Below are 111,542 nucleotides of genomic sequence, written 5' to 3' on the forward strand. Positions count from 1 at the left end.
CAGTTCGAACTGTCCAAGCTGCAGACGCCCGCGATCCGGCAACGCATGGTGGACACGCTGGCGCACGTGGACGCCGATCTGGCGCAACGCGTCGCCGCTTCGCTGGGCACGAAACCGCCCGACAAGGCCGCGGCCACCGCCTGGGCGGGTTTCCGCGAAGGCCCGGTCACCGCCGACCTGGCGCCATCTGCGGCGCTCAGCATGGTCGTGGAAAAGAGCGCGGGCATCGCCACGCGCAAGGTGGCGATCCTGGTGGCCGACGGCGTATACGGTCTGGCGGTGCAGGCCATGCAGAAGGCGCTGGCGGCCGCGGGTGCGCGCTCGACCCTGGTGGGGCCGACGCTGTGCCGCGTGCTGTGTGCCGAAGGCGGTCACATGGCCGTGGATGCCACGCAGGACAACGCGCCCTCGGTGCTGTTCGACGCGCTCTACCTGCCGCCGATGGCGGTGGGTGCCGATGGGCTGGCCGGCGACCCGCGGGCTTTGCGCAACGTGGAGCAAGCATGCCGACACGGCAAGACCGTGGCGGCGTCGGGCGACAGCGTGCGGCTGATCGCCGCGGCCGGGGTCGACCCGAAGCGCGCGGGGGTGCTGGTGGACGCTGCGGACGCGGTGAGTGACGCGTTCCTGGCGGCCTTTGTCATGGCCATGGGGCAACACCGCCATTGGGGCGCCTGAAACGATGCGCCCGGGACACCACACCGTGATCGCTGTGACCTCTTCCATTCACACCGTGCGGGCCATGGCGGCTGCCGCCGTGCTGGTGGCACTGGGTGCCTGCGCCGAGCCAGCCCGCTATTCGATCGCCGAGGGCTCGGGCACCAACCCGGCGTTGCCCACGCCGGACCGCGCGCTGTTCCCGGTCGTGAACATCGCGCCTGCGGTGGGATGGCAGGCCGACACCATGCCAGTGCCCGCGCCGGGCCTGCAGGTGCAGGCGTTCGCCCGCGACCTCGACCACCCGCGCTGGTTGCTGGTGCTGCCCAATGGCGATGTGCTGGTCGCAGAAACCAATGCGCCACCCAAGGCGGACGCGCCCACGGGCATCAAGGCCTGGGTGAAGGGGCTGGTGATGGGCCTGGTAATGCGGCGCGCCGGCGCGGCCGTGCCCAGCGCCAACCGCATCACCCTGCTGCGCGACACCGATGGCGATGGCGTGGCCGATCTGCGCTCGCTGCTGCTGGGTGATCTGAATTCGCCGTTCGGCATGGTGCTGGTGGGTGAGCGGCTGTTTGTGGCCAATGCCGACGCGGTGCTGTCCTTCCCCTACCGCCAGGGTGACACCACCATCAACGCGCCCGGCACGAAGCTGCTGGACCTGCCCGGCGGACCCATCAACCACCACTGGACCAAGAGCCTGCTGGCCAGCCCGGATGGCCGGCGGCTGTACGTCGGCGTCGGGTCGAACAGCAATGTCGGCGAGAACGGCATGGCAGTCGAAGCGGAGCGGGCGGCGGTCTGGGAGGTGGACGTTGCGACGGGCGCCCACCGCGTCTTCGCTTCGGGCTTGCGCAACCCCGTCGGCCTGGCCTGGGACGCCCGCGGTCGCGCGCTGTGGGCCGTGGTCAACGAGCGCGACGAGCTGGGCAGCGACCTGGTGCCCGACTACCTGACCTCGGTGCGCGACGGAGGCTTCTATGGCTGGCCGTTCAGCTACTACGGCCAACATGTCGACCCGCGCGTGAGTCCACCCGACCCGGAGCAGGTTGCAAAGGCCATCGTGCCCGACCACGCGCTGGGGGCGCACGTCGCGCCGCTGGGCCTCGCTTCCGCCGTCGGCAGCCGCCTGCCCGCGCCGTTCAAGAACGGCATGTTCATCGGTCAGCATGGCTCGTGGAACCGCCGTCCGCACAGTGGCTACCAGGTGGTGTTCGTGCCGTTCGAGGGCGGTCAGCCTTCGGGAACGGCCCGCACCGTGCTGGGCGGATTCCTCAGTCCCGACGGTGAAGCCCGTGGCCGGCCGGTGGGTGTGGCGGTGGACGCACGGGGCGGATTGCTGGTGGCCGACGATGTGGGCAACACGGTCTGGCGGGTGAGCACGAAGCAGTGACCGTTGGCAGGCGCGGCGTCCGGCGGGTGACAGCAGGCAGTATTTTTACAAAGCAAACGCTTGCTAAAAATAAATGGGGCTGCTATGGTGCCGCCCATGAACGCTGCCTTGCCCGTCTCCCCATTGTCCGAAGAACCGCGCCGAGCCCGTGGGCGCCCCCGCAAGACCGCCGACGAACGTGACGACGGCAACCGCCGACAGGAGTTGCTGCGTGCCGCCGCCCGGCTGTTCCGCCAGCAGGGCTTTGCCGCGACCAGCACGCGCGACATCGCCGCCGCCGCTGGCATGCGCTCGGGCTCACCGTTCTACCACTTCGAAAACAAGGAAGCGCTGCTGGCGGCCGTGATGCTCGAAGGCATGCAGCGGGCGACCGGCCGGCAGGCCGGCGCCATGCACGCCGCCGCCAGCCACGGCCACCCGCTGAGCGCGCGCGACTGTCTGCGGGTGCTGGTGCGCAACCACCTGGAGGTCTTGCTGGGCGACGAAAGCGATTTCATCCCGGTGATGCTCTACGAATGGCGCTCGCTCTCGGAAGTGCAGCGTCAGGCGGTCAACGAACTGCGGCGCGAATACGAGGCGGTCTGGGTGCCGGTGCTGCAGGCCTTGCACGACCGGGGCGAACTCAGCGGTGACACCAGCCTGGCGCGGCTGATGCTGTTCGGCGCGCTGAACTGGGCCGTGCAGTGGTTCGAGCCGGGCCGCAAGAAGTCGCTCGACGACCTGACCGAAGCGGCGTTGCAACTCTTTCTGAAGGATTCAACATGACCCCCACGTTCGCTGCGCTCTCTGCCCCCCGAGGGGGCTCGACCTCCTTGGGGCGGCCCGGCGGAGGTCGGTCATGAACGACTCGTATCGATCGGCGTTCCGCGAGGGCCTGTTCGCCGGCCGCGTGGTGATGGTCACCGGCGGCGGATCGGGTATCGGCCGCTGCACAGCACACGAGCTGGCGCGGCTGGGGGCGCTGGTGGTGCTGGTGGGGCGCAACCCCGAGAAGTTGCAGGCCACGGCGGTCGAGATCGCCGAAGACGGTGGCCGCGCAAGCTTCCACGTCTGCGACATCCGCAACGAAGAGGGTGTGAAGGCCATGGTGGGCGATGCGGTGCGCGCGCACGGCCGCATCGACGCGCTGGTCAACAACGCCGGCGGCCAGTACATCACGCCGCTGGAAAAGATCAGCGCCAAGGGCTGGCAGGCGGTGATCGACACCAACCTCACCGGCGGCTTCCTGGTCGCGCGCGAGTGCTACCTGCAGAGCATGGCGGAGCACGGGGGGTCGATAGTCAACATCGTGGCCGACATCTGGGGTTCCATGCCCGGCATGGGTCACAGCGGTGCGGCGCGCGCGGGCATGGTGAGCTTCACCGAAACCGCGGCGATGGAGTGGGCGCGCAGCGGCGTGCGCGTGAACGCCGTGGCGCCGGGCTACATCGCTTCCAGTGGCATGGACCATTACCCGCCCGAGGCCGCGCCGATGCTGCGCGAGATGCGCCAGACCGTGCCGCTGGGCCGCTTCGGCAACGAAGCCGAAACCTCGGCCGCCATCGTGTTCCTGCTTTCCCCCGCCGCCAGCTTTGTCAGCGGCACGGTGCTGCGCGTCGATGGCGCACGGCCGCAGGTGCGCCAGGGCTGGGGCCAGGTCGCTGCGCCCGAAGAAGCGCAGCAACGCGACGCCGTCAAGCCGTTCGACGGGTTCCACCGCTACGTGACGCCGAAGGTGTTTCAGTCATGAGCTTCACTTCCAGCTTCAACCCGCATGGAGAGCAGGCAACGCAACGCCGCGCCGCGATGCTGGAGCGCATCGCCTTGTTGCGTGCGCTCGAAGAACGCGCGGCCCAGGCCTCGGCCCAGTCGGCGCCGGTGTTCCACAGGCGCGGGCAGTTGCTGCCGCGCGAGCGCGTCGGTCTGCTGCTGGACCCGGGCGCGCCGTATCTGCCCTTGTGTTCGCTGGCCGGATTCCTGCACGACACCAAGGACCCGGAGAAGTCGGTGCCCGGTGGGGGCATGCTGGCCGGCATCGGCTTCATTGCTGGCGTGCGCTGCATGGTGGTGGCGAGCGACTCGGGCATCGAAGCGGGCGCGATCCAGCCGCGTGGCCTCGAGAAGATCCTGCGGGTGCAGGAGATTGCATTGGAGAACCGGCTGCCGTTCGTGCATCTGGTGGAGAGCGCGGGCGCGAACCTGATGAAGTACCAGGTCGAGGGCTTCGTGCTCGGTGGTGGCCTGTTCCGCAACCTGGCGCGGCTCTCGGCCGCGGGCCTGCCGGTCATCACCGTGCAGCACGGCTCGGGCACGGCGGGCGGTGCCTACATGCCGGGTCTCTCCGATGTGGTGATCATGGTGCGCGGCCGCTCGCGAGCCTTCCTTGCCGGTCCGCCACTGCTCAAGGCCGCCACCGGCGAGATCGCGACCGAAGAAGAACTGGGCGGCGCCGAGATGCACACGGCGGTGTCAGGGCTGGGCGAGTACCTGGCCGAAGACGACCGCGAGGCGCTGGGCATCGCGCGGAAAGTGGTCTCCCAGACAGGTTGGCAGACCACCGCGTCTGCCGATGCCAGCCCGCCGCGCTTCGACGCCGACGACCTGCTGTCGCTGATGCCGCCGCACCACCGCGAGCCGGTCGACATGCGCGAGGTCATGCTGCGCATCGCGGACGGTTCCGACCTGCTTGAATTCAAGCCGCTTTATGGCGCCGCCACAGTCTGCGTGCAGGCTCACATCGGTGGCCATCCGGTCGGCTTGATCAGCAACAACGGCCCGATCGACGTGGCCGGCGCCAACAAGGCCACCCACTTCATCCAGTGGATGTGCCAGCTCGGCCATCCGATCATCTACCTGCAGAACACCACCGGCTACATGGTCGGCAAGGACAGCGAGCAGGCCGGCATGATCAAGCACGGCAGCAAGATGATCCAGGCCGTGACCAACGCCACCGTGCCGCAGATCACCATCCAGTGCGGCGCCAGCTTCGGTGCCGGCAACTACGGCATGTGCGGCCGCGGCTACGCGCCGCGCTTCCTGTTCAGCTGGCCCAATGCGCGGACCGCGGTCATGGGCGGCGAGCAGGCCGCCAAGACAATGCAGATCGTGGCCGAAGCCGGCATGGCGCGCAAAGGCATCGCTACCGACACGCCCGAGGTGCAGGCCCAGATGAAGGCGCAGTTCGACGCCATCGTGCAGAAGTTCGAGTCGCAGGCCGACGCCTTCCACACCAGCGGCCTGGTGCTGGACGACGGCGTGATCGACCCGCGCGACACCCGCGCGGTGCTCACGTTCTGTCTCGACACCGTGACCGAAGCCGCGTTGCACCAGCCGCGTCGCATGCAATTCGGCGTCGCGCGCATGTGACCCACACCAGACCCCCATACAGACCGCCAAAACAACGGAGACAAGCCATGCAGTTCACCCACGAACACCGCGAGATCCAGAAGACCCTCAAGCGCTTCATCGACGAACAGATCAATCCGCATGTCGACGAATGGGAGGCGGCCGAGATATTCCCCGCGCACGAGGTCTTCAAGCAGATGGGGCAGCTGGGCCTGCTGGGCCTGACCAAGCCCGAGGCCTACGGCGGCATGGGGCTGGACTATTCGTACAGCGTGGCGATGGCCGAAGCGCTGGGCCACATCCACTGCGGCGGCGTCCCGATGGCCATCGGCGTGCAGACCGACATGTGCACACCGGCCCTGGCGCGCTTCGGCAGCGACGAGCTGCGGGCGCAGTTCCTGGCGCCGGCCATTGCGGGAGATGCGGTGGGCTGCATCGGCGTGAGCGAGCCTGGCGCGGGCAGCGACGTGGCGGCGATCAAGACCGTGGCGCGCAAGGACGGCGACGACTATGTCATCAGCGGCCAGAAGATGTGGATCACCAACAGCCTGCAGGCCGACTGGATGTGCATGCTGGTCAACACCAGCGACGGCCCGGCGCACAAGAACAAGAGCCTGGTGATGGTGCCGCTGCGCGAGAACGGCAAGACCATCAAGGGCTTCGAGGTCGGCCAGAAGATCAGGAAGATCGGCATGAACAGCAGCGACACCGGCCTGCTGTTCTTCGACGAGGTGCGCGTGCCGCAGCGCTACCGCATCGGTGCCGAAGGCGCTGGCTTCATCTACCAGATGCAGCAGTTCCAGGAAGAGCGCCTGTGGGCCGCCGCCAGCTGCCTGCAGAGCCTGACCAACTGCATCCAGTGGACGGTGGAGTACGCGCAGGAGCGCAAGCTGTTCGGCAGCACGCTGGCCGACCAGCAGTGGGTGCAGTTCAAGCTGGCCGAGCTCAAGACCGAGGTGGAAAGCCTGCGCGCGCTGACCTACCAGGCTTGCGAACACTACGTGGCCGGTGAAGACGTGACCGAGTGGGCCACCATGGCCAAGCTCAAGGCCGGTCGCCTGAACCGCACCGTGCCCGACACCTGCCTGCAGTTCTGGGGCGGCATGGGCTTCACCTGGGACAACAAGGTCTCGCGCATGTACCGCGACGGGCGCCTGGCCTCCATCGGCGGCGGTGCCGACGAGGTGATGCTGGGCATCCTCACCAAGATGATGGGCATCGCCAAGAAGCCGGTGCACTGAACGACGACGGAGGAACCGACGATGAGCAACTTTCTGGTGGTGCGGCAGGGCGATGTGGAGCGCTGGACGCTGAACGACCCGGCCTCGCGCAATGCGCTGAACGACGCGATGGTGGTGGCGCTGTACGAGGCCTGTCTGCGCGCACAGGCCGACGCGGGCCTCCGTGCTGTGGTGCTGACGGGGGCGGCAGGTGCCTTCTGCGCCGGTGGCAGCCTCGGCGGCTTCGCCAGCGCCATCGGCCAGCCGCTGCCGCCGGGCGAGCGCGATCCGCTGATCGATGCCAACCGCGGCTTTGGCGATGTGCTGCACGCGCTGACCTCGCTCCCGCAGCTGCTGATCGTGGCGGTCGATGGTCCGGCGATGGGCGGCGGCTTCGGCCTGGCCTGCTGCGCCGATGTGGTGCTGGCCACGCAGCGCTCGGTGTTCGCGACGCCCGAGGTCACGCTGGGACTGCCGCCGGCCCAGATCGCGCCCTTCGTCTGGCAGCGGCTGGGCGACCGGGCCGCGCGCCAGTGCCTGCTTTCCGGGCAGCACTACAGCGCGTCCGAAGCGCACGCGTTCGGTCTCGTCAACGATGTGGTCGCCGACGGCGAACTCGAAGACGCCCTGCTCGACACGCTGGTGCACTTCCGCCGCGCCGCACCGGGCGCCACCGCTGCGACCAAACAACTGTTGCGCCGCATGCACGCGCCGCTGCCCGATCTGCGGGACGAAGCGGCGCTGGCCTTTGCCACGGCCTTGCGCGGCAGCGAAGCCGCCGGCGGCCTGCACGCCTTCATGCACAAGCAGCCGGCACCCTGGGTGCAGTCGGGTCCCCGATGAAGCGCCTGCTGATCGCCAACCGCGGCGAGATCGCGCGCCGCATCCTCCGCACCGCGCGCCGCATGGGCGTCGCGACGGTCGCCGTCTATTCCGGCGCCGACCGCGGCGCCTTGCACGTGCGCGAGGCCGATGCGGCGGTGTCGCTGGGTGGCACGGCTTCGGCCGACAGCTACCTGCGCATCGACAAGCTGATCGAGGCAGCGCGCCGCAGTGGCGCCGATGCGGTACATCCGGGCTACGGCTTTCTCAGCGAAAACGCCGACTTCGCGCAGGCGGTGTTCGACGCCGGCCTGATCTGGGTCGGCCCGCCGCCCGCGGCGATCCGTGCGCTGGGCAGCAAGTCGGCCGCGAAGGCCGTGGCGCTGCAGCAGGGTGTGCCCGTGCTGCCAGGCTATTTCGGTGACGACCAGCGCGACGAGACCTTCGTCGCCGAGGCGCAGCGCATCGGCTTTCCGCTCATGGTCAAGGCCGTGGCCGGTGGCGGCGGGCGCGGCATGCGGCTGGTCCACAGCGCCGACCTGTTGCCGCCGGCCTTGCAGAGCGCGCGCTCGGAGGCGCTCGCGGGTTTCGGCAACGGCGACCTGCTGATCGAGCGTGCGCTGCTGGCGCCGCGCCATGTGGAGGTGCAGGTCTTTGCCGACGCGCACGGCCACGCGGTGCACCTGGGCGAGCGCGACTGTTCGGTGCAACGGCGCCACCAGAAGATCATCGAAGAGTCGCCCAGCCCGGCGGTGTCGCCTGAGCTGCGCGCCGAACTCGGCCGCTGTGCCGTCGCGCTCGCGCAGGGCGTGGGCTATGTGGGCGCTGGCACGGTGGAGTTTCTGCTGGAGGGCAATGCGTTCTTCCTCATGGAGATGAACACGCGCCTGCAGGTCGAGCACCCGGTGACGGAAATGTTGACCGGCCTCGACCTCGTTGAATGGCAGTTGCGCGTCGCGCGCGGCGAAGCGTTGCCGCTGAAGCAGGACAAGGTGCGCCTGGACGGCCACGCCATCGAAGTCCGCCTCTGCGCCGAAGACGACCACTTCACGCCGCACGCCGGCACCGTGCAGCGCTTCACCGAGCCACCGCTGCACGAAGGTCTGCGCTTCGATCACGCGCTGGAGAACGGTGCGGTGGTCACGCCGCACTACGACGCCATGCTCGGCAAGCTGATCGCCCATGCGCCCACCCGTGCCGAAGCCATCGACCTCCTGGCGCAGGCGCTGGACGACACGGTGCTGCTCGGCCTGCCCAACAACCGCGCCTTCCTGGCCGCCTGCCTGCGGCACCCGACGTTTCGGGCGGGGGAGGCTGGCATCCCGTTTCTTGCGCAACACGCTGACGAGGTGCGCGCCGCGTTGGCGCCATCCCGCGAGTCGCTGGTGGCGGCTGCGCTGGCGGCCAGCTACCTCGGCCACGGATCGGGCGCCTTGCCGTCGCCGTTTCCCCGACCGCTGCGCTGGCTACACGGTGAACAGACGTTCGACTTGGTCGTGCGCGAAAAGGGCCACGGCGCCTTGCAGGTCACGGTGGGCTCGGATACATGCGACGCCGTGGTCGGTGACGGTGTGGTCACACTTGACGGCATCACCCGCTGCGCCACCGTGTCGCGCCTGCCCGATGGGCGCAGCGAGGTGCGCTGGGGTGCGGACCAGGTGACGCTGGACGACCTGAGTCACACCGCTCCCGCCAGCGCGGGCGGCGGTGTCGCTGCGCGCGAGCTGCGCGCGATGTTCAACGGCAAGCTGGTGGCCCTGTCGGTGCAGCCCGGTCAGCGCGTCACGCGCGGCCAGGTGTTGCTGACCATCGAGAGCATGAAGATCGAACACCAGATCAGCGCGCCGCGCGACGCGACTGTGTCTGGCGTGACCGTGGTCGCGGGTCAGCAGCTGATGCCGGGGCAGGTGCTTCTGGTGTTTGCCGAGGAGGGTGCATGAACACGTCTGCCACCGATTTCGATGCGTCCTTTGATGCGGCGGACCTGCAATCCCTGGTCGACACGGTGCGGCGCTTCGCGACGGATCGTGTGCGCCCCAACCTCGACGCCTGGGAGGCTGCGGGCGAGATCCCGCGCGACCTCTACCGCGAAGCCGCCGACCTCGGCCTGCTCGGGCTGGGCTATCCCGAACACCTGGGCGGAACCCCTGCGCCCTGGCGCGCGCGCAATGCGCTGTCGCAGACGCTGGCGCGCCATGGGACCAGCGGCGGGCTGATGGCCAGCCTGTTTTCGCACAACATCGGCCTGCCGCCCGTGCTTGCGCACGGCACGCCCGAGTTGCAGTCCGAGGTCGTGCTGCCCGTGCTGTGCGGCGACCAGATCGCGGCGCTGGGCATCACCGAGCCCGGCGGTGGCTCCGACGTCGCCAACCTGCGCACCACCGCGCGCCGCGACGGCAACGACTACGTGATCGACGGCGAGAAGGTGTTCATCACCTCTGGCGTGCGCGCCGACTGGGTCACGCTCGCTGTCCGCACCGATGCCAACAACAAGGGCGCTGGTGGCATTAGCATGATCGTGGTGCCGATGAACCGGCCCGGCGTCTCTCGCACCGCGCTGCAGAAGATGGGCTGGCACTGCTCCGACACCGCGCACCTGCGCTTCGACGGCGTGCGCGTGCCTGCGCGCTACCGGCTGGGCGAGGAGGGCGCGGGCTTTCGCATGGTCATGGGCAACTTCAACGGCGAGCGCCTCGCGCTCTCGGCGATGGCGCTGGGTTTTGCGCAAGCCTGTCACGACGAAGCGCTCGACTGGGCGCGCCAGCGCCAGACCTTCGGCGCACCGCTGATCGAGCGCCAGGTGATCCGCCACAAGCTGATAGACATGCGCATGCGCATCGAGTCCACGCAGGCCTGGACCGACGCGCTGGCCGCCCGCGCCGACGCGGGCGACACCGGCGCGGACTGGGTGGCGCAGATCTGCCTGCTCAAGAACCACGCCACGCAGGCGATGCAGTTCTGCGCCGATCAGGCGGTGCAGATCCTTGGCGGCATGGGCTACATGCGCGGCACCGCCAGCGAACGCATCTACCGTGAGGTGAAGGTCATGATGATCGGCGGCGGCGCCGAAGAAATCATGAAGGAGCTCGCCGCGCGACAATGGGGCCTATGAGCAAGTCCAACACGCCGCCCGCCGAGTTCGAACCCGAGTTCATCGCGGGGCTCAAGAGCATCTTCGAAGAAAAGATCGTCTTCAACCAGGTGCTGGGCCTGAAGATCACCAGCCTGCTGCCCGAGCGCGTGGTCGCGCGCATCGACATGAAGCACGAACTGATCGGCCACTACAGCTACAACCGCGTGCACGGCGGCGTCATCAGCGCCGGGCTCGACGCCATGGGCGGCCTGGCCTGCATGGCCGCCATCGGCGCGCGCCACATGGACGAAACGCCCGAGCAGCGCCTGCACCGCTTCGGCAAGCTCGGCACCATCGACCTGCGCATCGACTACCTGCGCCCCAGCATCGGCGAACACTTCGAACTCAGCGCCGAAGTGCTGCGCCTGGGCTCGCGCGTCGCGTCCACGCGCATGGAGTTCCGCGGCCCGGACGGCAAGCTGCTGTCCTGCGGCTCTGGCGCTTACATCGTCTCCTGACGCGATGACACGAAGGGGCCGCCGCCCAGGCCGCCCACCCGGCCTGCTCCATCGCTGGGCGCTGCGGCTCTGGGCCTCGCCCAACACCCTGATCGGGCTGGCGTTCGGCCTGCTGCTGGTGCCGTTTGGCGCGCGCCTGCAGATCGTGGACGGCGTGATCGAAATCGCCGCCCGGCGCAACGCACCGCGGCGCCGCTGGCCTTTTGCAGCCATCACCTTCGGCCACGTCATCCTGGGCACGCACGCGCAGGAACTGCAACGCCTGCGCGCGCACGAGCGGGTGCATGTGCGGCAGTGCGAACGCTGGGGGCCGCTGTTCCTGCCGGCGTATGCGCTGGCCGGGGTGTGGCAGTGGGTGCGCGGGAGAAGGGCTTACTGGGACAACCCGTTTGAGGTGGAGGCTCGGCGGGAGGGGGGAGAATGAGGGGCAGAAATCGACACGAAGCGGACAACCTGACCAAGACCCCCTACAAACTCGCCCAGGGCATTGTCGATTTCCGATTGCCAGCTTCGTCGTCTGCATATTCCCATTCAAAGGATCTCCCATGCAATACCTCGGCCTGGCCTACTACACACCCGAAAGGTTCGCTGCGCTGGCACCGGACGATGTCAAGGAATTGGTCAAACAATGCCCGGCGTTGGACGAAAAGATGCGCGCCACCGGCAAAGTTCTTGTCTCTGCTTCGCTTGGCGATCTGGACAGATGGCGAACGCTGCGCCCGCGCAGCGGCAAGACGCTGGTCAGCGACGGGCCTTACGCCGAAACCAAAGAGGTGGTAGGTGGCCTGTTCATCATTGAAGCAGACAACCCCGAGGAGGCATTGGGCATTGCATCCATGCACCCCGCGGCCACCCTGGGAGAAGAGGGTGGATGGGCCGTCGAGCTGATCCCTCTTGGTTTCTACCTGAGCACCCAATGAGGGCTTGAAGGCCTGGCTCTAGAGACTTTTGTCCCCTTTTCTCCCTAGGCCGTCAGCGCTCGTTGGCTCCCTTGCCCGCCAGGATGTTCGACCGTGCCCTCTCGATCCGCGACACACGCGTCGCCGCAGTCTTGGCCGAGGAGAGGTGGATCACATAGCTGCGCTGGCGGCCCGGGGTGAGCGCGTGAAAGGCTTCGGCCAGCTCGGGGTCCGCGTCCATCGCATCGACCAGTTCGTCGGGCAGCTCCAGTGTTTGTGGCACTTTCGCCGGCAGGATGCCGGCCTCGGCATAGGCCATCGCTTCCAGCAGATAGGCGCGAATCGATGTCGCCCGTTCTTCGACCTGCCCGCTTGACGTGAATCGGATCGAGTCCGGGTTCTGCGTGTTTGGACCTTGCCGCTCCAGCAACCCGTCCGGGTCCTTCATCAGCGCGGCGTGGAAGAAGTTGAGCCGGAAGTCGCCCTGCAGCGCACCGATGAGCACGATGTTGCGGCCAGCGTGCATGTAGCAGGGGTGGCCCCATTTCACGGTTTCGACAAGGCCGGCTGATCGGCAGATCTCGCGCAGGCGCTCCAGGCCGGGCAACCATTTCCGGGCTGAGCAAGCCTCGGTGGCAAAGCGGTTGCAACGGCCGCATCCCTTGGCGAAGAAGTCTTCGATGTCGGTGATCATGGCCGCGATTGTGAACAAAAAAAGCCGCTAGCACCCGAGGGCGCCGGCGGCTTTTGCGCGTAGCCCGTGGACCCGGTGTCAAGCGCCCGACGGTGGTGGCTTTCCGCCAGGTCCGGGGACCATTTGGGCGCGGCGCTTCGCGTCCAGGCCAGGGGTCGCGTGCATGTCGGTGTCGACCTGGCCGGCCTCGATGTCGCGCTGGGCCTGGACCATTTTCGGATCGGGCGCCGGGGCGGTGGCGTCGATGGATTGGTCGCGTTCGTGGGGCAGCGGCAGAGCGGGGTTCAACCGTGGCGCCTTGGCGCCCAGCGGCGGGGTGGCTACCTGGCGTCCGACGGGCCGCCGGGAACTGGGGTATGGGGACATGGTTCTTTCGGGAAGAAAGGTGTGTGGTTCACCGCGGCGCGGTGAGCGGCGCCGAGTGATCGTTGTTCTGCCCGGGCAGGAGCTTGGTGTCGGACTCCTGCGCAGGCTTTCGGGTGCCGTCCGTTTTGCCCAGCGACGGGTCCGCCTTGGTGTCATTCCCGGGGGCGAACACCGATTCGGCGGAAGGCACCGACGGGGCGGAAGCCGATGGGGTGCCGGCGGGTTGGCTCATGGTCGGGGTCGGGGGCTGTTTCGGCAGCTTGTCGCAGGCGCTCAGAAAGACCCCGCACACGAAGAGCACGATCAAGGTCCATGGCGTATTCATGAGGTTTCTCCAGACATCTTTATTGCGCGCTCACATACCGACGCCATGGCCCCGGAGGCTGGTCGAGCCGGTCTGCGACGGCCGCCAGCACATCGCGGTTCCAACCCATGCCGAGGTGGCTGCCGTCGACTTCGATTTCCTGCACCAGGCGTGACGGCAGGCGGTGACGGCAGGTCTGCCACGCCACCACGCCGTCCGACCGGCTGTAGATGGAAGTGGTGCGCAGAGGGGGCGGCGTCCTCAGGCGCTCACTCAGCACTGGGTCGATCGCCGACGACGTGCCGCTCAGCAGGCGGAACAGCCAGCCAGCATTCGTGTGGTCGACGTCCGCGTTGAAGGGCGTCGCGATCGTGATCACCTGCCGGATGCGCGGGGCCATCAGCTTGCCGACTTCGCGGGCGTAGAGGCCGCCCAGGCTCCAGCCAATCAGTGTGGCTGGCTGGGTGTGGCCGGCGAGCAGATCAACGACTTTCGCCTTCAGGTCGAGCAACCAGGCGTCAAGGTCTCCGTGCGGGCCGGTATTGAAGCCCTGCCCCCAGTCGAACGCGTCGTAGCCGAGCGAGCGGCAATGCTCGCGCAGCGTGGCGACCGAGTGCCCGTCCGCACCGAGACCCGGAAAGATCACCACCGGGTGGCCGTCCCCGGGCTTGGCGCTGGCCGACGTGCCGAGCCTGTTGCAGACGAACTCCATCGCGGCACGAAATGGCTCCGCGCCCAGCATGACCAGCGAAGGGCGTTGGATGACATCGGTGGCTGGGTGTTTCATGCGGGCATTCGGCTTCGTGGTGTGCGGTCGTGGACGGTGGAGCCCATGATCACGTGCGATCGCGGCTGTGTCTGTGCGGTGTCGAACGTGCGGGGCATGTCGTCCATGTGGATGACCCTACGCGCCCGCCTTGGCCCAGCGACAGGCCACTGCTGATGTGCAGCGAGAGCGCAGAATGAACCGGATGAAAAAACGATTGCGCCCTTCCGCCTGGGCCAAGAGCTTCGAGCGCAGTTTCGTCGCGATGACCCGCCTGGCCACCGCTTCCGGGACCCGGGCACTCAAAAAGACCCTCAAGCCCACCGTGACCAGGCGCAGGTCGCCGCCCGGGGCTGGGGCGTGGATTCCCGGCGTCGTGATGGGCGCACAGGGCGCGAGGCGCTTCCGGCTCTACCGTCCGACGGGGATCGCGTTTGGCGAGCGGCTGCCGCTGATGGTGATGCTGCACGGCTGCGGTCAGGACGCCAGCAGCTTCGCGGCCAGCACGCGCATGAACCGCATCGCGATGCGGGAGCGCTTTCTGGTGCTCTACCCCGAGCAGGACCGCCTCGCCAATGCACAGGGTTGCTGGAACTGGTTCGACACGAACACCGGTCGTGCCTTTGGCGAAGCCGCCCTGATCCTGCAGGCGGTCGACCAGGTCTGTCTGCTGCATCCGGTGGACAAGGCGCGTGTGGCAGTGGCCGGACTCTCGGCCGGTGCGAGCATGGCGGCTTTGCTGGTCACCCGGTACCCGGACCGGTTCCAGGCGGTGGTGATGCATTCTGGAATTCCGCCTGGCACCGCGCATTCCACCCTGTCGGCGCTGGGCGCCATGCACGGTCACCGGGCCACGAAGCCGCTGGCGGCCAGCCCGGACACCATGGAGGCGCACTGGCCGCCGCTGCTGGTGATTCACGGCGACGCAGACCCGGTGGTCTCGATCAGAAACGGGGAGGCCGCTGCGCAGGTCTGGGCCGAAGCGGCAGGGGCGAAGGCAGGACCGACGCGCGGTGTCCGCAGAGGCCTGCGCTACCCGATGTCGGTCACCGATTTCAAACGAAAGGGCAGCGTGGTGGCCACGCTGACCACGGTGCATGGCCTGGCCCATGCGTGGAGCGGTGGCGCGGCGGGCCAGGCGTACAGTGACGGCCACGGACCGGACGCCTCGCGCATGGCGTGGGCCTTTGCCGCCAGGCAGTTCCGGTCACAGGTGCAGGCCTGATCCTGCGCCGCGCTCGGGGCGACCAAAAACCGCCATCGCACCAGGCGTGGCCGCTGTCGCTCAGGGCCTGTCAGCGCTGACCGTCGTGTACCGAGATCTGGTCCACCGTCAGGCCTCCCAGCCGCGAGTGGATGCGCCCGCCGTCGGCCATCACCAGGCCAAACACGATTTCGTCAGGTCGCGGACTGTCCTGAATGCCCACTTCCATCGCATTGAAATGGCTGCGCACATAGGCGGCCTGAATGTGGTGCAGCGGCACCATCAGCCGGTAGCCGGCGCTGGCCACGGCCTTGGCAGCGGGCACGATGGCCTTGGGTTCGCCCAGCACCGCGCGCATGGCCCAGCCGCCGGCCTCGTGCCACACGGCGCCGTGCTCCAGTTCGCCGTTCACGCCCACGATCGCCGCCTTGCCGTAGGCCTGTACATGCTCGCGCCCGAGCGCCTGCACCAGCTCTTCGGCCAGCTCGCGGCCGAGCGTGCGCAGCTCGGCCATGAATGGCAGCAGGTCCGGCTCGTAGCGCCCGGCGTACGGATTGCGCACCACAGCCAGCGCGGCGGCCATGCGCAGCGGCACCTGGGCTGGCGGACCTCCCTCGTGGAAAACGGTTTCGACCAGCAGCTGGCGTTTGCGAACGTGGATCAGTGACATAGCGGGATGACCTTGTGTGTGGGTTGACTGGAAACAGAGGCGGGATCAGTCCGCGCGGGTGCGGGGCCGCGGCTTGGCGCGCAGCAGTCGCGCCTGTTCGGCCGTGGCGTTGTAGGTGGCCATCTCTTCGATGAGCCAGGCCTTGAATACTTCCAGCACCGGGTTGTCGGCTTTGCGCTCGGGGATTGACAGGTAGTAGGCGCGGTCGCTGGGGCAGAAGTGCTGCACCGGAATCACCAGGCGGCCAGAGGTCAGGTCGTCGCCGATGTCGTACTCGGGCACCAGCGCCACGCCCAGCCCCACCGCGGCAGCCTGCAGTGACATGAAGAACAGCTCGTAGCGCGGACCGGCGAGCTCGTTGCCCGGCACATAGCCAATGGATTCGAACCACTGGCGCCACGCGTAGGGTCGCGTGCTCTGCTGGAGCAGAGGCAGTTCGGCCAGTTGCTGTGGCGTGAGCTTCTTTCGCGGAGCGATCAAGGCCGGACTGCACACCGGTACCAGGGTTTCGGGCATCAGGTGGGTGGTCACCGCGCCGGGCCAGTGGCCGTCGCCGGCGTAGATCGCGGCGTCCATCGTGGTGTCGTCGAACAGGAAGGGCCGCGTGCGGCTGGAGAGGTTGAGCGTGATGTCGGGGTGCAGCTGGGCGAAGCCGGCCAGCCGGGGCAGCAGCCAGCGCGTGCCGAAGGTGGGAACCACCGCGAGTTCCAGCCGGCCGCCACGCCCGCCGCGGGTCATGAGGTTCAGCGTGTCGAGCTCGATCTGTTCCAGGTGCCGCGAGACCTGTCGGTGGTAGGTCACACCGGCCTCCGTCAGCAGCACGCCGCGGCGCGAGCGCCGGAACAGGCTCACATCCAGAAACTGTTCCAGCCCCGCGATCTGGCGGCAGATCGCGCTCTGGGTCAGGGAAAGCTCTTCGGCGGCTTCGGTGAAGCTCGAATGCCGCGCCGCGGCTTCGAAGGCGCTCAGCGCAGCGGTGCTTGGAATCTTGCGTCGCGAGGTCATTGGACTTTACGAAGTGCGTTTTATGCACTGCTGGTTGCAAACAAATCGTTTGATTCGACCAATTCTGGCCCGTACAGTTCGTAAAAGTCAATTACGAAGTTCGGTTATCGCACTTCAAAAAAGGTGCCAGTGCAGACGAGGCACTCGACGGAGACAACACCCATGCGCACACCCCATGCCTTGCCGAGCGCCGCTTGCGCAGTCCTGATCGTGATGTCGGGCTGTGCGACAAAAGAGCATTCCTCCCGCCCCGGTGCTGCCACGCCGGCGCCGCTGCAGAAGTGCACCGAACTGGCCACGGCGTTCGGCTTCGCCAATGCGCGCATCACTGGCGCCACGCTGGAGCCGGCAGGCCGACTGGTGAACGCTGGTCAGCCGGTGGGTGAGCACTGCCGAGTGACCGGTCGGATGAACGAACGCACGAGTCCGGTCGACGGCCAGGCCTATGCCATCGGTTTCGAGATGCGCCTGCCCACGAACTGGAGTGGGCGCTTTCTCTACCAGGGCAACGGAGGCACCGACGGCGTGGTCGTTGCCGCCGATGGTGGCAACTCGCTGGGCAGCGGTGGCCTGCTGCGCAACGCCCTGCAAATGGGCTTCGCCGTGATCAGTTCCGACGCCGGCCACAGCAGCGCCCAGAACCCGCTGTTCGGACTGGACCCGCAGGCGCGCCGCGACTACGGCCACAACGCCATCGGCACGCTCACTCCCATGGCCAAGGCACTGATCCGGTCGGCCTACGGCAAGGGACCCGACCGCTCTTACATCGGCGGCACCTCCAACGGTGGTCGCCAGGCGCTGGTGGCGGCCACGCTCTACCCGGACGCCTTCGACGGTGTGCTGGCCCAGTCGCCCGGCATCCACCTGCCGCGCGCCTCGGTGGCCAACCTCTCCAACGTGAAGCGCTGGGACACCGTGGTCACGACCCGCGAGGTCAATGGCCAGCCCGACTACGAATCGGCTCTTCCCCCGGCGGAACGCGAGCTCGTGGCGCGGGCCGTGCTGGCGCGCTGCGACGCGCTCGACGGCTTGAGCGACGGGCTTGTGAACGATGTGGAGGCCTGTCGCACGGCCTTCGACCCGGCGCGTGACCTGCCGACCTGCACGGGCGAGCGCGACGGCCGCTGCCTGAGCGCGGCGCAGAAGATCGTGCTCGCGGCGGTGCACGGGCCGGCGCGCAACGGTGCGGGCGAGATCATTTACAGCGGCTTCCCGTTTGACCCGGGCATCCGGCATCCCGGCTGGGCCGAGTGGAAGTTCCGCAGCTCGCTGCGCACCGCCCGCAACCCGGTGTCGGTGGGGTTCATCTTCTCCTCGCCTCCGGTGGCCGACCTGGCCATGGCCACCGACACCCGCAAGAGCGCCGCCTTTGCGCTGGCCTTCGACATCGACCGCGACGGCAGCAAGATCTTCACCACCAGCGGCGTCTACACCGACAAGGCTCTCGACTTCATGGGCACGCTGGAGGCCCCCGAGTTCGACCGGCTGCGCGGGCGCGGCGGCAAGGTGCTGGTGTTCCATGGCACGGCCGACCCGATCTTCTCCAGCGACCACACCCAGGCCTGGTACCGCGCGCTCGACGCCCACCAGCAGGGTCGCGCCGCTGAATTTGCCCGCCTGTTCCTGGTGCCGGGCCAGGGCCATTCCCGCGGCGGTCCCGCCACCGAACAGTACGACGGCCTGGCCGCGCTGGTGGACTGGGTGGAAAACGGGCGAGCGCCCGAGCGCATCGTGGCCAGCGCACGCGGAGCGGGCAACCCGGGCGGCGCCAATACAGATGTGCCGGCCGACTGGTCGCCCACCCGCACCCGCCCGCTCTGCCCCTACCCGCAGCTGGCGCGCTACACCGCCGGCGACACCGAATCCGCCGCCAGCTTCGCCTGCCGGCGCTGACCCTTCCTTCCCACCTGCATCCATGACCACCAACGCCTTCCTCTGGGACGACCCGTTCCTGCTCGAACAGCAACTCGACGCCGACGAGCGCGCCGTCCGTGACGCCGCCGCGGCGTACGCGCAGTCCGAGCTGGCGCCGCGCGTGCTGACGGCCTTTCGCGAAGGCCGCACCGATCCCGCACTGTTCCGCGAGATGGGCGCCCTTGGTCTGCTTGGTTCGACCCTGCCGACCATCCACGGTGGTGCCGGCATGAACTACGTCTGTTATGGCCTGATCGCCCGCGAGATCGAGCGCGTCGACTCGGGCTACCGCACCATGCTCAGCGTGCAGTCCAGCCTGGTGATGCTGCCCATCCACGCCTTCGGCAGTGAAGAGCAGCGCCAGCGCTACCTGCCGAGGCTGGCCTCGGGCGAGCTGGTCGGCTGCTTCGGCCTCACCGAGCCGGACAGCGGCTCCGACCCGGCCAGCCTGTCCACCCGCGCCACCCGCGTGCCCGGCGGCTTCAGCCTGAGTGGCGCCAAGATGTGGATCACCAACAGCCCGATCGCCGATGTGTTCGTGGTCTGGGCCCAGCTGGCCGATGAGGACAACGGGCGCGACCAGATCCGCGGTTTCATCCTGGAGAAGGGCTGGAAGGGCCTGAGCGCGCCCGAGATTCAGGGCAAGGTCGGCATGCGCGCCTCGGTCACGGGCCAGATCGTGATGGACGCGGTGTTCGTGCCGGACGAGAACCTGCTGCCCGGCGTGCGCGGCTTGAAGGGCCCGTTCACCTGCCTGGACAGCGCGCGCTACGGCATCGCCTGGGGCGCGTTCGGCGCTGCCGAAGACTGCTGGCACCGGGCGCGCCGTTACGTGCTGGACCGAAAGCAGTTCGGTCGCCCGCTGGCGGCCAACCAGCTGGTGCAGAAGAAGCTGGCCGACATGCAGACCGAGATCGCGCTCGGGCTGCAGGGTTGCCTGCGCTTCGGCCGCATGAAGGACGCGGGCTCTGCCTCGGTGGAACTCACGAGCATGCTCAAGCGCAACAGCTGCGGCAAGGCGCTGGACATCGCCCGGGTCGCGCGCGACATGCTGGGCGGCAACGGCATCAGCGACGAATACGGCGTGGCTCGCCACCTGGTGAACCTGGAGGTGGTCAACACCTACGAGGGCACGCACGACATCCACGCGCTGATCCTCGGTCGCGCACAAACCGGCCTGCAGGCGTTTGCATCATGAACCACGAATCCAACCCCTCCGGCGGCGCGCTGTCGCACCTCAAGGTGCTCGACCTCTCGCGCGTGCTCGCCGGCCCCTGGGCCAGCCAGATGCTGGCCGACATGGGCGCGGAGGTGATCAAGATCGAACACCCGGACCGCGGCGACGACACGCGAGGCTGGGGCCCGCCGTACCTGAAGGACCCGCAGGGCAACGACCTCGAATCGGCCTACTTCCTGTGCACCAACCGCAACAAGCAGTCGGTCGCGCTCGACATGGCCACGCCCGAGGGCCAGCGACAGATCCGCGAGCTGGCGCTGAACTCCGACGTGCTGGTCGAGAACTTCAAGGTCGGCGGCCTGGCGCGCTACGGGCTGGACTACGCCACCCTGAGCGCGCTCAACCCGCGCCTGATCTACTGCTCGATCACCGGCTTCGGCCAGACCGGCCCCTACGCCCAGCGCCCTGGCTACGACTTCATGGTGCAGGGCATGGGCGGGTTGATGAGCCTGACCGGCGTGCCCGACGGGGAGGACGGCGCCGGCCCGATGAAGGTGGGCGTGGCGCTGACCGACGTGCTCACCGGCCTGCACGCGGTGGCCGGGATCCTGGCCGCGGTGGCCTGGCGCGAGCGCTCGGGCCTGGGCCAGCACATCGACCTGGCCCTGCTGGACGTGCAGGTCTCGTGCCTGGCCAACCAGGCACTCAGCCATCTGGTCACCGGCCAGTCGCCGCGCCGCCTGGGCAACGCCCACCCGAGCATCGTGCCCTACCAGTCCTTTCCCACCGCCGACGGCGAGATGATCCTGGCGGTGGGCAATGACAGCCAGTTCGCTTCGTTGTGCCGGGAGGCGGAGCGCGCCGAATGGGCGACCGATCCCCGGTTCGCCACCAACGCCGCGCGCGTGGCGCACCGCGGCGAGCTGGTGCCGCTGTTGCGCCAGGTGACGGTGCAACGGACCACGGCGCAGTGGATCACCGCGCTGGAAGCCGCCAACGTGCCTTGCGGGCCGATCAACACGCTGGAGCAGGTGTTCGCCGACCCGCACGTGCAGGCGCGCGGCCTGCGCGTGGACCTGCCGCACCCGATCGCCGGCACGGCCCCGGCGGTGGCCAGCCCGCTGCGTTTTTCGCGCACGCCGGTGCAGTACCGCTGGGCCGCGCCCGCGCTGGGCGCGCACACCGAACCGATACTGGCCCGCTTGCGGGGAACCCCGGTGCCGGACACCTGATCTTTTTCCCATGGGCGGCAGGCCCTGCCATCCCTCCTTTTTCTCTCTTTTGAAAGCACCACATGAAACTGCTGTCGTTTGAACACCAAGGCAAGGCCTCCTGGGGCGCTGTCGTCGGCGAACACATCGCCGACCTCGGCCGCGCCTACCCGCAGTACCCCACGCTGCAGGCCTACATCGCGGCCGGCCGCACGCCGCACGCGGCCGCCGACGCCGCGAGCGTGCCGGCCGATCTGCCGCTGGCCAGCATCCGCTTCCTGCCGGTGATTCCGCAACCGGAAAAGATCGTCTGCGCAATCCGCAACTACCACGACCACCACCGCGAGGTCGTGGCCGCCGGTCTGGACCGCGAGCTGTCCGCCTTCCCGCCGATCTTCCTGCGCGTCTGGCGCTCGCAAGTCGCGCACGATCAGCCCATCCTGCGCCCGCACTGCTCGGACTCGCTGGACTGGGAGGGCGAGCTGGCCGTGGTGATCGGCAAGCCGGGCCGCAACATCCCCGAAGCCAGTGCCCACGAGCACATCGCCGGCTACTCGATCTACAACGACGCCAGCATCCGCGAGTGGCAGTTCCATGCCAAGTCGATCTGCGCGGGCAAGAACTTCGAGTCCACCGGTGCTTTCGGCCCCTGGATGGTCACGGCCGACGAGATCGCGCCCGACCGCCCGCTCAAGCTGGTCACCCGCCTGAGTGGCGAACAGATGCAGGCCACCACCACCGACGACATGATCTTCTCGGTGGCACAACAGATCGCCTACGCCTCGACCATCTTCACGCTGGTGCCGGGCGACGTGATCGTCACCGGCACGCCCGGTGGCGTGGGCTGGAGCAAGAAGCCGCCGCGTTTCATGGTGCCTGGCGACGTGGTGGAGGTGGAGATCGAAGGCATCGGCATCCTGCGCAACACCATTGAGCAGGCGCCCCAGTAACCCCAGGCAATGACCCCCGAAAAGAACCAGGAGACAAGACCATGACCAAGAACCCCTTCACCCTGTTCGGCGCCGCCCTGGCGCTGACCCTGCCGCTGGCCTGGCCCACCGTCGCCGGTGCACAGACCTATCCCGAGCGCCCGGTGCGCGTGCTGCACGGTTTTGCCGCGGGCGGCAACGCCGATGTCGTGGCGCGGCTGGTGGCCACCGAACTGGCCAAGGGCCTCGGTCAGCCGCTGGTGGTCGAACCCAAGGCCGGTGCTGGCGGCACCATCGCGGCCGCCTCGGTAGCCTCGGCCAAGCCCGACGGCTACAACCTGCTGCTGGCCACTGGCGGCCACGCCATCTCGGGCGTGCTCTACGACAAGCTGCCCTACGACACCGCCAAGTCGTTCCAGCCGATCTCGGCGCTCACCTCGTTCCCGTTCCTGGTGGTGGTCAACGCTGCCAGCCCATACAACAACCTGGGCGACCTGCTCAAGGCGGCCAAGGCAAAGCCCAACCCCATGACCTTCGGCTCGGCCGGTGTCGGCACCGGCCAGCACATGACCGGCGAGCTGCTGGCCAACCGCGCGGGCGCTGCCTTTACCCACGTGCCCTACCGCGGCGAGAGCGCGTCGGTGACCGCTTTGCTGGGCAACGAGGTCGACTTCGTGGTGATCGCGCCGACCACGGCCCTGCCGCAGGTGAAGGCGGGCAAGCTGCGCGCCGTGGCGACCTCGGGCAGTGCCCGCTGGAGCGGCCTGCCCGAGGTACGGACCGTGGCCGAACAGGGTCTGCCGAATTTTGAGGTGCACTCCTGGACCGCCTTGCTCGCGCCGTCCGGCACCCCGCAGCCGGTGATCGATCGCCTGAATGCGCAGGTGGTCACCGTGTTGCAGGACGCTGCGCTGCGCAGCAAGCTGGCCGAGGCCACCGGTGGCGACGTGCGCGCCAGCACGCCCAAGGAACTGCAGGCCACCATCGAAGCCGACCTCAAGCGCTGGGCGCAACTGGTCAAGGACGCCAAGATCCAGAAGGACTGAAAAGGACCACACGCCATGAACGTCACGCGACCCACACCCGCCCACTTCGGCTTCTTTGTCTACGACCTCGACAAGATGGTCGACTTCTACACCCAGGTGTTCAAGCTCACCATCACAGACGAAGGCCTGGGCAAGAACTTCGGCAACCGCCTGGTCTTCATGAGTGCCTCCGAAGACCAGCACCACCAGATCGTGCTGTCCGAAGGGCGCTCGGCCGAGTCCAGGGTCAGCACCATCATGCAGGTGTCCTTCCTGGTGCCCGACCTGGCCGAACTGCGCTGGAACCGCGACAAGGCCGAGGCCCTGGGCGCCACCGAGCTCAGGCCCATGAACCACGGCAATGCCTGGTCGCTGTACTACTTCGATCCCGAGGGCAACCGGGTCGAGGTCTATCTGGACACGCCTTACTACGTCAACCAGCCCTATGGCACACCGCTGGACCTGAGCAAGAGCGAAGACGAGCTGTTGGCCGAGACCTTTGCGATGGTTCGCGACGACCCCAGCTACATGCCGCTGGCCGATTGGCAAGCCCGGTTCCGCCAGCGCGGTGCGGGGCGCGCGTGATGGCGTTGGGTCACAACTTCATCGGTGGCGAGTGGGTGGCGGGCGCGCGCAGTGTGTGCAACATCAATCCCTCGGACACGCGCGACGTGGTCGGCGAGTACGCGCAGGCCGATGCGGCGCAGGCCAGGGCGGCGGTAGACGCGGCGTCGGCGGCGTTCCCAGCGTGGTCGCTTTCCGGGCCACAGCAGCGCTTTGACGTGCTGGACAAGGCGGGCAGCGAAATCCTGGCGCGCAGCGCCGAACTGGGTGACCTGCTGGCGCGCGAAGAAGGAAAGACCTTGCCCGAAGCGGTGGGCGAGGTCGTGCGCGCCGGGCAGATTTTCAAGTTTTTTGCGGGCGAAGCCCTGCGCCAGCGCGGCGACTTGCTGGCCTCTGTGCGACCCGGCATCTCGGTGGAAGTGACCCGCGAGCCGCTGGGCGTGGTGAGCCTGATCACGCCCTGGAACTTTCCGATCGCGATTCCGGCGTGGAAGATTGCCCCGGCGCTGGCCTTCGGCAACTGCGTGGTGTTCAAACCCGCCGAGCTGGTGCCCGGTTCGGCATGGGCGCTGGCCGACATCCTTTCGCGCAGCGGTCTGCCGGCGGGCGTGTTCAACCTGGTGATGGGTTCGGGTGCCGAGATCGGCTCCGCCCTGGTGGACGACCCGCGGGTGGCCGGGCTGAGCTTCACCGGTTCGGTGGCCACCGGCCGTCGACTCGCCGCTGCTTGCGCCGCGCGCGGCGCGAAGTTCCAGCTGGAGATGGGAGGGAAGAACCCGATGGTCGTGCTGGACGATGCCGATCTCGCGGTGGCCGTGCAATGCGCGGTGCTTGGGTCCTTCTACTCCACCGGTCAGCGCTGCACGGCGTCGAGTCGACTGATCGTGACGGCGGGCATCCACGACCGTTTTGTCCATGCGGTGGTCGAGCGACTGAAGCAGCTGCGGGTGGACGACGCGCGCCACCCAGGTACCGACATTGGTCCGGTGGTGGACGAGCGCCAGTTGGCCATCGACCTGGACTACATCCGCGTGGCCAAAGGCGAGGGCGCCAGACTGGCGTTTGGTGGCGAGCACCGTGCCACCAACGAACGCGGTCAGCCAGGGCACTACCTCACGCCAGCGCTGTTCACCGAGACCGACAACGCCATGCGCATCAGCCGCGAGGAAGTGTTCGGGCCGGTGGCCAACGTGATCCGTGCGAGTGATTTCGAAGAAGCCCTCACGCTGGCCAACGACACGCCGTTCGGCCTGTCCAGCGGCCTCTGCACCACCAGCCTCAAGCACGCGAGCCACTTCAAACGCCATGCGCAGGCCGGCATGGTGATGGTCAATGCGCCCACCGCTGGTGTCGACTATCACGTGCCTTTCGGTGGGCGCAAGGGCTCCAGCGTGGGGTCACGGGAACAGGGCGCATACGCCGCCGAGTTCTACACCACGGTCAAGACGGCCTACACCGCTGCCTGACCGATTCCAACCCATTCAAAGACCCATGACCAGCCAAACGATGTCCCCTGCCGAACAAGCATTTTCAGCCGCCAGAACCTTCGCCAAGTTTCGCGACGAACCGGTGTCCGATGAAACCCTGAAGGCGCTGCACGAGCTCGCCAAATGGGGCCCCACGGCCTCCAACTGCCAGCCCGCGCGCTACGTATTCGTGCGCAGTGCCGAGGCCAAGGCCCGTCTGCGCGCCTGCCTGGCGCCGGGCAACGTGGACAAGGTCATGGGCGCACCCGTGACCGTGATCGTGGCGCATGACACACGCTTCTACGAGCACCTGTCCACCCAGTTCCCGCACATGCCCACGGCGGCGTTGCCGTTTGAGGGCAACCCCGCGCTGGCCCAGACGGTTGCACTGCGCAACAGCAGCCTGCAAGGGGCCTACCTGATCGTGGCGGCACGCCTGCTGGGGCTGGACTGCGGCCCCATGAGCGGATTTGACGCGGACGCACTGGATCGCAGCTTCTTTCCGGATGGTCGATACCGTTCGAACTTCCTGGTCAATCTGGGCCATGGAGATGTCACTGCCCTGCGCCCGCGCGGACCGCGCCTGCCCTTCGACGCTGTCGCCACCATCGAATAGGAGTCCAGACGATGCCATTCATCGACGTCAAGATCATCGAGGGCGTTTTGCCCGACGACAAGAAGCACGCCTTGATCGCCGCCATCACGGAGGCCGTGGTCCAGGTGGGCGGTGAGGGCTTTCGGCCCATGACCCGCTGCGTGATCCAGGAGATCCGAAGCGGATGGTGGGGGGCGGGCGGCAAGCCGCTGACCACCGAAGACGCGCGCCCCAGGTAGATCGCCTCAGACCCAGGCAGCGTGCGTGGTTCAGTTGACCGATAAAAAAACCGCCAGCACCCGAGGGCACTGGCGGCGGTAGCGCATGGCCTGTTGTCCAGGCGTCGCTGATGCCCTGAACGGAATCAGTTCTTCGGGTAGTCGGAGATCACCTTCCACTTGCCGTCGGTGATCTGCGACAGGCGCGAGACGTTGCTGCCCAGGCGCTTTTGCGGGCCGAAGCTGGCCGGGGCACTGCCGAAGATGTCGGACGGAATCGTCAGCGTGTCCATCACCTTGATGTAGCTGTCGGTGGTCAGGTTCGGCCCGGCCTTGCCGGCGGCCTTGGCGAAGGTGTCGATGATGTTGTAGCCATAGACCGAGAACACGGTCGGGTCTTCGTTGAACTTGGTCTTGTACTTGTTGGCCCAGAAACGCACCGGTTGCGAGGCGTCGTCGGTGTAGGGGTTCTGCACCGTCATGGTGGCGTACAGCCCGTTCATGGCCGGGCCGCCGAGCTTGTGGATCAGGTCGGTGTAGAGCGCGCTGCTGCCCATGAAGGTCGGGTTGAAGCCGAGCTTGCGGGCGGTGGCGATGGTGCCGACGGTCTCGCGAATGATGGTGCCGAGCACGACGAAGTCGCACTGCGCGGCGGCGAGCTTCTGCATCTGCGAGCCGAAGTCGGTGGCGCCGCGCTTGAAGCTGGCTTCTTCAGCCATTTCCATGCCGATGGATTTGAGGCCTTCCTTGGCGCCGCGCACGACCTCCAGACCGAATTCGTCGTCCTGGTAGACGGTGCAGACCTTCTTGGCGCCCTTTTCCTTCACCACCATCGGCAGCGAGTTCTTCATCTGGTCGAAGTAGGTGGCGGCGAAGGAGTACTTGAGCTTGTGGAAGGGCTCGTACATTTCGCGCGCGGCGGTGACCGGGAAGAAGTTGATCACGTTCTTCTGGAACTGCACCGGCATCGCGGCCATGTTCTGTGCGGTGCCGAGGTGGCCGACCATCATGAAGATCTTGTCCTGGTTGACCAGCTTCTGGGCGGCCAGCACGGCGTTCTTCGGGTCGTACTTGCTGTCTTCGACCAGCAGCTTGAGTTTGCGGCCGTTGACGCCGCCCTGTTCGTTGATCTCGTCCACGCGCAGTGTCATGCCCAGGCGGATCTGCTTGCCGAAGCCCGCCAGCGGGCCGGACAGATCCTGGATCGAGCCGAGCAGGATTTCGTCCTTGCTCACGCCTTGCGACTGGGCCAGCGCGGCGCCGGTCGTCAGGACTAGCGCGGCGGCGATCATTGAGAGTCGGGCTTTCATCGGTCTTGTCTCCTTGTTGGATGGAATGGGCGGGAAACCGTTGTCGTTCTTGGAGTCGGGGCTCAGCGGTACATCGCTTCGATCGGCTCGGCGTATTTCTGCTGCACCAGCTTGCGCTTGAGCTTCATGGTCGGGGTCAGTTCTTCGTCTTCGGCGGTCAGTTGCGTTTCCAGCAGCCAGAACTTCTTGATCTGCTCGACGCGGGCGAACTTCTTGTTGACCGCGTCGATCACGTCCTGGATCAGCTGCTGCACCTCAGGCGCGCGGGTGAGGCTGGCGTAGTTGGAGAAGGGCACGTCGTTGTCCTGCGCAAACTTCTCCACGTTCTCCTGGTCGATCATGATGATCACGGTGAGGTAGGCCCGCTTGTCGCCGATGACCACGGCGTCGGTGATGTAGGGCGAGAACTTGAGCTCGTTCTCCAGCTCGCTGGGGGTGATGTTCTTGCCGCCTGCGGTGATGATGATGTCCTTCATGCGGTCGGTGATGCGGAAAAACCCTTCCTCATCGACCACACCCACGTCGCCGGTGTGCAGCCAGCCGTCTTTGTCGATCGTCTCGGCCGTCTTCTCGGGCAGGTTCAGGTAGCCCATGAACACGTTGGGGCCGCGCACCAGGATCTCGCTGGTCTGCGGGTCCAGCCGCACTTCGTTGTACTGCGTGGCCGGGCCGATGCTGCCGGGCTTGATGCGGTCGGCCGGGATGCCGGTCGAGGCGCCGCAGGTCTCGGTCATGCCCCAGACTTCCAGCATCGGCACGCCCAGCGCGAGGTACCAGCGCACCAGTTCGGGCGAGATCGGCGCCGCGCCGGTGACGAGGAAGCGCGCGCGGTGGATGCCGATCAGCTTGCGCACGTTGTCGAGCACCAGCACCCGCGCCAGCCGGAACTGCAGCTTCAGGCCGCCAGGCACCTCTTCTCGCTTGAGCACATGGTCGGCCACGCGCTGGCCGACGCCGATGGCCCAGGCGTAAGCGGCCTGCTGCAGCTTGCTGGCTTCCTTGAGCGTGATCATCACGCCCGAATAGAACTTCTCCCACACGCGAGGTACCGCGGTGAACACAGTGGGCGCGATCTCGCGCACGTTCTCGGGCACGGTCTCGGGGTTCTCGACGAAGTTGAGCCTGGCGCCCGTGTAGAGCGAGAAGTACTCGCCGCCCATGCGCTCGGCGATGTGGCACAGCGGCAGGAAACACATGCACTCGTCGGTCTCGTCGCGCGAGATCAGCGTGTTGTAGCCGCGTGCGGCATAGACCAGGCCCTGGTGCGAATGCATCGCGCCCTTGGGCTTGCCGGTGGTGCCCGAGGTGTAGACCAGGATCGCGAGGTCTTCGCGACGCACCGCAGCGACGCGCTCGTCCAGCGCCTTCGGGTGCGCGCGCAGGTGGTCGCGGCCCTTCGCGCGCAGCGCGTCCAGGCTGATCACCATCGGGTCGTCGAAGTCGCGCAGCCCGTCCATGTCGAACACCACGATCTTGCGCAGCTGCGGCAGGCGGCCGCGCACTTCGAGTGCCTTGTCCAGCTGCTCGTCGTCCTCCACGAACAGCACGGTGGTGCGCGAGTCCTCGCAGAGGAACTGCACCTGATCGGCGGCGTCGGTCGGGTAGATGCCGTTGGAGACGCCGTTGGCACTCAGCACCGCGAGGTCGCACAGCACCCACTCGACGTTGGTGTTGGAGAGGATGGACGCCGTCTCGCGGCCGTCGAAGCCGATGGAGAGCAGGCCATGCCCGATCTCGCGCACCGCCTCGCCGACCTGCGACCAGGTCCAGCGGCGCCAGATGCCGAATTCCTTTTGCCGCAGCCAGATGTTCGGGCCACGTTTCTCGACCGCGTTCCAGAAGATGGCAGGAATCGTTTCACCCGGCATGACGATGCCGGTCTGCGGACGGATGCTGGAGAGATCCCAAAGCGTGGTCATCGTGTCATCTCCAGTTCTTCTTCTTTTTCCAGCGGCGGTCGGCGCGCACGCCGGCTTCCTTCATGCCGAGGTAGAACTCCTTGATGTCCTCCTTCTCGCGCAGCCGGGCACAGGTGTCTTCCATCACGATGCGGCCGTTCTCCAGCACATAGCCGTAGTCAGAGGCGTTGAGCGCCATGTTGGCGTTCTGCTCGACCAGCAGGATGGTGGTGCCGCGCTCGCGGTTGATGCGCACCACGATCTCGAAGATCTCCTTGGTCAGCCTTGGCGAGAGGCCCAGACTGGGTTCGTCGAGCAGGATCAGGTCGGGGTTGGCCATCAGCGCGCGGCTGATGGCGAGCATCTGCTGCTGGCCGCCCGAGAGCAGGCCGGCGTCCTGCACGGCGCGTTCGCGCAGGATCGGGAAGTAGTTGAAGACCACTTCCATGTCGCGCGCCACGCCGTCGCGGTCCTTGCGGGTGTAGGCGCCCATGAGCAGGTTGTCGCGCACCGACAGCAGCGGGAACACCTCGCGCCCTTCGGGCACGTGCATCAGGCCCTGCTGCACGATGTGCGCCGGGTCCTGTGCGGTGATGTCGCTGCCCTTGAACTCGATGCTGCCTTTGCGCGGGTCGATGATGCCGCTGATGGTCTTGAGGATGGTGGTCTTGCCGGCGCCGTTGCTGCCCAGCACGGTTGCGATCTCGCCGCGCCGCACCTGCAGGCTGACGCCGCGGATCGCCTTGATCGGGCCGTAGGCGCTCTCGACGTTGAGCAGCTTGAGCACGGCGCTGTCGGTGACGGGGGCGGTCATGGCTGAGCTCCCACATGGTTCTCTCGGCGCAGGCTGGAGACATCGTCCACCGTGCCGAGGTAGGCCTCGATCACGCCGGGGTGGCTTTGCACCTCTGCCGGTGTGCCTGTTGCGAGTTCGGCGCCCATGCTCATGGCCAGCACGCGGTCGGAGACCTTGGAGACCAGGGTCATGTCGTGTTCGACCATCAGCACCGTGATGCCCAGTTCGTTCTTGATGTCGGCGATCCAGAACGCCATGTCTTCGGTTTCCTCCACGTTCAGTCCCGACGACGGTTCGTCCAGCAGCAGCAGGCGCGGCTCGGTGCACAGCGCACGTGCCAGCTCCACCACCTTGCGCACGCCATACGGCAGGCCGGCGACCAGCGACTCGCGGTGGTGCTGCAGGTCCAGGAAGTCGATCACCTGTTCGACCTTTTCGCGCGCGGCGATCTCGGCGGCGCGGGTCCTGCCGGTGAACAGCAGCTCGCTCCAGAGCCCGGTCTGCCGGTGCGTGTGGCGGCCGATCAGCAGGTTCTGCAGCACGGTCGCGTGCTCGAACAGCTCGATGTTCTGGAAGGTGCGCGCGATGCCCAGGCCGGCGATGCGGTGCGGCGGCTGCTCGGTCAGCTTGAGCGGGCCGCGAGGTCCATAGAAATCGATCTCGCCGCTGGTGGGCGTGTAGATCCGGCTGATCAGGTTGAAGACCGTGGTCTTGCCGGCGCCGTTGGGTCCGATGAGGGTGAACACCTCGCCCTTGCGGACGTCGAAGCTCACCTTGTTGACCGCCAGCACGCCGCCAAAGCGCACGCTGAGGTCGCGGGCCGAGAGAAGGATGTCGTCGTTCATGGTGATCACTTCAGGCGGTCGGACTTCTGGAACGACTTCTGCCGCTTGAACATGCCCTTGCGGTAGAACGGGAACAGCTGGAACCAGGTGCGCACCTTCAGCCAGCGGCCGTACAGCCCCATGGGCTCGAACAGCACGAAGGCGATCAGCATCAGGCCGTAGACCGTGCCCTGCAGGCCGGTGGACTGGCCGATGGCTTCGGGCAGCACGTCCTTGGCCAGCGCGATCAGCTGCGGCATCACGATCAGGAAGATCGCGCCGAGAAAGGCGCCGTGCACCGAGCCCAGGCCGCCGATCACCACCATCAGCAGCAGGTCGATCGACTGCACGATGGAGAACTGGTCGGGCGAGAGGAACTGGATCTTGTGGGCATACAGCGCGCCGCCGATGCCGGCCAGCGCCGCCGACAGCGCAAACGACAGGGTCTTGTAGCGCGCCAAGTGGATGCCCATGCTCTGCGCCGAGATCTCCGAATCGCGGATCGCCACGAAGGCCCGGCCGGTCGGCGCACGCAGCAGGTTGACGATCGCCAGCGTCGCGCCGACGCAGAGCGCCAGACACAGGAAATAGAACGCGTTGGTCGAGTCCAGCGTCCAGCCGGCGATGGACGGCGGGTTGACCGCCAGCCCCGCATTGCCGCCGGTCACGTGCTCCCAGCGCGCCAGGCCTTCTTCGACGATGAAGCCGAAAGACAGCGTCGCCATGCCGAGGTAGATGCCCTTGACGCGCAGGGCCGGCAGTCCGACCACCATGCCCACCGCGGCCGACAGCAGACCGGCGCAGGCGATGGAGATCGGGAATGGCCAGCCGGCGTTGCTGAGCACCGCCTCGGTGTAGGCGCCGACGCCGAGGAAGGCCGCGTGGCCGAGCGAAAACAGGCCGGTGAAGCCCGCCAGCAGCATCAGTCCCAGCCCGACGATGGCGTAGATCAGCACGAAGGTCAGCTGTGCCAGCCAGTACTCCGGCAGGGTCCAGGGCGCGACCAGCAGGAAAGCGCACAGGAGCGCGTACCAGAAGACATGGCCGCCGTGTTTGGCCAGCCGGATGTCCTGGTTGTAGTCGGTCTTGAAGATGAAACGCATCGGGCTGGCCTCAGACTTTCTTGCGCAGCTTCTCGCCGAACAGGCCGTTCGGTTTGAGCACCAGCATCAGCAGCACCACGATGTAGGGCGCGATGTCCTTGAAACCTTCGGGCAGGTAGAAGCCCGACAGCGCCTCGACCACACCGATCACCAGGCCGCCGACGATGGCCCCGGGCAGGCTGCCAAAGCCACCGACCACCGCGGCCGGGAAGGCCTTGAGGCCGATGAAGCCCATGTTGGCGTGCACGAAGGTGATGGGCGCCAGCAGCAGGCCCGCGACCGCAGCCACACCGGCCGCCAGGCCCCAGACCAGGCCGTTGAGCCGCTGCACCGGAATGCCCATGTAGTAGGCCGCGAGCTGGTTCTGCGACGAAGCCTGCATCGCGATGCCCAGCTTGCTGTAGCGGAACATCGCAAACAGCAGGGCGCACAGCACGCCCGTGACGCCGATCACCACCAGCTGTTCCGCGGCCAGCACCAGCGAACCCAGGCGCATCACTTCGCCCGCGTAGGGAACGGCCAGCGTGTGGGTGTCGGTGCCGAAGTTGGGGATCATGGTGATGACGCCGCGCAGCACGTAGCCCACGCCGATGGTCAGCATCACGATGGAGAAGGCGGGCTGGCCGAGGATGGGCCGGACCACCAGGCGCTCGACCACGACGCCGAAGACACCCATGCCGAGCACGGCAGCCGGCACCGCCAGCCAGAAGGGAAACCCCAGCAGCGTCATGGTCAGGAGACCGCCGAAGGCGCCGACCATCATCAGGTCGCCCTGCGCGAAGCTCACCGTCTCGGTCGCCTTGTAGATCAGGACGAAGCCCAGGGCGATGAGCCCGTAGATGCATCCCTGGGCCACGCCGCCGATCAGCAGTTGCAGCAGTTGCACGCACTGTCTCCTGTGTTGTTGTGGACACGGTGCGCTCCCATCTCTGTGGCGCGAGGTCCAGTTGTTGTGCGGGTTTTATATCGGTCTTGCATGAAACCGGCGCTAGGGTAGACCCGAGCCTCCGTCGCGCAGGTGCCATCGTTTCCCCTGGCTGTATTTTCAGCAAGCAAACGCTTGGCAAAAATAGGGAATGCCCTTATGCTGACCCCATGAAATCGATCCGCATCGGCGCCGGCCTCGGCTTTTACGGCGATCACTGGGAGCCCGTGGTCGCGAGCATTGAGCGCGGCAACGTGCAGTTCATCGCCAGCGACCACCTGGCCGAACTGACGCTGGCCATCCTGCAGAAAGACCGCCAGCGCGACCCGGCCCTGGGCTACGCGCGCGACGTGGTGCCCATGCTGCTGCGGCTGTGGCCGCTGATGCAGGCACGGGGCGTGCGCTTCGTGTGTAACGCCGGTGGTCTCAACCCGATGGGGGCGGCGCAGGCGGTGCGCGAGGCGCTGGCGACCAAGGGCTGGACGCCGCGCATCGCGGTGGTGAGCGGCGACGATGTGTTGCCGCAGCTGCTGGACCCCGGGCGGCCCGACGCCGCGTTGTCGCACCTGTTCACCGGCGAAGCGGTGGCGGCGGTGCGCGAACGGCTGGTGTTCGGCAATGCCTACCTGGGTGCTGCGCCCATCGTGCGCGCGCTGGACCTGGGCGCGGACATCGTCATCACCGGCCGTGTGGCCGACGCAGCGCTGTTCCTCGGACCCATCGCGCACAGCCTGGGCTGGGACCTGAAGGCCACCGATGCGGCTGGCCTGGACCGGCTGGCGCAGGGTCTGACCGTCGGCCACCTGCTCGAATGCTCCGGGCAAGGCAGCGGCGGCAACTTCGGCAGCCAGGAAGCCTGGAAAGCCATCCCCGATCTGGCGCACATCGGCTTTCCGATCGTCGAGGTGTGGGAAGGCGGGACGGCACTCATCACCAAGGCGCCGGGCACAGGCGGGCGGATCAACTTCGACACTGTGCGCCAGCAGCTGCTCTACGAGGTGCACAACCCGCACGCCTACCACTCGCCCGACGTGGTGCTGGACATGGGCGGCATCCACCTGCACGACGAAGGCCACGACCGCGTGCGGCTGACCGGCGCGCAGGGCACCGCGCCGGGCGACCGGCTGAAGGTGGTGGCGGGCTTTCGCGACGGCTTCAAGGCCGAGGTGACCTGGGGCTTCTCCTGGCCCGATGCCTGGGACAAGGCGCAGACCGCGATCCACACCATCCGCACCCAGCTGGCCGAGCGGCGCGTGCCGCACGAAGAGCTGTTCATCGAATACCCGGGCCTGAACTCGGCCCATGGCCCGCTCGCGCCCTTGCCGCCGGTGGATCAGCTCAACGCGATGAACGAACTCTGGACCCGGCTGGTCTTGCGCACCAATGTCAAGGCCGCGGCCGACGGCTTCGGTCGTCTGTTTCCCTGGATCGGCCTGAGCGGCCCGGCCTACACCTGCGGCTTCACGGGGTTGCACAACACCAGCGAGCTGCTGGGCATCTGGCCGACGCTGATCCCGCGCGCGGAAGTAGAACCCCAGGTGCAGGTCGAACTGTTGGAGGCCGCCACATGAGCACCGTGCGCATTCCCCTGGTCCGCCTCGCGCACGCGCGCAGCGGCGACAAGGCCGACTGGGTCGACTTCGGGCTGTTTGCCTGGAATCAGGCCGGCTACCGCATCCTCGCACGCGAGGTGACGGCCGAGCGGGTGCGGGCGCATTTCGCGCCCTGGCTGCCGGGCGAGGTCGATGCCTGGCCGCTGCCGAACATCCTGGCCCTGAAGTTCGTGCTCAAGGGGGCGCTCCAGGGCGGTGGAGCGCGCAACCTGCGGCTGGACAACCTGGGCAAGGCGATGGCGGGGGCGCTGCTGCGGATGGAGATCGAGGTATCCGAGGATGAGTTGCAGGCGGCGCTGGATGAACGCCGGGTCGGCTGGTGGGGTGAGGCATGAGCGCAGTCACCACCGAAGTCCTCGACGGCATCCATGTCGTCACCCTCGACCGTCCCGAGGTGCGCAACGCCGTCGACAGCGTGACCGCGCAGGCGTTACACGCGGCCTTCCTGGCCTTTGAAGACGACCAGAACGCGAGGGTGGCGGTGTTCCACGGTGCACACGGCCACTTCTGCGCCGGCTGGGACCTGCAGCATGGCGCGCGCCTGGCGGCGTCCGGGCAGGCCGGGGATCTGGCGGCGCTCGATTTCGACAGCAACGACACCCGCGCCATCGGCCCCATGGGACCGTCGCGCCTGCGGCTGTCCAAACCCGTGATCGCCGCCGTCAGCGGCGCGGCGGTGGCCGGCGGCATGGAGCTGGCGCTGTGGTGCGACCTGCGCGTGATGGAAGAGGATGCCTGCTTCGGCGTCTACTGCCGGCGCTTCGGCGTGCCGCTGATCGACGGCGGCACGGTGCGGCTGCCGCGCCTGATCGGCATGGGCCACGCAATGGACCTGATCCTCACCGGCCGCAAGGTCGAAGCGGCCGAGGCGCTGCAGATGGGGTTGGCCAACCGGGTGGTGCCGCGCGGGCAGGCGCGTGAGGCGGCGCTCATGCTGGCGCGGCAGCTGGCGGCGTTTCCGCAGGCCACCATGCGCGCCGACCGCGAGAGCGCCTACGCGCAGTGGGACCTGCCGCTGGGCGAGGCGCTCCAGCAGGAGTGGCAGCGCGGCAAGACGCGCATCCCAGACGCCCTGGAGGGCGCGACGCGGTTCGCGGGCGGCGCAGGCCGGCACGGCACCTTCTGACAGGCGCCGATTGGCTCCCGGCCCCGGGCGCCACTTCGCGATCATTCCGGGCATGGACGACTCGCGTTTCGACGGCACCGAGGTGCTGGTGCTGCAGCACCTGCTCGAAGACGGCCCTGGCCATCTCGGTGTCTGGCTGGACACGCAGGGCGTGCGCTGGCGTGTGCTGTGCACCGAAGCGGGCGATGCCTACCCGGCGTCGGTGCGTGGCCTGAAAGCGCTGGCCGTGCTCGGCGGTGCCTGGAGCGCCAACGACTATCGCCGCTCGCTGCGCCAGGCCGAGGCGCTGATCCGCGAGGCCGACGCGCTGGGCATGCCGGTGATCGGCCACTGTCTGGGCGGCCAACTGATGGCACGGGCCTTCGGCGGGCGCGTCGAGACGCTGGCGGTGCCCGAGATTGGCTGGTTGCCGATGCGGCACAGCGGCAGCGCGGCGGCGCGGGGATGGCTGGGCGAAACGCCCGTGGCCACCCTTTACCAGTGGCACTACGACAGCTTTGTCGGGTTGCCGCCAGGCGCCGAGCTCATCGCCGGGTCGGCAGCCTGCCCGCACCAGTCGTTCGTGCTGCGCCAGCACTTGGCGATGCAGTTCCACATCGAGATCACGCAGCGCAAGGTGGAAGACTGGATCGCGGTGCCGGGTGAGGCCTACGCGCCGGCCTGCCAGGCGCATCCGCAGACGGTGCAGACGCCCGAGGCGATGCGTGAGGGCACGCGACAACACCTGGCCGCCAGCACCGCGCTGGCCGAACACATCTACGGCCGCTGGCGCGAACGTTGGCTGCGCTGAAAAGACGAAATGTTCAGGCCAGACCGGCCGGCAGACCGTCGCGCGGGATGGTGCGCGGTTTGCCTTCGTGATCGATTGCCACGTAGGTCAGGCTGGCTTCGGTCACCTTCACGTACTGGCCCTGGGCCGAGAAGCGCTCGGCGAAGACCTCGACCTGCACCGTGATCGAGGTGTTGCCCACACGCGTGACGTGCGAGAAGAAGCTCAGGATGTCGCCCACGCGCACCGGCTGCTTGAAGATGAACTGGTTGACCGCCACGGTCGCCATGCGCCCGCGCACATAGCGCGCCGGCAGCACAGCGCCGGCCAGGTCGACCTGCGCCATCACCCAGCCGCCGAAGATGTCGCCGTTGCCGTTGGTGTCGGCCGGCATCGGGATCACCTTGAGCACCAGTTCGCGGCCTTCAGGGAGATCGGTGTGGGGGCGGGGGCTTGATTCGCTGGACATGGGCACAATCTCTTGTTAACTCCCACGATTGTCCCGCATGCGCTCCTCGTCCGTCTCCCGGGCCGCCCATCCCGTGCCCGCCGCCGACAGCGGCCCGTCAGCTTCCCGCTCCGACTGGGCGACCCTGCAACGCCTGTTCCCCTACCTGTGGCAGTACAAGTGGCGCGTGATCGCGGCGCTGAGCTTCATGGTCGCGGCCAAGGCAGCCAACGTGGGCGTGCCGCTGCTGCTCAAGCAGCTGGTCGATGCGATGACGATCCCGCCCGGCAGCACGGCGGCGATGCTGGTGGTGCCGGTCGGACTGATCGTGGCCTACGGCTTGCTGCGCCTGTCGACCAGCGTGTTCACCGAGCTGCGCGAGCTGGTGTTCGCAAAAGCGACGGAGGGCGCGACCCGCTCGATCGCCCTGCAGGTCTTCGGCCACCTGCACGCGCTGTCGCTGCGTTTTCACCTGGAGCGCCAGACCGGCGGCATGACGCGCGACATCGAACGCGGTACGCGCGGCGTGCAGTCGCTGATCTCGTATTCGCTCTACAGCATCTTCCCCACGCTGATCGAGGTGACCTTCGTGCTCACCCTGCTGGGCACCAGGTTCGACATGGGTTATGTGTGGATCACGCTGGTGGCGCTGGTGCTGTATGTCACCTTCACCGTGACGGTGACCGAGTGGCGCACCAAGTTCCGGCGCGAGATGAACGAGCTGGAGTCGCGCAGCCAGACCCGCGCGATCGACTCGCTGCTGAACTACGAGACCGTCAAGTACTTCAACAACGAGGCCTTCGAGGGGCGCCGTTACGACGAGGCGCTGGAGAAGCTGCGCCGCGCACGCATCAAGAGCCAGACCACGCTCTCCATGCTCAACACCGGTCAGCAGCTGGTGATTGCGGTCGCGCTGGTGCTGATGCTGTACCGCGCCACGCAGGGCGTGGCCGACGGCCACATGACGCTGGGTGACCTGGTGATGGTCAACGCCTTCATGATCCAGCTCTACATCCCGCTCGGCTTCCTGGGCGTGCTCTACCGCGAGATCAAGCAGAGCCTGACCGACCTGGACAAGATGTTTGTGCTGCTGGAGAAGGAGCGCGAGATCGCCGACCAGCCGGGGGCGCAGCCGCTGCAGCTGGATGGCCCGCCGGCGGTGAAGTTCGAGAACGTGCGCTTCTCCTACGAGCCGGCGCGCGAGATCCTGCACGGCATCAGTTTCGAGATCCCGGCCGGCAAGACGGTCGCGGTCGTCGGGCCTTCGGGCTCGGGCAAGTCGACACTGGCTCGGTTGCTGTACCGCTTCTACGACGTCAGCAACCACGAGCCAGGCGGACCGCACGGGGGCGGCCGCATCACCATTCACGGGCAGGACATCCGTCAGGTCACGCAGTCCAGCGTCCGCCAGGCGATCGGCATCGTGCCGCAGGACACGGTGCTGTTCAACGACAGCATTGAATACAACATCCTCTACGGCCGGCCCGACGCAGGTCACGAAGCGGCGGTCGAGGCGGCCAAGGCGGCCCACATCCACAGCTTCATCGACCGCCTGCCGCAGGGTTACGCGACCACGGTGGGTGAGCGTGGCCTCAAGCTGTCGGGCGGTGAGAAGCAGCGGGTGGCGATCGCGCGCACCCTGCTGAAGAACCCGCCCATCGTGATCTTCGACGAGGCGACCTCGGCGCTGGACTCGGCCAACGAGCGCGCGATCCAGACCGAGCTCAGGAGCGCGGCGCGCAACAAGACCTCACTGGTGATCGCGCACCGGCTCTCGACGGTGGTCGATGCGCACGAGATCCTGGTGCTGGTCAATGGCGAAATCGTCGAGCGCGGCACGCACGCGGACCTGGTCGCCAAGGGCGGCACCTACGCAGGGATGTGGTCCCTGCAGCAGTCCGGTTCCGACTAGGGCCTCATGCTGCCGGTGCGCTCGTACCGGCTGTGCCAGGACAGCGCTTCTTCCAGCAGGTGTGGCGTGTGCAGGCCGGCGTGGCCAGCCCGGGCGTTGGCTTCGCTGCGCTCCACGTAGTCGAGCAGCGCCGGTTTGAAATCCGGGTGGGCGCAGCGCTCGATGATCAGTCGCGAGCGCTGGCGCGGCGACAGGCCGCGCAGATCGGCCAGACCCTGTTCGGTCACGACGATCTGCACGTCGTGTTCGGTGTGGTCCACGTGGCTGACCATGGGCACGATGCAGCTGATGCTGCCGCCTTTGGCGGTCGACGGCGTCATGAAGATCGAGATGTAGGCGTTGCGCGCGAAGTCGCCCGAGCCACCGATGCCGTTCATGATGCGCGTGCCCATCACGTGGGTGGAGTTCACGTTGCCGTACAAGTCGGCCTCGATCATCCCGTTCATCGCGATCAGGCCCAGGCGGCGGATCACCTCGGGGTGGTTGCTGATCTCCTGCGGGCGCAGCACGATGCGCTCGCGGTAGAAGTCCAGGTTCTCGTTGAACTCCTTCATCACCTCGGCCGAGAGCGAGATCGCGGTCGAAGAGGCCATGCGCATCTTGCCGGACTTGAGCAGGGCGAGCATGCCGTCCTGCAGCACCTCGGTGTAGCCCTGCAGGCCTGTGAACGGGCCGTCGTTGAGGCTTTCCATCACAGCGTTGGCGATGTTGCCCACACCCGACTGCAGCGGCAGCAGCTCGGGCGGCAGGCGGCCTTGCTTCACTTCGTTCTGCAGGAAGTCCATCAGGTGGCCGGCGATGCGGCGTGAGGCTTCGTCGGGCGCGGTGAAGCGGGTGTCGCGGTCGGGCAGGTTGGTCTCGACGATGGCGATCACCTTGGCCGGGTCGCAGCGCAGGTAGGGCTCGCCGATGCGGTCGCCCGCGTGCGTCATCGGGATCGGCTTGCGGTGCGGGGGGCGCTCGGTGCCGTAGTAGATGTCGTGCATGCCGGCCAGCGCCAGCGGGTGGCCGTGGTTGACTTCCAGGATGACCTTGTCGGCCTGGTCCAGCCAGGTCTTGTTGTTGCCGACCGAGGTCGCCGGGATCAGGCGGCCGTCTTCCAGCACGCCTGCCACCTCGATCACTGCCACGTTGAGTTTGCCCAGAAAGCCGAACCACACGTACTGCGCCACGTGCGAGAGGTGGATGTCGGTGTAGGCCATGTCGCCGGCGTTGATGCGCTCCCGGCAGGTCGGGTCGGACTGGTAGGGCAGGCGCATGTCCATGCCACCGACCTTGGCCAGCGCGCCATCCAGTTCGGGTGCGGTCGAGGCGCCGGTCCACAGGCCGATGCGAAATTCCTGCCCGGCGTCGTGCTGCTGCTGGATGTGCTTCGCCAGCGCCAGGGGAACGAGCTTGGGATAGCCGGCGCCGGTGAAGCCGCTCATGCCCACGTGGTCGCCGTGGTGGATGAGGGCGGCCGCCGCGTCGGCCGACATGATTTTCTGGCGCAGCCCTTCGTGGGCGATGCGGGACGGGAAGACGGCGGGCGGGTTCTGGGTCATGGGAATGAGATAAGGGTTAACCCTAGGCTCTCGCTATCGTAACGGAAGCGGGCGCTGCCCAAACCCCGGAAAAGCAGGGTATGTGCGGTATGGGACGACCCTCCGTGCTTCACACTGCGGGGCTGAGCGCCTTCGGAACGGCCGGGCGGCGCTCATGCACGGCGCGCATAATTCCCCGCCATGGAAACCAAGTGGCTGGAAGATTTCGTGAGCCTGGCCGAGACGCGCAGCTTCAGCCGCTCCGCGCAGCTGCGCCACGTCACGCAACCCGCGTTCTCGCGCCGCATCCAGTCGCTCGAAGCCTGGGCCGGCACCGACCTGGTCGACCGCTCGTCCTACCCCACGCGCCTCACGCCCGCCGGCCAGACGCTGTACGACCAGTCGCTGGAAATGCTGCAGGCGCTGCAGAGCACGCGCGCCATGCTGCGCGCGCACACAGCGGCGGCCCAGGACGTTATCGAGTTCGCGGTGCCGCACACGCTGGCCTTCACCTTTTTCCCGTCCTGGCTGTCGGGTTTGCGCGAGAGCTGCGGGCCGATCAAGAGCCGGCTGATCGCAATGAACGTGCACGACGCGGTGATGCGTCTGGTCGAAAGCAGCTGCGACCTGCTGATCGCCTACCACCACACCTCGCAGCCGATCCAGCTGGATGCCGCCCGCTACGAGATGCTGCCGCTGGGCCGCGAGACGCTCTCGCCCTACGTCAAGCCGAACGAGCAGGGCGAGCCGATGTTCCGCCTGCCCGGCACCACGGCGCACCCCTTGCCGTACCTGGCCTATGCGCCAGGCGCCTACATGGGCCGCGCGGTCGAGCAGGTGCTCAAGAGCAGCCCGGTGCCAGTGCACCTGGACCGCATCTACGAAACCGACATGTCCGAGGGTCTGAAAGCGATGGCGCTGGAAGGCCACGGCATTGCCTTCCTGCCGGCCAGCGCGGTGCGGCGCGAACTGCGCAGCAAGCGGCTGGTGAGCGCGGGCGAGGGGCTGGACACCACGCTGGACATCCGCATCTACCGCGAACGCCCTGGCACCCGCAAGGCCAAGGGTTCGGTGGACGCGTTCTGGAACGATCTGGAGCGCCACCTGGCCGCCCACACCAAGTGACTCCGCCGGGGTGGGAAAATCGGGGCATGAACGCCCCAGCTCAATCCATCACCATCACCATCACCCGCCCCGACGACTGGCACCTGCACGTGCGCGACGGCGCCGCCTTGCACACGGTCGTCCCACACACCGCCGCCCAGTTCGGCCGCGCGATCATCATGCCCAACCTCAAGCCGCCGGTGACCACCGCGGCCCAGGCCACGGCCTACGCCGAGCGCGTCCGCGCCGCCGTGCCCGCGAGCGTGCAGTTCGAGCCCCTGATGACGCTGTACCTGACCGACAACCTGCCGGCCGACGAGATTGCCCGGGCGAAAGACGCCGGTGTGGTCGCCGCCAAGCTCTACCCGGCCGGCGCCACCACCAACAGCGACGCGGGCGTGACCGACATCCGCAAGACCTACAAGACCCTCGAAGCGATGCAGAAGGCCGGCATGCTGCTGCTGGTGCACGGCGAAGTCACCAGCCCCGACATCGACCTGTTCGACCGCGAGGCGGTGTTCATCGAGCAGCAGCTCGAACCCTTGCGCAAGGACTTCCCGGGTCTGAAGATCGTGATGGAGCACATCACGACCAAGGAAGCCGCACAGTACGTGGCCGCGGCCGACGCGAATCTGGGTGCGACCATCACCGCGCACCACCTGCTCTACAACCGCAACGCCATCTTCACCGGTGGCATCCGCCCGCACTACTACTGCCTGCCGGTGCTCAAGCGCGAAACCCACCGCCAGGCCCTGGTGGCCGCAGCCACGGGTGGCAACGCGAAATTCTTCCTCGGCACCGACAGCGCGCCGCACCCGGCCCACCTGAAGGAACACGCGACCGGCTGCGCCGGCTGCTACACCGCCCATGCAGCCATCGAGATGTACGCCGAGGCCTTCGAGGCCGCGGGCGCGCTGGACAAGCTCGAGGCCTTCGCCAGCTTCAACGGCCCGGCCTTCTACGGCCTGCCGCGCAACGCCGGCAGCATCACCCTGCGCAAGGAAAGCTGGACCCCGCCCGAGAGCTATGCCTTCGGCGAGGCCGAGCTCAAGCCGCTGCGTTCGGGCGAAGCGCTGCCCTGGAAGCTGGTGGCCTGAGCGTCCATGTGTGCCGTCGGCAACGCCGTGGCCGGCTGGCCCGCGCCCGACTGGTCCCAGCCCTGGAATGCACCGTTTGCCGACGTCGGATCGGCGGTGCGTGCTGCCTGTGAGGCAGGCCTTGCGCTGTCCGTGGCGCTGACGCAATGCATCGGCGCCGCCGGCCCGCGTTTCGTGCCGCAGGCCGAGCTGCCCGAGGGCATGGCCTATGAGCAGTTCATCTTCGACACCGGTGCTGTGCCCACGCGCGAGGGCCTGCACGATTTCTTCAACGGTCTGGTGTGGAAACGCTTTCCCGCCACCAAGCGCCGGCTCAACCGCCTGCAGGCGGCGGAAATCGAGGCCGCTGGCGTGGGGCAGGTGCGCGGAGCGGTGCGCGACGCGATCACGCTGTTTGACGAAAACGCCGTGTTGCTGCAGGCGCCCGATGCCCTCTGGGAGGCATTGATCGCACGCGAATGGACCCGGCTCTTCGTCGATCTGCGGCCCCTGTGGGCGCAGGCCCGGCTGGTAGGGTTCGGGCACGCGTTGCTGGAGAAGCTGGTCGCGCCCTACAAGTCCGTCACCGGGCATGTCTACCGCGCACCCGTGCCCCCTGAACTGGGAGATGACCTGGCCGCCTGGGACGACTGGCTGGCGGCGCGCCTGACGGCCTCGGAACTGGCTGCCAAGCCCTTCACCCCGCTGCCTGTGCTTGGAGTGCCGGGCTGGTGGCCGGGCAACCAAGACCCTGCGTTCTACGACGACGCCCACGTGTTCCGGCCGATGCGCCCCACCCTGGAAAGCTGACATGCCTTCGACCCCATCGTCTTCCGCGCCCTCCTGGGCCCACCTGAATCTGGCGAGCGACGCCGACCGCGCCACGCTGGCCGCGCATTTCCGCGACACCGGCGTGCGCGATGTCGAATGCCTGTTCGCCGACGTCACCGGCTACCCGCGCGGCAAGCTGATGCCCGCAGCCAGCTTCGCCGGCGGCACCGAGCTGCGCATCTGCCAGGCGATCCCGATGCAGTGCGTGACGGGGGAATACAGCTACGACCCCGTCTTTCCGGACAGTGATCCGGACGTGCGCCTGGTGCCCGACCTCGCGACGCTCAAGCGCTCGCCCTGGGCCAGCGTGCCGCGGTACCTGGCGATCCACGATTGCCTGGAGCTGGATGGTTCGTTGTGCGAATTCGCGCCGCGCTCGGTGCTGAAGAACGTGGTGGCACGCTATGCCGCCAGGGGCCTGACCCCGGTGGTGGCGCCCGAGATCGAGTTCTACCTGACCGCGGCGATGACCGATCCGGCCCAGCCGCTGGCCTCGCCGACCGGCAAGGGCGGCCGGCCCGAGGTGGGCCAGTCGGCCTTCAGTCTGAACGCGCTCAACGAACTGGCGCCGTTCTGGGACGCCTTCCACGCCGCCATCGACGGCCTGGGCATCCGCGCCGACACCTGGCTGCACGAGGTCGGCGAGAACCAGTACGAGATCAACCTGCTGCACGGCGACCCGGTGGAGGTGGCCGACCAGGCCTTCCTGTTCAAGACCGCGGCGCGCGAGATCGCGCTGCAGCACGGGCTGAACGCGGTCTTCATGGCCAAGCCCGTCGCGGACCAGGCCGGCAGCTCGATGCACATGCACCAGAGCGTGGTCGACGCACAGGGCCGGAACGTGTTCAGCGCGGCCGACGGCAGCGCCACCGAGGCCTTTGCCCACTACATTGGCGGCCTGCAGGCCTACACGCCCGACCTGATGCTGATCTACGCACCCACGGTCAACAGCTACCGCCGCTACGTCGCCGGCAGCCAGGCACCGACCAATGTGCAGTGGGGTCACGACAACCGCACCACCGGCCTGCGCATTCCGGTCAGCGGACCGGCGGCGCGCCGCGTGGAAAACCGGCTCGCCGGTGCCGACGCCAACCCCTACCTCGCGATGGCGGCGACGCTGGCGGCCGGGCTGGCAGGCATGGAGGAACGCCTGGCGCCAGCCGAACCGGTCACCGGCAACGGCTACGACCAGGCGCGCAGCCTGCCGCGAACCTTTGACACGGCGCTGGATCAGATGGCGCACAGTGGGCATGCATCCCGGCTGCTGGGCGAGCGCTTCGTGCGCGGCTATCTGGCGGTCAAGGCGCTGGAGCACGACCATTTCCTGCGCGAAGTGACAGCCTGGGAGCGGCGGTTCCTGCTGCCACAAGTCTGACGACTGCACAGTGCCGGAACGTGGCCCTGACTTGAAACGGGGTTTGCTGCCCTCACTATCATTGGCCGCAGACTTTTCTTCGGAGACTCCATGAAACGCATTTTCCTGTTCGTTCTGACCAACTTCGCCGTGATGGCGGTGCTGATGGTCACCTCGCGCCTGCTGGGCGTGGACCGTTACCTGACGGCCAACGGGCTGAACATGTCGGCGCTGGCGGGCTTCTCGCTCATCATGGGTTTCGGCGGCGCGACGATCTCGCTGCTGATGAGCAAGACCATGGCCAAGATGAGCACCGGCGCGCGCGTGATCAACCAGCCGCAGACTGCCGACGAAGCCTGGATCGTGCAGACGGTGCAGACCTTCGCCCAGAAGGCCGGCATCGGCATGCCCGAGGTCGCGATCTATGACGGGGCGCCCAACGCCTTTGCCACTGGCGCCTTCAAGAACAGCGCCCTGGTCGCGGTGTCGACCGGCCTGCTGCAGAACATGACGCGCGAAGAAGTTGAGGCCGTGATCGGACACGAAGTCGCTCACGTGGCCAATGGCGACATGGTCACCATGACCCTGATCCAGGGCGTGATGAACACCTTTGTCGTGTTCCTCAGCCGCGTCATCGGTTACGCGGTCGACAGTTTCCTGCGCCGGGGTGACGACCGCAGCGGCCCGGGCATCGGCTACATGGTCACGACCATGGTGCTGGACCTGCTGCTCGGTTTTGTGGCCGCGATCATCGTGGCCTGGTTCTCTCGCCAGCGCGAATTCCGCGCCGACGCCGGCGCCGCCGGCCTGATGGGCCGCAAGCAGCCGATGATCAACGCGCTGGCCCGCCTGGGCGGGCTGACGCCAGGCGAACTGCCCAAGAACATGCAGGCCATGGGCATCACCGGCAGCCTGGGCAAGCTGTTCTCGACCCACCCGCCGATGGAAGAGCGTATCGCTGCCCTGCAGAAGCTCTGATCCGCGCCGCGCCCGCGGGGGCGCTCGCGGGTTGACGTCAGGGCCGACCGACCGGGCGAAGCAGCATCACGTCGGCCACCAGCCACAGCCCGTAGCAGACCAGCATCGTGACCGGCGTCAACACGGCCACGCTCAGAAACGGAAGCTCTCCAGCCACGCGTCCCAGGGCCAGCAGCGTTGCGGCCATGGCGGGCAGCCTGCTCAACACGACCGCACCGCGGCAGATCGTGGCCCAGCGTGCAACAGGGAGCGCCAAGACGCTCCCGTATTTTCCAATGGCGTGCAAGGCGCCGGCGGTGGCGGCCAGCAGCGGCTGACCCAGAAAAAGCAGCCCCACACCCAGCATCACGGCGCCGTGACCCGACAGCAGGTCGCCGGTCCTCAGGCGTGCCAGGTCGGGTGCACCCGGGCCCGCAAAGGCCTGGTGATAGGCCTCTCCGCTCACATAGAAGACCACCATGGAAATAGTCAGCGCCAGTGCCGCGGGACTGCCCACAAAATAGTCCCACCAGCGATCAGTGTCTCCCTGGCCGGCCGCCAGGTAGAGCGCCAGACCGGTCACCAGGCCAAACGCGTTGCCCAGGTTGTAGAGACCACCAGGTCCTGCCATCCGCAGGCGCAGTGCCTGGGCCCAGCGTGGGGCAGGAGTCTGAAGCCGCGGCAGGGGTTGGATCCGGCCGGCCATCATGCGGCTCCCCGGCTCTGCTGCGCCACTTGGGCCAGCAGCGCATCGACGGCTCCTGACGGGCTGGCGCTGTGCACCAGTGCTTCGTGGAAGCTGGCGGGCGTGAAGCGCCCTCCGATGATGTGCTGCATCAGGTCGAAGAAGGGCGTCCAGAAACCATCTTCGTCGAGGAACGCCACAGGCTTGCTGTGCAGACCGAGCCGGGCCCAGGAAAGCACCTCGACCGCTTCTTCCAGCGTGCCGATGCCGCCGGGCAGAACGATGAATGCATCGGCTTCTTCGAACATCCGCATCTTGCGGGTGTGCATGTCGTCGACCAGCTCGTGCTCCACGGCTTCGTAGATGCACTCCTTGGCCAGCAGGAAGCGGGGCATCACACCCAGCACCGCGCCACCGGCCGCATGGGCCGAGCGTGCGCAGGCGCCCATCAGGCCAACGCCACCACCGCCATAGACGAGCCGCACGCCGGCGGCCGCCAGCTGTGCTCCCAGGCGTTCGGCCAGCCGGATGTAGTCGGGCCGCACGTCGTCCGACGCGCCGCAATAGACGCAGATCGAGAACGCGCCGCTTGGATGCGAAGCGCGTCTGGGAGAGTAAGGCGGGGTGCTGGCCAGGGGCGCCAGCGCATCGGGCGAGATAGGGGGCATGTCGGTTCTCCAGTGTCAATGACAACCGAAAGGGTGGCCCCTTCCGGACTGGAGCGATGTTGACCAGCCTCTTTCACGGCCACATCCCCACTCTGCGGGAAAAGTGAGCGCCGCTGTCCCCCAACGGGTGGACCGGCCGACCGGCAAACACCGGTCGGCAGGCGGCGCGGGAGGCCATCAACGCCAGTTGCGGTCCCAGTGGCCTTCGTCGCGGTCGTCCCAGCGGCGGTCGTCGCGATAGCGGTCGTGACCATAGGGCCGGTAGCCACCGATGCGCACCACGTCGGGCGCGGCTGCCTGTGGGCGGTAGTAGCCGGCGGGGGCAGGGGCCACACCGACGGGCTGCACACTCACCGGCACCCAGCGACCCGGGTCGTTGGCCATCTGCACGCTGTACTGCCGGCCAGCGTATTCATAGACCACGTTGTAGGCCACGGTGCGGTTCTCCACCACGCTCTGCGTGCTGCATTCCTGCACGGTGCGCACGGTGTCCTGGCCACGGCCTTCGATGCGGTCTCCCAGGATGGCGCCACCGAAGATGCCCAGGGCAGTGGCGGCAGCGCGGCCGTTGCCATGGCCAACCGCGTTGCCCATGGCACCACCGGCGATGGCACCCATCACGGCGCCGGCGCCCGACCCGCGCGCCGGTTCACGCACGGAAACGTTCTGGCAAACCTGCTGCGGCACAGCGACCTGCTGCATCACGGGGGTGCTGCTGAGCACGCGGCCTCGTTCTTCCTGCGCCTGGGCGGCGGAGGCACCGGCGAGGGCCAACACGCCAGTCAGGACGGGGAGCAGGATGGAACGGGAGGAGGTGTTCATGGAAAGTCTCCGGGGGTTGAAGGAGACTCCACTGTGCGGACCGACTGTCAACCCGCACCGCATCCGCGGTAAAGCTGACGGGCAAGTTGTAACCAGCGGTGTTCAGGTGCCGAAGATGGCCTTGGCGACCGCCTCGGCGACCTTGATGCCGTCCACGCCCGCCGACAGGATGCCGCCCGCATAACCCGCACCTTCCCCGGCGGGGTAGAAGCCGCGGGTGTTCAAGCTCTGAAGGTCGTCTCCGCGCGTGATGCGCAGCGGCGAACTGGTGCGGGTCTCGACGCCGGTAAGCATCGCGTCGGGCATGTCGTAGCCCTTGATCTTGCGGCCGAACGCCGGCAGCGCCTCGCGCATGGCCTCGATGGCGAAGTCGGGCAGGGCGGGGGCGAGATCGCCCAGCTTCACGCCCGGTTTGTAGGACGGCAGCACTTCGCCGAACGTGGTCGACGGACGCGCCGCGAGGAAGTCGCCGACCTTCTGGCCGGGCGCTTCGTAGCTCCTGCCGCCGAGGTCGAAGGCGCGCGCTTCGAGCTGGCGCTGCAGCACGATGCCGGCCAGCGGGTGGGTCTTTCCCTCGGCCGTGAACGCCTCGGCCTCTTGGGCGTAGCGTGGGCCGTCGGTCTCGCCGAACGCGGCGGTCCACAGCGGCAGGTCCTGCGGGAAGCGGGTCGGGTAGTCGCTCAGGTCGATGCCGACCACCATGCCTGCGTTGGCGTTGCGCTCGTTGCGCGAGTACTGGCTCATGCCGTTGGTGACGACGCGACCCGGTTCGCTGGTTGCCGCGACCACGGTGCCACCCGGGCACATGCAGAAGCTGTAGACCGCGCGACCGTTCTTCGCGTGGTGCACCAGCTTGTAGTCGGCCGCGCCCAGCAGCGGGTGGCCAGCGTGTTTGCCCCAGCGCGCACGGTCGATCACGCCTTGCGGGTGCTCGATGCGGAAACCCACCGAAAACGGCTTGGCTTCGAGGAACACGCCCGCGTCGTGCAGCATGGCAAAGGTATCGCGCGAGCTGTGGCCCAGCGCGAACACGGCATGGCGCACCGGCATTTCAACGGTCTCACAGGTGTCGAGCTTGAGCACACGCAGCGCCTGCAGCTGCTGGCCATCGGCCGCCGCGGCGAGATCGACCCCAACCACCTGGTGCTGGAAACGGATCTCGCCACCGAGCGCGACGATCTTCTCGCGCATGGCCTCGACTACCCTCACCAGCTTGAAGGTGCCGATGTGCGGATGGGCCTGGTAGAGGATCTCGGGCGGCGCGCCGGCGTCGACGAACTCCTGCATCACCTTGCGGCCGAGGAAGCGCGGGTCCTTGATCTGGCTGTAGAGCTTGCCGTCGGAGAACAGGCCAGCACCGCCTTCGCCGTACTGCACGTTGCTCTGCGGGTTGAGCACCTTCTTGCGCCACAGGCCCCAGGTGTCCTTGGTGCGTTCGCGCACCGGCTTGCCGCGTTCAAGCACGATAGGCTTCAGGCCCATCTGCGCCAGCGCCAGCGCGGCGAACAGGCCGCAGGGTCCAAGGCCGATGACCACAGGGCGGTCGGCATCGCTGGCCGGCCAGTTGGCGGGCGCATGGCCGGGCGCGTGCCAGACCATGTCGGGCGTGGGCAGTACGTGCGGGTTCTTTTCGTGCCGCGCGAGCGTGGCGGCTTCCAGCGCCGGGTCGGTCAGCGCCGCGTCGACGATGTACACCGCCAGCAGCTCGGCCTTGCGGGCATCGAAGCTGCGCTTGAAGACTTGCAGCGAAGCGATGGCCTCGCGCGGCACGCCGAGCGCGCTCGCGGCCTGGCAGGTCAGGGCATCCACCGGGTGCGGCAATGGCGCGCGGTCCAGATCGGTTTCGGTGGGGGCGTCGGCAGCGCGGCGGTGCTCGGACGGCACCTCGGCCAGAGGGAGTTTGAGTTCGGCGATGCGGATCATGGTCTCGTGGGGCTTGTGTCGATCAAGCAGCGAAGAGGGTTATTGTCGCTGCCTTGCCCGCACGCACCCTGTTGTCAAATTTACCCGGGTAAAATAATTCATCCGGGTAAAATAAACCATGTCCACCACTTCTCCTCCTTCCCATCCCGCCGCCAACAAGCCGTTGTGGCGCGTCTACCTGATGTTCCTGGTGCCGATGGTGCTGTCGAACATCCTGCAGGGCCTCTCGGGCACGCTCAACGGCATCTACATCGGCCAGATGCTGGGCACGCACGCGCTGGCCGCGGTCTCGGGCATGTTCCCGATCGTGTTCTTCTTCATCTCGCTGATCATCGGCCTGGGCTCGGGGGCCTCGGTGCTGATCGGCCAGGCCTGGGGCGCACGTGAGCCGCACAAGGTCAAGAAGATCGCCGGCACGGCGATCACGCTGGGTGCGGTGATCGGCCTGGTGGCGGCAGTGGCCGGCACCATCTTCGCGCGCGAGGCCATGGTGGCGCTGGGCACGCCGGCCGACGTGCTGGACGACGCGGTGTCCTACACCCGCATGATGATGCTGTTCATGCCGTTGCTGCTGGTGTTCATCCTGCTCACGCAGCTGCTGCGCGGCGTCAGCGACACGGTTTCGCCGCTGCTGGCCTTTTTGATGTCGACCACGGTCGGGCTGGCGATGACGCCGCTGCTGATCAAGGGCTGGGTCGGCCTGCCGCCCATGGGCATCCGCAGTGCCGCGCTGGCCGGTTTCGTCTCGACCGCCGCCGCACTGGCCTTTCTGGCCCTGCGCCTGCGCCGCCTCAAGCATGTGCTGGCGCCCGACCGCGCGCTGATGCACGCGCTCAGGCTCGATGGCGAGATCCTGGCCAAGGTGATGCGCATCGGTCTGCCGACCGGGCTGCAGATGGTGGTGATTTCGCTGTCGGAGCTGGTGATCCTGTCGCTGGTCAACCACCACGGTTCGCAGGCCACGGCCTCCTACGGCGCGGTCACGCAACTGGTGAACTATGTGCAGTTCCCGGCGCTGTCGATCGCGATCACGGCGTCCATCCTGGCGGCGCAGACGATTGGTGCGGGCCGCACCGAGCGCCTCGGGCCGATCCTCAAGACCGGACTGGGCATGAATGCTGCGCTCACCGGTTCTCTGGTGTTGCTGGGCTATGCAGTCTCGGGCCCGGCGCTGAGCCTGTTCCTGACGCAGGAGCCGGTGATGGCGCAGGCACAGCACCTGCTGCACCTGATGCTCTGGAGCATCCTGGTGTTCGGCTTCCAGGCGGTGATCGGCGGCGTCATGCGTGCCAGCGGTGACGTGCTGATCCCGATGGCGATCTCGGTGTTCTGCATCCTGGGGGTGCAGCTGCCGGTGGCGGTCTGGCTCAACGGGCGGCTGGGCCTGGAAGGCATCTGGATCGCGTTCCCGGTGGCCTACGTGGCGATGCTGGTGCTGCAGTCGGCCTATTACCTGGGGGTGTGGCGGCACCGGAAAATCCGGCGCCTGATCTGAACAGGGATAATTGCGTCCGTGAAGCGCGCCAGACCGCCGCTGGTGCAACCCCGCAAGGGGACCCGAAAGGGAGCACTGGAGGAACGTCCGGACTGCACAGGACAGCGTAGGAGGTAACACCTCTCCACCGACCAGCCTGACAGGGCAACCTGAAGGGTCCTAAGGTGAGGATCAGAGCAACAGAGACGAGCCGATTCAGTTCGGGTGAAACGGGCAATCTCTACGCGCAGCAATACCAAATAGGCCAGCCTGAAGCGGCGCGGTTCGCCGCGTTGCCGATTCCTTGTGGTTCCGCAAGGTGAGCTGGCGGGTAGGTAGCACCGAGCCGGGTGGGCGACCCCCGGCCCAGAGGAATGGCGGTCACATCCGGGGCAACCCGGATGCACAGAATCCGGCTTATCGGCGCGCTTCACACTTTATTCATCGACCGCCGCAATTGGCTGGTCGCCGGTCCCCGCAGCAATGCCTGGCATGTGGCAGGCCTCGGCCGCGAGACCCGCCTGGTCCAGGATGCGAATACGCCCCCGTCGGTAGTCCAGCAGCCCCTGCTCCTTCAAGGCCATGGCGGCGAGCGTCACGCCGGCGCGGCGCACGCCCAGCATGTCCGCCAGGTGGGCATGGGTCAAGACCAGCGGCGTCTGCGGCGCCCGCTGGGCGCTGAGCAGGATCCAGCCTGCCAGCCGGGCCTTGATGTCCTGGACCTGGGCCGATGCTGCGAGCATTGCGACCTCCTGCGAAAACAGCCAGATGTAGCGCGAGAACACCTTGAGCATGCCGGCGTGCCGGTTCACCAGCCGTTGCAGTTCGCCGCCGGTGAATTGCAGCGCTGTGCCAGGGCTCTGCACCAGCTGCGTCAGGGTGCCAGACCCCAGACCGAAGGCCTGTTGCAGACCCACGGCGCCTTCACAACCTGCCAGTCCGACGGCCAGACCGGCGTGCGCGCCCGGGCGTGCCACCAGCGCCACGCTGGCGCTGGTCGGGAAATGCACGCGGTCTGACGGCCCGTCCGGGCTGCACAGCACCTGTCCCGCCCTGAGCGTGACGGGCGTGCAGCAGCGCAGCAGCAGTGCCAGATCGGCCGGCGGCAGCTGGGCCAGCAGGCCGTTGGACGGAGGGTTCAAACGGGGATCCGTTCAGGGTTGAAAACGGCCAGTGTGGAGGATTCTCGGTGCCGTTTGGCAGGGCAGCGGAGCCTGCGATGGCCTGCAGTGTACGTGCCGCGCGGGGCGTTCGCCCGGGCTGGTGATGACCGTCCAGGCCAAATGCAGGCGCCACGGATCCACCCTGGTTGCGGGCTGTGTACGCCATCGAACAATACGGGCGTGATTGGCCTACACTGAACGGCTGCCGGCACTGCCGCCCAGCCATCTTTTGTGTGCCCACGGGCCGGAGCCACTGCCTTGCAAGACTCACCCACCCGCAACCGGCTGCTGGCCGCCCTGCCGCCGCCCGTGCTGGCGCAATGGCTGCCGCTCATGGATTGCGTGGACCTGCCGGCCGATGCCATCGTGCCTGCGGCGGGGGCTCCGGCGGAACATCTCTACTTTCCCGGTTCTGCACTGCTGGCCTTGCTGCAGGAGACCGGCCACGGCCCGGCCGTACCGGTGGCGCTGGTGGGCTGCGACGGGGTCCTGTCGGCCGCGCCGCTGTTCGACATGGCGGGGCTGGACTCGCCCGCGCGGGTGGTGCAGCCCGGCAGTTCCTGGCGCCTGCCGGTCTCGGCCCTGGACTTGCTGGACGCGCAACCCGAGACCCGGTCGGCTGTGCTGGTGGTGGTGTTGCGGTACCTGCAGCTGCTGACCACCCAGATGGCGCAGACCGCGCTGTGCCGTCGCCACCATGGGCTGGAACAGCGGCTGGCGCACTGGCTGTCGCTGGGTTTTGCCACTGCCGGGAGTGACCACCTGCAATGGGACCTCAACCGTTTGGCGCAGTTGCTGGATGTGGACGCACCCCGGCTGGACAAGGCGCGTGCCGTTCTGACGGCGGCGGGCGCCATCGAGTGCGGCACGCAGGGCATTGGCTTGCAGAATCAGGCCGCGCTGGGTCGCCTGGCGTGCGACTGCCACGCAGTGCTGCAGGCCGAGGCTGAACGCCTGCAGGCCTCGGTGGCCCCGCTCAGCCGTTGAAGCCGCCCAGGCTTTCGATGCGCTCCACGTGCGCAAGCATTGAACGCTTGGCCACCGGCCACAGGCGCTCGGGCACGTCGTCGTAGGCCAGCTTCACCCAGTCGTCCATGCCGCCCTCGGGCAAGGCCTGCATCGCGCGTGCGACCTTCGCTTCGCGCGCCAGGCGGTGCGCCTTGAGGTGGGCGATGGCGGCGCGGGCCCCACCATGTTCCGGTCCGCCGGGGTTGTCGGCGCTGCGCGGGTGGTCACCCAGCACGTAGCCGTGTGCGGGCAGGATGAAGTGCACGCTGTGCGCCTCGCACAGCCGGTCCAGCTTGGCGAGTGACGCAAGGTAGTCGCCCATGTGGCCGTCGGGCGGGTCGATCACGGTGGTGCTGCCGTTGAGGATGTGGTCGCCGGAAAACAGCAGACCGTCTTCTTCCATCAGCAGGCACAGGTGGTTGGCGGCGTGGCCGGGCGTGTGCACGACCTGCAGGGTGTGGCTGCTCAGATGGTCGCCGTCGGCGCCAACCAACACCAGCCGTTCACCGTCGGTCAGCGCGCGTTCGGGCGTGAAGCGGCTGTTCTCGCGCGAGGTGGGGGCGCTGGGCAGGCCAAGGACCGGCGGCTGGTCAAGGTCGGCGGCCACGCACAGCGCCTTGAGCCGCGCCGCGCCGGGGGAGTGGTCGGGGTGTGAGTGGGTGCAGACGATGGCGCGGATGTCGCCACCGGCTGCGCGCCACAGGCGTTCAATGTGGCCCGGATCGTCCGGTCCGGGGTCGATCACGATGTGGCCGGTGGACGGATCGCCGACCACGTAGCTGTTGGTGCCGGGGCCAGTCATGAAGCCCGGGTTGGGCGCGGTCAGCCGCTGCACGTTCTTGAGCAGTGGCACCGGACGCTCGGTCTGCCAGGCCAGCTCGTGCACGATCTTCCCGTCCGGGCAGACCATGGCGAGTTCACCGAACGGCTGCTCGTGCTCCATGTGGCGCGACTCGTGGCCGTTCATCAGCCCGGCGCGCGGGCAACTGGTGAACAGGGGCTCATCGTTGACTGAGCAGGCGCTCAACACATCGTCCACCGTGGCGTAGGCCTGCAGCCGCTCCAGCGTGCGGATGGTCGGGAAGATGATGAAGAACTGACCGGCCGCGTGGCGCGCCAGGGCGTCGGCCGGGCGCACCCACAGCGGCTCGAACTGTTCCGATTCGTCGGCCACCGGCTCCTGGCCCTCGGGCATGCGCGCGACGAGGAAGGGCACATCGAAGCGGCGCGGCAGGTCGCGGTCGGTGACCCAGTGCGCCAGCACGAAGACCTCGGCGCCCGACAGCGTCAGGCCCTGCGAGTCGCACAACGCGGCGAATGGCGCCTTGCGGTCGAGTCCTGCGATCTGCGCGGTGTCCAGGTGGGAGCCGTCGGCGCGGCGCGCCAGCAGGATGCCCAGCTCTTCGAAGCTCTCGCGGATGGCGGCGATGGCCTGCGTGAGGTGCAGGTCGCTCTGGGTAGCGCGGCGGGTGGACTGGCTGTGCGCCTGCGCATCGGAAGCGTCGATGCCTCCGCCGGGAAACACATAGGCGCCGGGCGCGAAGCTGGCCGTCATCGAACGGCGCGTCATCAGCACTTCGACGCCTTGCGGCGCGTCGCGCAGCAGCAGCACGGTGGCGGCGGGGCGCACGGCGGCGGGCGGGCGCTGGGGATGCAGGAGTTGGGTGGGTCGGACCATGCGCACATTGTGCGGTGAGTCCCCGGCCGCCGCTGTCGCGGTGGCCTCAGGGTTTACGCGGCGGGTCCCAGGGCTGCCATTTCGGGGGAGAGGCCCTGCCAGGCAATGTCGAAACCCGGCGTCTGGCGTTGGGGCGGGAGCGGCGGTGTGCGCAGCGCCCAGTGGGTGCCGGCGATGACGCTGTCGATCACCGGGACTGGAACCTGGCTTTGCACGGCCGCAGCCATGCCGGCCAGGCCTGCGCCGCCCAGGATCACTGCCTGCACGCCCAGCTGGTGAGCGGCGTCTCGGCAGGCCTGGGCCAGCAGACGGTGGGCCGCTGCCGGTTCCGCCGCGAGCTGGGCGCCGGTGGGTGCCACGGTGTGGATGCCGGCCAGTTGCTGCGCCTGTCCGAGTGCCTGCGCCAGCCGCTGCAGCATGGGGCCCCAGCGCTCGCCGCCGGTGACGATGGCGTAGCGCCCGTGGCGTGCGGCTTCGATGAAGGCGGCTTCGGCCAGGCCGGTGACCGGCGCCGGGCTGGACTCGCGCAATGCCATCAGGCCGGGGTCGCCGAAACAGCCGATCAGCACCGCATCGGGTTTCGGTTCAGAGCCCGTCAGCGCGGCGGCCCAGGCGTCCAGCGCCGCGTGACCTGCCACCGCGTAGCTGGCCTCGTCGGCGATGTAGGGCGCGCCGAAGCGGGCCGTCACGGTGCGCACCGCCACGTGTGAACCGGCCGCCGCCTGCACGTGCTGCTGCAGCAGCGTGCTGACCCGTTCCGAGGTATTGGGATTGATGACCAGCAGCTGTTTCATGAACCGAACAGTTCGAGCAGGTCGGGCGCCGCTTCGGGTGTCGCCGAAAAGCTCAGCTGCGACTCCAGCCGTTCGAGGTGCTCGCGCATCAGGCGACCCGCTTCTTTCGCATCGCGCAGCTGGATCGCGGCCAGCAGGGCGCGGTGTTCCTGGCAGCCGCAGGCCGTGGCCTCGTCGCGCGCCTGGCTGTGCGGAGCGCTGTAGGCCATCAGGATGAGCGACGTGCGCGAAACCAGTTCGCGCAGGATGCCGCCCAGGGTCTGGTGGCCGGCGTGTTCGGCGATCTGCAGGTGGAAGTCGCCCGAGAGGCGGATGGCGCGCCGCATGTCGCCGGCCTTGCGCGCCGCTTCCTCGTCGCGGATGCAGTGCTTGAGCGACTGGATGTGGGCCGCCGTGGCCAGGCCGATGAAGCGCTCCACCAGCAGCGGTTCGATCATGCGGCGCACCTCGAACACTTCGCGCGCCTCGGCTTCACTGGGTTCGGCAATCGCCGCACCACGGTTGGGCGTGAGCGTGACCACCTTCTCGTTGGCCAACCGCACCAGCACCGGCCGGATGCGCGTGCGCGAGACGCCGAAGGCCGCCGCCAGCCGGTCTTCCACCAGCTTGGTGCCGGGCGGCAACTGGTGGTCGAGGATGGCCGAGACCATGCGCTCGTAGATCGCCTGGTCGGACAGCGGCGTCGCGGCGGGTTTCATTTTTTCTTCAGCCACATCGCCAGGCCGACGGTGATGCCCATCACCGCGAAGGAGACGACCGTGGTCACCGTGCCCAGCGCATAGATGGCTGGCGTGGTGACGGTCGAGGTCAGGCCCTGCAGTTCCAGCGGCAGGGTGTTGACGTCGCCGATGGCCTGCGAGGTGCGGGCGATCTCGTCCCAGCTGAGGGTGAAGCCGAACATGCCGATACCGACCACCGAAGGCCCGATCAGCGGCAGCACGACGTGGCGGAAGGTCTGCCAGGGCGTGGCGCCCAGGTCGCGCGCGGCCTCTTCGTACGCCGGGTTGAAGCGGTTGAACACCGCAAACATGATCAGCAGGCCGAACGGCAGCGTCCAGGTCAGGTGCGCGCCCAGGGCCGAGGTGAACAAGCCCAGCGCGGTCCCGTATTCCTCCAGGGTGGAGGTCGCGCCGACGGCTTCCAGCAGCCACTTGAGCGCGCCGTCGAGCAGGCGGAACTGCAGGCCGATGCCCAGAGACACGATGATGGACGGCATGATCAGGCTGGCCACGGTCACGTAGAACAGCGCATTGCCGCCGCCCAGCTTCTTGCGAAAGGCCAGACCCGCCAGCACCGACAGCACGACCGTGAAGACCATCACCACCGCGCCCAGCATCAGCGAGCGCGTGAAGGCGGCGCCGATGTCCACCGTGCCCAGGCCCTCGGCGAGCTGGTGGAACCAGTGCAGCGAGGCGCCCCGCATCGGGAAGGTCAGACCACCTTCCGGTCCCTGGAAGGAGAGCACGAAGATGACGAACATCGGGCCGTACATGAACAGCACGAACAGGGCAAAAACGGTAGCCAGCGGCCAGAAGCCGGCGGCGCGGGCGTCGGAGACTCGGGCTTGCATGGTCAGAGTTCCTTCCGGATGTCGACCAGCCGGGTGAGGCCCCAGATGATCATGAGCACCACCGCGAGCAGGATCACCGCGTTGGCCGCAGCCAGCGGGAACTGCAGGTACGACGTCTGCACCTGGATGATCTTGCCGACCGAGGCGATCTGCTGGCCGCCCATGACGCCGATGGTCACGAAGTCGCCCATGACGATGGTGATGACGAAGATCGAACCGATGATGATGCCGGTCTTGCACAGCGGCACGATCACGTTCCACAGCGTCTGCCAGGCGCTGGCGCCAGCGTCGTTGGCCGCTTCCAGCAGGCTGCGGTCGATGCGCATCATGCTGTTGAAGATGGGCACGATCATGAACATGGTGTAGAGGTGCACGAAGGCCAGCACCACCGAGAAGTCGGAGAACAGCAGCCACTCGACGGGCTGGTCGATCAGACCGATGCCCTGCAGGCTCTGGTTGACCAGGCCGTTGCGGCCCAGCAGCGGCACCCAGGAAATCATGCGGATGACGTTGGACGTCCAGAACGGCACCGTGCACAGCACGAACAGCGCCGTCTGCATGCCCGACGAGTGCACGTGGAACGCGAGAAAGTAGGCCACGGCAAAGCCCAGCAGCAGCGTGATCAGCCAGACCAGCAGGCAGAACTTCAGCGTGGAGAGGTAGGTGGCGAGCGTGACGCACAGGTCGCCGTTGTCGGTCAGCGACGAACAGCCCTCGAACACCGAGAGGTAGTTGCGCAGCGTGAACGTCGGAACCAGCTCGTACTCGTTGAAGTCCCAGAAGCTGACCATCAGGACCAGCCCCAGGGGGATGAGGAAGAACAGCACGAACACCAGCGTGTACGGCGTGGCCTGCCACCAGGCCGGCACCGTGCGGTTGGGGCTGTCGGTGACCGGGGCCGCGATGCTGGTGTTCGTGCTCATGGGCTCAGATGGCTGGGTGGTCAGGCTGCGACAAATTCATTCCACTTGCGGACCATGTACTCGTTCTCGTCCATGACCGCGTTCCAGCAGGCGATGCCGCCCATGCGCGCTTCGTAGCTGCCGCCGTCGCGCACCGCGCCAGCCTTGGCCAGCACATCGCCGTTGGGGCTCTTGATGTCCTGCGTGGCGGGCTTGCCTTCCATCCAGTAAGCCCACTCGTAGGCTTCCATCTTGGACTTGGCAGTCTCCAGCACGGCGCTGTAGTAGCCCTGGCGGTTGAGGTAGGCGCCGGCCCAGCCGTCGAGGAACCAGTTGATGAACTCGTAGGCGCCATCGAGCTTGCGGCCGGACAGCGTGGCGGGCAGGCCGAAGCCGGCGGCCCAGGCGCGATAGCCTTCCTTGAGCGGCTGGAAGTTGCAGGCGATGCCCTTGGTGCGCACGGCGGTCACGGCCGGGCTCCACATCGACTGGATCACCACTTCGCCCGAGGCCATCAGGTTGACCGACTCGTTGAAGTCCTTCCACAGGGCGCGGAACTGGCCAGCCTTCTTGGCCTCGATCAGGGTCTTGATCGTCAGATCAATTTCCTTCTTGGTCATGTTGCCCTTGTCGGGGTACTTGTAGAGGCCCATGGCCTCGACCACCATGGCGGCGTCCATGATGCCGATCGAAGGAATGTTCAGGATCGCGGCCTTGCCCTTGAATTCGGGGTTCAGCAGCTCGGCCCAGGAGCTGATCGGGCGCTTGATCAGGTCGGGGCGGATGCCCAGGGTGTCGGCGTTGTAGACCGTGGGAATCAGCGACATGAATTGCGTCGGCGCGGTCGCGAACTTCTTGCTCTTCTCGCCTTCGAGGTAGATCACCTTCTTGGGGGCGGTGCCCTGGTCGCCCACGGCCTTGCCGGCGACGGTGCCAGTGGTGAACAGCGAGGTGATCTTGTCGGCGTTCTTGATCTTCTTGACGTCGATGCCCTTGAGGTTGCCAGTGGGCACGATCTTCTTGAGCGAGAAGTACTCGGTGTCGATCAGGTCGAAGCTGTTGGGGGCGGTGACGGCCCGCTTGGTCACGTCGTCGGTGGTCACTGCCACGTACTGGATCTTGATGCCGGTGTCTTTTTCGAACTTGTCACCAATCGCCTTGTCCTGGTTCACCGCGGTGCCCAGGTAGCGCAGGGTGATGGGGTCGGCTGCGTGCACGGCGGGTGCCAGGCCGCTGGCCAGGATGCCGGCCATGCCGGCGGTGCCCTGCAGCAGGCTGCGGCGCGAGATGCCGTCGGCGACGGATTTCGGATCGGTGGAATCGGACATGGAGAACTCCTTGGGTCGGGTTGCGGAGGGGTGGGGGAAAGGGAATGCGAAGAAAGCTCAGGCCGCCAGCGTGTGGGCCTGTGCAGGGTCCCAGCCGAGGTCGACGCGGTCGCCGGTGGCCAGGGGGTGCTCGACGAAGCGGGCCTCGGACAACATCACCGAGACACCGCCGTCCTTGGGCTCACTGCCGTCCAGCTGCAGGCCCAGCAGCACATAGGTGCCCTGGTACTCGACGTCGCTGACGGTGGCGGTCCAGCCGGTGCTGCCGGCCGGTGCCAGCCGGATGTGGTCGTTGCGCACGGCGACCTTGCCGCCGCTGGTCTGCAGCACGTTGTGGCCACCCATGAAGCGGGCCACGAACTCGCTGGCCGGGCGGTTGTAGACGGTGTGGGGCGCGCCGACCTGTTCGATGCGGCCGTGGTTCATCACCACCATGGTGTCGGCCAGCGCCATCGCTTCTTCCTGCGAGTGCGTGACGTGGATGAAGGTCAGGCCCAGCTCCCGCTGCCAGTGGCGCAGCTCGGCGCGCATCTGGATGCGCAGGAAGGGGTCGAGGGCGGAGAGCGGTTCGTCCAGCAGCAGCACTCGCGGCTGGGTGATGAGCGCCCGGGCCAGCGCCACGCGCTGCTGCTGACCACCGGAAAGTTCGCCCGGCTTGCGTTGCGCCAGGTGGCCCATGGCCACGCGTTCGAGCAGGTCCTGCGCGCGGGCGTGGCGCTCGGCCTTGTCCACGCCTTTCATCTTGAGACTGAAGGCCACGTTGTCCAGCGCCGAGAGGTGCGGGAACAAGGCAAAGCTCTGGAACATCATGGCCGTGCCGCGTGCGGCTGCCGGCAGCGAGGTGATGTTGCGGTTCTCCAGCAGGATGTCGCCGCTGGTGGTGCTCTCGTGCCCCGCGATCATGCGCAGCGTCGTGCTTTTGCCGCAGCCCGACGGACCGAGCAGGCAGCAGTAGCTGTTGGCTTCGATGCGCAGATCGATGGCATCGACAGCGATAGCGCCCGGACCATATTGTTTGGTCAGGGCCACGAGTTCGATGGCGGCGGGAGCGGGGGCGGAGATGGCGTCCATGCCGCTTGTCTTGCACGAGCCGTGCCAGCCTCAGCTCCCTGGTTTTGTACGCAATCCGCACAAGATTGCATACAAAACGGCACCGGCTTTGTGCGCAAGTCCGACCCTGGGGCGGGGCGCTGATCCGTGACGGTGCCCGTGCACCGCCCTGCGGCGCACCGATGTGGGCCGATAATCGACCCATGCGAGTGAGATTCACCAAGATGCAGGGTGCGGGCAATGACTTCGTCGTGCTCGACGAGACGCGTGGGCGCCTGGGCCTGAGCACGGCCCAGTACCGTTTCCTGGCCGACCGCCATTTCGGCGTCGGCGCCGACCAGATCCTCACGGTGCGGCCGGCGCCTTCATCGGCCGTCGATTTCGAATATGTGATCCACAACGCCGACGGCGGCGAAGTTGAACATTGCGGCAACGGCGCACGCTGTTTCGTGCGCTATGTGCGCGACAAGGGCCTGACCGAACTCAACCCGGTGCGGGTGAAGGTGAAGAACGGCGAGATCAGCCTGGCGCTGAACGCCGACGGCCGCGTGACCGTGGACATGGGCGCGCCGGTGTTCGACCTGGCGCGCGTGCCGTTCGATCCCGCCGGCCTCGTGCCGCAAACCATGGGCGGTTTTGAGCGCTGGACGCTGCCGCTGGCCGGTGGCGAGGTGGCGCCGGTGGCGGTGCTGTCGATGGGCAACCCGCACGCCGTGCTGCTGGTGGACGATGTCGACACCGCGCCGGTGGCGACCTGGGGGCCTCAGATCGAGAGCCACCGCCACTTCCCGTTCCGCGTCAACGCCGGCTTCCTGCAGGTGATCGACCGCGCGAACGTGCGCCTGCGGGTGTTCGAGCGCGGCGCGGGCGAAACCCTGGCCTGCGGCACCGGCGCCTGTGCGGCGGTGGTTGCCGGCATCCGCCTGGGCCTGCTGGACGCCCGGGTGGACGTGCAGGCGCGCGGCGGCGTGCTCACCATCGCGTGGCAGGACAATGCCGCACACGACGCACCGGTTTACATGACCGGTCCCGCCACGTCGGTGTTCGACGGCGAGATCGACGTGCCCGAACTGGCCTGAACTTCACTGAGCTTGCGAGACCCATGACCGAACCGACCATCCCCCCGATCACCGAAGACGACATCGCCAACTACCTGGCCAACACGCCGGACTTCTTCGAGCGTCACGCGGGCGTGCTGGCATCGGTGCAACTGAGCAGTCCCCACGGCCAGCGCGCCGTGAGCCTGCAGGAGCGGCAGGCCGAGATGCTGCGCGAGAAGATCAAGGGGCTGGAGCTGCGCTCGGCCGACATGATCCGCCACGGGCAGGAGAACTCGGCGATCGCCGACCGCCTGCACCGCTGGACCCGCGAGCTGCTGCTGACCCGCGACGCGCAGGAACTGCCGCTGGTGGCGGCCACCGAAATGGCGGCGCAGTTCAACGTGCCGCAAGTCGCGGTCAAGCTGTGGGACGTGGCCGCAGACTTTGCCGGACAGGCCTATGCCCAGGGCGCCAGCGAGGATGTGCGCGCATTTGCCGCGTCGCTGCCGCGTCCCTATTGCGGCGCCAACCCGGGCCTGGAGGCCGCCAGCTGGCTGGTCGATCCTGGGGCGGTGGCCTCGCTGGCGCTGATTCCGCTGCGCGACGCCGGCAGCCCGGAGGCCTTTGGCCTGCTGGTGCTGGGTTCGTCCGACCCGCACCGTTTTGCGGCCGACATGGGCACGGAGTTCCTCGAACGCATGGGTGAGCTGACCAGCGCGGCGCTCTCGCGCCTGCGCCCCTGAGCGAAGAGAACATGAGCGGCGGCGTGGTCTCCCGGCTGCCCGCAGACGCCACCGACGCGGCGCTGGTCGAGGCCTATCTTGACCATGTGCGCGTCGACAAACGGCTGGCCACGCGCACCGTCGAGCTCTACACCGGAGACCTGCGCCGTCTGAGCGATGCCGCGCAGTCGGCCGGCATCGGCCTGCGCCAGGTGCAGAGCGCGCATGTGCGGCGCTGGGTGGCGCAGATGCACAGCGCCGGCCGCAGCGCGCGTGGCATCGCGCTGATCCTTTCGGGCTGGCGGGGGCTCTATGTGTGGATGGGCCGGCAAGGCTTGGTCACCCAGAACCCGGTGCAGGACGTGCGCGCGCCCAAGGCCGGCAAACCCCTGCCCAAGGCGCTGGGCGTGGACGAATCGGTGCAGCTGGCCTCGCATGTGGAAGAGGGCGATGACCCTGGGCTGGAAGCCCGCGACGGCTGCATCACCGAACTGCTGTACGGCTGCGGTCTGCGCATCGGCGAGCTGGTCGGGCTGGACGTGATCGCCAGCACCACCGCGCGCGGCTGGATCGACATCCCCGGTGGTGAGGCCCATGTGCTGGGCAAAGGGTCCAAGCGGCGCAGCGTGCCGGTCGGTCGCGCGGCACTGGCGGCGCTGGAGCGCTGGCTGGCGGCGCGGGCGGCCTGGGCCAACGAAGACCCGGCGCTGTTCATCGGACAGCGCGGACAACGCCTGACGCCGCAGCACATCCGGGTGCGGCTCAAGCGCCGTTCGATGCTCGCGGGCCTCTCGACGCCGGTGCACCCGCACATGCTGCGCCACTCGTTCGCCAGCCACCTGTTGCAGTCCAGCGGCGACCTGCGCGCGGTGCAGGAGCTGCTGGGTCACGCCAGCATCGGCACCACGCAGGTCTATACCCGGCTGGATTTCCAGCACCTGGCCAAGGCCTACGACGCCGCCCACCCCAGGGCGAAGACGCGCAAGCCGCCGGACAAGACCGGCTGACGGCGCAAAGTGCCTCCCATCCAGGATGCGGTGGAACCGGCTCCGCCGGGCCACACGCATCGCCCCCTGGGGGGGTGACGCCGCAGGCGGCGCGGGGGGAGCGTACGTTCCGCGGCGCGGGGGGAGCCACAATCCACCCATGAAAACCATTCGACTCAAGCCGGGCAAAGAACGCTCGCTGCAACGCCGCCACCCCTGGGTGTTCGACGGCGCCATCGCCAAAGGTGGCGCCGACGTCGGCGAAACCGTGCGCGTGGATAGCCACGAGGGCGAATTCCTGGCCTGGGGCGCGTATTCGCCCAGTTCCAAGATCCGCGTGCGCGCCTGGAGCTTTGACCAGGCCCAGCGCATCGATGCCGCCTTTTTCCACGACACACTGCTCCGCGCCATCGCCCTGCGCGGGCGCATGGGCATCGACAGCAACGGGCTGCGCCTGGTGCACGGCGAGTCCGACGGACTGCCTGGCCTGGTGGTTGACCGCTATGGCGACACCCTGGTGGCGCAGTTCGGCGCGGCCGGCGTCGAACGATGGAAGGATGCGATTGCCGACGCCTTGCTGGAACTGACCGGTTGCACCTGCCTGTACGAACGCTCCGACGCCAGCTCGCGCGCGCTGGAGGGCCTGCCGGAAGTCACCGGCTGGCTGCGCGGCGATGGTCCCACGGCCTTCGAGCTGCAGGAACATGGCTGGCGCCTGGGACTGGACATTGCCCTGGGCCACAAGACCGGCTACTACCTGGACCAGCGCGACAGCCGCCTGGCGCTGCACGACTACACGAAGCGCCTGAAGTTTGCCCAGGTGCTCAACTGCTTCAGCTACACCGGCGGGTTCTCGGTGGCCGCGTTGGCGGGTGGGGCCGGGCATGTGACCAGCATCGACTCGTCCGGACCAGCGCTGGAGCAGGCGCGCGCCAACCTGCTGCTCAACGGCCTGGACCCGGCGCAGGCGACCTTCATCGACGCCGACGTCAATGCCTCGCTGCGCCAGTTCGTCGCCGAGGGTCGTCAGTTCGACGCCATCGTGCTCGACCCGCCCAAGCTGGCGCCCACCGCTGCGCATGCCGAACGGGCTGCCCGCGCCTACAAGGACATCAACCGCCTGGCGTTCAAGCTGCTGCCGCCGGGCGGCGTGCTGTTCACCTTCTCGTGCTCCGGTGGCATCGGCGTGGAGCTGTTCCACAAGATCGTTGCGTCGGCCGGCCTGGACGCGGGCGTGGACGGTGCCATCCTGCAGCGCCTGGGCGGCGCCTGCGACCACCCGATGACCATCAATTTCCCGGAAGGTGAGTACCTCAAGGGGCTGGTGGTCATGAAAAAGCTCTGAACAGACGCGCCTGCCTGCGCTGCACTACACTCCCGGCCTGCTTTTTGCATACGGAACCCGCCATGTCGCTCATCCCCGCCACCATCCTCACCGGCTTCCTCGGCTCGGGCAAGACCACGCTGCTCAAGCGCGTGCTGACCGAGGCCCATGGCCAGAAGATCGCGGTGATCGAGAACGAGTTCGGCGAAGAGAACATCGACAACGAGATCCTGGTGGCCGACACGCAGGAAAACATCATCCAGATGAGCAACGGCTGCATCTGCTGCACCATCCGCGACGATCTGCGCGCCACGCTGGCCGATCTGGCGCAGAAGAAGCGCAAGGGCGAGCTGGATTTCGAGCGCGTGGTGATCGAGACCACCGGCCTGGCCGATCCGGGCCCGGTGGCACAGACCTTCTTCATGGACGACGAGGTGGCCGAGCAGTACCTGCTGGATTCCATCCTGACCCTGGTGGATGCCAAGCATGCCGCCCAGCAGCTCAACGACCGCCAGGAAGCGCGCCGCCAGGTGGGTTTCGCCGACCAGATCTTCGTCAGCAAGGCCGATCTGGTGTCGAAGGATGAGGTCGATGCCCTGATCCACCGCCTCAAGCACATGAACCCGCGCGCACCCATCCGCACGGTGCATTTCGGCGAGGTTGCGCTAAAGGAGGTGTTCGACCTGCGGGGCTTCAACCTGAACGCCAAGCTGGACATCGATCCCGACTTCCTGACCGTGGACGACCATGACCACGATCACCACGGTCATGACCACCACGACCACGCACCGGGCGAAGCCTGCGACCACCCCTCGCACCAGCACGACCACGCTCACGGCCACCACCATCACCATGATGACGACGTCAAGAGCTTTGTCTACCGGGCCGACAAACCCTTTGACCCCGCCAAGCTGGAAGATTTCCTGGGCGCCATAGTGCAGGTCTACGGCCCGCGCATGCTGCGCTACAAGGGTGTGCTGAACATGCAGGGTACCGACCGAAAGGTCATCTTCCAGGGCGTGCACCAGCTCATGGGCAGCGATCTGGGGCCGGTCTGGGCCGAAGGCGAGGCCCGGATGAGCAAGATGGTATTCATCGGTATCGACCTGCCCCGGGACATCCTGGTGCAGGGCCTGGACCAGGCGCTGGTCTGACCCGGCTGTTGCGCCAACGAAGCGGAAACGGAACCCCAAGTGTTGTTTGTCTCGCTTCTCCAACGCCTGGGTTTTCCCTCGGATCCCAAGTCAGTAACCGCTCCGCCTGCGTCGTTACAATCGCCGCCCAAGTCGGGTGCCGCCCGACCCAAGAGACCTGTCGACCGCCTGCAGGTCGAGCGCAGCGCCGTCGCGGCCCGCAAACGGGGTATAACCACAAACCAGCCGGTATCGACCGGGCATGGTGAGGCGGTCGGGGAAACCTCCCGGATCAGCCCGCAACCCCAGCTTCAGGCAACGTCAGGCACTGAGAGGAGATCCTTTGTGAAAGCCCCGGCCACCACAACCGCCAAGAACCGGAAACCCGCCCCTGCGGCAGGCAAAGGGCGGTCCGCGTCTGCCGCGAAGCCGACGGTTGCCAAGGCATCTCCCGTGAAGAAAGCGGCCACCAAGCCCGCGGCGAAGGCCGTGGTCAAACCGGCAGCAAAGCCGGTGGCCAAGAAGGCGGTGGCGTCCAAGGCGGCTGCTCCTGCCAAGAAGTCTGTGGCAGCGCCAGCCAAGGCCAAGGTTCCCGCCAAGGCAGCTGTGGCCCCCAAGGCAGTGCCGGTACCCAAGAAGCTTGCGGCCCCCAAGGCTGCGCCTGCGCCCAAGGTGGTGCCTGCTCCCCAGGCTGCAACGGCCAAAAAATCGCCTGCAAAGTCCGTTTCCGTGGCTGCACCCGCACCCGTGCCCGCTCCTGTTGTCATCGAACCGACGCCCCGCCCCTTGGGCAAGCGGGCAGCCAAGAAGGTGATGATGGAGCAGATGACCCAGGCTGCCGTGGTGCCCACCCATGCTCCCAACGCCGCCAAGGCGACCTTTTCCCAATCGAACGAACGTGTGATGACCTCCCCCGCGCCCTCCGCCATCAAGAAAGACCCCAAGCGGGCGAACAACTGGAAGTCCCTGCCGGTCGATCAACTGACCGATCAGGACGTGCAGTCCATGCCCGACTCGGAATACATGAATGACGTCCAGCTGGCGTTCTTCCGACGAAAGCTGTCGCAGCTCAAGGACGACATGCTGGCCAATGCCGGCGAGACGACCGAACATCTGCGCGAAGACACCGTAGTGGTTCCCGATCCGGCCGACCGCGCCACGATCGAGGAAGAGCACGCGCTGGAGCTGCGCACCCGTGACCGCGAGCGCAAGCTCCTCAAGAAAATCGAACAGGCGATCGCCCGCATCGACTCTGGCGATTACGGCTACTGCGAAGAAACCGGCGAAGCCATCGGTGTAGGCCGCCTGATGGCGCGCCCGACCGCCAGCCTGTCGCTGGAAGCCCAGCAGCGCCGCGAACTCAAGCAGAAGATGTTCGGGGACTGATTCCCTGACTTGTTTCTCCTTCTCCACGTCTTGACGCTCCCATGACCAAGGACGACTCCAACGGCGGTTTCCTGTCGAAGGTGGTGAAGTTCGTGCGTCATCCGACCACGAGCTGGTCGGATCTGGACACGCGCAGTGCAGACCGCGAGAGCGAGTACAACAAGGCTGCGCTCAAGGAGATGATCGAGCGCAAGCGGCGCAACGACTTCGTGCGCAAGCGCGAGTTCGACATGCTTCGCAAGATCCGCAGCCGCGAGGTGACCGGCGAAGGTGGCCAGGGCGTGCGCCCGTCGTTCTTCCAGAGCAGCCTGCCGTCCAAGCCGGACGACCGGGCCATGACGCTCAAGAAGATCGACGAGATTGAAGCGCAGATGTCGATGCAGTGGTGGAAGACCAAGGGGCCGGATTCCCTGACCACGGCTGGTGGACCCAACTCGGGCGCGCACACGACGGGTGGTTCGCCGCTGGACCGCAAGAACGGCAGTGCATCGGCCAAGAAGGAACCCGAGCAGAAGCGGCTGGATGCCCAGTACAACGAGACCGAGGCAGCCGGGCTGAACGACGCCGAGGCCACCACCTCGCCGCCGCAACCCTTGTCGGTGCCCGCGCCCCGGGCGGCACCTGCCCACGATGGCCGCACGATTCCCGAGTTGCGCGAAACCGTGCCCCCGCCAAGGCCGTCGGCCGAACCGCCAGTGCCGCCGCCGGCAACGGCACGAACAGGCCTGATGGCCCCCACCAACAACGCCCCTCTGGGCGGTGGCAGTCGGAGCGGCGCTGGTCCAGCCTTTTCCGCTTCGCACTTCTATGCACTCGATGTGCACGAGATTGCTCAGGATCCCGAGGTCGAAGAAGCGGCGATCCGCTTTGCCAATGGCGATGACACGGGCGCCGAGCAGGGTTTGAAGGAAACCATTGCGGAAGGCGGTCCGCGCGAGAACCAGCTCGATGACTGGCTGGCCCTGTTCGATCTCTACCGTGCGACCGGACAGCTGGCGCCGTTCGAGAGCCAGGCAGTCGATTTCGTGAACCGGTTCGGGCGTTCGCCACCGCAGTGGTACGACATGCCCGAGATTGTTTCCGCGATGACCGGCAAGGTCTACACGCCATCTTCTGCGCCGACCAGGGCGGCTTGGGCCTGCGATCCCGAGGTGGATGCCCACGCAGTGGGGACCCTGCAGAATGTGTTGCTGCGTGCGGGCCAGCCCTGGGTGCTGGACTGGTCGGACATCGAAGCCATCGATGTCAAGGCGGCCCGTGCGCTGCTGGGTGTCTTCACACTCTGGGGCGACCAGGATGTGGAGCTCGCCTTTTTGGGTGCAGCGGAGTTGCGCGAGCTGCTCAAACAGCTCACGCCGTCGGGTCGTCGCGATGTGGAGCAGCTCTGGTGGGAGTTGCGCATGGCGGTGCTGCGTGTCATGAACCGGCCGGACGAATTCGAGCTGACCGCGCTGGATTTCTGCGTGACCTACGAGGTGTCGCCGCCTGGTTGGGAACGGCCGCGCTGCCACTTCAAATCGCTTTCCTCCGGAAAGACCGATCCCGACGAGGGCGGTTCTGTGCTGGGAGAAGTCATCCGCGAAACCATTCCTTCGGGTCATTCCGGATACATGGGGGACTCGAGCGTCGACGGTCCTTCGACCGAATTCAACCACCTGGGCCTGGTGGAGCTCTCGGGGGAAATCCGGGGCGATCCGCAGGGCACGCTCGAAGATCTCGAACGGCGCCTGCAGGGTGCCGACGTGATGATCATTTCCTGTCGCAACCTGATCCGGGTCGACTTCTCGGCCGCCGGTACGCTGCTCAACTGGGTGGCCGGTCATCATGCATCCGGCCGCATCGTCCAGTTCGTGGACGTGCACCGTCTGGTGTCGGCGTTCTTCAACGTCATCGGCATTACCGAGTACGCCAAAGTGGTCGTGAGAAACGACTGAACTGCCTCCCCCGCGCCGCCTGCGGCGTCACCCCCCAAGGGGCGGCGCTGGCGGCCCGGCGGAGCCGGTTCCGCGGCGCCCCGGAACAATCTCCTCTCTCATTTTTGTTCTGGCTTGAGATCGGCTGGACCGTCCTCATCTTTCTGAACTATGGAAACTTTTCACGGAACCACCATCGTCTGCGTGCGCCGCGAGACGCCTGACGGGGTGCAGGTCGCCATCGGCGGCGATGGCCAGGTGACGCTGGGCAATGTGGTCGTCAAGGGCACGGCGCGCAAGGTGCGCAAGCTCTATCGCGATCAGGTGCTGGCGGGTTTTGCAGGCGCCACTGCTGATGCGTTCACGCTGTTCGAGCGCTTCGAGGCCAAGCTGGAAAAGCACCAGGGGCATCTGGTGCGCGCAGCGATTGACCTCACGCGCGACTGGCGCACCGACCGCGTGCTGCGGCGGCTGGAAGCGATGCTGGCGGTCGGCGACCGCAGTGCGGCGCTGATCATCACCGGCAATGGCGATGTGCTGGAACCGGAACACGGCGTGGTCGCCATCGGATCGGGTGGTGCCTATGCGCAAGCCGCCGCACGGGCACTGGTGCAGCACACAGCACTCAGCGCCGAAGACGTCGTGCGGCAGTCGCTGGCCATCGCTGGCGAGATCTGCATCTACACCAACATGAACCACACCGTCGAGGTGCTCTGAAACATGTCTTCGATGACGCCTCAGGAGATCGTCTCCGAACTCGACCGCTTCATCATCGGCCAGAACGGCGCCAAGCGCGCGGTGGCCATCGCCTTGCGCAACCGCTGGCGCCGCCAGCAGGTCGACGAAAAGCTTCGACCCGAGATCACGCCCAAGAACATCCTGATGATCGGTCCCACGGGTGTGGGCAAGACCGAGATCGCGCGACGATTGGCGCGGCTGGCCGATGCGCCGTTCATCAAGGTCGAGGCCACCAAGTTCACCGAGGTCGGCTACGTCGGCAAGGATGTCGACAGCATCGTGCGCGACCTGGTCGAGATGGCGGTCAAGCAGACCCGTGAATCCGACATGCGCAAGCAGCGCATGCGCGCCGAAGACGCGGCCGAAGACCGCATCCTCGACGTGCTGTTGCCGCCGCCGCGCGGCATGGCTGGCGAGCCCTTGCCCAACCCGGACAGCACTGCGCGCCAGGCGTTCCGCAAGAAGCTGCGCGAAGGCTTGCTGGATGACCGCGAGATCGAGATTGACCTGGCCGAGGCGGCGCCCGCCATGCAGGTCATGGGGCCGGCCGGCATGGAAGAGATGGCCGAGCAGTTGCGTGGCATGTTCAGCCAGATGGGGCAGGACAAGCGCCGCAAGCGCAAGCTCAGGATCGGTGAAGCGATGAAGCTGCTGGTCGACGAAGAGGCCGGCAAGCTGGTGAACGAGGAAGATGTGCGCACGCGCGCGCTGCACAACACCGAGCAGAACGGCATTGTCTTCATCGACGAGATCGACAAGGTGGCCTCGCGCAGCGAGACGGGCGGCGCCGAGGTCTCGCGCCAGGGTGTGCAGCGCGATCTGCTGCCGCTGGTCGAAGGCACAACGGTGTCGACCAAGTACGGCATGGTCAAGACCGATCACATCCTGTTCATCGCCAGTGGAGCCTTCCACCTGGCCAAGCCCAGCGACCTGATTCCCGAGCTGCAAGGCCGGTTCCCGATCCGGGTCGAGCTGCAGTCGCTGTCGGTCGACGATTTCGAAGCCATCCTCACCAGCACCCACGCCAGCCTGGTCAAGCAGTACCAGGCGCTGCTGGCGACCGAAGGCGTGACGCTGGACTTCCGGGCGGATGGCATTCGCCAACTGGCGCAGATCGCCTGCGACGTCAACGAGCGCACCGAGAACATCGGCGCGCGGCGGCTGGCGACGGTGATGGAGCATCTGCTCGACGAAGTCAGTTTCGGTGCTACCGCACTGCCGGATGCGACCGTGGTGATCGATGCCGCGTACGTGAATGGGCGTCTGGGCGAACTCAGCCGCAACGAGGATCTCTCGCGTTACATCCTCTGATCACCGGCCGCTAAGCCCGGCCTGGAGGCACTCTGGCCTCATCCGCTGAAAGGCGGGTGAGGCCTTTTGTTTTGCCCATCCGCCTCTGCATGGGGGAGGAAATCACCGTCCGTCGGCCACCCGGTGTGTAACGGGGTTTTCAAGCATCACTTTCACAGCTTGTTGTAAGTGCTTGCTTTTGCTGAGATTTTGAAGTGGCAATTGCTTCAAAATGTGTTCTAAGTGATTGATTTCATTGAAAAAAGCTGCGCCTGCGCAGTTGCACCACTCTGTTTTCCTGATACAGTGGAAAAAAGTGCAATTAAGTGGTGAAAAGTGTTTTAACAGGGCGAATCGCAGTGTTCCAGGGTCTTTCTTCACTCAGTCTCGATGCCAAGGGCCGGCTTTCCATGCCGACCCGGCACCGTGACGCCCTGGGTGCTTCGACCGGCCAGCTCACGATCACCAAGCACCCGCATGGCTGCCTGATGGTATTCCCTCGCGACGAGTGGGAGAAATTCCGGGCCCGCATCGCCACGCTGCCGATGGACGCGCAGTGGTGGCGCCGCATCTTTCTGGGCAATGCGATGGACGTCGACATGGACGCTTCCGGTCGCATCCTGGTCTCGCCCGAGTTGCGCACCGCGGCCGGCATTTCGCGCGATGCGGTGCTGCTGGGCATGGGCTCCTACCTGGAACTGTGGGATGCGCAGTCCTACGCCGCCAAGGAGGCCGAGGAGATGCAGAAGCCCATGCCCGATGTCCTCAAGGACTTTGCCTTCTGAGGACCACGGTGACAGACACATGGGTACATCACACCGTCCTGCTCAACGAAGCCGTGCAAGCGCTGGCGATCCGGGCGGACGGTCACTACGTCGATGCGACTTTCGGGCGTGGCGGTCACTCGCGGCTGATCCTTCAGCAGCTCTCGGAGGCCGGTCGTCTGACGGCGTTCGACAAGGATCCTCAGGCCATCGCGGCGGCGCAGCAGCTGGAGGCCGGCGATGCGCGGTTCTCCATCCGTCACGAGGGCTTCCGGCATCTGGGCGGCCTCGGGCCGCAGTGTGCGGACGGGGTACTGATGGACCTGGGTGTGAGTTCGCCCCAGATCGACGACCCCGAGAGGGGTTTTTCTTTTCGTCACGACGGCCCGCTGGACATGCGCATGGACACCACGCGCGGCCAGAGCGTCTCCCAGTGGCTGGAAACAGCCGATGTATCCACCCTGTCGGAGGTCATCCGTGAATACGGCGAAGAACGGTTTGCTCAACAGGTTGCAAAGGCGATTGATCGTCGCCGACAGGAACGGGGCCCTATTCGAACCACCCGCGAGCTGGCCGAAGTCGTGGCTGGCGCGGTCAAAACCCGCGAGCCGGGCAAGGACCCTGCAACGCGCACATTTCAGGCTCTTCGGATTTTCATCAACGCCGAGCTTGAAGAGCTGCAACAAGCGCTAGAGGACAGCCTGCATGTGCTTCGCCCCGGAGGTCGACTGGTCGTGATCAGCTTCCACTCACTGGAAGACCGCATGGTCAAACAGTTCATGGCGCGCCATTCGCGCACTGTGGTGGATCGCCGCGTCCCGTTTGCCGAGCCGGCGCCCACGCGCCTGACCGAGGTGTCCCGCGTGATGCCTTCAGAGGCCGAGGTCAACGCCAATCCGCGCTCACGCAGCGCCGTCATGCGCGTGGCCACGCGCACCGGGGTGGCGGCATGATCCGGCTCAATCTTGTGCTGCTGGCGGCGGTGATCGTCAGCGCCTTCTATCTGGTGCATACCCAGTACGAGTCGCGCCGTCTCTATACAGCGATCGACAAGGCCAATGCGCAGGCGCACCGCCTGGAGGCCGACCACGAGCAGCTGCAGGTCCAGAAGCGCGAGCAGGCCACACCGGCACGCGTGCAGCAGCTTGCGGCGAGGCAGTTGCAGATGCGCCCGGTCAACCCCGGCATCACCGAATATGTGACGCTGAACGCGCCGGCGACGGCCTCCCCGGCCGGGGAGGAGCGCAAATGAGCAAGGCGAGCCACCGGGCCATCAACTACAGCGCCAGCCCTCTGCTGGCGAGCAAGACGCCGGTCTGGCGCAGCAAGTTCATCGTGGCCGCACTGGCGCTGGCGTTCGCCGGCCTGGCGGGACGCGCTGCCTATGTGCAAGTGATCGGCAACGATTTCTTTCAGCGCCAGGGCGAGGTGCGTTTTGCACGCACGCTGGAGCTGCCCGCCAACCGCGGCCGGGTGCTGGACCGCAACGGCCTGATCCTGGCCTCCAGCGTGGTGGCGCAGAGCATCTGGGCGATTCCGGAAGATGTCGACAAGGCCGACCCCAAGCTCAAGGACCTCGCCAAGCTGCTGGAGATGCCACTCGCAGACCTCAAGAAGAAGCTGGCCAACGAAGACAAGACGTTCGTCTGGGTCAAGCGCCAGGTCGACGAGCCGGTGGCCAAGAACATTGCCGCGCTGAACATCAAGGGCATCTACCAGCGTCGCGAATACAAACGTCAGTACCCCGAGGGCGAAGCGGCCGCGCACGTGGTCGGTTTCACCAACGTTGAAGACCGTGGGCAGGAAGGCGTCGAACTCGCCTTCGAGAAGCAGCTGGCAGGCAAGGCTGGTTCGCGCCGCGTGATCAAGGACCGCCTGGGCCATGTGGTGGAAGACGTGCGCGACGTGATTCCGCCGGTGGATGGTCCCGATCTCCAGCTCTCGATCGACAGCAAGGTGCAGTACTTTGCCTACCAGAAGCTGCGCGAGGCGGTGCAGGCGCAGAAGGCCAAGGCCGGCAGCGTGGTCGTGATCGACACGCAGACCGGCGAAGTGCTCGCCCTGGCCAACTACCCCAGCTACAACCCCAACAAGCGGCTGAACCTGACGGGCGAGCAGTTGCGCAACCGGGTGCTGACCGACAGCTTCGAGCCCGGCTCGACGATGAAGCCGTTCATCATCTCACGGGCACTGGAAAAGGGGCTGGTCAAGCCAACCACAGTGATCCAGACCGCGCCCGGGCGGCTCACGATCGCCGGCTCGACCATCAGCGATTCGCACCCCCACGGGGCGCTCACCGTCAACGAGGTGATCCAGAAGTCGAGCAACGTGGGCACGGTCAAGATCGCGATGCAGATGAGCCCGCGCGAGATGTGGGAAACCTTCGCCGAGGCTGGCTTCGGCCAGAAGCCGCAGGTGCCGTTCCCTGGCGCGGTCAGCGGCCGGCTGCGGCCCTACAAGTCCTGGCGTCCGATTGAGCAGGCGACCATGAGCTATGGCTACGGCCTGTCGGTGTCGCTGTTCCAGCTCGCCGAGGCATACACCATCTTTGCGCGCAACGGCGAGTTCATCCCGGCCACCATGCTCAAGAGCGAGACACCGGCGACTGGCGTGCGGGTCTTTGGCGAACAGAACGCCGTGGCGGTGCGCAAGATGCTGCAGATGGTGACCGGCCCCGGCGGTACCGCGCCGCTGGCGCAAACCATGGGCTATTCGGTGGGCGGCAAGACCGGCACCGCGCACAAGCAGGAAGGCAAGGGCTACGCCGACAAGAAGTACCGCGGCTTCTTCGTGGGGCTGGCACCGGTGGAAGCGCCGCGCATCGTCGTGGCGGTGATGATCGACGAGCCGAGCAATGGCCAGTATTTCGGTGGACTGGTGGCGGCGCCGGTGTTCAGCGAGACCGTGCAACAGACCCTGCGCATCCTGGGTGTGCAGCCTGACATGAACGTCAAGCCCCAGATCGTGACCGAGACGGTCGAGGAGTCGTTCTGATGCCGATGAACGATCCCCGCACCGTTGCCAGCTGGCTGCGAGAGCGCGTGACCGGCGAGCTGCAGTGCGACAGCCGCCGGGTGCGCGCGGGCGATGCTTTCGTGGCGTGGCCGGGTGCCGCGACGGACGGTCGCCGTTTCGTGCCAGCTGCCCTGCAGGCCGGGGCTGCCGCGGTGCTGGTCGAGGCAGACGGTGTGCAGGCGTTCGGCTTCAGCGACGATCGTGTGCGGGCGGTCAACGGTTTGAAGGCGCTGGCTGGGCCGATCGCCAGCGCCTACCAGGGCGATCCCAGCGCGTCGCTGGACACGGTGGCTTTCACCGGAACCAACGGCAAGACGTCCTCGGCCTGGTGGATGGCTCAGCTCCTGGGCGCTGCGGGCCGCCCCTGCGCGGTGGTCGGCACGCTGGGCATCGGACAGCCTCCGAAGGCCGGCGAGAGTCGGCACACGCTGGTGCCCACGGGGCTGACCACACCCGACCCGGTGTTGCTGCAGGCGCGGCTGCGTGCCATGGTCGATAGCGGGATCCGGGCCTGTGCCATCGAGGCCTCGTCGATCGGACTGGTCGAAGGACGCCTCAACGCCTGCCACATCCGCGTGGCGGTTTTCACCAATTTCACCCAGGACCACCTCGACTTCCACGGCAGCATGTCCGACTACTGGGAGGCCAAGGCGGCGCTGTTCCACTGGCCGGGCCTGGAGTCGGCGGTGGTCAATGTGGACGACCCGCAGGGTCGGGCGCTGGACCAGGCGCTCGCCGGTCGGCCGGCACTGGGCCGCTGGAGTGTCGGCGTCGAACAGCCCGCACGCCTGATGGCCCGAAACCTCACCTATACCGACCACGGCATGGCCTTCGAGGTGGTCGAGCACGACGCGCAGGGCAGGGAGTGCGACCGGGGGACCCTGACACTGAACCTGATCGGTGGCTACAACGTGTCCAACCTGCTGGGTGTGATCGGTGCTGCACGGGCGCTGGGCATGCCACTGGCCGATGCCCTGCGGGCCTGTGCTGCGCTGAGCCCGGTTCCAGGCCGCATGCAGCAGGTGGCGACGGTCGCGGGGCAGCCGCTGGTGCTGGTGGATTACGCCCACACACCCGATGCGCTGGAAAAGGCGCTCAGGGCCTTGCAGCCGCTGGCCCGCCAGCGTGGCGGCGCCCTGTGGGTCCTGGTTGGCTGCGGTGGCGACCGCGATCCGGGCAAACGACCGTTGATGGCATCGGTGGCCGAGCACGAGGCGCAGCATGTGGTGCTGACCAGCGACAACCCACGCACGGAGGACCCGGATCTGATCCTGGACCAGATGCGCAGCGGCCTGCAGCACCCCGCATCGGTGCGCGTCGAAGGCGATCGCGCGAAAGCGATTGCCGACGCCGTGGCGATGGCCGCACCGTCGGATGTGTTGCTGATCGCCGGCAAGGGTCACGAGGACTACCAGGACGTGATGGGCGAGAAGAAACCGTTTTCCGATGTTGAACATGCGCGCGTGGCGCTGGCCGCCCGCGCTGCGGCAGGGGGTGGGGCATGAAAACCCTTTCGCAACTGCTGCCGCAACTCAGGGGTGTCCGAACTGTGGGCGTCCTCGACCGGGCGATCACACGGGTGCACACCGACACCCGCAGCCTGCAGCCGGGCGACCTGTTCGTGGCCCTCAAGGGCGAGCGTTTTGACGCCCACGATTTCCTGCCGCAGGCCCGGGCCGCAGGCGCTGTCGCCGCCATCGCCCATGCTGGGCTGGCCGCGGCCGGACTGCCGGGGGCCGAGGTTCCGGATTCGCGTCTGGCACTGGGCGAACTGGCGCGGCTCTGGCGCACGCAGTTCGATCTGCCTGTGATCGGCGTGACCGGCAGCAACGGCAAGACCACGGTGACGCAGATGATCGCGTCCATCCTGCGCGCTGCGGCGGGGACTGCCGCACATGCCACGCTGGGCAACCTGAACAACGACATTGGTGTGCCGCTGACGCTGCTGCGGCTGACGGGCGCGCACCGGCTGGCCGTGATCGAGCTGGGCATGAACCACCCGGGCGAGATTGCCTACCTTGCCGACCTGGCCCGGCCAACCGTGGCCTTGGTGAACAACGCCCAGCGCGAGCACCAGGAATTCATGGGCACGGTCGAAGCCGTGGCGCGCGAGAACGGCTGCGTGATCAGCGCGCTGGCGGCCGAGGGTGTGGCGGTGTTTCCTTCGGACGACGATTACACGCCGGTCTGGCGCGAGCTGGCCGGTGCGCGCACCACCTTGACCTTCAGCGACAGCGATCTGCAGTCCGATGTGCACGCGCTGCGAGCCGACTGGATCGACGGCGCCTGGGCGGTGTCGTTCAAGACGCCGACCGGTGCCGCGAACGTTCGCCTGCAGATCGCCGGGCGGCACAACGTGCGCAATGCGCTCGCCGCGGCTTCCTGTGCGCTGGCGGCCGGGGTGTCGCTGGCCGACGTTGAGCGTGGCCTCAACGCCTTCGAGCCGGTCGGTGGCCGCTCGCGCGCGCTCAAGCTGACGCTGCCCGACCGCAGCGTGACGCTGATCGACGACACCTACAACGCCAACCCCGATTCGGTGGTGGCCGCGATCCGCGTGCTGGCCGAGCTGCCGGCGCCGCGCCTGCTGGTGCTCGGCGACATGGGAGAGGTTGGCGACCAGGGACTGGATTTCCATCTCGAAGTGCTGCGCCATGCCATGGCCTCGGGCATCGAGTCGGTGCACTGCGCCGGCGACTGGATGGCGCAGGCGGTGGCCGCCATGCAGGCCGCCGGTGAGACCGTGCCGCGCCATTGGGGTGAGGTGGACAACCTGGTGGCGCATGTCGCGCACACGGTGTCGGCCGGTCAGGCGCCCGCGCTGCGCAGCGTGCTGGTCAAGGGCTCGCGATTCATGCGCATGGAACGTGTGGTGCAGGGGCTGCTGGCACTGGACGTTTCGGCTCAACACGAACAGAACAAGAAGGACGCTCATGCTGCTTAGCCTGGCCCTCTGGCTGCAAAGCCTGGGACCCGAATTCGGGTTCCTGCGGGTCTTCCAGTACCTGACCTTCCGCGCGGTGATGGCCGCGCTGACGGCGCTGATCGTCGGCCTGATGGCCGGCCCGTATTTCATCCGCCGCCTGACCGCCCTCAAGATCGGCCAGCCGATCCGCGGCTACGCGATGCAGTCGCACCTGAGCAAGGGCGGCACACCGACCATGGGCGGTGTGCTGATCCTGTTCGCGATCGCGCTCTCCACGGTGCTGTGGTTCGACCTGACCAACCGCTTCGTCTGGATCGTGCTGGTGGTGACGCTGGGTTTTGGCGCCATCGGCTGGGTCGACGACTGGCGCAAGGTGGTGCACAAGGACCCGGAAGGCATGCGTTCGCGCGAGAAGTACTTCTGGCAGTCCCTGATCGGCCTGGTGGCCGCGTTCTATCTGGTGTTCAGCGTGTCCGGCACCACCAACCTGCGGGTGATCGAGCTGTTCTTCCGCTGGGTCATTTCGGGCTTCACCGTCGAGCTGCCGCCGCAGGCGGGACTGATGGTGCCCTTCTTCAAGGAAATCAGCTACCCGCTGGGCGTGTTCGGCTTTGTGCTGATGACCTACCTGGTGATCGTGGGGTCGAGCAACGCAGTGAACCTGACCGACGGCCTGGACGGGCTGGCGATCATGCCGGTGGTGATGGTGGGCACGGCGCTGGGCATCTTTGCCTACGTCACCGGCAACGCGGTGTATTCGAAATACCTGCTGATGCCTTACATCCCGGGTGCGGGCGAGTTGCTGATCTTCTGTGCCGCCATGGCGGGGGCGGGGCTGGCGTTCCTCTGGTTCAACACCCATCCGGCCCAGGTGTTCATGGGCGATGTCGGCGCGCTGGCACTCGGTGGCGCGCTCGGCACCATTGCCGTGATCGTGCGCCAGGAGATCGTGCTGGCCATCATGGGCGGCATCTTCGTGGTCGAAGCGCTGTCGGTGATGCTGCAGGTCAGCTGGTTCAAGTACACGAAGAAGAAATACGGCGAAGGCCGCCGGCTGTTCCAGATGGCGCCGCTGCACCACCACTTCGAGAAGAAGGGCTGGAAAGAGACCCAGGTCGTGGTCCGTTTCTGGATCATCACCATGCTGCTGTGCCTGGTCGGCCTGTCTACCCTGAAGCTGCGTTGATCCACCCATGAACGCTCTTCAAGACCAACACGTTCTCATCCTCGGCCTCGGCATTTCCGGGCTGTCGATGGCGCGCTGGTGCGTGCGCCACGGAGCGCAAGTCACGGTCGCGGATACCCGCGAGAACCCGCCGTCGCTGGCGGCTTTGCGGGCCGAATGCCCCTCGGCGCAGTTTGTGGCGGGCACGTTCGGCGAGACGATGCTGTCGCGCGCTTCGTGGAACCTGATCGCGCGCAGCCCGGGCCTGCCGCCCGAGCAGCTGGCGCCTGCCCGCGACTGGGCGCTGGCCAATGGTGCGGCGTTCGTTGGGGAGCTCGACCTGTTCGCCCAGGCGCTGAAAGATCTGGCCCAGCGCGAGACATTGCCTTACAGGCCCAAGCTGCTGGCGATCACCGGCACCAACGGCAAGACCACTGTGACTTCGCTCACCGGTCTGCTGCTGCAGCGCGCCGGCTGGCGGGTCGCGGTCGCAGGAAACATCGGCCCGGCATTGCTGGACGTGCTGTCGGCGGCGCTCGAGGCCGAAGCCGAAGGCAATGCCGCCGATGCGGCGCGCGCCGAGAGCGAAGCAGAGGCTGCTGTTGAGGATGTGGTGGTGCCGGCGGAAGCCGCTGCACCGGAAGCGCCGGTGGTGGAGGGTGTTGACGTGGTGCCGGAAGAGGCACCCGACGGCGAAGACGTGGACGCCACCGTTCAGGCGAACGAAGCCGTGGCCGATGAAGAAGGCCCGACCCTGCTCGTGCCACCGCCCGTGCCGGACCCCGAGCCGCCGCACCTGCCACAGGCTTGGGTGCTTGAGCTCTCCAGCTTCCAGCTCGACGGCACGGCGGGCGGGTCCTGGGACCGTGTGCCTACGGCCGCGACGGTGCTCAACATCTCCGAAGACCATCTGGACTGGCACGGTTCCATGGCGGCCTACGCGCAGGCCAAGGCGGCGATCTTCGGGGCGCAGGCCCTGATGTTGATCAACCGCGAAGACCCGCTGGTGGCCGCGATGGCGCCGGGCATGGTGACCGTGAAGATCAGCGGCCGCAACCGCCAGCAGCCGGCCCGTCCCTGGGCGAGCTTCGGTCTGGACACGCCTGCGCGTGCCGGCGACTGGGGCGTCGAATCGGTCAACGGCATGGAGTGGCTGGTGCGCGCGCTGGCCGTGGACGAAACCCGTCTGCGCGGTCGCGGCCGGGACGACGAAGAAGAGATCTATTTCCAGCGGCTGATGCCGGTCGATGCGCTGCGCATCCGTGGCCGCCACAACGCCGCCAACGCACTGGCGGCGCTGGCGCTGGCGACGTCCACGGGCGCGCCGCTGGCACCGATGCTGCATGGCCTGCGCGAGTACCGCGGCGAGCCGCACCGGGTCGAGCCCGTGGGCATCATCGACGACGTCGAATACTTCGACGACAGCAAAGGCACCAACGTCGGTGCCACGCTGGCGGCGATTCGCGGACTGGGTGCCGACCGGCACCTGGTGGTGATCCTGGGCGGAGATGGCAAGGGGCAGGACTTCGCTTCGCTGGCCCAGCCACTGGCGCAACATGCGCGCGCCGTGGTGCTGATCGGTCGCGATGCGCCGAAGATCCGCGCCCAGGTGGCCGAGGCGCTCGAATCCGCGGGTGTGCCGGTGATCGATGCCGCTACCCTGCCGGAAGCGGTGGCCCTGTCCACCCAACAGGCACGCCCCGGTGACGCGGTGCTGATGTCACCCGCCTGTGCCAGCCTGGACATGTTCCGCGACTACAAGCACCGCGCCGACGTGTTCATAGAGGCGGTGGGCGCGCTGGCGGACGAACGTGGTGTGAGTCTGGGGGGATCGCTGTGAAGGCCTTCTTCTCCCAAACCCTGGACCGCATGCGCGCCGCCCTGCGCAGCAAGATGCCTGCCCTTGTCGGACTGGGCAACGCGGTCGGTGCCGACGGCCTGCCGGTGCGGTTGTCCAACCGCACCTATGCCGGCACGCAGCAGCGCCCGGTGCGCGAACTGGGCTTCGACCAGCCGCTGGCATGGGTGGTCATCGCCCTGATGTGCTGGGGTCTGGTGATGGTCTATTCCGCCTCCATCGCGCTGACCGACAACCCGCGCTTCACCAACTACGCGCCGACCCACTTCGTGGTGCGTCATGGGTTGTTCATCGTGATCGGGCTGGTGGCGTCTCTGATCGTGTTCCAGGTGCCGATGCAGACCTGGGAGCGGTTTGCACCCTGGCTGTTTGCGGTGTCGCTGGTGTTCCTGGTGCTGGTGCTGATCCCGCACATCGGCACGGTGGTCAACGGTGCGCGGCGCTGGATCTCGTTCGGCTTCATGAGCTTCCAGCCGTCCGAACTGGCCAAGCTGACGGTGCTGCTCTATGCGGCGGACTACATGGTCCGGCGCATGGAGGTGAAGGAGCGCTTCTTCCGCGCCGTGCTGCCGATGGCGGTGGCGGTGCTGGTGGTGGGCATGTTGCTGCTGGCCGAGCCCGACATGGGCGCCTTCATGGTGATCGTGGTGATCGCCATGGGGATCCTGTTCCTCGGTGGCGTGAATGCGCGCATGTTCTTCCTGATGGCGCTGCTGGTGGTGGCGGCCTTCGCCGTGATCGTGCTGACCAGCGAATGGCGGCGCCAGCGCATCTTTGCCTACCTCGATCCGTTCAGCGAGGACCACGCACTGGGCAAGGGCTACCAGCTCTCCCACGCGCTGATCGCCATCGGGCGCGGCGAAATCTTCGGTGTCGGCCTGGGCGGCAGCGTCGAGAAGCTGCACTGGCTGCCGGAAGCCCACACCGACTTCCTGTTGGCCGTGATCGGCGAGGAATTCGGCCTGATCGGTGTGCTGGTCGTGATCGGTTCTTTTCTCTGGCTAGTGCGCCGCATCATGCTGATCGGCCGCCAGGCCATCGCGCTGGACCAGGTGTTTTCCGGGCTGGTCGCGCAAGGTGTCGGCCTGTGGATGGGGTTCCAGGCCTTCATCAACATCGGGGTGAACCTGGGCGCCTTGCCGACCAAGGGTCTGACGCTGCCGCTGATGAGCTACGGCGGCTCGGCCATCCTGCTGGAGCTGGTGGCGCTGTCCATCGTGCTGCGCATCGACTATGAAAACCGGCAGCTGATGAAGGGAGGCCGGGCATGAGCCAGCAGCCCTGCGCCCTCATCATGGCCGGCGGCACCGGTGGCCACATCTTTCCGGGCCTGGCCGTGGCCCAGGCGCTGCGTGAAAAGGGCTGGCGCGTGCACTGGCTGGGTTCGCCCGACAGCATGGAAAGCCGTCTGGTGCCGCCCCGTGGCTTCGCGCTGGAGTTGATCGATTTCGGCGGTGTGCGCGGCAAGGGTCTGAAGACCCTGTTCCTGTTGCCATTGCGCCTGCTCAGGGCGTTTGCTCAGGCCTTCGCCATGGTGGGGCGTGTGAAGCCCGATGTGCTGGTGGGCCTCGGTGGCTACATCACGTTCCCGGGCGGCATGATGGGCGTGCTGCGCGGCAGGCCGCTGGTGCTGCACGAGCAGAACTCGGTCGCCGGCATGGCCAACAAGGTGCTCTCGGGCATTGCCGACAAGGTGTTCACCGCTTTTCCCGGCGTGTTCGGGAAGGCCGAGTGGGTCGGCAATCCGCTGCGCGCAGAGTTCCTGCGCCAGCGTTCACCGGCAGAACGGTTCGCCGGCCGTAGCGGCCCGCTGCGCCTGCTGGTGGTGGGCGGCAGTCTTGGCGCCAAGGCCCTGAACGACACGGTGCCGCAGGCACTGGCCCTGCTGCCCGCCGGCGAGCGTCCCGTCGTGATCCACCAGAGTGGCGAAAAGCAGATCGACGCACTGAAGGCGAACTATGCCGCCGCCGGTGTCGACGCCCAGCTCACCCCGTTCATCGACGACACCGCAGCGGCCTTCGCAGACGCCGACCTGATCGTCTGCCGCGCCGGCGCCAGCACGGTGACCGAGATCGCGGCGGTAGGCGCGGCGGCCATGTTCGTGCCGTTCCCGCACGCGGTCGACGACCACCAGACCACCAACGCGCGCTTCCTGGTCGAGGCTGGTGGCGCCTGGCTGGTGCCCCAGACCGAATTCACGCCGCAGTCGCTGGCGCTGCAGCTGCGCTCGGTGAACCGTGCGCAACTTTTGGAGATGGCCGGCAAGGCCAAGCAGATGGAAAAGACACAGGCCGTGGCCGCCGTCGTGGCGGCCTGCGAGCAACTTGCGAAGGTGAAGGCGTCATGAAGCACGCGATCCGGCACATCCATTTCGTGGGCATCGGCGGCTCTGGGATGAGCGGCATCGCCGAAGTGCTGCTCAACCAGGGCTATGTGATTTCGGGAACCGATCTGGGCGAGAACGCGGCCACGCGCCGCCTGGTGTCGCTGGGCGCCACGGTGCACAAGGGCCATGACGCAAAGTTCATCGAAGGCGCCGACGCCATCGTAACCTCGACGGCGGTCAAGGCCGACAACCCCGAGGTGGTCGCGGCGCACGCCAAGCTGATCCCGGTGGTGCCGCGCGCCGTGATGCTGGCCGAGCTGATGCGCATGAAGAAGGGCGTGGCGATCGCCGGCACCCATGGCAAGACCACGACCACCAGCCTGGTGGCCAGCGTGCTGGCGGCAGCAGACCTCGATCCGACCTTCGTGATCGGCGGGCGCCTGAACAGCGCCGGTGCCAATGCGCAGCTGGGCTCGGGCGAGTACATCGTGGTCGAGGCCGACGAATCCGACGCTTCGTTCCTGAACCTGCTGCCGGTGCTGTCGGTCGTCACCAACATCGACGCCGACCACATGGACACCTACGGCCACGACTTCGGCAAGCTCAAGTCGGCCTTCGTCGACTTCCTGCACAAGATGCCGTTCTACGGCGCGGCCGTCGTCTGCACCGACGATCCGGCGATCCGCGACATCCTGCCGCAGATCGCGCGGCCGATCACGGGGTATGGCTTCGCCGAAGGCGCCCAGCTGCGCGCGGTCGACGTGCGGGCGGTGGATGGTCAGATGCACTTCACCGTGATGCGCGACGATGGTCAATCTCCGCTGCCGGTGGTGCTGAACCTGCCGGGTCTGCACAACGTGCTCAACGCGCTGGCCGCAATTGGCGTTGCCGAAGAGCTGGGCGTGCCCGACGCGGCGGTGCAGAAGGCCCTGGCCGAGTTCAAGGGCGTGGGGCGCCGTTTCCAGCGTTACGGCGAAGCGGCCTTGCCGTCGGGCGGCACCGCCACGCTGGTGGACGACTACGGCCACCACCCGGTCGAGATGGCGGCCACGCTGTCGGCCGCGCGCGGCGCGTTCCCGGGCCGTCGCCTGGTGCTGGCGTTCCAGCCGCACCGCTACAGCCGCACCCGCGACTGCTTCGAAGATTTCGTGAAGGTGATCGGCCAGGCCGACGCGGTGCTGCTTGCCGAGGTCTACGCCGCCGGCGAAGCACCGATCGTGGCCGCCGACGGTCGTTCGCTGACCCGCGCCCTGCGCGTGGCGGGCAAGGTCGAGCCAGTGTTCGTCGATGAGATCGCAGACATGCCGCAGGCGGTGCTGGACAACGCGCGCGACGGTGATGTGGTGCTGTGCATGGGTGCCGGTTCGATCGGCGCGGTCGCCGGACAGGTGGTCGAACTGGCCAACAGGGACAAGGTGTGAACGTGGGAGCTGCTGTGAACCCCATTGATGTGAAGGCATTCGGCAAGGTGGCCGTGCTGCTGGGCGGTCGCTCCGCCGAACGCGAGGTCTCGCTGATGTCCGGCAACGGCGTGCTGACCGCGCTGAAGTCCAAGGGTGTCGATGCGCACGCCTTCGATCCGGCCGAACGCGATCTGGGCGATCTGAAGCGCGAAGCTTTCGCGCGGGTGTTCATCGCGCTGCATGGCCGCTTTGGCGAAGATGGCACGGTGCAGGGCGCGCTGGAGCTGATGGGCATTCCCTACACCGGCTCTGGCGTGATGGCCTCGTCGGTCGCGATGGACAAGCTGATGACCAAGCGCATCTGGCTGGCCGAAGGCCTGCCGACGCCCGCCTGGCGCCAGGTGCACAGTGCTGCCGAAACGCGCGCGGCCTTCGCCGCACTCGGTTCGCCCATGATCGTCAAGCCGGTGCGCGAAGGTTCGACCATCGGTCTGACCAAGGTCATGACGCTGGAGCAGTGCGACGCCGCTTACGCACTGGCCTCGGGCCAGGACCCGATGGTGATGTGCGAGCAGTTCATCGCGGGCGACGAAGTCACCTGCCCGGTGCTGGGCACGGGCGCCGACGCCCGGGCGCTGCCGCTGATCCGCATCGTGGCGCCCGACGGCAACTACGACTACCAGCACAAGTACTTCACCGACGACACGCAATACCTCGTGCCCTGCGGCCTGCCCGAAGGCGAAGAGGCCGCGATCCAGTCGATCGTTCTGAAGGCCTTCGGCGCCCTGGACTGCCGCGGCTGGGCCCGCGCCGACGTGATGATCGACCGCAACTCCCGCAAGCCCTGGTTGCTGGAGATCAACACCTCGCCCGGCATGACGGGCCATTCGCTGGTGCCGATGTCGGCGCGCGCGACCGGCCTGTCGTATGAGGACCTGTGTCTGCAGGTGCTCGCGACCGCATCGCTGGACAACGCCTCGGCCTGAGAACACACATGCAACGCGCCCACCTGCCCCTGGACGTGAGACTGATGACCGTGGTCACCCGTGGCCTGGTGCTGGTCTTTGTCGTCCTGTGCCTGGGCTGGGTCGCCACCTGGATCGCGCGTCATCCGGCCTGGTCGGTGCGGGCCATTTCGGTGCAGGGCGAGGTCACGCACCAGAACGCCGTGGGTTTGCGCGCGCAACTGGCCGCGCCGCTGCGCAGCAAGCTGCAGGGCAGCTTCCTGACCCTGGACCTGCAGCAGGTGCGGCAGATGTTTGAAGCCGTGCCGTGGGTGAAGCATGCGCGGGTGCAGCGCGAATTCCCCAACCGCCTGCGCGTCACGCTGGAAGAACACCACGCCGTCGCCTGGTGGGGCGAAGCTGGCTCGGGGCAACTCGTCAGTGACCAGGGCCAGGTCTTCGACGCCAACCCCGACGATGGCGAAGAGTTGCCTGAGCTGGCCGGTCCCGTTGAACAGGCGCCGCAACTCTGGAGTCTGTATCAGACGCTGTCGACCGAGCTGGAGCGACTGGAGCTCGGCCTGGTGCGTCTGGAGCTCAACGAGCGCGGCAACTGGCGCGCCGAGCTCGACAGCGGTGCCTTCATCGAACTGGGGCGTGGCACGCCGGAGGACCTGATGGAGCGCGTGCGCCGCTTCACCACCACGCTGGCGCAGCTGACGCAGCGCTACCCGGGCACCCTGCAATCGGTCGACCTGCGCTATCCCAACGGCTATGCCCTGCGTGTGCAAGGTGTGACGACCGTGACCGAAGACGCTTCCAAGAAACCAACCCAAACCCGCTGAACACAAGAACACGATCATGGCCAAGGAATACAAGGATTTGGTGGTTGGACTGGACATTGGCACCGCCAAGATCATGGTGGTGGTGGCCGAGGTCCAGGCCAACGGCGAGCTCAAGCTGGCCGGTCTGGGCGTCTCTGCCAGCCACGGTCTCAAGCGTGGCGTGGTGGTCAACATCGACGCGACGGTGCAGAGCATCCAGCAGGCGCTGAAAGAGGCCGAGCTGATGGCCGACTGCCGCATCGCCCGCGTCTATACCGGCATCACGGGCAGCCACATCCGAGGCATCAACAGCAGCGGCATGGTGGCGATCAAGGACCGCGAGGTCACCACGGCCGATGTGGCGCGCGTGATCGAAACCGCCAAGGCCATCAACATCTCGACCGACCAGCGCCTGCTGCTGGTCGAGCCGCAGGAGTTCGTGATCGACGGCCAGGAAGTGAAAGAGCCGATCGGCATGAGCGGCATTCGCCTCGAAGCCAAGGTGCACATCGTCACTGGCGCGCAGAGCGCGGCCGAGAACATCATCAAGTGCGTGCGCCGCTGCGGCCTGGAAGTCGACCAGCTGATGCTCAACCCGCTGGCGTCGAGCCAGGCGGTGCTGACCGACGACGAGAAGGATCTGGGCGTGGCCTTGGTCGACATCGGCGCTGGCACCACCGACGTGGCGATCTTCGCTGGTGGCGCGATCCGCCATACGGCTGTGATCCCGATCGCCGGTGACCTGATCACCAGCGACATCGCGATGGCGCTGCGCACGCCCACCAAGGACGCCGAAGACATCAAGGTCGAAAGCGGCTGCGCCAAGCAGTTGCTGGCCGACCCGGACACCCAGGTTGAAGTGCCCGGTCTGGGCGATCGCGGTCCGCGCATGCTCAGCCGCCAGGCGCTGGCCGGTGTGATCGAGCCGCGGGTGGAAGAAATCTTTGCACTGGTGCAGCAGGTGGTGCGCGATTCGGGCTTCGAGGAAGTGCTGTCCTCGGGCATCGTGCTGACCGGTGGCAGCGCCGTGATGCAGGGCATGGTCGAGCTGGGCGAGGACATCTTCCTCAAGCCGGTGCGCCGCGGCGTGCCGCACTACACCAGTGCCCTGTCTGACATGGTGGCCCAGCCCCGTGCGTCCACGGTCATGGGACTGCTGGAAGAGGCGCGGCTGGCCCGCGTGCGGGGCCACAAGGTGGCGCAGAAGGCCGGATCCATGCAGGGCGCGCTGGACCGCGTGAAGAACTGGTTTGTGGGGACATTCTGATGAACATGAGCACCAAGCGATGCGGTTTCTTCGGTCGATGTCTCGAGTGCACGGGACCGCCTGGATGAGGGTCATTCCCTCTGAAAAATACCCCTACTCACACATACAATTGAAACCATGCCCGACCCCCAGCGGACGAGGGCCACACAGGAGAGAACAATGAGCATCGAAATGATCGAAGTGGAAGAGTTCAACATGGGCACACAGATCAAGGTCATCGGCGTCGGTGGCGGTGGCGGCAACGCCGTGGACCACATGATTGAACGCCACGTGCAGGGTGTGGAGTTCATCTGCGCCAACACCGATGCGCAGGCCCTGACCCGCAGCCATGCCGCTCGCACCATCCAGCTCGGTGGATCGGGCCTGGGCGCCGGCAGCAAGCCTGAAAAGGGCCGTGAGGCGGCCGAGGCCGCCGAAGAAGAGATCCGCGCAGCCATCGACGGCGCCCACATGCTCTTCATCACCGCCGGCATGGGCGGTGGCACCGGCACCGGCGCCGCTCCCGTGATTGCCCGGGTGGCCAAGGAAATGGGCATCCTGACCGTGGGTGTGGTGACCAAGCCCTTCGACTGGGAAGGCGGCCGCCGCATGCAGAACGCCGACAGCGGCCTGGCCGAGCTGGAAGCCAATGTCGATTCGCTGATCGTGGTGCTCAACGAGAAGCTGCTGGACGTGCTGGGCGACGACATCACCCAGGATGAGGCTTTCGCCCACGCCAATGACGTGCTCAAGAACGCAGTCGGCGGCATCGCCGAAATCATCAACGAGTACGGCAACGTGAACGTTGACTTCGAAGACGTGCGCACCGTGATGGGTGAGCCGGGCAAGGCCATGATGGGTACTGCCACTGCCAACGGCCCGGACCGCGCCCGCATCGCCGCCGAACAGGCCGTGGCCTGCCCGCTGCTGGAAGGCGTGGACCTGTCGGGCGCCAAGGGCGTCCTGGTGCTGGTCACGGCGTCGAAGGGCAGCCTGAAGCTGAAGGAATCGAAGGAAGCGATGAACGCCATCAAGGCCTACGCCGCTCCCGACGCCCACGTCATCTACGGCGCCGCCTACGACGACAGCCTGGGCGACGACATGCGCGTGACCGTGGTCGCCACCGGCCTGAGCCGCTCCGGCGCACGCCGTACCGCGCCTCCGCTGCAGGTGTTGCGCACCGGCACCGACAACACCCCGTTCAACGTGCCGACGGTCAATGCCGCGGTGGGTGGCCCGGGCGCTGCGGCCCAGCCGAACTACGAATCGATGGCCGTGCCCAGCGTCTGGCGCACCAACCGCACCCAGGCGGCCGCCAAGGTCGATGCCCTGGCGTCGGGTGGCATGGACGATTTCGAGATCCCGGCGTTCCTTCGCAAACAGGCGGATTGATTCAGGTGTTCGCTATGGCCGGGATAGTTTCCCCGGCCATGGCGGCGCTGCCCTGAAACCTACAATCTCTGGATGCTTGCTCAAAGAACGCTCAAATCCCTGACCAAGGCGGTCGGCGTCGGTCTGCACGGCGGTCAGCGGGTGGAGTTGACGTTGCGGCCGGCGGCGCCGGACACCGGCATTGTGTTCCGCCGGGTCGACCTGCCCGAACCAGTGGATATCCCGGTCACGGCCGAGTCGGTGACCGATACCCGGCTGGCCTCGACCATCTCCAATGGCGGGGTCAAAGTCAACACCATCGAGCACGTGATGAGCGCCTGCTCAGGGCTTGGCCTGGACAACCTCTACATCGACATCACGGCTGAAGAGGTACCCATCCTCGACGGCTCGTCGGCTTCGTTCGTCTACCTGCTGCAAAGCGCGGGCATCGCGCTGCAAAACAAGCCCAAGCGCTTCATCCGGGTCAAGAAACCGGTTGAGGTGCGCGAGGGTGAGGGCCGCAACCTCAAGTGGGCGCGGCTGGATCCGTTCCACGGCTACAAGCTAGCGTTCGAGATCGAATTCGACCATCCGGCGGTCAATGCCTCCGGCCAGCGTGTCGAGTTCGACATGGGCAGCGGCCGCTATGCGCGCGAGATTGCTCGCGCCCGTACCTTCGGATTCACGCGCGACGTCGAGATGATGCGTTCGCGCGGCCTGGGTCTGGGTGGGGGACTGGACAACGCGATCGTGATGGACGACGTCAAGGTGCTCAATGCCGATGGTCTTCGTTACTCCGACGAGTTCGTCAAACACAAGATTCTTGACGCCATCGGCGACCTGTACATCGTGGGCAAACCGCTGCTGGCGGCCTACAGCGCGTTCCGCAGCGGCCACGCCATGAACAACCTGTTGCTGCGCGCCCTCCTGGCGCAGCCCGATGCCTACGAGATCGTGAGTTTCGAGCACGAGCGCGAAGCACCGCTGGGGTTTGCCCAGCTCGCACCGGCCTGGTAAGGCCCCGGACCGAGGCGCAGGACCATGCTGCTGTTGCGCTTTGCCCTCGTCCTTCTGCTGATCGGCTCGGGGGTTTGCTTCGGCGTCTACGCCTTCACCCGCGATCAGCGGTATCTGCGCTGGGGCTGGGTGATCCTCAAATGGTCGCTGAGCGCCGCGCTGATCTTCTTTGGCATCCTGGTTCTGGAACGCCTGCTGTGAGCGGCGTTCAGTAACTGCGCCCGCCCTTGTAGGCCGCGTGCGTCCTGGCCTGCAGAGGCGACACCTTGTTGATGGCGGCCACGCTGCGTGCCACCTGCGCGTGCGTGATGCACAGGCCCAGCGCGTCGGCGGCGTCTTTGCCGGGCAGCCCGGGCAACTGCAGCAGCCGCCTGACCATTTCCTGCATCTGCGCCTTGTCGGCACGGCCATGGCCGGCCACCGCCTTCTTCAGCTGCAGCGCGGTGTACTCGGCCACACCCAGGCCGTTGGCCACCAGTGCGGTCAGGCAGCAGCCGCGCGCCTGACCCAGCAGCAGTGTGGCCTGCGGGTTGACGTTGACGAACACGATTTCGCACACCGCGACCTCCGGTTGGTAGCGCTGGACCACCTCGCTGATGCCGTCGAACAGGATCTTCAGCCGTTCGGGCAGCAAGGCGCCGTCCTTGGGGCTGGTCTGGATGGTGCCGCTGGCGACGTAATGGAGAGAGGGGCCTTCGGTGTCGACCACGCCGAAGCCGGTGCATTGCAGTCCGGGGTCGATGCCGAGAATGCGCATGGGTGCTTGCCCGTCAGAGGTTGAAGTTCCAGCGCACCGAATGGAAGAACACCGGCGCGGCAAAACACAGGGCATCCACGCGATCGAGCAGGCCGCTGGCGCCGGTCACGGAGCGGCCGGCCGATCCCCAGTGTGTCACGCCACGGTCGCGCTTGATGGCCTTCATGACGAGGTGACCGAGCGAACCGGCGGCGCACGCAATCAGCGCCATGGCCAGTGCCGGCAAGGGTTTGAACGGGGTCAGCCCGGCCAGCGCCGCGCCCAGCAATCCGCCGACCAGCAGGCCGGCGCCCCAGCTGCGCCACTGGAAGCTCTGGCTGATGGCGGGCGCGACCGGCTTGTCCAGCCGCCGGGCGACCAGGTGCTGCACCAGCATGCAGGTCTGCACCACCAGCACGAGGAACAACACGAGAAATGCCATCCTGCCGGCGAAGCGCGGGAACTGCAGCAGCAGCAGGGCCGGCACGTGGCTCATGCCATAGACGCAGACCATGATGCCCCACTGCAGCTTGGCGTTGCGTTCGAGGAAGCGTTGGGGGTCGTTGCCCAGTGCGCTGACCACTGGAATGGCCAGGAACACATAGACCGGGATGAACACGGTGAAGAGGTTGAACTCGCGGTTCCAGACCAGCGCGTACTGCAGTGGCAGCACCAGGAAAAAGGCCATCACCAGACTGCGGTGGTCGCCGCGCCGGGTGGGCGAAAGGCTGATGAATTCGCGCAGGGTGAAGAACGACACGAAGCCGAACAGCACGATGGCAAACCCGTCTCCGGCGGCCCAGGCGACCCAGAACACCAGCGCCATGATCCACGAGTTGCGCAGTAGCTGCTGGAGCTCGAGGGAGCGGTCTCGGGAAGGCTCGCCGCCGTCGCCGCGCCGCCGCTCGCGCATCGAGACCAGTACCGATGCGCCGCTGGCCAGCAGCAGGAGGCCGAACAGCAGCACGAACATCAGGCTGACCTGCTGGTCGGGCGTGAGGCTGCGCAGGAACGAGGTCAGGCCCATGGATCAGACCTCTCTCAGAGCCACCACGGCGTCGCGGGCCCGCACCAGAAAGTCGGCGCGGTCCTCGTCGGCGCCCAGCTTCACGGGCTCTCCGAACGTGACCGAGCACAGCACCGGCACCGGAATCACCTCGCCCTTGGGGATCACGCGCTGCACGTTGTGGATCCAGGCCGGCACCAGCACGACATCCGGAAACCGCTTCGCCAGGTTGTACAGACCGGACTTGAAAGGTTGGGGCTCGTCGGCGTGGCCACGGGTGCCTTCCGGAAAAATGATCAGCGAGTCGCCGCTGTCCAGCGCATCGATCAGCGGTTGCAGGGGGTCTTCATCGCCCTTGCGTTCGCGCTCGACATAGACGGCGTTGAACACGGCGGTGGTGATCCAGCGCTTGAAGTTCGAGGCGGTCCAATAGTCCTTCGCGGCGATCGGGCGCGTGATGCTGCGCAGCTCGGTGGGCAAGGCGGCCCAGATCAGCACCAGGTCGGCGTGGCTCTGGTGGTTGGCAAAGTAGATGCGCTGTTCGGCCTTGGGCGGGCAGCCGTACCAGCGGGCCTGCGCACCGGTGAGCGCGCGCACCAGGCCCAGCAGGAACATGCCCATGGCCTTGGCGCGCCAGTTCATGGTGGTGTGACATCGCCCATGCGGGCGACGATGGTGGCGGTGCGGCGGGACAGATAGGCCGAGCCGGGCCGCGTTTCAAAGAACTTCGGACTGGGCAGCATCACCGCCAGGCGGGCGGCTTCGTGGGCATTGAGCTGCGAGGCTGGCTTCTTGAAGTACCGCTGCGCTGCGGCTTCGGCGCCGAACACGCCCTCGCCCCATTCGACGCTGTTGAGGTAGATCTCCAGGATGCGACGCTTGCTCAGCAGGGCCTCCAGCGTCAGCGTGAGCACCAGCTCCTGGCCTTTGCGCAGCAGGCTGCGTTCGCCCGAGAGCAGCAGGTTCTTGGCCAACTGCTGGGTGATGGTGGACCCGCCGAGGATCTTGGCCGGCTTGACCTTCTTGAGGGCTGCCTCGGCCGCTTCGGGCTTGTTGCCCAGCTTCTTCTCGATCTGCTCCTGCCGCTTCTCGGCCTGTTCCAGGCGTTTTTCGTTCTTGGCCCAGGCCGCCTCGATGGCGTCCCAGTCGACGCCGCCGTGTTCAGGAAAGCCCGCGTCCTCCGACGCCATCACAGCGCGCTTGAGGTTGGGGTTGATGTTTTCGTAGTCCACCCATTGCGACGACCAGTGCCAGGACTTGTCCGTCGTCACCGAGCCGCTGGCGATCTGCCAGGCCTCGGAGCGCATGAAGGCCGTGCTCTGCGGCGCGACGACCAGCATCAGCGCAATGCGCAGCGCGAAGAACAGCTGCAGGGCCACGCCGGCCAGCACCACCCACAAAAGCCAGCGACCGATGGATTTCATGTCACTGCGCGCCCATCTGGGTCTGCAGGCCGGCGTCGCGCGTGAAGCGGAAGCGCGAGACGACCACGATCTGCTCCGCGCGGCGGCGCATCGCGTCGTTGAATTTGCCGAAGCTCAGGCTGCGCACGATCGACTCGGCGCGCCGGTCCAGCGTGGTGTTGCCGGAGGTTTGCACGACTTCAGTGCCCAGGACCTGACCGGTGTGGTTGACCGTGATCACCATGGTCAGCTCGCCGTAGAGCTTGCGGCCGGCGACCTCCGGGAAGTTGGTGGTGCCGCGGTCTTCGATCTTGCGGCGCAGCTCGTCGTAGTAGATCGCGTAGACCTCTTCGCGGGTGGCAGGGCTGATGTAGCGCTTGCGTGGCCGCGCGTTCTCTTCGTTGATGCGTTTCTCGATCTCGGCCAGCAGCTTGGTCAGCAGCTGGCGGCGGCGTTCGCGGTCGACCGATTCCGGGCTCGGATTGACGGCCTGCAGATCCGGCGGCGGCATGGTGGCCAGTTGCTCCTTGACCTGGGCCAGGATCTGGCTTTGCTGCTGCTTGAGCGCTTCGATCATGCGCTCGTCCTCTTCCGGCGTTTCGCCCAGCCGGGTTTCCTGCATCGAGGGCAGGGGTGAGGTGGCGCGTCCCTTTTCGGCGTCGCCGCCGCCGGCCAGTGAGGCCTGGGCGATGGCGCGCGCCTTTTCGGGCCGTTCCTCGCTCTTGGCGTTGACCAGGATCACTTCCAGTGGCGTGTCCTGGAACACCCGGTTGAAACCCTCGGGGTCGACGAAACGCACCGTCAGCAGGACGGCGTGAAAAGCCACCGAGATCCCCAGGGCGATCTGGAGGGTGCTCAGCCGTCGCAGGAAATTCAGGACCGGATTCACGGGCGCGATTATCCGTGCAGCGTCAGGGCGCGGCCGTCGCTTCGGCAGCGCCGGGCTCGGCCTCGTTGACGTCGATGGCCAGCGCCAGCGGTGCACCCAGGTCTTCGTCGTCTTCCTCCGCCGATTCGTCGGCTTCAGCCACCGGTCCGTCCAGCCGTTCGATCACCGTGCCCGAAACGTCCAGCGCGATCTCGTCGATGTCGCCCAGGCGCACCTTCACATGCGCGCCGCGCGGCAGACCTTCGGCCCCCATCACCGGCAACACCAGCGGCAGGCTGTCGGCGCGCACCAGGTTGTCCTTGATGAGCGTGGCGGTCAGATCGGAGATGCCAGCCTGTTGCAGGTGCTTGAGCGTCCAGAAACGTTCCATGCCGTTCTGGAAACCGTTGTAGGCGGTGTAGGCGGCGTCGAAGCTGCTGATGACAGCCATCAGGTTGGCGTCCTTGGGCTTGAATGGCGCCACCAGTGCGGCCGTGTTGCCGTGACGCGCGCAGGCAATGATCTGCCACTGGTTGACCAGGTCGACGTAGCGGCGCAAGGGCGAGGTGCTCCATGCGTAGGCCTTGACCCCGATGCCGGCGTGCGGTTGTGCGCGGGTGCCCATGCGCACTTTCATGCCCGGTGCGAGGCTGGCCTGGCTGCGGTAGATGCCGGGCACGCCGCAGGCGGCCAGCCACAGGCCCCAGGTGCTGTTGGCCAGGATCATGGCCTCGGCCACCATCAGGTCCAGTGGTGCACCGCGCGAGCGGGTGCCGATCACGACGGTCTCGCTGCCATCGGGTTCGTTTCCGGTCACGCCCTGCAGCTTGAAGGTGTAGTCGGGCCGGTTGAAGGTCTCGGGCTTGCCGCGCACCACTTCGCGTTGTGCCTTGAGGTGTTTGGCCAGTCGGAAGATGAACGCCAGCCGCGGCTGCAGGGCAGCGATTTCGTCGCTGGCGGTGTCCATCGGGGTTTCACCGGTCAGCCAGCTTTCGGTGATCACGCTGTCGAGCTGGTCGTGGCGCAGGTTGTGCGCGATCGGCACCCGCTCCAGCACGGTGCGGCTGTCCTTGAGCTCCAGCGTGGATTCGTCAAAGCTCACATACAGCGACACCGCTGGGCAGTTGCGCCCGGCTTCGAGCGTGTAGCTCTGCACCACCGCGTCGGGCAGCATGGTGATCTTGTGGCCGGGCATGTAGACCGTGGACAGGCGGTGCCGCGCCACCTGGTCTACCGGGCTGTCGGGTTGAATCGCCAACCCTGGTGCCGCGATATGGATGCCCAGCGTGACCGTGCCGCTGCCCAGGCCCTGCAGCGAGAGCGCGTCGTCGATCTCGGTGGTCTGCGAGTCGTCGATGGAGAACGCTTCGACCGCAGCCACCGGCAGCTCGTCATTGATGGCCGGCGCCTGCAGAGCTGGGAAGCCTGTGCCCTTGGGGAACTGGTCGAACAGGAAACGCTGCCAGTGGAACTGGTAGGCGCTGTTGATGGCGCCAGCTTTTTCCAGCAGGGCCAGCGGGTTGAGGTGGCTGCTGCGGGCGGCCTCGACCACGGCCTTGTATTCGGGCGCGTTCTTGTCGGGCTTGAACAGGATCTTGTAGAGCTGCTGACGCACCGGCTCCGGGCAGCTGCCGGCCACCAGGTCGGCGGTCCAGGCATCGATCTGCGCCTGCACCTGTTTCTTCTTCTCGATGGCGGCCAGCGCTTGCGCCACGACCTCGGCCGGCGCCTTCTTGTAGCGGCCCTTGCCGGCGCGGCGGAAGTAGTGCGGTGCGCCTTGCAGGCAGATCAGCGCGGCGACCTGCTGTTCGGTGGTTGCCGGATCGCTGAAGTAGTCGGCCGCCAGATCGCCGAACCCGAACTCGTCTTCCGGCGCGAATTCGTAGGCCAGCTCCAGCTCCATCGACGCAGCCAGGACGGTGGCGGCGGGCATGAGCTGAGCTGGGGCGGGTTTCTCGAAACGCAGCAGTGTGTTGGCCAGCTTGACCTTCACGCGCTTGCCGGAGTCGAGCTCCACCTGCAGGGAGCTTTCGGCTTCGGACATGAGACGGCCGGTCATCAGTTTGCCGGCTTCATCGAACAGGATATGCATGGGGCGGGATTGTCCCATGCCGGGCGGGGCACCCCGCGCTCAGTCGACAGGCCGCAGGAACTGCATCAGCGCGTCCAGATGCAGCTCGAAGTCACTGATCGCATGGTCGCCGTCGGGCAGCCGCCGGATGCTCCCGCCCTGGCAGAAATCCATCATCTCGCGCCAGTCGAGCACCTCGTCCCGTTCGGACACCAGGGCAAACAAGGTCTCCGGCGCAGCGGGCTGTGTGCTCCGAAGGCGGTCGGTGTCGGCGGCCAGCACCGCCAGTTCGTCCACAAACTCCGGCCGGAAGAAGATGTGCTCGTCCGGGTTCTGCCAGACCGGGTGTTCGCCGATGTATTTCTTCAGGTCTCGCTGGGGAAACGGCGCCGGGTTGAGCAGGGCAACCCGGCAACCCCGCTGCAGCGACAGCCAGCGCGCGTAAAAACCGCCCAGCGACGAACCGATCACCGCCATGCCTTCCTGCGGCCAGCCGTCCGTGAGCGAACGCATGAGAGCGGCAGCCTCGCGTGGCGATGGAGGCAGCTGCGGGCAGCACCAGACCACGCCCGGGTGCTGTTCGCGCACCCGCTTTGCCACCATTTGCGCCTTGGCCGACTGGGGCGAGGACCGGAAACCGTGCAGGTAGAGCAGGTGACTGGTGCGGGGTGCGACGGAGGTGGTCATGGGCAAAGGATAATCGCGTCCTCATGGCCGCCGTTCTCGACAAACCCACCCTCTGGCAGCGCATCAGTCCGGTCTTCCGCGGCTTCGATGTGCCGCTGGCGCTCGCGGTGCTGCTGCTGGCCGGCGGTGGCCTGGTGACGATGTATTCGGTCGGATTCGACCACGGCACGCGCTTTTCCAGCCACGGCCGCAACATGATGCTTGCGGCCGTGGTGCTGTTCACCCTGGCCCAGGTGCCTCCCCAGCGGCTGATGGCACTGGCGGTACCGATGTACACGCTGGGGGTGGTCCTGCTGCTGGGCGTGGCGCTGTTTGGCATCACGAAAAAGGGCGCAACACGGTGGATCAACGTCGGCATCGTGATCCAGCCCAGCGAAGTGATGAAGGTGGCCATGCCGCTGATGCTGGCCTGGTGGTTCCAGCGGCGGGAAGGCATGCTCAAGCCGCTCGACTTCGTGGTGGCCGGGGTGCTGCTGGCGGTGCCGGCCGCGCTGATCCTCAAACAGCCCGACCTGGGCACGACGCTGCTGGTGGTGGCTTCCGGGTTGGCGGTGATTTTCTTTGCCGGTCTGAGCTGGAAGCTGATCATCCCGCCGGTGCTGCTCGGGGTGATCGGGGTGGTGGTGATCGTGGTGATGGAGCCCCAGTGGTGCGCGCCCGATGTGGACTGGAAGATCCTGCACGAGTACCAGCGACAGCGCATCTGTACCTTGCTGGACCCGTCCAAGGACCCGTTGGGCAAGGGCTTTCACATCATCCAGGGGATGATCGCCATCGGCTCCGGCGGCGTCTGGGGCAAGGGCTTCATGCAGGGCACGCAGACCCACCTGGAATTCATCCCCGAACGCACCACCGACTTCATCTTTGCCGCATTCTCCGAAGAGTTCGGCCTGGCCGGTACCCTGAGCCTGATTGCCGGCTTCATCTTCCTGATCGTGCGCGGCCTGACCATCGCGCTGGAGGCGCCGACCCTGTTCGCCCGGTTGCTGGCCGGAGCGATGACGCTCAACATCTTCGTCTACGCCTTCGTGAACATGGGCATGGTCAGCGGCATCCTGCCGGTGGTGGGCGTGCCCTTGCCCTTCATCAGCTACGGGGGCACCGCGATGGTGACGCTGGGCGTGGCGCTCGGCATCCTGATGTCGATCGCCAAGTCCAAGCGGCTGATGCAGTCATGACGGGTGGCGGCCCTCCCATTCCGCCGATGCGCCGATACCCCGTCGCCGTCGTTGGTGCCGGCAACATGGGCGGTGCGATGGTGGCGCGGCTGTGCGACGGCGAAATCCCTGTGGTGGTCTGCGACATCGACCCGCTGCGGCAGCAGCAGGCGCTGGCCGCCGGAGCCTCCCTGGCCGACACCCCGGCGCTGGCAGCGGCGATGCTGGGTGAGGAGGGCTTGCTGATCGTGTGCGTGGTCGATGCCGACCAGTCCCGTTCGGTGCTGTTCGGGGCCGCCGGAGCCGCCGACCGCCTGCTTCCCGGGCAGACGGTGATGCTTTGTCCGACCATCGCCCCGCAGGACACCGAATCACTGGCGACCGCCTTGTCCGAACGGGGCATCGGCTGCATCGATGCGCCCATGTCGGGCGGCCCGGCGCGGGCGCGCGACGGCAGCATGAGCCTGATGCTCGCCGGGTCGAACCTCCTGCTGGCGCGCCACGAAACCTTGCTGGCGCGCCTGTCGTCCCGCCGTTTCTTTGTCAGTGAACGGGTGGGCGATGGCGCGCGCACCAAACTGGTCAACAACCTGCTGGCCGGCATCAACCTGGTCGGTGCGGCTGAGGTGATGGTGCTTGCCGAGCGCCTGGGGCTGGATCTGCCGGCCACGCTGGACGTGATCGAACAGTCCAGTGGCCAGAGCTGGATCGGTTCGGACCGCATGCGCCGCGCCATCGCCGGCGATTTCGAACCGCGTGCCCATGTCACTTTGCTGGAAAAGGACACCCGGCTGGCGGTCGAGACCGCCCAGGCGGCCGGGTTCGACGGTCCGCTGGGTGCCAGCGCGGCGGCGGTGTTCGCGCAGGCGCATGCCGCCGGAATGGCCGATCTGGACGATGGCGCGCTGCTGACCCTGCTGCGCGCAGGGCGGGGCCAATCCCACTGACAGGATCGGGGTCAGGGCCCCGGACCGGCGCGGTACCGCCCGGGTTCCTACAATCACCCCATGATTGCACGCGAACCCACCCTGGCCCGACTGGCCACCGCCGAGAACCTGCTGCTCACGCCGTATGGCCTGACCATGTCTCACCTGCAGCGTGCGCTTGGCGAGATCGCCTCGCACGGCGCCGACGATGCCGACCTCTATTTCCAGACCACCCGCAGCGAAGGCTGGAGCCTGGAAGAGGGCATCGTCAAGACCGGCAGTTTCAGCATCGACCAGGGCGTCGGCGTGCGTGCCGTCAGTGGCGAGAAGACCGCGTTTGCCTACTCCGACGACCTTTCCTGGGCGTCGCTCCTCGACGCGGCGCACACCGTGCGCTCGATTTCCGGCCAGGGCCAGAGCCGCAAGGTCCGCGTACCCGCGGTCAAGACCTCGAAGTCCCGCTCGCTCTACCCCGGTCTGGATCCCATCGGCACGCTCGACAGCACGGCCAAGATCGCGCTGCTGGAAAAGGTGGAGAAACTGGCCAAGGCGCGCGACCCGCGCGTGGTGCAGGTCATGGCCAGTCTTGCGGCCGAACACGATGTGGTGCTGATCGCGCGCGCGGATGGCACGGTGGCGGCCGATGTGCGGCCTCTGGTGCGCCTGTCGCTGACGGTGATCGCCGAGCAGAACGGCCGTCGCGAGATGGGCAGTTCCGGCGGCGGCGGGCGTTTCGGTCTGGCGTATTTCGACGACGCAACGGTGAACGACTATGTCGTAGAAGCCGTGTCGTCGGCCCTGACCAACCTGGACGCGCGCCCGGCGCCGGCCGGCGAGATGACCGTGGTGCTTGGTCCGGGCTGGCCCGGTGTGTTGCTGCACGAAGCGGTGGGCCATGGCCTGGAAGGTGACTTCAACCGCAAAGGCTCCAGCGCATTCTCGGGTCGCATCGGCCAGCGCGTGGCCGCCAAGGGCGTGACGGTGCTCGATGACGGCACCATCGCCGACCGCCGCGGCTCGCTCAATGTCGACGACGAAGGCTGCACGACGCAGAAGAACGTGCTGATCGAGGACGGCATTCTGAAGGGCTACATCCAGGACGCCATGAATGCGCGCCTGATGGGCGTCAAGCCGACCGGCAATGGCCGTCGCGAGAGCTACGCCCATGTGCCGATGCCGCGCATGACCAACACCTACATGCTGGGTGGCGACAAGGCGCCGGAAGAAATCGTCGCATCGATCAAGAAAGGCCTGTACGCCACCAATTTCGGCGGCGGTCAGGTCGACATCACCAGCGGCAAGTTCGTCTTCTCCGCCAGCCAGGCCTACTGGGTCGAGAACGGCAAGATCCAGTACCCGGTCAAGGGTGCGACCCTGGTGGGCAGCGGCCCGGAGTCGCTCAAGAAGATCAGCATGATCGGCAACGACATGCGGCTGGACAGCGGCGTAGGCACCTGTGGCAAGGAAGGGCAGAGCGTGCCGGTGGGTGTTGGACAACCCACCTTGCGCATCGACGGCCTGACGGTGGGCGGCACGGCCTGATCAAGGCTTGTAAGACGCCTGTCAAAACGCCTGTGCTACATTCGCGACCTATGCAATCCCGCGTCGCCATCTTTTTTGCCTTTTACTTTTGGTTCTCTGTCCCCGGCGGACGAGAGGCAACGGTGTAAGCGCGCAAAGCAACCGAAACCCTCCCAAACCGCCGGGCCCACAGCCCGGCGGTTTTTTTTCACCCTTTCACTTTCCAACCCTGCGAGGAGCCCTTCGATGAACGCCAAGACCACTGCCGCCAGCGATGCCTGGTATTCGCGGCCTGCCGACAAGACCAGCCAGACCGACGACCAGCGCATCAAGGACATCACCGTGCTCCCGCCGCCCGAACACCTCATCCGTTTCTTCCCGATCGCCGGCACGCCGGTGGAAGGCCTGATCAAGCAGACCCGCAGCCGCATCCACGACATCCTCCACGGCAAGGACGACCGCCTGCTGGTGGTGATTGGCCCCTGCTCGATCCACGACCCGGCCGCCGCGCTGGACTACGCGCGCCGCCTCAAGCCGCTGCGTGAGAAGTACGCCGACACGCTGGAAATCGTGATGCGCGTGTATTTCGAGAAGCCGCGCACCACGGTGGGCTGGAAGGGCCTGATCAACGACCCGTACCTCGACGAAAGCTACCGCATCGACGAGGGACTGCGCATCGCGCGCCAGCTGCTGATCGAGATCAACCGCCAGGGCCTGCCGGCCGGCAGCGAGTTCCTGGACGTGATCAGCCCGCAGTACATCGGTGATCTGATCGCCTGGGGTGCCATCGGCGCGCGCACCACCGAAAGCCAGGTGCACCGCGAACTGGCCTCGGGCCTGTCGGCGCCCATCGGGTTCAAGAACGGCACCGACGGCAACATCAAGATCGCGACCGACGCCATCCAGGCCGCGGCCCGCGGCCACCACTTCCTGTCGGTGCACAAGAACGGCCAGGTCGCCATCGTGCAGACCAACGGCAACAAGGACTGCCACGTCATCCTGCGAGGCGGCAAAACGCCCAATTACGACGCCACCCACGTGGCTGCCGCCGTCAAGGAACTCGAAGCCGCCAAGCTCACGCCGCGCCTGATGGTCGACTGCAGCCACGCCAACAGCAGCAAACAGCACGAGAAACAGCTGGATGTGGCCAAGGACATTGCCGCCCAGATCCAGGGCGGCTCGCGCAGCGTGTTTGGCGTGATGATCGAAAGCCACATCGAGGCTGGTGCGCAGAAATTCACGGCTGGCAAGGACGAAGTCGGGCAGCTGGAATATGGCAAGAGCATCACCGACGCCTGCCTGGGCTGGGACCATTCGCTTCAGGCGCTCGAAACCCTGTCGCAGGCGGTGGCTGCCTCTCGCCGCTGATATCGACCGTATCACGCGGGTTTGATGTTCCCGCGCCAGTGCCGATGTTCTAATTGGTGGGCTTCGCGAGCGCACAACGCAGCCGCGAAACCTCTGTCAGGCGGGCGTTGGGAGCATCCGTGGAACAACCGGTACTGGGTCTGGGGCTGTTGGGCTTTGCCGAGCCGGTGGGTCTGCGCCTGCAGGAATGGGCGGCCCAGGTGCCGGCTGGCTGGCCCATGTGGCGCACCTGCGACCCCCATCTGGCCGATGCCTGGATGATTGCCGGCGACTCGGTGGAGGTGCTGGGACGGGACGAGGTGGTGATTCGCCACCCGTTCGGCAGCGATGAACGCCTGACCCTCAACCGCGCCGAAGTCGATCGCCCGCTGGCTTTTGCCGCTCCCCTGCCCGAAGGATTTGCGTCGGCCGAGTTTTTCGAAGCCGACAGCGAAAGCAGCGTGCGCCAGCGACTGCAGCGGTTTGAAGCCTGGCTGCGCCCCCTGCGCACGCAGTTTGCGCTGGGCGCCGAACTCATCGAGCGGCTCGACCAGTACCGCTCGGGCGGCGTGGTCCACGTGACCCTTGGCGGCAAGCTGCTGGCGGTGCTCGACATTCCCCGCTGGCAGGCGGCACTGTCGATTCCCGCGCGGCCAGTCGATCTGAGCATGGCCGAATGGGTCCATGGAGAGAATCTGTCGCGCGATGTGCCGCCGTCGTTCATCCGCCTGCCGCTGTACCGGGTGATGTGGGGCTATGCCTTGCGCACGCAGCGCGACGTGTTGCCGGCGCGCTACCGGGGGCCGCGCATCTATCTGCGCCGTGTGCCGCGGCTGCCTGCGCACTGGTTTGACGAGGATCACCTGTCGCTGATGCGCGAACTCATGACCCGTCCTGCCACCTTCACACAGTTGCTGGAGCGCGGTGGACTGTCCGAACGTGAATTGGTGCGTCACCTGGGGGCGCTGTACCACGGCGGTGCGCTCACCACCGACATCGACAGCGCCCGCCGGGCCGAAGCGGACACCCGTCGCTCGATGGTGTCGCTGCGGTTCGACCAGGCCAACATCGATCCGGTCTCGCGCCAGCATGAGCATTCCGGCTCGGTGGCACCGTCGAGCATCTTGCGGGAGGCGGTGCATTCCCCGTTGCGCATTTCGACCGGCAAGGCCGAGCCTCACCGCGAGTCCGGGACCTGACAAGCGCCTGCACTGGCAGGCGCACAATGTCGGGACGGGGCCTCCAGACAACGGCCCCATTGAATGTTCAACCTCTCCAAGGAGTGTTCCGATGCGCAGCCAAGTCACCGTGACCTGGGGCGAAAACGCCAGCTACCGTTTTGACCTCGACGCCGTGCAGCCGATGCCCAACGACCAGGCCCGCGCCTGGCTCGACGGGCAGTTCACGGCGTTCGAATGCGAGCCGATCCGCCTGACCGGCAAGGTGCTGACGGCAGACAAGGTGCTCAGCGTGGCGCAGGCCGCCGGCCAGGAACGTTTCCGCGACGCCGGGCACCGCGACTGGGCCGAGAGCTTTGCCCGTGCGACCAGCGGCGCCTTGGCCAAGCCGACCATCACCGTCGATCTGGCCACGATGTCACTGGGTTACTGAAGTGCGGCGCCTAGGGCGGTGAGCAGGCGGGTGTGGATCCCGCCGAAACCGCCGTTGCTCATGCAGACGATGTGGTCGCCCGCGCGGGCGGCCGCAGCGACCTGCTGCACCAGCACATCGATGTTCTGGCCGACGCAGGCGCGGTCACCCATTGGCGCCAGCGCTTCCGCCGCGTCCCAGTCGAGCCCGCCGCTGTGGCAGAAGGCCAGGTCGGCGGCTTCCAGGCTCCAGGGCAACTGGGACTTCATGGTCCCCAGCTTCATGGTGTTGCTGCGCGGCTCGAACACCGCCAGGATGCGGCCACCGTCCGCGCCCAGGCGCCGGCGAAGACCATCCAGCGTGGTCCGGATGGCGGTCGGGTGGTGGGCAAAATCGTCATAGACCGTGATGGGTCCACCGGACCGGGCCACGGTGCCACGCACCTCCATGCGGCGGCGCACGTTCTGGAAACCGGACAGCGCCCGCGCTGCGTCGGCCGGCGCCACGCCGACGTGCTGGGCGGCGGCGATCGCTGCCAGGGCGTTGAGCTGGTTGTGCTCGCCGGTGAGCGCCCACTCCACGCGCGCCACCGCCTGGCCGCGCTCCTGCACGTCGAAGGCGTGTGGTTCGCCGAGGGCGCTGAAGTCGCTGACTGCGGCGCCAAAGCTGCGCACCTCGCTCCAGTGCCCCATGTGCAGCACGCGGTCCAGGCTTTCTTCCAGACCGTTGACGACCAGCCGGCCGCTTCCGGGCACGGTGCGAACAAGATGGTGAAACTGGCGTTCGATGGCCGCCAGGTTGTCGAAAATGTCGGCGTGGTCGAACTCTAGGTTGTTGAGCACGGCGGTGCGCGGCCGGTAGTGCACGAACTTGCTGCGCTTGTCGAAGAAGGCGGTGTCGTATTCGTCGGCCTCGATCACGAAGGTCTTGCCGGTGCCCAGCCTTGCCGAGACCCTGAAGTTCATCGGCACCCCGCCCACGAGAAAACCGGGATTCAAGCCGTTGGCTTCCAGCACCCAGGCCAGCATCGAGGTGGTGGTGGTCTTGCCGTGGGTGCCGGCGACCGCCAGCACATGGCGGCCCTGCAGCACGTGCTCGGCCAGCCATTGCGGACCGCTGGTGTAGGGCGCGCCAGCTTCCAGGATGGCTTCCATCAGCGGAAACTTTGGCGTGCCGTCGGGAAGCCGCGCGCGGCTGACCACGTTGCCGACCACGTACATGTCGGGCGCCAAGGCCATCTGGTCGGCGCCAAAACCTTCGATCAGGTCGATGCCCAGGGCCCGGAGCTGGTCGCTCATCGGGGGGTAGACGCCGGCGTCGCAGCCGGTGACGCGGTGACCGGCTTCGCGGGCGAGCGCGGCCAGTCCGCCCATGAAAGTGCCGCAAATGCCCAGGATATGAATGTGCATGCGGCGATTCTAGGTGGCGCCCCGGGCACAATCCGGCCCATGGATACCTTCCGTTCCGATACGACCGCCGAGATCGCTGCGGTGGCGGCCCGTCTGGTGGTGGACGAAGGCCTGGAGTACGCGGCCGCCAAGCGGCGGGCGGCCAAACAGCTGGGCCTGTCGACGGCGCGTGCGCCCTGGCCGGACAACGACCTGCTTGAAGCTGCAGTGCGGGAGCACATCGCTATTTTCTGCGCCGACACCCAGCCGGGCGAGCTTCAGGCGCTGCGAGAGCTGGCACTGGTCTGGATGGAGCGGTTGGCTGCCTTTCGGCCGCACCTGTGCGGTGCCGTCTGGCACGGCGCGGCCACGCGCCACAGCGATATCTATATGCAGCTGTACTGTGACGACCCCAAGGCGGCGGAGTGGGCGCTGCTGGACCACCGGGTCGAGTACCACCCCGGCACGGCCAGCAACGCCCTGGGGGATCCGGTCGAGGCACTGACGCTGCGCCTGCGTTGTCCGGCGCTGGAGCAGTGGGTGCTGGTGCACCTGCTGGTGCTGGACCACGATGCCGTGCGCGGAGCGCTCAAGCCGGATGCTCAGGGTCGCAGGCCGCGCGGTGACGCCAGGGATGTACGTGCCTTGCTCACTGCGCGACCAGAGGAGAACGCATGAACCGGCGGCAACTGTGGATGGCTGGGGTGGGGGTTGCCGCGATGGCGGCTGGCGCCGGGGTCGCGTGGTGGCGGTTGCGAGCCGGCCCGGCGCTGGACGGCGCGGAAAGCGCCTTCTGGGGCAGCGCCTTTCCCGGCGTGAAGGGGGAGACGCTCGCCATGTCGGGGTTGCGTGGCCGGCCGTTGCTGGTGAATTTCTGGGCCACATGGTGTCCTCCCTGCGTCGACGAGCTGCCCTTGATCAACCGGTTCCACCGGGAGCATGCGTCGCAGGGCTGGCAGGTGCTGGGGCTGGCGGTCGATCAGGCGGCGCCGGTCACGCGCTTCCTGACGCACACGCCGCTGGACTTTCCGGTGGCGCTCGCTGGGTTTGCGGGCACCGAGTTGTCCCGCAGCCTGGGCAACGTCAGCGGCGCCTTGCCGTTCAGTGTGGTGTTTGGTGCCGACGGCACGGTCCTGCACCGCAAGCTGGGCAAAGTCAGCCCGGAAGAGCTGGCCGTCTGGGCTCAACTGGCCTGAACAGAGAGCAGTCGGGCGGCGCAAGCCAAGCGTTGCGAACGGGATCAAAAAAGGGTTAAAGTTCGCCCATCTTGTGTCTGTTTGTTGTCAGCCGCCAACCGGCTGAACATCCCTCAAGGTGTGACGAACGGTAACTTGCGCGATACCGCCCCTCGTGTACACTGCGCACCCCGGCAAGTTGGCATCGCCTGTTTTTGTGAAATAGAGCGAAGTTAATCCAATTTGACTGCAATTCGTTGGAGAAATCATGGATCTGAGAAAACTGAAGACGCTGATCGACCTGGTGTCCGAGTCGAACGTGTCGGAACTGGAAATCACCGAAGCCGAAGGCAAGGTGCGGATCGTCAAGAGTGCTCCGACGTCGGCAGTGGCACAAGTGATGGCGGTTGCTCCCGCTGCGCCCGTGCTGGCTCCGGCCCCTGTCGCTGGCGAAGCGTCGGCTGCAGCGCCCGCTGCCGCGCCAGTCGTGGCCGCTGAGCCCACCGGCCACATCGTCAAGTCTCCCATGGTGGGCACCTTCTACCGCGCGTCCAGCCCCGGCGCCAAGCCGTTTGCCGAGGTCGGTCAGTCGATCAAGGACGGCGAGACCATCTGCATCGTCGAGGCCATGAAGATCCTCAACGAGATCGAGTGCGACAAGACTGGCACCATCACCGAAATCCTGGTCGAGAACGGCCAGGCGGTGGAATACGGACAGCCGCTGTTCGTCATCGAATAAAGGGGACCCTCGCCCCATGTTCAAGAAAATCCTCATCGCCAACCGCGGCGAAATCGCCCTTCGTGTGCAGCGCGCCTGCCGCGAAATGGGCATCAAGGCCGTGATGGTCTATTCCGAGGCCGACCGCGACGCCAAGTACGTCCGGCTGGCCGACGAAGCCGTCTGCATCGGCCCGGCCCCCTCGGGCCAGAGTTACCTCAGCATGCCGGCCATCATTTCGGCCGCCGAAGTGACCGACGCCGAAGCCATCCACCCCGGCTACGGCTTCCTGTCGGAGAACGCCGACTTTGCCGAGCGCGTCGAGCGCAGCGGCTTCACCTTCATCGGCCCGACACCCGAGTCGATCCGCATGATGGGCGACAAGGTCTCGGCCAAGCAGGCCATGATCCGTGCCGGCGTGCCCTGTGTGCCTGGCTCCGAAGGCGCCCTGCCGGACGATCCGGCCGTGATCAAGCGCACCGCGAAGGCAGTAGGCTACCCGGTGATCATCAAGGCCGCCGGTGGTGGCGGCGGACGCGGCATGCGCGTGGTGCACACGGAAGCGGCCCTGCTGCACGCGGTGCAGACGACCAAGGCGGAAGCTGGCGCGGCCTTCGGCAATCCCGAGGTCTACATGGAGAAGTTTCTCCAGAACCCGCGCCACATCGAAATCCAGATCCTGGCCGACACGCACCGCAACGCGGTGTACCTGGGTGAGCGCGACTGCTCGATGCAGCGCCGCCACCAGAAGGTGATCGAAGAGGCGCCCGCTCCGGGCATTCCGCGCCGCCTGATCGAGAAGATCGGCGAGCGCTGTGCTGCTGCCTGCAAGAAGATCGGCTACCGCGGCGCGGGGACCTTCGAGTTCCTGTTCGAGAACGGAGAGTTCTATTTCATCGAGATGAATACGCGTGTGCAGGTCGAGCACCCTGTGACCGAATGGATTTCGGGTGTGGACATCGTGCGCACCCAGATCGCCGTCGCGGCCGGTGAAAAGCTGCCGTTCACGCAACGCCAGATCCAGCTGCGCGGCCACGCCATCGAGTGCCGGATCAACGCCGAAGACGCTTACAAGTTCACCCCGTCGCCTGGGCGCATCACCACCTGGCACATGCCCGGTGGGCCGGGTGTGCGCGTGGACTCGCACGCATACACCAACTACTTCGTGCCGCCCAACTACGACTCCATGATCGGCAAGCTGATCGTGCACGGCGACACGCGCGAGCAGGCACTGGCCCGCATGCGCACGGCGCTGGCCGAGGCCGTGGTGGAAGGCATCAAGACCAACATACCGCTGCACCGCGAGCTGATGGTCGACGCCAGCTTCGTGGCCGGCGGAACGAACATCCACTACCTCGAAGAGTGGCTGTCGCAGCGTGAGCGCTGACGTGTCCGGCGGCTCGCTGTTCGAGCTGGTCCTGCTGGTCCCAGAAGCCGGCGTCGAGCCAGTCGGCGACGCGCTGGTGGTGCTGGACGCCCTGAGCGTCTCGGTCGAGGACGCCGATGCGCTGACCCCTTCCGAGCAGGCGCTGTTCGGCGAACCCGGCATGCCCCCGCCCAAGGAAGGCTGGAACCGTTCGCGGGTTGTGGCGCTGTTCCCGGATGAAGCGCTGGCGCGTGAAGCGGCAGCACTGTTGCTGCCGCAAGACTTCTTTGAGGGTGCGCAGGTGATGGGCGTGCGCGCCGTCGCCGAGCAGGACTGGGTGCGGCTGACGCAGTCGCAGTTCGACCCGGTCGAGATCACACCGACGTTCTGGATCGTGCCGACCTGGCACGAGCCCCCTGCCGCTGCGAAGGAAGTGATTCGCCTGGACCCCGGTCTCGCCTTTGGTACCGGCACCCACCCGACCACGCGCATGTGCCTGCGCTGGATCGCGGGTCACGCGCCGCGGCGTCAGCGGGTGCTCGACTACGGCTGTGGTTCGGGCATTCTGGCGATCGGTGCGGCCAAGTTCGGTGCCGATCCCATCGTCGCCGTGGACATCGATCCGGCCGCTGTCGAGTCGTCGCGCCTCAATGCGGACGCCAACGGCGCCGTGCTGCGCACAGGATTGCCGGACGTGGTGGATGGCGACTTCGATGTGGTGCTGGCGAACATCCTCGCGACCCCTTTGAAGGTGCTGGCGCCGCTGCTGTGCGAGCGCGTGCGTGCCGGTGGGCATCTGGTGCTGGCGGGCATCCTGGCCCGGCAGGAAGAAGAGCTTCGCGAAGCCTATGCACCCTGGGTGAAGCTGAGCGTGAGCGACGAGGAAGACGGCTGGATCCTGATGACCGCTTCCAAGGTCTGACACCGGCGCCTTCTGGCCAGGTGGCGGTGCGGGTGCCTGCAATAATCGCCGCATGAGTTTCACCACCCGCTGTCCTGCTTGCGGAACGACGTTCAAGATCGTTCCCGACCAGCTCAAGATTTCCGACGGATGGGTGCGTTGCGGGCATTGCGCCGATGTGTTCGACGCGACGCTGTTTCTGGAAGGTGAAAGGCCAGTCCCGGAACCTGCGGCCGCTCCCGTGGTACCTGCGCCGTCGGCTCCGGCGCAGGAAATGCAGCCATCGGTGCCGGCCCCCTCGCGCAAAGTGGTGATCTCGGCGCCGGTGACGCAGCCGCCTGGTGATGGCGACGACGGTTGGCTGCTGAGACCCCGCCAGGCCGAGGCACCGGCGGCTGCGCCACAGGGGCCACGTTCGGTCCCGGGCATGAACAGGGTCCAGGCCGATCGAGCCTTCGAGGAAGAGATCCGGCGTTTTGCAGTCTCGACCACCAGCGAGGCGCTTCCTCCGCTCCCTTCGCCAGCACCATCCGCACCGCTCTCCGATGAGCCGCCCGCCAACCCGTCTTCGGTCGAGCGCGATCAGGCGGGACCATCCGGTGATTCGTTGCCGGCTCCGACAGCACCGGCCCCTGATGACAAGCACGAGACAGAGCCTCCGCTGCTGGAGCCAAGTTTTGTGGTGCAGGCGCGCCGGCGGGCGTTCTGGCAGTCGCGGGGCACGCGCGCGGCATTGTGGGTTGCGTCGCTGGCATTGGTGCTGGGGTTGCTGCTGCAGATCGCAGTGCACGAGCGCGACCGGCTGGCGGCTTGGAGCCCCGCGACGGGGGCGCTTCTGATGGCGGTCTGCCGACCGGTGGGTTGCGAGGTCGGGCCGGCGCGACAGATTGAGTCGGTGGTCATCGACAGTTCGAACCTTGTGCGGCGCCTAGGCAACTTCTATTCGTTCGATCTTGTGCTCAAGAACAGCGCCAGCTTTGCGGTGGCGATGCCGGCTCTGGAACTGAGCCTGACGGACACGCGCGACGCCGTGATCGTCCGCAGGGTGTTCCTTCCGGACGAGCTGCCCGGAGCCCCCCAGTTGCTGCCCCCGCAAGGCGCGCTGTCCCTGAGCCTGCGCCTGTCCATTGCGGACCAGGGCGTGTCGTCGATGTCGGGCTACCGTGCCCTGGTTTTTTATCCCTGAGAACTCTCCAACATGTCCATCCTCATTTGCGGCTCGCTGGCCTTCGACACCATCATGACGTTCGAGGGCCGCTTTGCCGAGCAGATCCTGCCGAGCCAGCTGCACATCCTCAACGTGTCCTTCCTAGTGCCCGGCATGCGGCGCGAATTCGGTGGTTGCGCCGGCAACATCGCCTACGGGCTGCGCCAGCTGGGTTCGGACGCGGTGCCGCTGGCGATGGTGGGCAACGATGCGCAGGACTACCTCGCGCGTCTGCAGGGGCTGGGCGTGGACACGCGCTTCATCGGGACCACAGCGGACAACTACACCGCTCAGGCGATGATCATGACCGACCGCGACAACAACCAGATCACTGCGTTCCACCCGGGCGCCATGTCGCAGGCGCACGAAAACCGCGTCCCCACCGACGCCGGCATCCGTCTGGGCATCGTGGCGCCCGACGGTCGCGACGCCATGCTGCAACACGCCGAGCAGTTGCACGCCGCCGGCATTCCTTTTGTGTTCGATCCGGGCCAGGGCCTGCCGATGTTCAATGGCGAAGAATTGCGCCACTTCATCTCGATGGCCAGTTGGGTGGCGGTCAACGACTACGAAGGCAAGATGCTGAGCGATCGCACAGGCATGAGCCTGCCGGAGATTGCCCTCCAGGTCAGTGGACTGATCGTGACCCTGGCCGAACACGGTTGCGATGTTCACGTGGGTGGTCAGGTCACCCGGGTGGCTGGCGTGGCCGCGGCGGAGGTGGTCGATCCGACCGGATGCGGGGATGCTTTCCGCGCCGCCCTGTTGCATGGCCTGTCGCAGGGCTGGTCGCTGGAACGCTGCGCCGAGCTGGGCAACCGGCTGGGTGCCACCAAGATCGCGAGTCGCGGCGGTCAGAACTACCACCTCTGAAAACGAAAAGGCCCGGCGCTTTCGCACCGGGCCTGTCAATCATCCGAGAGGATGACTCAGGGCTTGCTGGACGTCGGGAACGGCCAGGCAGCCTGAGGGTTCAGCTTGGTTTGAGCTGCAGGTGCCGCAGGGGCTGCCGGCTTCTTGGCCGGCTCAGCTTTTTTTGCTGGGGCTGCCTTTTTGACGGCGGCCTTCTTGGGGGCAGCGGCCTTCTTGGGGGCAGCAGCCTTCTTGGGAGCAGCAGCCTTCTTCGCCGGTGCAGCCTTCTTGGGAGCAGCAGCCTTCTTCGCCGGTGCAGCCTTCTTGGGAGCAGCAGCCTTCTTCGCCGGTGCAGCCTTCTTAGGAGCAGCAGCCTTCTTCGCCGGTGCAGCCTTCTTGGGGGCAGCGGCCTTCTTCGCCGGTGCAGCCTTCTTAGGAGCAGCAGCCTTCTTCGCCGGTGCAGCCTTCTTAGGAGCAGCAGCCTTCTTCGCTGGTGCAGCCTTCTTGGGGGCAGCGGCCTTCTTCGCCGGTGCAGCCTTCTTGGCCGGAGCGGCCTTCTTCACAGCGGCCTTTTTAGCCGGGGCGGC

The 111,542-nt window shown here is 67.0% G+C and carries 108 protein-coding genes and 1 other RNA gene (2 of these 109 only partly in view); 74 read left to right on the plus strand and 35 right to left on the minus strand.

The annotated features are described in order from the left end of the window. The 12 genes from ACLIJ1_RS08100 to ACLIJ1_RS08155 all read left to right on the plus strand — a co-directional run. Positions 1-678, plus strand: the 3' portion of a protein-coding gene (locus tag ACLIJ1_RS08100) for a catalase (RefSeq protein WP_411365730.1). The gene continues 1,473 nt to the left of window position 1, outside the view; only the last 678 of its 2,151 coding nucleotides appear in the window; its start codon lies off the left edge, out of view; its stop codon occupies positions 676-678. A gap of 4 nt (positions 679-682) precedes the next feature. Continuing rightward, positions 683-2,050: a PQQ-dependent sugar dehydrogenase gene (locus ACLIJ1_RS08105; protein ID WP_411365002.1), complete on the plus strand. Its 1,368-nt coding sequence runs from the start codon at positions 683-685 to the stop codon at positions 2,048-2,050. A 96-nt stretch (positions 2,051-2,146) separates the two neighbouring features. Next, a complete protein-coding gene (locus ACLIJ1_RS08110) occupies positions 2,147-2,815 on the plus strand; it encodes a TetR/AcrR family transcriptional regulator (protein WP_411365003.1) in 669 nt (222 codons plus the stop codon). 73 nt (positions 2,816-2,888) lie between these two features. Continuing rightward, on the plus strand, positions 2,889-3,779 hold the full coding sequence (locus ACLIJ1_RS08115; RefSeq protein WP_411365004.1) for an SDR family oxidoreductase: 891 nt from the start codon (positions 2,889-2,891) through the stop codon (positions 3,777-3,779). Next, positions 3,776-5,395 (plus strand): acyl-CoA carboxylase subunit beta, encoded by a 1,620-nt coding sequence (locus ACLIJ1_RS08120; protein ID WP_411365005.1) that lies wholly within the window; start codon positions 3,776-3,778, stop codon positions 5,393-5,395. Before ACLIJ1_RS08115 ends, ACLIJ1_RS08120 begins: the two co-directional genes overlap by 4 nt. 47 nt (positions 5,396-5,442) lie before the next feature. Beyond that, entirely contained in the window at positions 5,443-6,615 is a 1,173-nt protein-coding gene (locus tag ACLIJ1_RS08125; protein ID WP_411365006.1) for an acyl-CoA dehydrogenase family protein, read from the plus strand. Positions 6,616-6,636: 21 nt separating this feature from the next. Next, entirely contained in the window at positions 6,637-7,437 is an 801-nt protein-coding gene (locus ACLIJ1_RS08130; protein ID WP_411365007.1) for an enoyl-CoA hydratase/isomerase family protein, read from the plus strand. Continuing rightward, entirely contained in the window at positions 7,434-9,356 is a 1,923-nt protein-coding gene (locus ACLIJ1_RS08135) for a biotin carboxylase N-terminal domain-containing protein (protein WP_411365008.1), read from the plus strand. The genes ACLIJ1_RS08130 and ACLIJ1_RS08135 overlap by 4 nt, the downstream gene beginning before the upstream one ends. Next, positions 9,353-10,528, plus strand: a complete 1,176-nt coding sequence (locus tag ACLIJ1_RS08140; RefSeq protein ID WP_411365009.1) for an acyl-CoA dehydrogenase family protein — start codon at positions 9,353-9,355, stop codon at positions 10,526-10,528. The genes ACLIJ1_RS08135 and ACLIJ1_RS08140 overlap by 4 nt, the downstream gene beginning before the upstream one ends. Beyond that, positions 10,525-11,007 carry a thioesterase family protein gene (locus ACLIJ1_RS08145; protein WP_411365010.1) on the plus strand — a complete coding sequence of 161 codons (483 nt, stop codon included), beginning with the start codon at positions 10,525-10,527 and terminating at the stop codon, positions 11,005-11,007. Before ACLIJ1_RS08140 ends, ACLIJ1_RS08145 begins: the two co-directional genes overlap by 4 nt. Before the next feature lie 4 nt (positions 11,008-11,011). Continuing rightward, positions 11,012-11,431 carry a signal peptide prediction gene (locus tag ACLIJ1_RS08150; RefSeq protein ID WP_411365011.1) on the plus strand — a complete coding sequence of 140 codons (420 nt, stop codon included), beginning with the start codon at positions 11,012-11,014 and terminating at the stop codon, positions 11,429-11,431. Positions 11,432-11,552: 121 nt separating this feature from the next. Then, a complete protein-coding gene (locus ACLIJ1_RS08155; RefSeq protein WP_411365012.1) occupies positions 11,553-11,927 on the plus strand; it encodes a YciI family protein in 375 nt (124 codons plus the stop codon). 52 nt (positions 11,928-11,979) lie between these two features. Here the strand turns inward: ACLIJ1_RS08155 and ACLIJ1_RS08160 are convergent, their stop codons facing one another. The 4 genes from ACLIJ1_RS08160 to ACLIJ1_RS08175 form a co-directional block, all read right to left on the minus strand. Continuing rightward, entirely contained in the window at positions 11,980-12,600 is a 621-nt protein-coding gene (locus ACLIJ1_RS08160) for a YdeI/OmpD-associated family protein (RefSeq protein ID WP_411365013.1), read from the minus strand. Positions 12,601-12,678: 78 nt separating this feature from the next. Then, the gene (locus tag ACLIJ1_RS08165) at positions 12,679-12,966 is read right to left on the minus strand and encodes a hypothetical protein (protein WP_411365014.1); all 288 of its coding nucleotides are present in this window, start codon (positions 12,964-12,966) and stop codon (positions 12,679-12,681) included. Positions 12,967-12,994: 28 nt separating this feature from the next. Continuing rightward, on the minus strand, positions 12,995-13,291 hold the full coding sequence (locus ACLIJ1_RS08170; protein WP_411365015.1) for a hypothetical protein: 297 nt from the start codon (positions 13,289-13,291) through the stop codon (positions 12,995-12,997). A gap of 19 nt (positions 13,292-13,310) precedes the next feature. After that, the gene (locus tag ACLIJ1_RS08175) at positions 13,311-14,057 is read right to left on the minus strand and encodes an alpha/beta fold hydrolase (RefSeq protein ID WP_411365016.1); all 747 of its coding nucleotides are present in this window, start codon (positions 14,055-14,057) and stop codon (positions 13,311-13,313) included. A 184-nt stretch (positions 14,058-14,241) separates the two neighbouring features. Between ACLIJ1_RS08175 and ACLIJ1_RS08180 the strand changes: the two genes are divergently transcribed. Beyond that, positions 14,242-15,261, plus strand: a complete 1,020-nt coding sequence (locus tag ACLIJ1_RS08180; protein ID WP_411365017.1) for an alpha/beta hydrolase family esterase — start codon at positions 14,242-14,244, stop codon at positions 15,259-15,261. Positions 15,262-15,331: 70 nt separating this feature from the next. On the opposite strand, the gene ACLIJ1_RS08185 is transcribed toward ACLIJ1_RS08180, so the two are convergent. Then, complete coding sequence (locus tag ACLIJ1_RS08185) at positions 15,332-15,910, minus strand: amino acid synthesis family protein (protein WP_411365018.1); 579 nt, start codon at positions 15,908-15,910, stop codon at positions 15,332-15,334. 45 nt (positions 15,911-15,955) lie between these two features. Continuing rightward, a complete protein-coding gene (locus tag ACLIJ1_RS08190; RefSeq protein WP_411365019.1) occupies positions 15,956-16,915 on the minus strand; it encodes a LysR family transcriptional regulator in 960 nt (319 codons plus the stop codon). 162 nt (positions 16,916-17,077) lie between these two features. Between ACLIJ1_RS08190 and ACLIJ1_RS08195 the strand changes: the two genes are divergently transcribed. The 9 genes from ACLIJ1_RS08195 to ACLIJ1_RS08235 all read left to right on the plus strand — a co-directional run bounded on the left by ACLIJ1_RS08195 (position 17,078) and on the right by ACLIJ1_RS08235 (position 26,035). Further along, entirely contained in the window at positions 17,078-18,808 is a 1,731-nt protein-coding gene (locus ACLIJ1_RS08195) for a tannase/feruloyl esterase family alpha/beta hydrolase (protein ID WP_411365020.1), read from the plus strand. A 22-nt stretch (positions 18,809-18,830) separates the two neighbouring features. Continuing rightward, positions 18,831-20,027, plus strand: coding sequence for an acyl-CoA dehydrogenase (locus ACLIJ1_RS08200; protein ID WP_411365021.1), 1,197 nt, complete (start codon positions 18,831-18,833; stop codon positions 20,025-20,027). After that, complete coding sequence (locus ACLIJ1_RS08205) at positions 20,024-21,238, plus strand: CaiB/BaiF CoA transferase family protein (protein ID WP_411365022.1); 1,215 nt, start codon at positions 20,024-20,026, stop codon at positions 21,236-21,238. Before ACLIJ1_RS08200 ends, ACLIJ1_RS08205 begins: the two co-directional genes overlap by 4 nt. 62 nt (positions 21,239-21,300) lie before the next feature. After that, positions 21,301-22,167, plus strand: a complete 867-nt coding sequence (locus tag ACLIJ1_RS08210) for a fumarylacetoacetate hydrolase family protein (protein ID WP_411365023.1) — start codon at positions 21,301-21,303, stop codon at positions 22,165-22,167. A 41-nt stretch (positions 22,168-22,208) separates the two neighbouring features. Further along, positions 22,209-23,192, plus strand: a complete 984-nt coding sequence (locus ACLIJ1_RS08215; RefSeq protein ID WP_411365024.1) for a tripartite tricarboxylate transporter substrate binding protein — start codon at positions 22,209-22,211, stop codon at positions 23,190-23,192. Between the two features lie 15 nt (positions 23,193-23,207). Then, positions 23,208-23,756, plus strand: a complete 549-nt coding sequence (locus ACLIJ1_RS08220; RefSeq protein WP_411365025.1) for a VOC family protein — start codon at positions 23,208-23,210, stop codon at positions 23,754-23,756. Beyond that, positions 23,756-25,201, plus strand: coding sequence for an aldehyde dehydrogenase family protein (locus ACLIJ1_RS08225; protein WP_411365026.1), 1,446 nt, complete (start codon positions 23,756-23,758; stop codon positions 25,199-25,201). The genes ACLIJ1_RS08220 and ACLIJ1_RS08225 overlap by 1 nt, the downstream gene beginning before the upstream one ends. A gap of 25 nt (positions 25,202-25,226) precedes the next feature. Then, on the plus strand, positions 25,227-25,817 hold the full coding sequence (locus ACLIJ1_RS08230) for a malonic semialdehyde reductase (protein ID WP_411365027.1): 591 nt from the start codon (positions 25,227-25,229) through the stop codon (positions 25,815-25,817). 11 nt (positions 25,818-25,828) lie between these two features. Beyond that, positions 25,829-26,035 (plus strand): tautomerase family protein, encoded by a 207-nt coding sequence (locus tag ACLIJ1_RS08235; RefSeq protein WP_411365028.1) that lies wholly within the window; start codon positions 25,829-25,831, stop codon positions 26,033-26,035. Positions 26,036-26,160: 125 nt separating this feature from the next. On the opposite strand, the gene ACLIJ1_RS08240 is transcribed toward ACLIJ1_RS08235, so the two are convergent. The 6 genes from ACLIJ1_RS08240 to ACLIJ1_RS08265 form a co-directional block, all read right to left on the minus strand. Then, positions 26,161-27,324 carry an ABC transporter substrate-binding protein gene (locus ACLIJ1_RS08240; RefSeq protein ID WP_411365029.1) on the minus strand — a complete coding sequence of 388 codons (1,164 nt, stop codon included), beginning with the start codon at positions 27,322-27,324 and terminating at the stop codon, positions 26,161-26,163. Between the two features lie 62 nt (positions 27,325-27,386). Next, entirely contained in the window at positions 27,387-29,243 is a 1,857-nt protein-coding gene (locus ACLIJ1_RS08245) for an AMP-dependent synthetase/ligase (protein ID WP_411365030.1), read from the minus strand. 4 nt (positions 29,244-29,247) lie between these two features. Then, positions 29,248-30,036, minus strand: a complete 789-nt coding sequence (locus ACLIJ1_RS08250) for an ABC transporter ATP-binding protein (protein WP_411365031.1) — start codon at positions 30,034-30,036, stop codon at positions 29,248-29,250. Continuing rightward, positions 30,033-30,863 (minus strand): ABC transporter ATP-binding protein, encoded by an 831-nt coding sequence (locus ACLIJ1_RS08255; protein ID WP_411365032.1) that lies wholly within the window; start codon positions 30,861-30,863, stop codon positions 30,033-30,035. The genes ACLIJ1_RS08250 and ACLIJ1_RS08255 overlap by 4 nt, the downstream gene beginning before the upstream one ends. Before the next feature lie 5 nt (positions 30,864-30,868). After that, positions 30,869-31,945, minus strand: coding sequence for a branched-chain amino acid ABC transporter permease (locus ACLIJ1_RS08260; RefSeq protein WP_411365033.1), 1,077 nt, complete (start codon positions 31,943-31,945; stop codon positions 30,869-30,871). 10 nt (positions 31,946-31,955) lie between these two features. Next, complete coding sequence (locus ACLIJ1_RS08265; protein ID WP_411365034.1) at positions 31,956-32,831, minus strand: branched-chain amino acid ABC transporter permease; 876 nt, start codon at positions 32,829-32,831, stop codon at positions 31,956-31,958. 209 nt (positions 32,832-33,040) lie between these two features. Here ACLIJ1_RS08265 and ACLIJ1_RS08270 point away from each other — a divergent pair, with 209 nt between their 5' ends. From ACLIJ1_RS08270 to ACLIJ1_RS08285, 4 genes are read left to right on the plus strand one after another with little or no spacing between them, the layout of a single operon-like run. Continuing rightward, positions 33,041-34,441 (plus strand): acyclic terpene utilization AtuA family protein, encoded by a 1,401-nt coding sequence (locus ACLIJ1_RS08270; protein ID WP_411365035.1) that lies wholly within the window; start codon positions 33,041-33,043, stop codon positions 34,439-34,441. Next, on the plus strand, positions 34,438-34,818 hold the full coding sequence (locus ACLIJ1_RS08275; RefSeq protein ID WP_411365036.1) for a hypothetical protein: 381 nt from the start codon (positions 34,438-34,440) through the stop codon (positions 34,816-34,818). Before ACLIJ1_RS08270 ends, ACLIJ1_RS08275 begins: the two co-directional genes overlap by 4 nt. Beyond that, complete coding sequence (locus ACLIJ1_RS08280; protein ID WP_411365037.1) at positions 34,815-35,609, plus strand: crotonase/enoyl-CoA hydratase family protein; 795 nt, start codon at positions 34,815-34,817, stop codon at positions 35,607-35,609. Before ACLIJ1_RS08275 ends, ACLIJ1_RS08280 begins: the two co-directional genes overlap by 4 nt. A gap of 52 nt (positions 35,610-35,661) precedes the next feature. Continuing rightward, a complete protein-coding gene (locus ACLIJ1_RS08285; protein WP_411365038.1) occupies positions 35,662-36,399 on the plus strand; it encodes a type 1 glutamine amidotransferase in 738 nt (245 codons plus the stop codon). A 13-nt stretch (positions 36,400-36,412) separates the two neighbouring features. Here the strand turns inward: ACLIJ1_RS08285 and ACLIJ1_RS08290 are convergent, their stop codons facing one another. After that, positions 36,413-36,847 (minus strand): acyl-CoA thioesterase, encoded by a 435-nt coding sequence (locus ACLIJ1_RS08290; RefSeq protein ID WP_411365039.1) that lies wholly within the window; start codon positions 36,845-36,847, stop codon positions 36,413-36,415. 37 nt (positions 36,848-36,884) lie between these two features. Between ACLIJ1_RS08290 and ACLIJ1_RS08295 the strand changes: the two genes are divergently transcribed. Beyond that, the gene (locus ACLIJ1_RS08295; RefSeq protein WP_411365040.1) at positions 36,885-38,738 is read left to right on the plus strand and encodes an ABCB family ABC transporter ATP-binding protein/permease; all 1,854 of its coding nucleotides are present in this window, start codon (positions 36,885-36,887) and stop codon (positions 38,736-38,738) included. Here ACLIJ1_RS08295 and ACLIJ1_RS08300 read toward each other — a convergent pair. Further along, positions 38,735-40,282, minus strand: coding sequence for an acetyl-CoA hydrolase/transferase family protein (locus ACLIJ1_RS08300; RefSeq protein ID WP_411365041.1), 1,548 nt, complete (start codon positions 40,280-40,282; stop codon positions 38,735-38,737). The two genes, ACLIJ1_RS08295 and ACLIJ1_RS08300, sit on opposite strands and share 4 nt — an antisense overlap. 180 nt (positions 40,283-40,462) lie before the next feature. Between ACLIJ1_RS08300 and ACLIJ1_RS08305 the strand changes: the two genes are divergently transcribed. The 5 genes from ACLIJ1_RS08305 to htpX all read left to right on the plus strand — a co-directional run bounded on the left by ACLIJ1_RS08305 (position 40,463) and on the right by htpX (position 45,604). Beyond that, the gene (locus ACLIJ1_RS08305) at positions 40,463-41,386 is read left to right on the plus strand and encodes a LysR substrate-binding domain-containing protein (protein ID WP_411365042.1); all 924 of its coding nucleotides are present in this window, start codon (positions 40,463-40,465) and stop codon (positions 41,384-41,386) included. Between the two features lie 26 nt (positions 41,387-41,412). Next, positions 41,413-42,462 carry a dihydroorotase gene (gene pyrC, locus ACLIJ1_RS08310; protein WP_411365043.1) on the plus strand — a complete coding sequence of 350 codons (1,050 nt, stop codon included), beginning with the start codon at positions 41,413-41,415 and terminating at the stop codon, positions 42,460-42,462. Between the two features lie 6 nt (positions 42,463-42,468). Further along, positions 42,469-43,251, plus strand: a complete 783-nt coding sequence (locus tag ACLIJ1_RS08315) for a DUF3025 domain-containing protein (RefSeq protein ID WP_411365044.1) — start codon at positions 42,469-42,471, stop codon at positions 43,249-43,251. A 1-nt stretch (position 43,252) separates the two neighbouring features. Beyond that, positions 43,253-44,647, plus strand: coding sequence for a glutamine synthetase family protein (locus tag ACLIJ1_RS08320; protein WP_411365045.1), 1,395 nt, complete (start codon positions 43,253-43,255; stop codon positions 44,645-44,647). A 90-nt stretch (positions 44,648-44,737) separates the two neighbouring features. Next, positions 44,738-45,604: a protease HtpX gene (htpX, locus tag ACLIJ1_RS08325; protein WP_411365046.1), complete on the plus strand. Its 867-nt coding sequence runs from the start codon at positions 44,738-44,740 to the stop codon at positions 45,602-45,604. A gap of 37 nt (positions 45,605-45,641) precedes the next feature. Here htpX and ACLIJ1_RS08330 read toward each other — a convergent pair whose 3' ends face one another. The 4 genes from ACLIJ1_RS08330 to ACLIJ1_RS08345 all read right to left on the minus strand — a co-directional run bounded on the left by ACLIJ1_RS08330 (position 45,642) and on the right by ACLIJ1_RS08345 (position 49,681). Continuing rightward, positions 45,642-46,289 carry a hypothetical protein gene (locus ACLIJ1_RS08330; RefSeq protein WP_411365047.1) on the minus strand — a complete coding sequence of 216 codons (648 nt, stop codon included), beginning with the start codon at positions 46,287-46,289 and terminating at the stop codon, positions 45,642-45,644. Then, on the minus strand, positions 46,289-46,936 hold the full coding sequence (locus ACLIJ1_RS08335) for a TIGR00730 family Rossman fold protein (RefSeq protein WP_411365048.1): 648 nt from the start codon (positions 46,934-46,936) through the stop codon (positions 46,289-46,291). Before ACLIJ1_RS08335 ends, ACLIJ1_RS08330 begins: the two co-directional genes overlap by 1 nt. Before the next feature lie 177 nt (positions 46,937-47,113). After that, positions 47,114-47,758 carry a glycine zipper 2TM domain-containing protein gene (locus ACLIJ1_RS08340; RefSeq protein WP_411365049.1) on the minus strand — a complete coding sequence of 215 codons (645 nt, stop codon included), beginning with the start codon at positions 47,756-47,758 and terminating at the stop codon, positions 47,114-47,116. A 102-nt stretch (positions 47,759-47,860) separates the two neighbouring features. Then, positions 47,861-49,681 (minus strand): NAD(P)/FAD-dependent oxidoreductase, encoded by a 1,821-nt coding sequence (locus ACLIJ1_RS08345; RefSeq protein ID WP_411365050.1) that lies wholly within the window; start codon positions 49,679-49,681, stop codon positions 47,861-47,863. Positions 49,682-49,799: 118 nt separating this feature from the next. Between ACLIJ1_RS08345 and ACLIJ1_RS08350 the strand changes: the two genes are divergently transcribed. Both ACLIJ1_RS08350 and rnpB read left to right on the plus strand, forming a co-directional pair. Continuing rightward, on the plus strand, positions 49,800-51,176 hold the full coding sequence (locus ACLIJ1_RS08350; RefSeq protein ID WP_411365051.1) for an MATE family efflux transporter: 1,377 nt from the start codon (positions 49,800-49,802) through the stop codon (positions 51,174-51,176). Positions 51,177-51,196: 20 nt separating this feature from the next. Beyond that, positions 51,197-51,591: RNase P RNA component class A (rnpB, locus tag ACLIJ1_RS08355), an RNA gene on the plus strand. A 1-nt stretch (position 51,592) separates the two neighbouring features. Here rnpB and ACLIJ1_RS08360 read toward each other — a convergent pair. Beyond that, positions 51,593-52,297, minus strand: coding sequence for a Crp/Fnr family transcriptional regulator (locus ACLIJ1_RS08360; RefSeq protein WP_411365052.1), 705 nt, complete (start codon positions 52,295-52,297; stop codon positions 51,593-51,595). 279 nt (positions 52,298-52,576) lie between these two features. On the opposite strand from ACLIJ1_RS08360, the gene ACLIJ1_RS08365 reads away from it, so the two are divergent. After that, positions 52,577-53,305 carry a Crp/Fnr family transcriptional regulator gene (locus tag ACLIJ1_RS08365; protein ID WP_411365053.1) on the plus strand — a complete coding sequence of 243 codons (729 nt, stop codon included), beginning with the start codon at positions 52,577-52,579 and terminating at the stop codon, positions 53,303-53,305. Here the strand turns inward: ACLIJ1_RS08365 and ACLIJ1_RS08370 are convergent. Genes ACLIJ1_RS08370 through ACLIJ1_RS08400 form a run of 7 tightly spaced genes read right to left on the minus strand, consistent with a single transcriptional unit; the run spans position 53,295 to position 60,669 of the window. Then, entirely contained in the window at positions 53,295-55,004 is a 1,710-nt protein-coding gene (locus ACLIJ1_RS08370; RefSeq protein ID WP_411365054.1) for an MBL fold metallo-hydrolase, read from the minus strand. The genes ACLIJ1_RS08365 and ACLIJ1_RS08370 overlap by 11 nt on opposite strands. 53 nt (positions 55,005-55,057) lie before the next feature. Then, entirely contained in the window at positions 55,058-55,798 is a 741-nt protein-coding gene (locus tag ACLIJ1_RS08375) for an aspartate/glutamate racemase family protein (protein ID WP_411365055.1), read from the minus strand. Beyond that, entirely contained in the window at positions 55,795-56,496 is a 702-nt protein-coding gene (locus ACLIJ1_RS08380) for a GntR family transcriptional regulator (RefSeq protein WP_411365056.1), read from the minus strand. The genes ACLIJ1_RS08375 and ACLIJ1_RS08380 overlap by 4 nt, the downstream gene beginning before the upstream one ends. Beyond that, positions 56,493-57,368 (minus strand): ABC transporter permease, encoded by an 876-nt coding sequence (locus ACLIJ1_RS08385; RefSeq protein ID WP_411365057.1) that lies wholly within the window; start codon positions 57,366-57,368, stop codon positions 56,493-56,495. The genes ACLIJ1_RS08380 and ACLIJ1_RS08385 overlap by 4 nt, the downstream gene beginning before the upstream one ends. Positions 57,369-57,370: 2 nt before the next feature. Continuing rightward, the gene (locus tag ACLIJ1_RS08390) at positions 57,371-58,291 is read right to left on the minus strand and encodes an ABC transporter permease (protein ID WP_411365058.1); all 921 of its coding nucleotides are present in this window, start codon (positions 58,289-58,291) and stop codon (positions 57,371-57,373) included. 20 nt (positions 58,292-58,311) lie between these two features. Further along, the gene (locus tag ACLIJ1_RS08395) at positions 58,312-59,598 is read right to left on the minus strand and encodes an ABC transporter substrate-binding protein (RefSeq protein ID WP_411365059.1); all 1,287 of its coding nucleotides are present in this window, start codon (positions 59,596-59,598) and stop codon (positions 58,312-58,314) included. Between the two features lie 57 nt (positions 59,599-59,655). Then, positions 59,656-60,669 carry an ABC transporter ATP-binding protein gene (locus ACLIJ1_RS08400; protein WP_411365060.1) on the minus strand — a complete coding sequence of 338 codons (1,014 nt, stop codon included), beginning with the start codon at positions 60,667-60,669 and terminating at the stop codon, positions 59,656-59,658. Between the two features lie 182 nt (positions 60,670-60,851). Between ACLIJ1_RS08400 and dapF the strand changes: the two genes are divergently transcribed. From dapF to ACLIJ1_RS08530, 26 genes are all read left to right on the plus strand, one after another. Continuing rightward, entirely contained in the window at positions 60,852-61,727 is an 876-nt protein-coding gene (gene dapF / locus ACLIJ1_RS08405; RefSeq protein ID WP_411365061.1) for a diaminopimelate epimerase, read from the plus strand. Between the two features lie 23 nt (positions 61,728-61,750). Beyond that, positions 61,751-62,431 carry a DUF484 family protein gene (locus tag ACLIJ1_RS08410; RefSeq protein ID WP_411365062.1) on the plus strand — a complete coding sequence of 227 codons (681 nt, stop codon included), beginning with the start codon at positions 61,751-61,753 and terminating at the stop codon, positions 62,429-62,431. A gap of 11 nt (positions 62,432-62,442) precedes the next feature. Continuing rightward, positions 62,443-63,417, plus strand: coding sequence for a tyrosine recombinase XerC (locus tag ACLIJ1_RS08415; protein WP_411365063.1), 975 nt, complete (start codon positions 62,443-62,445; stop codon positions 63,415-63,417). 139 nt (positions 63,418-63,556) lie between these two features. Then, on the plus strand, positions 63,557-64,741 hold the full coding sequence (locus ACLIJ1_RS08420) for a class I SAM-dependent rRNA methyltransferase (RefSeq protein ID WP_411365064.1): 1,185 nt from the start codon (positions 63,557-63,559) through the stop codon (positions 64,739-64,741). A gap of 62 nt (positions 64,742-64,803) precedes the next feature. Next, positions 64,804-65,874: a CobW family GTP-binding protein gene (locus ACLIJ1_RS08425; protein ID WP_411365065.1), complete on the plus strand. Its 1,071-nt coding sequence runs from the start codon at positions 64,804-64,806 to the stop codon at positions 65,872-65,874. A gap of 432 nt (positions 65,875-66,306) precedes the next feature. Continuing rightward, entirely contained in the window at positions 66,307-67,239 is a 933-nt protein-coding gene (dksA, locus tag ACLIJ1_RS08430) for an RNA polymerase-binding protein DksA (protein WP_411365066.1), read from the plus strand. Positions 67,240-67,280: 41 nt separating this feature from the next. Then, entirely contained in the window at positions 67,281-69,173 is a 1,893-nt protein-coding gene (locus ACLIJ1_RS08435; protein ID WP_411365067.1) for an STAS domain-containing protein, read from the plus strand. Between the two features lie 150 nt (positions 69,174-69,323). After that, the gene (gene hslV / locus ACLIJ1_RS08440) at positions 69,324-69,869 is read left to right on the plus strand and encodes an ATP-dependent protease subunit HslV (RefSeq protein WP_411365068.1); all 546 of its coding nucleotides are present in this window, start codon (positions 69,324-69,326) and stop codon (positions 69,867-69,869) included. Between the two features lie 3 nt (positions 69,870-69,872). Next, entirely contained in the window at positions 69,873-71,201 is a 1,329-nt protein-coding gene (hslU, locus tag ACLIJ1_RS08445) for an ATP-dependent protease ATPase subunit HslU (protein WP_411365069.1), read from the plus strand. A gap of 338 nt (positions 71,202-71,539) precedes the next feature. Then, on the plus strand, positions 71,540-71,965 hold the full coding sequence (gene mraZ / locus ACLIJ1_RS08450) for a division/cell wall cluster transcriptional repressor MraZ (RefSeq protein WP_411365070.1): 426 nt from the start codon (positions 71,540-71,542) through the stop codon (positions 71,963-71,965). Positions 71,966-71,973: 8 nt separating this feature from the next. Further along, positions 71,974-72,897 carry a 16S rRNA (cytosine(1402)-N(4))-methyltransferase RsmH gene (rsmH, locus tag ACLIJ1_RS08455; protein ID WP_411365071.1) on the plus strand — a complete coding sequence of 308 codons (924 nt, stop codon included), beginning with the start codon at positions 71,974-71,976 and terminating at the stop codon, positions 72,895-72,897. Beyond that, complete coding sequence (gene ftsL, locus ACLIJ1_RS08460) at positions 72,894-73,196, plus strand: cell division protein FtsL (RefSeq protein ID WP_411365072.1); 303 nt, start codon at positions 72,894-72,896, stop codon at positions 73,194-73,196. The genes rsmH and ftsL overlap by 4 nt, the downstream gene beginning before the upstream one ends. Next, a complete protein-coding gene (locus tag ACLIJ1_RS08465; RefSeq protein WP_411365073.1) occupies positions 73,193-74,938 on the plus strand; it encodes a peptidoglycan D,D-transpeptidase FtsI family protein in 1,746 nt (581 codons plus the stop codon). Before ftsL ends, ACLIJ1_RS08465 begins: the two co-directional genes overlap by 4 nt. Beyond that, on the plus strand, positions 74,938-76,464 hold the full coding sequence (locus tag ACLIJ1_RS08470; RefSeq protein ID WP_411365074.1) for a UDP-N-acetylmuramoyl-L-alanyl-D-glutamate--2,6-diaminopimelate ligase: 1,527 nt from the start codon (positions 74,938-74,940) through the stop codon (positions 76,462-76,464). The genes ACLIJ1_RS08465 and ACLIJ1_RS08470 overlap by 1 nt, the downstream gene beginning before the upstream one ends. Continuing rightward, entirely contained in the window at positions 76,461-77,900 is a 1,440-nt protein-coding gene (locus tag ACLIJ1_RS08475; protein WP_411365075.1) for a UDP-N-acetylmuramoyl-tripeptide--D-alanyl-D-alanine ligase, read from the plus strand. The genes ACLIJ1_RS08470 and ACLIJ1_RS08475 overlap by 4 nt, the downstream gene beginning before the upstream one ends. Then, entirely contained in the window at positions 77,890-79,068 is a 1,179-nt protein-coding gene (gene mraY, locus ACLIJ1_RS08480) for a phospho-N-acetylmuramoyl-pentapeptide-transferase (RefSeq protein WP_411365076.1), read from the plus strand. The genes ACLIJ1_RS08475 and mraY overlap by 11 nt, the downstream gene beginning before the upstream one ends. Positions 79,069-79,075: 7 nt before the next feature. After that, positions 79,076-80,887, plus strand: a complete 1,812-nt coding sequence (gene murD, locus ACLIJ1_RS08485) for a UDP-N-acetylmuramoyl-L-alanine--D-glutamate ligase (protein WP_411365077.1) — start codon at positions 79,076-79,078, stop codon at positions 80,885-80,887. A gap of 53 nt (positions 80,888-80,940) precedes the next feature. Beyond that, positions 80,941-82,176 carry a putative lipid II flippase FtsW gene (ftsW, locus tag ACLIJ1_RS08490; protein ID WP_411365731.1) on the plus strand — a complete coding sequence of 412 codons (1,236 nt, stop codon included), beginning with the start codon at positions 80,941-80,943 and terminating at the stop codon, positions 82,174-82,176. Then, on the plus strand, positions 82,173-83,252 hold the full coding sequence (gene murG / locus ACLIJ1_RS08495) for an undecaprenyldiphospho-muramoylpentapeptide beta-N-acetylglucosaminyltransferase (protein ID WP_411365078.1): 1,080 nt from the start codon (positions 82,173-82,175) through the stop codon (positions 83,250-83,252). The genes ftsW and murG overlap by 4 nt, the downstream gene beginning before the upstream one ends. After that, positions 83,249-84,652 (plus strand): UDP-N-acetylmuramate--L-alanine ligase, encoded by a 1,404-nt coding sequence (gene murC / locus ACLIJ1_RS08500; RefSeq protein WP_411365079.1) that lies wholly within the window; start codon positions 83,249-83,251, stop codon positions 84,650-84,652. The genes murG and murC overlap by 4 nt, the downstream gene beginning before the upstream one ends. 14 nt (positions 84,653-84,666) lie before the next feature. Next, entirely contained in the window at positions 84,667-85,620 is a 954-nt protein-coding gene (locus ACLIJ1_RS08505; protein ID WP_411365080.1) for a D-alanine--D-alanine ligase, read from the plus strand. A gap of 8 nt (positions 85,621-85,628) precedes the next feature. After that, a complete protein-coding gene (locus ACLIJ1_RS08510) occupies positions 85,629-86,423 on the plus strand; it encodes a cell division protein FtsQ/DivIB (RefSeq protein ID WP_411365081.1) in 795 nt (264 codons plus the stop codon). Positions 86,424-86,439: 16 nt separating this feature from the next. Then, positions 86,440-87,669, plus strand: a complete 1,230-nt coding sequence (ftsA, locus tag ACLIJ1_RS08515; protein WP_411365082.1) for a cell division protein FtsA — start codon at positions 86,440-86,442, stop codon at positions 87,667-87,669. Between the two features lie 159 nt (positions 87,670-87,828). After that, on the plus strand, positions 87,829-89,040 hold the full coding sequence (gene ftsZ, locus ACLIJ1_RS08520; RefSeq protein ID WP_411365083.1) for a cell division protein FtsZ: 1,212 nt from the start codon (positions 87,829-87,831) through the stop codon (positions 89,038-89,040). Between the two features lie 72 nt (positions 89,041-89,112). Continuing rightward, on the plus strand, positions 89,113-90,036 hold the full coding sequence (lpxC, locus tag ACLIJ1_RS08525) for a UDP-3-O-acyl-N-acetylglucosamine deacetylase (protein WP_411365084.1): 924 nt from the start codon (positions 89,113-89,115) through the stop codon (positions 90,034-90,036). Between the two features lie 24 nt (positions 90,037-90,060). Further along, positions 90,061-90,237 (plus strand): hypothetical protein, encoded by a 177-nt coding sequence (locus ACLIJ1_RS08530; protein ID WP_411365085.1) that lies wholly within the window; start codon positions 90,061-90,063, stop codon positions 90,235-90,237. A 7-nt stretch (positions 90,238-90,244) separates the two neighbouring features. Here the strand turns inward: ACLIJ1_RS08530 and ruvC are convergent, their stop codons facing one another. Genes ruvC through ACLIJ1_RS08565 form a run of 7 tightly spaced genes read right to left on the minus strand, consistent with a single transcriptional unit; the run spans position 90,245 to position 96,807 of the window. Continuing rightward, a complete protein-coding gene (gene ruvC, locus ACLIJ1_RS08535; protein WP_411365086.1) occupies positions 90,245-90,793 on the minus strand; it encodes a crossover junction endodeoxyribonuclease RuvC in 549 nt (182 codons plus the stop codon). A gap of 13 nt (positions 90,794-90,806) precedes the next feature. Then, the gene (locus ACLIJ1_RS08540) at positions 90,807-91,793 is read right to left on the minus strand and encodes a phosphatidate cytidylyltransferase (RefSeq protein WP_411365732.1); all 987 of its coding nucleotides are present in this window, start codon (positions 91,791-91,793) and stop codon (positions 90,807-90,809) included. A 9-nt stretch (positions 91,794-91,802) separates the two neighbouring features. After that, the gene (locus ACLIJ1_RS08545) at positions 91,803-92,420 is read right to left on the minus strand and encodes a lysophospholipid acyltransferase family protein (RefSeq protein ID WP_411365087.1); all 618 of its coding nucleotides are present in this window, start codon (positions 92,418-92,420) and stop codon (positions 91,803-91,805) included. After that, a complete protein-coding gene (locus ACLIJ1_RS08550; protein WP_411365088.1) occupies positions 92,417-93,202 on the minus strand; it encodes a transglycosylase domain-containing protein in 786 nt (261 codons plus the stop codon). Before ACLIJ1_RS08550 ends, ACLIJ1_RS08545 begins: the two co-directional genes overlap by 4 nt. A 1-nt stretch (position 93,203) precedes the next feature. Further along, positions 93,204-94,070: an energy transducer TonB gene (locus ACLIJ1_RS08555; RefSeq protein ID WP_411365089.1), complete on the minus strand. Its 867-nt coding sequence runs from the start codon at positions 94,068-94,070 to the stop codon at positions 93,204-93,206. 22 nt (positions 94,071-94,092) lie between these two features. Beyond that, complete coding sequence (locus ACLIJ1_RS08560; RefSeq protein WP_411365090.1) at positions 94,093-96,141, minus strand: ribonuclease catalytic domain-containing protein; 2,049 nt, start codon at positions 96,139-96,141, stop codon at positions 94,093-94,095. A gap of 39 nt (positions 96,142-96,180) precedes the next feature. Beyond that, positions 96,181-96,807 (minus strand): YqiA/YcfP family alpha/beta fold hydrolase, encoded by a 627-nt coding sequence (locus ACLIJ1_RS08565; RefSeq protein ID WP_411365091.1) that lies wholly within the window; start codon positions 96,805-96,807, stop codon positions 96,181-96,183. A 23-nt stretch (positions 96,808-96,830) separates the two neighbouring features. Here ACLIJ1_RS08565 and rodA point away from each other — a divergent pair, with 23 nt between their 5' ends. From rodA to ACLIJ1_RS08595, 6 genes are all read left to right on the plus strand, one after another. Then, positions 96,831-97,985, plus strand: coding sequence for a rod shape-determining protein RodA (rodA, locus tag ACLIJ1_RS08570; RefSeq protein WP_411365092.1), 1,155 nt, complete (start codon positions 96,831-96,833; stop codon positions 97,983-97,985). Positions 97,986-98,011: 26 nt separating this feature from the next. Next, positions 98,012-98,911, plus strand: a complete 900-nt coding sequence (locus ACLIJ1_RS08575; RefSeq protein ID WP_411365093.1) for an NAD(P)-dependent oxidoreductase — start codon at positions 98,012-98,014, stop codon at positions 98,909-98,911. Between the two features lie 60 nt (positions 98,912-98,971). Next, the gene (tldD, locus tag ACLIJ1_RS08580; protein WP_411365094.1) at positions 98,972-100,432 is read left to right on the plus strand and encodes a metalloprotease TldD; all 1,461 of its coding nucleotides are present in this window, start codon (positions 98,972-98,974) and stop codon (positions 100,430-100,432) included. A gap of 225 nt (positions 100,433-100,657) precedes the next feature. After that, entirely contained in the window at positions 100,658-101,779 is a 1,122-nt protein-coding gene (locus ACLIJ1_RS08585; RefSeq protein ID WP_411365095.1) for a 3-deoxy-7-phosphoheptulonate synthase, read from the plus strand. 119 nt (positions 101,780-101,898) lie between these two features. Beyond that, on the plus strand, positions 101,899-102,957 hold the full coding sequence (locus ACLIJ1_RS08590; protein ID WP_411365096.1) for a hypothetical protein: 1,059 nt from the start codon (positions 101,899-101,901) through the stop codon (positions 102,955-102,957). Between the two features lie 91 nt (positions 102,958-103,048). Beyond that, complete coding sequence (locus tag ACLIJ1_RS08595) at positions 103,049-103,369, plus strand: hypothetical protein (protein WP_411365097.1); 321 nt, start codon at positions 103,049-103,051, stop codon at positions 103,367-103,369. On the opposite strand, the gene mpl is transcribed toward ACLIJ1_RS08595, so the two are convergent. Beyond that, the gene (gene mpl / locus ACLIJ1_RS08600) at positions 103,363-104,757 is read right to left on the minus strand and encodes a UDP-N-acetylmuramate:L-alanyl-gamma-D-glutamyl-meso-diaminopimelate ligase (RefSeq protein ID WP_411365098.1); all 1,395 of its coding nucleotides are present in this window, start codon (positions 104,755-104,757) and stop codon (positions 103,363-103,365) included. The two genes, ACLIJ1_RS08595 and mpl, sit on opposite strands and share 7 nt — an antisense overlap. A 39-nt stretch (positions 104,758-104,796) precedes the next feature. On the opposite strand from mpl, the gene ACLIJ1_RS08605 reads away from it, so the two are divergent. The 7 genes from ACLIJ1_RS08605 (at position 104,797) to ACLIJ1_RS08635 (ending at position 110,976) form a co-directional block, all read left to right on the plus strand. Then, on the plus strand, positions 104,797-105,414 hold the full coding sequence (locus ACLIJ1_RS08605; RefSeq protein ID WP_411365099.1) for a hypothetical protein: 618 nt from the start codon (positions 104,797-104,799) through the stop codon (positions 105,412-105,414). After that, positions 105,411-105,932 carry a TlpA disulfide reductase family protein gene (locus tag ACLIJ1_RS08610; protein ID WP_411365100.1) on the plus strand — a complete coding sequence of 174 codons (522 nt, stop codon included), beginning with the start codon at positions 105,411-105,413 and terminating at the stop codon, positions 105,930-105,932. Before ACLIJ1_RS08605 ends, ACLIJ1_RS08610 begins: the two co-directional genes overlap by 4 nt. 247 nt (positions 105,933-106,179) lie before the next feature. Continuing rightward, entirely contained in the window at positions 106,180-106,650 is a 471-nt protein-coding gene (gene accB / locus ACLIJ1_RS08615) for an acetyl-CoA carboxylase biotin carboxyl carrier protein (protein WP_411365101.1), read from the plus strand. Positions 106,651-106,666: 16 nt separating this feature from the next. Next, entirely contained in the window at positions 106,667-108,016 is a 1,350-nt protein-coding gene (gene accC / locus ACLIJ1_RS08620; RefSeq protein WP_411365102.1) for an acetyl-CoA carboxylase biotin carboxylase subunit, read from the plus strand. 16 nt (positions 108,017-108,032) lie between these two features. Next, on the plus strand, positions 108,033-108,917 hold the full coding sequence (prmA, locus tag ACLIJ1_RS08625; RefSeq protein ID WP_411365733.1) for a 50S ribosomal protein L11 methyltransferase: 885 nt from the start codon (positions 108,033-108,035) through the stop codon (positions 108,915-108,917). 52 nt (positions 108,918-108,969) lie between these two features. After that, positions 108,970-110,082, plus strand: coding sequence for a DUF3426 domain-containing protein (locus ACLIJ1_RS08630; RefSeq protein WP_411365103.1), 1,113 nt, complete (start codon positions 108,970-108,972; stop codon positions 110,080-110,082). A gap of 12 nt (positions 110,083-110,094) precedes the next feature. After that, positions 110,095-110,976, plus strand: coding sequence for a carbohydrate kinase family protein (locus ACLIJ1_RS08635; RefSeq protein WP_411365104.1), 882 nt, complete (start codon positions 110,095-110,097; stop codon positions 110,974-110,976). A 56-nt stretch (positions 110,977-111,032) separates the two neighbouring features. Here ACLIJ1_RS08635 and ACLIJ1_RS08640 read toward each other — a convergent pair whose 3' ends face one another. After that, positions 111,033-111,542, minus strand: the 3' portion of a protein-coding gene (locus tag ACLIJ1_RS08640) for a histone (RefSeq protein WP_411365105.1). Its footprint extends 33 nt past the window's final position; the window shows 510 of its 543 coding nt (coding positions 34-543); the start codon falls outside the window, past its right edge; the stop codon is at positions 111,033-111,035.

The sequence above is a fragment of the Hydrogenophaga sp. RWCD_12 genome, from assembly GCF_046604225.1.
Lineage (GTDB): Bacteria > Pseudomonadota > Gammaproteobacteria > Burkholderiales > Burkholderiaceae_C > Hydrogenophaga.

Coding starts and splice junctions, on each gene's coding strand:
- ACLIJ1_RS08595 (WP_411365097.1), top strand. CDS start 103,049: ATGCGCAGCCAAGTCACCGTGACCTGGGGCGAAAACGCCAGCTACCGT.
- ACLIJ1_RS08290 (WP_411365039.1), bottom strand. CDS start 36,847: ATGTCCAGCGAATCAAGCCCCCGCCCCCACACCGATCTCCCTGAAGGC.
- murG (WP_411365078.1), top strand. CDS start 82,173: ATGAGCCAGCAGCCCTGCGCCCTCATCATGGCCGGCGGCACCGGTGGC.
- ACLIJ1_RS08220 (WP_411365025.1), top strand. CDS start 23,208: ATGAACGTCACGCGACCCACACCCGCCCACTTCGGCTTCTTTGTCTAC.
- ACLIJ1_RS08140 (WP_411365009.1), top strand. CDS start 9,353: ATGAACACGTCTGCCACCGATTTCGATGCGTCCTTTGATGCGGCGGAC.
- ACLIJ1_RS08345 (WP_411365050.1), bottom strand. CDS start 49,681: ATGATCCGCATCGCCGAACTCAAACTCCCTCTGGCCGAGGTGCCGTCC.
- ACLIJ1_RS08210 (WP_411365023.1), top strand. CDS start 21,301: ATGAAACTGCTGTCGTTTGAACACCAAGGCAAGGCCTCCTGGGGCGCT.
- ACLIJ1_RS08205 (WP_411365022.1), top strand. CDS start 20,024: ATGAACCACGAATCCAACCCCTCCGGCGGCGCGCTGTCGCACCTCAAG.
- ACLIJ1_RS08340 (WP_411365049.1), bottom strand. CDS start 47,758: ATGAACACCTCCTCCCGTTCCATCCTGCTCCCCGTCCTGACTGGCGTG.
- ACLIJ1_RS08475 (WP_411365075.1), top strand. CDS start 76,461: ATGAAAACCCTTTCGCAACTGCTGCCGCAACTCAGGGGTGTCCGAACT.
- ACLIJ1_RS08295 (WP_411365040.1), top strand. CDS start 36,885: ATGCGCTCCTCGTCCGTCTCCCGGGCCGCCCATCCCGTGCCCGCCGCC.
- ACLIJ1_RS08185 (WP_411365018.1), bottom strand. CDS start 15,910: ATGTCACTGATCCACGTTCGCAAACGCCAGCTGCTGGTCGAAACCGTT.
- murC (WP_411365079.1), top strand. CDS start 83,249: ATGAAGCACGCGATCCGGCACATCCATTTCGTGGGCATCGGCGGCTCT.
- ruvC (WP_411365086.1), bottom strand. CDS start 90,793: ATGCGCATTCTCGGCATCGACCCCGGACTGCAATGCACCGGCTTCGGC.
- ACLIJ1_RS08550 (WP_411365088.1), bottom strand. CDS start 93,202: ATGAAATCCATCGGTCGCTGGCTTTTGTGGGTGGTGCTGGCCGGCGTG.
- ACLIJ1_RS08585 (WP_411365095.1), top strand. CDS start 100,658: ATGAACGCCAAGACCACTGCCGCCAGCGATGCCTGGTATTCGCGGCCT.
- ACLIJ1_RS08235 (WP_411365028.1), top strand. CDS start 25,829: ATGCCATTCATCGACGTCAAGATCATCGAGGGCGTTTTGCCCGACGAC.
- ACLIJ1_RS08155 (WP_411365012.1), top strand. CDS start 11,553: ATGCAATACCTCGGCCTGGCCTACTACACACCCGAAAGGTTCGCTGCG.
- ACLIJ1_RS08610 (WP_411365100.1), top strand. CDS start 105,411: ATGAACCGGCGGCAACTGTGGATGGCTGGGGTGGGGGTTGCCGCGATG.
- ACLIJ1_RS08175 (WP_411365016.1), bottom strand. CDS start 14,057: ATGAAACACCCAGCCACCGATGTCATCCAACGCCCTTCGCTGGTCATG.
- ACLIJ1_RS08395 (WP_411365059.1), bottom strand. CDS start 59,598: ATGTCCGATTCCACCGATCCGAAATCCGTCGCCGACGGCATCTCGCGC.
- ACLIJ1_RS08380 (WP_411365056.1), bottom strand. CDS start 56,496: ATGAAACCCGCCGCGACGCCGCTGTCCGACCAGGCGATCTACGAGCGC.
- ACLIJ1_RS08400 (WP_411365060.1), bottom strand. CDS start 60,669: ATGGACGCCATCTCCGCCCCCGCTCCCGCCGCCATCGAACTCGTGGCC.
- ACLIJ1_RS08255 (WP_411365032.1), bottom strand. CDS start 30,863: ATGAACGACGACATCCTTCTCTCGGCCCGCGACCTCAGCGTGCGCTTT.
- ACLIJ1_RS08320 (WP_411365045.1), top strand. CDS start 43,253: ATGCCTTCGACCCCATCGTCTTCCGCGCCCTCCTGGGCCCACCTGAAT.
- accC (WP_411365102.1), top strand. CDS start 106,667: ATGTTCAAGAAAATCCTCATCGCCAACCGCGGCGAAATCGCCCTTCGT.
- ACLIJ1_RS08190 (WP_411365019.1), bottom strand. CDS start 16,915: ATGACCTCGCGACGCAAGATTCCAAGCACCGCTGCGCTGAGCGCCTTC.
- ACLIJ1_RS08635 (WP_411365104.1), top strand. CDS start 110,095: ATGTCCATCCTCATTTGCGGCTCGCTGGCCTTCGACACCATCATGACG.
- ACLIJ1_RS08285 (WP_411365038.1), top strand. CDS start 35,662: ATGGACGACTCGCGTTTCGACGGCACCGAGGTGCTGGTGCTGCAGCAC.
- ACLIJ1_RS08545 (WP_411365087.1), bottom strand. CDS start 92,420: ATGAACTGGCGCGCCAAGGCCATGGGCATGTTCCTGCTGGGCCTGGTG.
- ACLIJ1_RS08390 (WP_411365058.1), bottom strand. CDS start 58,291: ATGAGCACGAACACCAGCATCGCGGCCCCGGTCACCGACAGCCCCAAC.
- mraY (WP_411365076.1), top strand. CDS start 77,890: ATGCTGCTTAGCCTGGCCCTCTGGCTGCAAAGCCTGGGACCCGAATTC.
- ACLIJ1_RS08630 (WP_411365103.1), top strand. CDS start 108,970: ATGAGTTTCACCACCCGCTGTCCTGCTTGCGGAACGACGTTCAAGATC.
- ACLIJ1_RS08465 (WP_411365073.1), top strand. CDS start 73,193: ATGAGCAAGGCGAGCCACCGGGCCATCAACTACAGCGCCAGCCCTCTG.
- ACLIJ1_RS08435 (WP_411365067.1), top strand. CDS start 67,281: ATGACCAAGGACGACTCCAACGGCGGTTTCCTGTCGAAGGTGGTGAAG.
- lpxC (WP_411365084.1), top strand. CDS start 89,113: ATGCTTGCTCAAAGAACGCTCAAATCCCTGACCAAGGCGGTCGGCGTC.
- accB (WP_411365101.1), top strand. CDS start 106,180: ATGGATCTGAGAAAACTGAAGACGCTGATCGACCTGGTGTCCGAGTCG.
- ftsW (WP_411365731.1), top strand. CDS start 80,941: ATGCCTGCCCTTGTCGGACTGGGCAACGCGGTCGGTGCCGACGGCCTG.
- ACLIJ1_RS08115 (WP_411365004.1), top strand. CDS start 2,889: ATGAACGACTCGTATCGATCGGCGTTCCGCGAGGGCCTGTTCGCCGGC.
- mpl (WP_411365098.1), bottom strand. CDS start 104,757: ATGCACATTCATATCCTGGGCATTTGCGGCACTTTCATGGGCGGACTG.
- ACLIJ1_RS08270 (WP_411365035.1), top strand. CDS start 33,041: ATGAAATCGATCCGCATCGGCGCCGGCCTCGGCTTTTACGGCGATCAC.
- htpX (WP_411365046.1), top strand. CDS start 44,738: ATGAAACGCATTTTCCTGTTCGTTCTGACCAACTTCGCCGTGATGGCG.
- ACLIJ1_RS08135 (WP_411365008.1), top strand. CDS start 7,434: ATGAAGCGCCTGCTGATCGCCAACCGCGGCGAGATCGCGCGCCGCATC.
- ACLIJ1_RS08260 (WP_411365033.1), bottom strand. CDS start 31,945: ATGCGTTTCATCTTCAAGACCGACTACAACCAGGACATCCGGCTGGCC.
- rodA (WP_411365092.1), top strand. CDS start 96,831: ATGGCCGCCGTTCTCGACAAACCCACCCTCTGGCAGCGCATCAGTCCG.
- ACLIJ1_RS08160 (WP_411365013.1), bottom strand. CDS start 12,600: ATGATCACCGACATCGAAGACTTCTTCGCCAAGGGATGCGGCCGTTGC.
- ACLIJ1_RS08510 (WP_411365081.1), top strand. CDS start 85,629: ATGCAACGCGCCCACCTGCCCCTGGACGTGAGACTGATGACCGTGGTC.
- hslU (WP_411365069.1), top strand. CDS start 69,873: ATGTCTTCGATGACGCCTCAGGAGATCGTCTCCGAACTCGACCGCTTC.
- ACLIJ1_RS08420 (WP_411365064.1), top strand. CDS start 63,557: ATGAAAACCATTCGACTCAAGCCGGGCAAAGAACGCTCGCTGCAACGC.
- tldD (WP_411365094.1), top strand. CDS start 98,972: ATGATTGCACGCGAACCCACCCTGGCCCGACTGGCCACCGCCGAGAAC.
- ACLIJ1_RS08225 (WP_411365026.1), top strand. CDS start 23,756: ATGGCGTTGGGTCACAACTTCATCGGTGGCGAGTGGGTGGCGGGCGCG.
- ACLIJ1_RS08130 (WP_411365007.1), top strand. CDS start 6,637: ATGAGCAACTTTCTGGTGGTGCGGCAGGGCGATGTGGAGCGCTGGACG.
- ftsL (WP_411365072.1), top strand. CDS start 72,894: ATGATCCGGCTCAATCTTGTGCTGCTGGCGGCGGTGATCGTCAGCGCC.
- ACLIJ1_RS08150 (WP_411365011.1), top strand. CDS start 11,012: ATGACACGAAGGGGCCGCCGCCCAGGCCGCCCACCCGGCCTGCTCCAT.
- ACLIJ1_RS08105 (WP_411365002.1), top strand. CDS start 683: ATGCGCCCGGGACACCACACCGTGATCGCTGTGACCTCTTCCATTCAC.
- ACLIJ1_RS08605 (WP_411365099.1), top strand. CDS start 104,797: ATGGATACCTTCCGTTCCGATACGACCGCCGAGATCGCTGCGGTGGCG.
- ACLIJ1_RS08195 (WP_411365020.1), top strand. CDS start 17,078: ATGCGCACACCCCATGCCTTGCCGAGCGCCGCTTGCGCAGTCCTGATC.
- ACLIJ1_RS08425 (WP_411365065.1), top strand. CDS start 64,804: ATGTCGCTCATCCCCGCCACCATCCTCACCGGCTTCCTCGGCTCGGGC.
- pyrC (WP_411365043.1), top strand. CDS start 41,413: ATGAACGCCCCAGCTCAATCCATCACCATCACCATCACCCGCCCCGAC.
- ACLIJ1_RS08180 (WP_411365017.1), top strand. CDS start 14,242: ATGAAAAAACGATTGCGCCCTTCCGCCTGGGCCAAGAGCTTCGAGCGC.
- ACLIJ1_RS08415 (WP_411365063.1), top strand. CDS start 62,443: ATGAGCGGCGGCGTGGTCTCCCGGCTGCCCGCAGACGCCACCGACGCG.
- ACLIJ1_RS08275 (WP_411365036.1), top strand. CDS start 34,438: ATGAGCACCGTGCGCATTCCCCTGGTCCGCCTCGCGCACGCGCGCAGC.
- ACLIJ1_RS08145 (WP_411365010.1), top strand. CDS start 10,525: ATGAGCAAGTCCAACACGCCGCCCGCCGAGTTCGAACCCGAGTTCATC.
- ACLIJ1_RS08530 (WP_411365085.1), top strand. CDS start 90,061: ATGCTGCTGTTGCGCTTTGCCCTCGTCCTTCTGCTGATCGGCTCGGGG.
- murD (WP_411365077.1), top strand. CDS start 79,076: ATGAACGCTCTTCAAGACCAACACGTTCTCATCCTCGGCCTCGGCATT.
- ACLIJ1_RS08165 (WP_411365014.1), bottom strand. CDS start 12,966: ATGTCCCCATACCCCAGTTCCCGGCGGCCCGTCGGACGCCAGGTAGCC.
- ACLIJ1_RS08375 (WP_411365055.1), bottom strand. CDS start 55,798: ATGAAACAGCTGCTGGTCATCAATCCCAATACCTCGGAACGGGTCAGC.
- ACLIJ1_RS08350 (WP_411365051.1), top strand. CDS start 49,800: ATGTCCACCACTTCTCCTCCTTCCCATCCCGCCGCCAACAAGCCGTTG.
- ACLIJ1_RS08215 (WP_411365024.1), top strand. CDS start 22,209: ATGACCAAGAACCCCTTCACCCTGTTCGGCGCCGCCCTGGCGCTGACC.
- ACLIJ1_RS08385 (WP_411365057.1), bottom strand. CDS start 57,368: ATGCAAGCCCGAGTCTCCGACGCCCGCGCCGCCGGCTTCTGGCCGCTG.
- ACLIJ1_RS08170 (WP_411365015.1), bottom strand. CDS start 13,291: ATGAATACGCCATGGACCTTGATCGTGCTCTTCGTGTGCGGGGTCTTT.
- ACLIJ1_RS08335 (WP_411365048.1), bottom strand. CDS start 46,936: ATGCCCCCTATCTCGCCCGATGCGCTGGCGCCCCTGGCCAGCACCCCG.
- ftsA (WP_411365082.1), top strand. CDS start 86,440: ATGGCCAAGGAATACAAGGATTTGGTGGTTGGACTGGACATTGGCACC.
- ACLIJ1_RS08305 (WP_411365042.1), top strand. CDS start 40,463: ATGGAAACCAAGTGGCTGGAAGATTTCGTGAGCCTGGCCGAGACGCGC.
- ACLIJ1_RS08230 (WP_411365027.1), top strand. CDS start 25,227: ATGACCAGCCAAACGATGTCCCCTGCCGAACAAGCATTTTCAGCCGCC.
- ACLIJ1_RS08560 (WP_411365090.1), bottom strand. CDS start 96,141: ATGCATATCCTGTTCGATGAAGCCGGCAAACTGATGACCGGCCGTCTC.
- ACLIJ1_RS08370 (WP_411365054.1), bottom strand. CDS start 55,004: ATGGTCCGACCCACCCAACTCCTGCATCCCCAGCGCCCGCCCGCCGCC.
- ACLIJ1_RS08200 (WP_411365021.1), top strand. CDS start 18,831: ATGACCACCAACGCCTTCCTCTGGGACGACCCGTTCCTGCTCGAACAG.
- ACLIJ1_RS08120 (WP_411365005.1), top strand. CDS start 3,776: ATGAGCTTCACTTCCAGCTTCAACCCGCATGGAGAGCAGGCAACGCAA.
- ACLIJ1_RS08125 (WP_411365006.1), top strand. CDS start 5,443: ATGCAGTTCACCCACGAACACCGCGAGATCCAGAAGACCCTCAAGCGC.
- ACLIJ1_RS08330 (WP_411365047.1), bottom strand. CDS start 46,289: ATGGCCGGCCGGATCCAACCCCTGCCGCGGCTTCAGACTCCTGCCCCA.
- ACLIJ1_RS08300 (WP_411365041.1), bottom strand. CDS start 40,282: ATGACCCAGAACCCGCCCGCCGTCTTCCCGTCCCGCATCGCCCACGAA.
- ACLIJ1_RS08250 (WP_411365031.1), bottom strand. CDS start 30,036: ATGACCGCCCCCGTCACCGACAGCGCCGTGCTCAAGCTGCTCAACGTC.
- hslV (WP_411365068.1), top strand. CDS start 69,324: ATGGAAACTTTTCACGGAACCACCATCGTCTGCGTGCGCCGCGAGACG.
- ACLIJ1_RS08240 (WP_411365029.1), bottom strand. CDS start 27,324: ATGAAAGCCCGACTCTCAATGATCGCCGCCGCGCTAGTCCTGACGACC.
- ACLIJ1_RS08110 (WP_411365003.1), top strand. CDS start 2,147: ATGAACGCTGCCTTGCCCGTCTCCCCATTGTCCGAAGAACCGCGCCGA.
- ACLIJ1_RS08565 (WP_411365091.1), bottom strand. CDS start 96,807: ATGACCACCTCCGTCGCACCCCGCACCAGTCACCTGCTCTACCTGCAC.
- ACLIJ1_RS08315 (WP_411365044.1), top strand. CDS start 42,469: ATGTGTGCCGTCGGCAACGCCGTGGCCGGCTGGCCCGCGCCCGACTGG.
- ACLIJ1_RS08410 (WP_411365062.1), top strand. CDS start 61,751: ATGACCGAACCGACCATCCCCCCGATCACCGAAGACGACATCGCCAAC.
- ACLIJ1_RS08470 (WP_411365074.1), top strand. CDS start 74,938: ATGCCGATGAACGATCCCCGCACCGTTGCCAGCTGGCTGCGAGAGCGC.
- ACLIJ1_RS08280 (WP_411365037.1), top strand. CDS start 34,815: ATGAGCGCAGTCACCACCGAAGTCCTCGACGGCATCCATGTCGTCACC.
- ACLIJ1_RS08245 (WP_411365030.1), bottom strand. CDS start 29,243: ATGACCACGCTTTGGGATCTCTCCAGCATCCGTCCGCAGACCGGCATC.
- ftsZ (WP_411365083.1), top strand. CDS start 87,829: ATGAGCATCGAAATGATCGAAGTGGAAGAGTTCAACATGGGCACACAG.
- dapF (WP_411365061.1), top strand. CDS start 60,852: ATGCGAGTGAGATTCACCAAGATGCAGGGTGCGGGCAATGACTTCGTC.
- ACLIJ1_RS08575 (WP_411365093.1), top strand. CDS start 98,012: ATGCGCCGATACCCCGTCGCCGTCGTTGGTGCCGGCAACATGGGCGGT.